Origin of the sequence: Promicromonospora sp. NPDC052451 (assembly GCF_044547525.1) — a bacterium.
Classification (GTDB): Bacteria; Actinomycetota; Actinomycetes; order Actinomycetales; family Cellulomonadaceae; genus Promicromonospora.
Window position 1 is genome coordinate 57,672 of sequence record NZ_JBIUAP010000002.1, and the last position, 115,343, is coordinate 173,014.

The 115,343-nt window shown below is 71.2% G+C and carries 100 protein-coding genes (2 of these 100 cut by a window edge); 52 read left to right on the forward strand and 48 right to left on the reverse strand.

The window, feature by feature from the left end:
* From mobF to ACIG47_RS03130, 3 genes are all read left to right on the forward strand, one after another.
* Window positions 1-1,381, forward strand: the 3' portion of a protein-coding gene (gene mobF / locus ACIG47_RS03120) for a MobF family relaxase (RefSeq protein ID WP_397429988.1). It extends 2,060 nt beyond the left edge of the window; 1,381 of the gene's 3,441 nt are visible here — the last part of the coding sequence; the start codon falls outside the window, past its left edge; the stop codon is at window positions 1,379-1,381.
* Between the two features lie 255 nt (window positions 1,382-1,636).
* Window positions 1,637-2,782, forward strand: coding sequence for a DUF262 domain-containing protein (locus tag ACIG47_RS03125; protein ID WP_397429562.1), 1,146 nt, complete (start codon window positions 1,637-1,639; stop codon window positions 2,780-2,782).
* Window positions 2,779-3,306, forward strand: a complete 528-nt coding sequence (locus tag ACIG47_RS03130; RefSeq protein ID WP_397429563.1) for a HEPN domain-containing protein — start codon at window positions 2,779-2,781, stop codon at window positions 3,304-3,306. Before ACIG47_RS03125 ends, ACIG47_RS03130 begins: the two co-directional genes overlap by 4 nt.
* 150 nt (window positions 3,307-3,456) lie before the next feature.
* On the opposite strand, the gene ACIG47_RS03135 is transcribed toward ACIG47_RS03130, so the two are convergent.
* Window positions 3,457-4,317 carry a phosphotransferase family protein gene (locus ACIG47_RS03135; protein ID WP_397429564.1) on the reverse strand — a complete coding sequence of 287 codons (861 nt, stop codon included), beginning with the start codon at window positions 4,315-4,317 and terminating at the stop codon, window positions 3,457-3,459.
* A 44-nt stretch (window positions 4,318-4,361) separates the two neighbouring features.
* Here ACIG47_RS03135 and ACIG47_RS03140 point away from each other — a divergent pair, with 44 nt between their 5' ends.
* The gene (locus ACIG47_RS03140) at window positions 4,362-5,132 is read left to right on the forward strand and encodes an AAA family ATPase (RefSeq protein ID WP_397429565.1); all 771 of its coding nucleotides are present in this window, start codon (window positions 4,362-4,364) and stop codon (window positions 5,130-5,132) included.
* Window positions 5,133-5,151: 19 nt separating this feature from the next.
* Here the strand turns inward: ACIG47_RS03140 and ACIG47_RS03145 are convergent, their stop codons facing one another.
* From ACIG47_RS03145 to ACIG47_RS03165, 5 genes are all read right to left on the reverse strand, one after another.
* A complete protein-coding gene (locus ACIG47_RS03145) occupies window positions 5,152-6,081 on the reverse strand; it encodes a radical SAM protein (RefSeq protein WP_397429566.1) in 930 nt (309 codons plus the stop codon).
* A 229-nt stretch (window positions 6,082-6,310) separates the two neighbouring features.
* Complete coding sequence (locus ACIG47_RS03150; protein ID WP_397429567.1) at window positions 6,311-7,399, reverse strand: HAD family hydrolase; 1,089 nt, start codon at window positions 7,397-7,399, stop codon at window positions 6,311-6,313.
* 29 nt (window positions 7,400-7,428) lie between these two features.
* A complete protein-coding gene (locus tag ACIG47_RS03155; protein ID WP_397429568.1) occupies window positions 7,429-7,746 on the reverse strand; it encodes a hypothetical protein in 318 nt (105 codons plus the stop codon).
* A 173-nt stretch (window positions 7,747-7,919) separates the two neighbouring features.
* Window positions 7,920-8,747 (reverse strand): class I SAM-dependent methyltransferase, encoded by an 828-nt coding sequence (locus tag ACIG47_RS03160; protein WP_397429569.1) that lies wholly within the window; start codon window positions 8,745-8,747, stop codon window positions 7,920-7,922.
* Entirely contained in the window at window positions 8,744-10,123 is a 1,380-nt protein-coding gene (locus ACIG47_RS03165; protein WP_397429570.1) for a helix-turn-helix domain-containing protein, read from the reverse strand. The genes ACIG47_RS03160 and ACIG47_RS03165 overlap by 4 nt, the downstream gene beginning before the upstream one ends.
* A gap of 621 nt (window positions 10,124-10,744) precedes the next feature.
* On the opposite strand from ACIG47_RS03165, the gene ACIG47_RS03170 reads away from it, so the two are divergent.
* The 5 genes from ACIG47_RS03170 (at window position 10,745) to ACIG47_RS03190 (ending at window position 16,704) form a co-directional block, all read left to right on the forward strand.
* Entirely contained in the window at window positions 10,745-11,779 is a 1,035-nt protein-coding gene (locus ACIG47_RS03170; protein WP_397429571.1) for a hypothetical protein, read from the forward strand.
* Window positions 11,780-11,810: 31 nt separating this feature from the next.
* Window positions 11,811-12,815 carry a hypothetical protein gene (locus ACIG47_RS03175; protein ID WP_397429572.1) on the forward strand — a complete coding sequence of 335 codons (1,005 nt, stop codon included), beginning with the start codon at window positions 11,811-11,813 and terminating at the stop codon, window positions 12,813-12,815.
* A 744-nt stretch (window positions 12,816-13,559) separates the two neighbouring features.
* On the forward strand, window positions 13,560-13,913 hold the full coding sequence (locus ACIG47_RS03180) for a hypothetical protein (RefSeq protein WP_397429573.1): 354 nt from the start codon (window positions 13,560-13,562) through the stop codon (window positions 13,911-13,913).
* 164 nt (window positions 13,914-14,077) lie between these two features.
* On the forward strand, window positions 14,078-15,253 hold the full coding sequence (locus ACIG47_RS03185; RefSeq protein ID WP_397429574.1) for a DUF5677 domain-containing protein: 1,176 nt from the start codon (window positions 14,078-14,080) through the stop codon (window positions 15,251-15,253).
* A gap of 779 nt (window positions 15,254-16,032) precedes the next feature.
* A complete protein-coding gene (locus tag ACIG47_RS03190) occupies window positions 16,033-16,704 on the forward strand; it encodes a hypothetical protein (protein ID WP_397429575.1) in 672 nt (223 codons plus the stop codon).
* 407 nt (window positions 16,705-17,111) lie between these two features.
* Here the strand turns inward: ACIG47_RS03190 and ACIG47_RS03195 are convergent, their stop codons facing one another.
* The 6 genes from ACIG47_RS03195 to ACIG47_RS03220 all read right to left on the reverse strand — a co-directional run bounded on the left by ACIG47_RS03195 (window position 17,112) and on the right by ACIG47_RS03220 (window position 24,409).
* Entirely contained in the window at window positions 17,112-18,044 is a 933-nt protein-coding gene (locus ACIG47_RS03195; protein WP_397429576.1) for a hypothetical protein, read from the reverse strand.
* A 379-nt stretch (window positions 18,045-18,423) separates the two neighbouring features.
* Complete coding sequence (locus ACIG47_RS03200) at window positions 18,424-18,846, reverse strand: hypothetical protein (protein ID WP_397429577.1); 423 nt, start codon at window positions 18,844-18,846, stop codon at window positions 18,424-18,426.
* Window positions 18,847-19,176: 330 nt separating this feature from the next.
* Entirely contained in the window at window positions 19,177-19,857 is a 681-nt protein-coding gene (locus ACIG47_RS03205; RefSeq protein ID WP_397429578.1) for a hypothetical protein, read from the reverse strand.
* Between the two features lie 1,196 nt (window positions 19,858-21,053).
* Entirely contained in the window at window positions 21,054-21,833 is a 780-nt protein-coding gene (locus tag ACIG47_RS03210) for a hypothetical protein (protein WP_397429579.1), read from the reverse strand.
* A gap of 695 nt (window positions 21,834-22,528) precedes the next feature.
* Window positions 22,529-23,128: a T6SS immunity protein Tdi1 domain-containing protein gene (locus ACIG47_RS03215; protein WP_397429580.1), complete on the reverse strand. Its 600-nt coding sequence runs from the start codon at window positions 23,126-23,128 to the stop codon at window positions 22,529-22,531.
* A gap of 672 nt (window positions 23,129-23,800) precedes the next feature.
* Window positions 23,801-24,409, reverse strand: coding sequence for an HIRAN domain-containing protein (locus ACIG47_RS03220; RefSeq protein WP_397429581.1), 609 nt, complete (start codon window positions 24,407-24,409; stop codon window positions 23,801-23,803).
* A 616-nt stretch (window positions 24,410-25,025) separates the two neighbouring features.
* On the opposite strand from ACIG47_RS03220, the gene ACIG47_RS03225 reads away from it, so the two are divergent.
* Together ACIG47_RS03225 and ACIG47_RS03230 are read left to right on the forward strand one after the other, a co-directional pair.
* A complete protein-coding gene (locus tag ACIG47_RS03225) occupies window positions 25,026-25,421 on the forward strand; it encodes a hypothetical protein (protein WP_397429582.1) in 396 nt (131 codons plus the stop codon).
* Entirely contained in the window at window positions 25,418-25,678 is a 261-nt protein-coding gene (locus tag ACIG47_RS03230) for a hypothetical protein (RefSeq protein ID WP_397429583.1), read from the forward strand. Before ACIG47_RS03225 ends, ACIG47_RS03230 begins: the two co-directional genes overlap by 4 nt.
* Window positions 25,679-25,954: 276 nt before the next feature.
* On the opposite strand, the gene ACIG47_RS03235 is transcribed toward ACIG47_RS03230, so the two are convergent.
* From ACIG47_RS03235 to ACIG47_RS03250, 4 genes are all read right to left on the reverse strand, one after another.
* Window positions 25,955-26,569: a hypothetical protein gene (locus ACIG47_RS03235; RefSeq protein ID WP_397429584.1), complete on the reverse strand. Its 615-nt coding sequence runs from the start codon at window positions 26,567-26,569 to the stop codon at window positions 25,955-25,957.
* 47 nt (window positions 26,570-26,616) lie between these two features.
* The gene (locus tag ACIG47_RS03240) at window positions 26,617-27,312 is read right to left on the reverse strand and encodes a MerR family transcriptional regulator (protein WP_397429585.1); all 696 of its coding nucleotides are present in this window, start codon (window positions 27,310-27,312) and stop codon (window positions 26,617-26,619) included.
* Window positions 27,312-27,443 carry a hypothetical protein gene (locus tag ACIG47_RS03245; protein WP_397429586.1) on the reverse strand — a complete coding sequence of 44 codons (132 nt, stop codon included), beginning with the start codon at window positions 27,441-27,443 and terminating at the stop codon, window positions 27,312-27,314. Before ACIG47_RS03245 ends, ACIG47_RS03240 begins: the two co-directional genes overlap by 1 nt.
* Window positions 27,444-27,636: 193 nt before the next feature.
* Window positions 27,637-28,485, reverse strand: a complete 849-nt coding sequence (locus tag ACIG47_RS03250; protein ID WP_397429587.1) for an NAD(P)H-binding protein — start codon at window positions 28,483-28,485, stop codon at window positions 27,637-27,639.
* Between the two features lie 157 nt (window positions 28,486-28,642).
* On the opposite strand from ACIG47_RS03250, the gene ACIG47_RS03255 reads away from it, so the two are divergent.
* A complete protein-coding gene (locus ACIG47_RS03255; RefSeq protein ID WP_397429588.1) occupies window positions 28,643-29,218 on the forward strand; it encodes a TetR/AcrR family transcriptional regulator in 576 nt (191 codons plus the stop codon).
* Between the two features lie 211 nt (window positions 29,219-29,429).
* On the opposite strand, the gene ACIG47_RS03260 is transcribed toward ACIG47_RS03255, so the two are convergent.
* From ACIG47_RS03260 to ACIG47_RS03285, 6 genes are all read right to left on the reverse strand, one after another.
* Window positions 29,430-31,688, reverse strand: a complete 2,259-nt coding sequence (locus ACIG47_RS03260) for a xanthine dehydrogenase family protein molybdopterin-binding subunit (RefSeq protein ID WP_397429589.1) — start codon at window positions 31,686-31,688, stop codon at window positions 29,430-29,432.
* Window positions 31,689-31,698: 10 nt separating this feature from the next.
* Window positions 31,699-32,856, reverse strand: a complete 1,158-nt coding sequence (locus ACIG47_RS03265) for an XdhC family protein (protein WP_397429590.1) — start codon at window positions 32,854-32,856, stop codon at window positions 31,699-31,701.
* 36 nt (window positions 32,857-32,892) lie between these two features.
* A complete protein-coding gene (locus tag ACIG47_RS03270; protein ID WP_397429591.1) occupies window positions 32,893-33,870 on the reverse strand; it encodes an FAD binding domain-containing protein in 978 nt (325 codons plus the stop codon).
* Window positions 33,870-34,493 (reverse strand): (2Fe-2S)-binding protein, encoded by a 624-nt coding sequence (locus tag ACIG47_RS03275; protein WP_397429592.1) that lies wholly within the window; start codon window positions 34,491-34,493, stop codon window positions 33,870-33,872. Before ACIG47_RS03275 ends, ACIG47_RS03270 begins: the two co-directional genes overlap by 1 nt.
* A 145-nt stretch (window positions 34,494-34,638) precedes the next feature.
* The gene (locus tag ACIG47_RS03280) at window positions 34,639-35,097 is read right to left on the reverse strand and encodes an SRPBCC family protein (RefSeq protein ID WP_397417903.1); all 459 of its coding nucleotides are present in this window, start codon (window positions 35,095-35,097) and stop codon (window positions 34,639-34,641) included.
* A gap of 124 nt (window positions 35,098-35,221) precedes the next feature.
* On the reverse strand, window positions 35,222-37,432 hold the full coding sequence (locus tag ACIG47_RS03285) for a xanthine dehydrogenase family protein molybdopterin-binding subunit (RefSeq protein WP_397429593.1): 2,211 nt from the start codon (window positions 37,430-37,432) through the stop codon (window positions 35,222-35,224).
* A gap of 190 nt (window positions 37,433-37,622) precedes the next feature.
* Between ACIG47_RS03285 and ACIG47_RS03290 the strand changes: the two genes are divergently transcribed.
* Together ACIG47_RS03290 and ACIG47_RS03295 are read left to right on the forward strand one after the other, a co-directional pair.
* Entirely contained in the window at window positions 37,623-38,477 is an 855-nt protein-coding gene (locus tag ACIG47_RS03290) for a helix-turn-helix transcriptional regulator (protein ID WP_397429594.1), read from the forward strand.
* Window positions 38,478-39,030: 553 nt separating this feature from the next.
* Window positions 39,031-41,271, forward strand: coding sequence for an alpha/beta hydrolase-fold protein (locus ACIG47_RS03295; RefSeq protein ID WP_397429595.1), 2,241 nt, complete (start codon window positions 39,031-39,033; stop codon window positions 41,269-41,271).
* A gap of 115 nt (window positions 41,272-41,386) precedes the next feature.
* Here ACIG47_RS03295 and ACIG47_RS03300 read toward each other — a convergent pair whose 3' ends face one another.
* Entirely contained in the window at window positions 41,387-42,040 is a 654-nt protein-coding gene (locus tag ACIG47_RS03300) for a class I SAM-dependent DNA methyltransferase (protein WP_397429596.1), read from the reverse strand.
* A 67-nt stretch (window positions 42,041-42,107) separates the two neighbouring features.
* Window positions 42,108-42,752: a DUF6226 family protein gene (locus ACIG47_RS03305; protein WP_397429597.1), complete on the reverse strand. Its 645-nt coding sequence runs from the start codon at window positions 42,750-42,752 to the stop codon at window positions 42,108-42,110.
* Window positions 42,753-42,926: 174 nt separating this feature from the next.
* Between ACIG47_RS03305 and ACIG47_RS03310 the strand changes: the two genes are divergently transcribed.
* Together ACIG47_RS03310 and ACIG47_RS03315 are read left to right on the forward strand one after the other, a co-directional pair.
* The gene (locus ACIG47_RS03310; RefSeq protein WP_397429598.1) at window positions 42,927-43,295 is read left to right on the forward strand and encodes a DUF4440 domain-containing protein; all 369 of its coding nucleotides are present in this window, start codon (window positions 42,927-42,929) and stop codon (window positions 43,293-43,295) included.
* Between the two features lie 87 nt (window positions 43,296-43,382).
* Complete coding sequence (locus ACIG47_RS03315) at window positions 43,383-43,661, forward strand: hypothetical protein (protein ID WP_397429599.1); 279 nt, start codon at window positions 43,383-43,385, stop codon at window positions 43,659-43,661.
* Between the two features lie 27 nt (window positions 43,662-43,688).
* Here the strand turns inward: ACIG47_RS03315 and ACIG47_RS03320 are convergent, their stop codons facing one another.
* A complete protein-coding gene (locus ACIG47_RS03320; RefSeq protein WP_397429600.1) occupies window positions 43,689-44,399 on the reverse strand; it encodes a PAS and ANTAR domain-containing protein in 711 nt (236 codons plus the stop codon).
* A 170-nt stretch (window positions 44,400-44,569) separates the two neighbouring features.
* On the opposite strand from ACIG47_RS03320, the gene ACIG47_RS03325 reads away from it, so the two are divergent.
* The 5 genes from ACIG47_RS03325 (at window position 44,570) to ACIG47_RS03345 (ending at window position 48,576) form a co-directional block, all read left to right on the forward strand.
* Window positions 44,570-45,991 (forward strand): FAD-dependent oxidoreductase, encoded by a 1,422-nt coding sequence (locus ACIG47_RS03325; protein WP_397429601.1) that lies wholly within the window; start codon window positions 44,570-44,572, stop codon window positions 45,989-45,991.
* Between the two features lie 71 nt (window positions 45,992-46,062).
* Complete coding sequence (locus tag ACIG47_RS03330; protein WP_397429602.1) at window positions 46,063-46,563, forward strand: hypothetical protein; 501 nt, start codon at window positions 46,063-46,065, stop codon at window positions 46,561-46,563.
* A complete protein-coding gene (locus ACIG47_RS03335) occupies window positions 46,560-47,789 on the forward strand; it encodes an NRAMP family divalent metal transporter (RefSeq protein WP_397429603.1) in 1,230 nt (409 codons plus the stop codon). The genes ACIG47_RS03330 and ACIG47_RS03335 overlap by 4 nt, the downstream gene beginning before the upstream one ends.
* Window positions 47,786-48,163 carry a hypothetical protein gene (locus ACIG47_RS03340; RefSeq protein ID WP_397417930.1) on the forward strand — a complete coding sequence of 126 codons (378 nt, stop codon included), beginning with the start codon at window positions 47,786-47,788 and terminating at the stop codon, window positions 48,161-48,163. The genes ACIG47_RS03335 and ACIG47_RS03340 overlap by 4 nt, the downstream gene beginning before the upstream one ends.
* Window positions 48,160-48,576 carry a PRC-barrel domain containing protein gene (locus ACIG47_RS03345; protein WP_397429604.1) on the forward strand — a complete coding sequence of 139 codons (417 nt, stop codon included), beginning with the start codon at window positions 48,160-48,162 and terminating at the stop codon, window positions 48,574-48,576. The genes ACIG47_RS03340 and ACIG47_RS03345 overlap by 4 nt, the downstream gene beginning before the upstream one ends.
* A gap of 19 nt (window positions 48,577-48,595) precedes the next feature.
* On the opposite strand, the gene ACIG47_RS03350 is transcribed toward ACIG47_RS03345, so the two are convergent.
* Window positions 48,596-49,201, reverse strand: coding sequence for a flavodoxin family protein (locus ACIG47_RS03350; RefSeq protein WP_397429605.1), 606 nt, complete (start codon window positions 49,199-49,201; stop codon window positions 48,596-48,598).
* Window positions 49,202-49,308: 107 nt separating this feature from the next.
* Window positions 49,309-50,022 (reverse strand): PAS and ANTAR domain-containing protein, encoded by a 714-nt coding sequence (locus tag ACIG47_RS03355; protein ID WP_397429606.1) that lies wholly within the window; start codon window positions 50,020-50,022, stop codon window positions 49,309-49,311.
* A gap of 224 nt (window positions 50,023-50,246) precedes the next feature.
* Here ACIG47_RS03355 and ACIG47_RS03360 point away from each other — a divergent pair, with 224 nt between their 5' ends.
* Window positions 50,247-51,251, forward strand: coding sequence for an NAD-dependent epimerase/dehydratase family protein (locus ACIG47_RS03360; RefSeq protein ID WP_397429607.1), 1,005 nt, complete (start codon window positions 50,247-50,249; stop codon window positions 51,249-51,251).
* On the opposite strand, the gene ACIG47_RS03365 is transcribed toward ACIG47_RS03360, so the two are convergent.
* From ACIG47_RS03365 to ACIG47_RS03405, 9 genes are read right to left on the reverse strand one after another with little or no spacing between them, the layout of a single operon-like run.
* On the reverse strand, window positions 51,184-52,206 hold the full coding sequence (locus ACIG47_RS03365; RefSeq protein WP_397429608.1) for a glycosyltransferase family 9 protein: 1,023 nt from the start codon (window positions 52,204-52,206) through the stop codon (window positions 51,184-51,186). The two genes, ACIG47_RS03360 and ACIG47_RS03365, sit on opposite strands and share 68 nt — an antisense overlap.
* Before the next feature lie 25 nt (window positions 52,207-52,231).
* Window positions 52,232-53,002 (reverse strand): SDR family oxidoreductase, encoded by a 771-nt coding sequence (locus ACIG47_RS03370; RefSeq protein WP_397429609.1) that lies wholly within the window; start codon window positions 53,000-53,002, stop codon window positions 52,232-52,234.
* On the reverse strand, window positions 52,999-54,573 hold the full coding sequence (locus ACIG47_RS03375) for a PfkB family carbohydrate kinase (RefSeq protein ID WP_397429610.1): 1,575 nt from the start codon (window positions 54,571-54,573) through the stop codon (window positions 52,999-53,001). The genes ACIG47_RS03370 and ACIG47_RS03375 overlap by 4 nt, the downstream gene beginning before the upstream one ends.
* Window positions 54,570-55,238: an SIS domain-containing protein gene (locus tag ACIG47_RS03380; RefSeq protein WP_397429611.1), complete on the reverse strand. Its 669-nt coding sequence runs from the start codon at window positions 55,236-55,238 to the stop codon at window positions 54,570-54,572. Before ACIG47_RS03380 ends, ACIG47_RS03375 begins: the two co-directional genes overlap by 4 nt.
* A complete protein-coding gene (locus ACIG47_RS03385; RefSeq protein ID WP_397429612.1) occupies window positions 55,235-56,539 on the reverse strand; it encodes a glycosyltransferase in 1,305 nt (434 codons plus the stop codon). The genes ACIG47_RS03380 and ACIG47_RS03385 overlap by 4 nt, the downstream gene beginning before the upstream one ends.
* Window positions 56,536-57,543: a glycosyltransferase family 4 protein gene (locus ACIG47_RS03390; RefSeq protein ID WP_397429613.1), complete on the reverse strand. Its 1,008-nt coding sequence runs from the start codon at window positions 57,541-57,543 to the stop codon at window positions 56,536-56,538. The genes ACIG47_RS03385 and ACIG47_RS03390 overlap by 4 nt, the downstream gene beginning before the upstream one ends.
* Entirely contained in the window at window positions 57,540-58,634 is a 1,095-nt protein-coding gene (locus ACIG47_RS03395) for a glycosyltransferase family 9 protein (RefSeq protein ID WP_397429614.1), read from the reverse strand. The genes ACIG47_RS03390 and ACIG47_RS03395 overlap by 4 nt, the downstream gene beginning before the upstream one ends.
* Window positions 58,631-60,187, reverse strand: a complete 1,557-nt coding sequence (locus ACIG47_RS03400) for an HAD-IIIA family hydrolase (protein WP_397429615.1) — start codon at window positions 60,185-60,187, stop codon at window positions 58,631-58,633. Before ACIG47_RS03400 ends, ACIG47_RS03395 begins: the two co-directional genes overlap by 4 nt.
* Window positions 60,184-61,860 carry a carbamoyltransferase gene (locus ACIG47_RS03405; protein WP_397429616.1) on the reverse strand — a complete coding sequence of 559 codons (1,677 nt, stop codon included), beginning with the start codon at window positions 61,858-61,860 and terminating at the stop codon, window positions 60,184-60,186. The genes ACIG47_RS03400 and ACIG47_RS03405 overlap by 4 nt, the downstream gene beginning before the upstream one ends.
* Window positions 61,861-62,076: 216 nt before the next feature.
* On the opposite strand from ACIG47_RS03405, the gene ACIG47_RS03410 reads away from it, so the two are divergent.
* Genes ACIG47_RS03410 through ACIG47_RS03420 form a run of 3 tightly spaced genes read left to right on the forward strand, consistent with a single transcriptional unit; the run spans window position 62,077 to window position 65,115 of the window.
* Window positions 62,077-63,267, forward strand: a complete 1,191-nt coding sequence (locus tag ACIG47_RS03410) for a zinc-dependent alcohol dehydrogenase (RefSeq protein ID WP_397429617.1) — start codon at window positions 62,077-62,079, stop codon at window positions 63,265-63,267.
* Between the two features lie 10 nt (window positions 63,268-63,277).
* Window positions 63,278-63,745, forward strand: coding sequence for a DUF6098 family protein (locus ACIG47_RS03415; protein ID WP_397429618.1), 468 nt, complete (start codon window positions 63,278-63,280; stop codon window positions 63,743-63,745).
* A gap of 44 nt (window positions 63,746-63,789) precedes the next feature.
* Window positions 63,790-65,115, forward strand: a complete 1,326-nt coding sequence (locus tag ACIG47_RS03420) for a cytochrome P450 (protein ID WP_397429619.1) — start codon at window positions 63,790-63,792, stop codon at window positions 65,113-65,115.
* A gap of 12 nt (window positions 65,116-65,127) precedes the next feature.
* Here ACIG47_RS03420 and ACIG47_RS03425 read toward each other — a convergent pair whose 3' ends face one another.
* Window positions 65,128-66,090 carry a TIGR03557 family F420-dependent LLM class oxidoreductase gene (locus tag ACIG47_RS03425; RefSeq protein WP_397429620.1) on the reverse strand — a complete coding sequence of 321 codons (963 nt, stop codon included), beginning with the start codon at window positions 66,088-66,090 and terminating at the stop codon, window positions 65,128-65,130.
* Between the two features lie 145 nt (window positions 66,091-66,235).
* On the opposite strand from ACIG47_RS03425, the gene ACIG47_RS03430 reads away from it, so the two are divergent.
* Entirely contained in the window at window positions 66,236-66,685 is a 450-nt protein-coding gene (locus tag ACIG47_RS03430) for an SRPBCC family protein (protein ID WP_397417969.1), read from the forward strand.
* Window positions 66,686-66,736: 51 nt separating this feature from the next.
* Here ACIG47_RS03430 and ACIG47_RS03435 read toward each other — a convergent pair whose 3' ends face one another.
* The gene (locus ACIG47_RS03435; RefSeq protein ID WP_397417971.1) at window positions 66,737-67,540 is read right to left on the reverse strand and encodes an IclR family transcriptional regulator; all 804 of its coding nucleotides are present in this window, start codon (window positions 67,538-67,540) and stop codon (window positions 66,737-66,739) included.
* A 177-nt stretch (window positions 67,541-67,717) separates the two neighbouring features.
* Here ACIG47_RS03435 and kduI point away from each other — a divergent pair, with 177 nt between their 5' ends.
* The 8 genes from kduI to ACIG47_RS03475 all read left to right on the forward strand — a co-directional run bounded on the left by kduI (window position 67,718) and on the right by ACIG47_RS03475 (window position 81,498).
* The gene (gene kduI, locus ACIG47_RS03440) at window positions 67,718-68,536 is read left to right on the forward strand and encodes a 5-dehydro-4-deoxy-D-glucuronate isomerase (RefSeq protein WP_397429621.1); all 819 of its coding nucleotides are present in this window, start codon (window positions 67,718-67,720) and stop codon (window positions 68,534-68,536) included.
* Entirely contained in the window at window positions 68,533-69,312 is a 780-nt protein-coding gene (gene kduD, locus ACIG47_RS03445; protein ID WP_397417975.1) for a 2-dehydro-3-deoxy-D-gluconate 5-dehydrogenase KduD, read from the forward strand. The genes kduI and kduD overlap by 4 nt, the downstream gene beginning before the upstream one ends.
* Before the next feature lie 62 nt (window positions 69,313-69,374).
* Window positions 69,375-70,472 carry a sugar ABC transporter substrate-binding protein gene (locus ACIG47_RS03450; protein ID WP_397429622.1) on the forward strand — a complete coding sequence of 366 codons (1,098 nt, stop codon included), beginning with the start codon at window positions 69,375-69,377 and terminating at the stop codon, window positions 70,470-70,472.
* Between the two features lie 2 nt (window positions 70,473-70,474).
* Window positions 70,475-71,518 (forward strand): ABC transporter permease, encoded by a 1,044-nt coding sequence (locus ACIG47_RS03455; protein WP_397429989.1) that lies wholly within the window; start codon window positions 70,475-70,477, stop codon window positions 71,516-71,518.
* Window positions 71,515-73,056 (forward strand): sugar ABC transporter ATP-binding protein, encoded by a 1,542-nt coding sequence (locus ACIG47_RS03460; protein WP_397429623.1) that lies wholly within the window; start codon window positions 71,515-71,517, stop codon window positions 73,054-73,056. The genes ACIG47_RS03455 and ACIG47_RS03460 overlap by 4 nt, the downstream gene beginning before the upstream one ends.
* A 2-nt stretch (window positions 73,057-73,058) precedes the next feature.
* Window positions 73,059-74,051, forward strand: coding sequence for an ABC transporter permease (locus ACIG47_RS03465; protein WP_397429624.1), 993 nt, complete (start codon window positions 73,059-73,061; stop codon window positions 74,049-74,051).
* A 40-nt stretch (window positions 74,052-74,091) separates the two neighbouring features.
* Window positions 74,092-75,582 (forward strand): aldehyde dehydrogenase family protein, encoded by a 1,491-nt coding sequence (locus ACIG47_RS03470; RefSeq protein ID WP_397429625.1) that lies wholly within the window; start codon window positions 74,092-74,094, stop codon window positions 75,580-75,582.
* Window positions 75,583-75,825: 243 nt separating this feature from the next.
* Window positions 75,826-81,498: a LamG-like jellyroll fold domain-containing protein gene (locus tag ACIG47_RS03475; protein WP_397429626.1), complete on the forward strand. Its 5,673-nt coding sequence runs from the start codon at window positions 75,826-75,828 to the stop codon at window positions 81,496-81,498.
* Between the two features lie 102 nt (window positions 81,499-81,600).
* Here the strand turns inward: ACIG47_RS03475 and ACIG47_RS03480 are convergent, their stop codons facing one another.
* Complete coding sequence (locus ACIG47_RS03480; protein ID WP_397429627.1) at window positions 81,601-81,825, reverse strand: 4-oxalocrotonate tautomerase family protein; 225 nt, start codon at window positions 81,823-81,825, stop codon at window positions 81,601-81,603.
* Window positions 81,826-82,035: 210 nt separating this feature from the next.
* Between ACIG47_RS03480 and ACIG47_RS03485 the strand changes: the two genes are divergently transcribed.
* Together ACIG47_RS03485 and ACIG47_RS03490 are read left to right on the forward strand one after the other, a co-directional pair.
* Entirely contained in the window at window positions 82,036-82,866 is an 831-nt protein-coding gene (locus tag ACIG47_RS03485; protein ID WP_397429628.1) for a DUF1775 domain-containing protein, read from the forward strand.
* Window positions 82,863-84,572, forward strand: coding sequence for a copper resistance protein CopC (locus ACIG47_RS03490; protein ID WP_397429629.1), 1,710 nt, complete (start codon window positions 82,863-82,865; stop codon window positions 84,570-84,572). The genes ACIG47_RS03485 and ACIG47_RS03490 overlap by 4 nt, the downstream gene beginning before the upstream one ends.
* A 175-nt stretch (window positions 84,573-84,747) precedes the next feature.
* On the opposite strand, the gene ACIG47_RS03495 is transcribed toward ACIG47_RS03490, so the two are convergent.
* The 5 genes from ACIG47_RS03495 to ACIG47_RS03515 all read right to left on the reverse strand — a co-directional run bounded on the left by ACIG47_RS03495 (window position 84,748) and on the right by ACIG47_RS03515 (window position 92,606).
* A complete protein-coding gene (locus ACIG47_RS03495; protein ID WP_397429630.1) occupies window positions 84,748-86,091 on the reverse strand; it encodes a nucleobase:cation symporter-2 family protein in 1,344 nt (447 codons plus the stop codon).
* 117 nt (window positions 86,092-86,208) lie between these two features.
* On the reverse strand, window positions 86,209-87,030 hold the full coding sequence (locus ACIG47_RS03500) for a phosphotransferase (RefSeq protein ID WP_397429631.1): 822 nt from the start codon (window positions 87,028-87,030) through the stop codon (window positions 86,209-86,211).
* Window positions 87,031-87,248: 218 nt separating this feature from the next.
* Window positions 87,249-89,615 carry a hypothetical protein gene (locus tag ACIG47_RS03505; protein WP_397429632.1) on the reverse strand — a complete coding sequence of 789 codons (2,367 nt, stop codon included), beginning with the start codon at window positions 89,613-89,615 and terminating at the stop codon, window positions 87,249-87,251.
* 143 nt (window positions 89,616-89,758) lie between these two features.
* Window positions 89,759-90,739 (reverse strand): ArsR/SmtB family transcription factor, encoded by a 981-nt coding sequence (locus tag ACIG47_RS03510; protein ID WP_397429633.1) that lies wholly within the window; start codon window positions 90,737-90,739, stop codon window positions 89,759-89,761.
* 172 nt (window positions 90,740-90,911) lie between these two features.
* Window positions 90,912-92,606 (reverse strand): DUF1349 domain-containing protein, encoded by a 1,695-nt coding sequence (locus tag ACIG47_RS03515; protein ID WP_397429634.1) that lies wholly within the window; start codon window positions 92,604-92,606, stop codon window positions 90,912-90,914.
* A gap of 283 nt (window positions 92,607-92,889) precedes the next feature.
* Here ACIG47_RS03515 and ACIG47_RS03520 point away from each other — a divergent pair, with 283 nt between their 5' ends.
* The 7 genes from ACIG47_RS03520 (at window position 92,890) to ACIG47_RS03550 (ending at window position 101,787) form a co-directional block, all read left to right on the forward strand.
* Entirely contained in the window at window positions 92,890-93,966 is a 1,077-nt protein-coding gene (locus tag ACIG47_RS03520) for a LacI family DNA-binding transcriptional regulator (RefSeq protein WP_397418004.1), read from the forward strand.
* Between the two features lie 56 nt (window positions 93,967-94,022).
* The gene (locus ACIG47_RS03525) at window positions 94,023-95,645 is read left to right on the forward strand and encodes an FAD-dependent oxidoreductase (RefSeq protein WP_397429635.1); all 1,623 of its coding nucleotides are present in this window, start codon (window positions 94,023-94,025) and stop codon (window positions 95,643-95,645) included.
* A gap of 72 nt (window positions 95,646-95,717) precedes the next feature.
* Entirely contained in the window at window positions 95,718-97,031 is a 1,314-nt protein-coding gene (locus ACIG47_RS03530; RefSeq protein WP_397429636.1) for an ABC transporter substrate-binding protein, read from the forward strand.
* Window positions 97,032-97,033: 2 nt separating this feature from the next.
* Complete coding sequence (locus tag ACIG47_RS03535; protein WP_397429637.1) at window positions 97,034-97,924, forward strand: carbohydrate ABC transporter permease; 891 nt, start codon at window positions 97,034-97,036, stop codon at window positions 97,922-97,924.
* Window positions 97,914-98,867 carry a carbohydrate ABC transporter permease gene (locus ACIG47_RS03540; RefSeq protein ID WP_397429638.1) on the forward strand — a complete coding sequence of 318 codons (954 nt, stop codon included), beginning with the start codon at window positions 97,914-97,916 and terminating at the stop codon, window positions 98,865-98,867. The genes ACIG47_RS03535 and ACIG47_RS03540 overlap by 11 nt, the downstream gene beginning before the upstream one ends.
* 245 nt (window positions 98,868-99,112) lie before the next feature.
* The gene (locus ACIG47_RS03545; protein WP_397418014.1) at window positions 99,113-100,951 is read left to right on the forward strand and encodes a BCCT family transporter; all 1,839 of its coding nucleotides are present in this window, start codon (window positions 99,113-99,115) and stop codon (window positions 100,949-100,951) included.
* Between the two features lie 47 nt (window positions 100,952-100,998).
* The gene (locus tag ACIG47_RS03550; RefSeq protein ID WP_397429639.1) at window positions 100,999-101,787 is read left to right on the forward strand and encodes a GNAT family N-acetyltransferase; all 789 of its coding nucleotides are present in this window, start codon (window positions 100,999-101,001) and stop codon (window positions 101,785-101,787) included.
* A gap of 25 nt (window positions 101,788-101,812) precedes the next feature.
* On the opposite strand, the gene ACIG47_RS03555 is transcribed toward ACIG47_RS03550, so the two are convergent.
* Window positions 101,813-102,343: a GNAT family N-acetyltransferase gene (locus ACIG47_RS03555; protein ID WP_397429640.1), complete on the reverse strand. Its 531-nt coding sequence runs from the start codon at window positions 102,341-102,343 to the stop codon at window positions 101,813-101,815.
* 153 nt (window positions 102,344-102,496) lie between these two features.
* On the opposite strand from ACIG47_RS03555, the gene ACIG47_RS03560 reads away from it, so the two are divergent.
* The 5 genes from ACIG47_RS03560 to ACIG47_RS03580 all read left to right on the forward strand — a co-directional run bounded on the left by ACIG47_RS03560 (window position 102,497) and on the right by ACIG47_RS03580 (window position 109,545).
* A complete protein-coding gene (locus tag ACIG47_RS03560; protein ID WP_397418021.1) occupies window positions 102,497-102,934 on the forward strand; it encodes a cold-shock protein in 438 nt (145 codons plus the stop codon).
* A gap of 235 nt (window positions 102,935-103,169) precedes the next feature.
* Complete coding sequence (locus ACIG47_RS03565) at window positions 103,170-104,984, forward strand: ABC transporter family substrate-binding protein (RefSeq protein ID WP_397429641.1); 1,815 nt, start codon at window positions 103,170-103,172, stop codon at window positions 104,982-104,984.
* Between the two features lie 193 nt (window positions 104,985-105,177).
* Window positions 105,178-106,698 carry an ABC transporter permease gene (locus ACIG47_RS03570; RefSeq protein ID WP_397429642.1) on the forward strand — a complete coding sequence of 507 codons (1,521 nt, stop codon included), beginning with the start codon at window positions 105,178-105,180 and terminating at the stop codon, window positions 106,696-106,698.
* 28 nt (window positions 106,699-106,726) lie between these two features.
* Window positions 106,727-107,725, forward strand: a complete 999-nt coding sequence (locus ACIG47_RS03575) for an ABC transporter permease (protein ID WP_397429643.1) — start codon at window positions 106,727-106,729, stop codon at window positions 107,723-107,725.
* A gap of 2 nt (window positions 107,726-107,727) precedes the next feature.
* Window positions 107,728-109,545, forward strand: a complete 1,818-nt coding sequence (locus ACIG47_RS03580; protein ID WP_397429644.1) for an ABC transporter ATP-binding protein — start codon at window positions 107,728-107,730, stop codon at window positions 109,543-109,545.
* Window positions 109,546-109,674: 129 nt separating this feature from the next.
* On the opposite strand, the gene ACIG47_RS03585 is transcribed toward ACIG47_RS03580, so the two are convergent.
* Window positions 109,675-110,628: a hypothetical protein gene (locus tag ACIG47_RS03585; RefSeq protein ID WP_397429645.1), complete on the reverse strand. Its 954-nt coding sequence runs from the start codon at window positions 110,626-110,628 to the stop codon at window positions 109,675-109,677.
* Window positions 110,629-110,666: 38 nt separating this feature from the next.
* Window positions 110,667-111,614: a 2,3,4,5-tetrahydropyridine-2,6-dicarboxylate N-succinyltransferase gene (dapD, locus tag ACIG47_RS03590; protein WP_397429646.1), complete on the reverse strand. Its 948-nt coding sequence runs from the start codon at window positions 111,612-111,614 to the stop codon at window positions 110,667-110,669.
* A gap of 42 nt (window positions 111,615-111,656) precedes the next feature.
* Between dapD and dapE the strand changes: the two genes are divergently transcribed.
* From dapE to ACIG47_RS03610, 4 genes are all read left to right on the forward strand, one after another.
* Entirely contained in the window at window positions 111,657-112,772 is a 1,116-nt protein-coding gene (gene dapE / locus ACIG47_RS03595) for a succinyl-diaminopimelate desuccinylase (RefSeq protein ID WP_397429647.1), read from the forward strand.
* A 9-nt stretch (window positions 112,773-112,781) separates the two neighbouring features.
* Window positions 112,782-113,630 (forward strand): TIGR00730 family Rossman fold protein, encoded by an 849-nt coding sequence (locus ACIG47_RS03600; RefSeq protein WP_397429648.1) that lies wholly within the window; start codon window positions 112,782-112,784, stop codon window positions 113,628-113,630.
* 120 nt (window positions 113,631-113,750) lie between these two features.
* Entirely contained in the window at window positions 113,751-114,710 is a 960-nt protein-coding gene (folP, locus tag ACIG47_RS03605; protein WP_397429990.1) for a dihydropteroate synthase, read from the forward strand.
* A 168-nt stretch (window positions 114,711-114,878) separates the two neighbouring features.
* A complete protein-coding gene (locus tag ACIG47_RS03610) occupies window positions 114,879-115,046 on the forward strand; it encodes a DUF3117 domain-containing protein (RefSeq protein WP_119138860.1) in 168 nt (55 codons plus the stop codon).
* A 30-nt stretch (window positions 115,047-115,076) separates the two neighbouring features.
* Here ACIG47_RS03610 and ACIG47_RS03615 read toward each other — a convergent pair whose 3' ends face one another.
* Window positions 115,077-115,343 carry the 3' end of an O-methyltransferase gene (locus ACIG47_RS03615; protein ID WP_397416610.1) on the reverse strand. The gene runs 306 nt beyond the window's last position, so 267 of the gene's 573 nt are visible here — the last part of the coding sequence; its start codon lies beyond the right edge, outside the window; it ends in the stop codon at window positions 115,077-115,079.

Genomic DNA, 115,343 nt, shown 5'->3' on the forward strand with positions numbered 1-115,343 from the left:
CGTCCCGGACAACGGCACGATGAACGACCTCAACCGGCGTGCCCGCGCCGAACGCGTCCTGTCCGGCCGCGTCTCTGACGGGCAGACCGTGCGCCTGGCCGGGCGGGTGCGGGCCTCGGCCGGGGACCTGATCGTCACCCGGCGTAACGACCGCACCCTGCGCTACGGACAGGCCGGATGGGTCCGCAACGGCGACCGCTGGCAGATCACCACCGTCCACCACGACGGGTCCGTCACCGCCCAGCGGATCGACCCCGACACGCACACCGACACTCGCAACACCGGTCGCGTGCATCTCAGCGGCGGCATGGTCCACCTGCCTGCCGCGTATGTGGCCGAGCACGTAGATCTGGGGTACGCGGTCACCGCGCACCGTGCCCAGGGGCTGACCGTGGACACCGCGCACACCATCGCCAGCCCCACCATGGCCCGGGAGAACCTGTACGTCGCCCTCACCCGAGGCCGCCACGCGAACACCGTATTTGTGCCCGTCGACCAGCCCGACCGCAACCAGAACCACCAGCACACCATCGGCGCGGACCTCGACCCCGACCGGCCCGACCTCGACGCCGCCCGCACCATCCTGACCGGCATCCTGCACCGGATCGGTGCCGAGCCCTCCGCACACCAGGCCCGCCGCGACGAAGAACACCACTGGGGATCGATCGCGCAGCTCGCCGCCGAGTACGACACCATCGCCAACCACGCCCAACGACCCCGCTGGACACGCCTGGTCGCGCACACCCTCGCCGGAGAGGGCCTTACGAGGGACGCTATTGCCCAGGCCGTGGACTCCGACGCCTTCGGGGCGCTGTGTGCGGAGCTACGCCGCGCTGAAGCGGACGGACACCACGTCGAACGCCTCCTGCCCCGGCTCGCCGCCGCACGAAGCCTCTACGACGCCGACGACATCGCTGCCGTCCTGCACGACCGACTCACCCACGCAGCCACACACGCCAACATCGGGCGGAACCGGATCGTCGGCCTCATCCCACGAGCCCAGGGACCACTGCCGGACGACGTACGCGAAGCACTCGACCGCCGCGCTGAACTCATCGAACACCGCGCGCGCACACTCGCCGAGAACGCGCTACACAACGGCGAAGTCTGGCCTCGGCGCCTGCCGCCACGCCCACAGGGGCACGGTGCGCCTGACTGGCAGGCTACCGTCATCGCTGTGGCCGCCTACCGGGACATATACGAAGTAACCGAAAACAGCTTGCTTGGCGGGCCACCCACCACGCTGACCCAGCGTGACCAGCTCAAGCGTGTGCGCGCTGCCTTGCAGCCCCGGACAGCGCTAGAAGGGCGGCAGTCGTACTCCGGCCTCACCGGGGAGCGAGAGAGCCAACGGGAACTGCCCGATCGGCCGTCGATCTAGAAGCTCGTCCTTGAGGTTCCCTGAGGGTTGGCGTTCGCGAGGACTTGTTCGGCGGCCTTGGATCAGGCGAAGGGGTGGGAGCGGTCGCTCCAGGCGCTATGAGGGCGCGGATCCTGGCACTGAGGTGGGGGCGGACTGGAAGACGCCGCGGCGGATGGCCTCATCGTCTCGAACGCCAACCATCAGGTCACTTACGACGCGCGACACTAGATCCTCGCCGGTCTGGGATCTGCTAGGGCCGATAGTCTTGGCCACATGAGCATGGACAGTCCCACAGCCAGCGAGATCGACGATGATCAGGATCTGTCAGCTGTGGATCCTGACGACCTGACAGACGAGGAGCGGGAGGCCGCTGTCGAATCTGAGGGTGAAGCGGAAGCAGTGAGTTACCAAGGCACTGATTTTGACGCCGAGGGACTCGTGAGGCGTCTGAATAGGCAAGACATCGTTATCCCGAGCTTCGGGCACGGGGACGAGGAAGTCGAGCTCGCCGCGTTCCAGCGGAGCTTCGTTTGGACGCGTCCGCAGATGGACCGGTTTATCGAATCTTTATTGCTCGGGTTTCCCGTTCCTGGGATTATGCTCGTTCAGCAGGCGGACAAGCGGTACCTGGTGCTCGACGGGCAACAGCGTCTGCGCACCCTGCAAGCGTTCTACAACGGCTTGCACCGCAAGCGGGAGTTCTCACTTGAAAATGTCGCCGAAGAGTTCAAGGGCCTTACGTATAAGACTCTAGATCCCGAGCAGAAGCGTACGCTCGACAACAGTTTCATTCAGGCGACGATCGTGAAGACGGACGGTAGCGCCGAGTCTCGCGAGTCCATTTACCAGATCTTCGAACGGCTCAACTCGGGTGGCACTCAGTTGACTCCACACGAGATTCGCATCGCGCTTTATCCCGGCCAGTTTGTGGACTTCCTCGGCGAGTTGAATGAGATCGAATCGTGGCGACACATCTACGGTTCTGTGTCACCGAGGGTCCGCGATCATGAACTCCTCTTGCGAGTCGTCGCGCTCTATGTGAGTTCGGAGGAGTACTTCAGGCCCCTCAAGCGATTCCTCAACACCTTCCTGGGGCGGCATCGCTCATTGAGCAAGCTTCCAGCAGAAGACATCCGTCAGCACTTCACCAAGGCGATCACAGCTCTTGACGAGGCTGGTGCGCGGGAGTATTTGCGCCCTCCCCGTGCCCGTTTGAATGTTGCAACCTTCGACGCTGTGATGGTTGGAGCGATGCGAAGCGTTGCTTCGGCAGGTTCCATCACCCCCGATGAGGTCAAGGACAGTCTCAAGGCACTACGCGCCAACCGTGAGTTCACCGAGGCGACTTCCACACAAACCGACACTGAGGAGAATGTGCGGAATCGGCTTCGTATCGCGACAGCAGCGTTTGCCAAATGACCAAGAGCCTCCGGTGGCCCCCGCCGGATCTCCTCTCCCTGGAGCGGTCGCTCGACGAACTCGCCGAATCTGTTCGCGAGCGGCCAGCGCATCGGACGGTTGACGAACAGGTGTGGCTCGTGAGATTTCTCGTTGTTCGGTCTTGCGGCTACCTTGAACAGGTCATGCATCGTTGTGCGATGGGGCATCTTCAGGAGCTGTCGTATGGAACCGCTCGGTCCTACTCTCTTTCATGGCTGAGTCGGAGCATCAACCCCTCGGTCGAGAACATTCGCACCACGCTGGGACGGTTCGATGCGGGATTCGTCGAGGAGTTTGAACTGATGCTCAGCGAGGGAAACGGCGAACTCGGCAATGACCTAGGGGCGCTAATCACCAAGCGGCACGCCATCGCTCACGGTCAAAGCGATGGACTGGGGGATCGTCGCGCTTTGGACTTGTATGAGATGGCCAAGAAACTTGCTGATTGGATGATTAGAAGACTGAGTCCGGATCCCGGGTGGGGAAGTTCTTTCTCTCGCTAGCCCCCGTCCATCTGGAGCGGTAAAATTCAACGCAAGGAAAGGTAGACAGGGCTCCCGGATCCGAGGCTCGCGACAACCAGGCCCGTTCGCGGACGGGCATCCAGCGCCGGGTCACGGCGGATAGTCGTTTGCCCGTGCTCCGTGGTGTGGTCACGCCAGCCGATGCTGGGTCGCAGCTTCGGCGCGCGACCGGACAGATGCGGCGATGTCGAGGTGTGGGCGCGCCTCGACCAGTCGCAGGTACTTGGTCGCCACCACGAGTTCTGCCACGGCTCCGGAGTACGTATCCAGCACTCTTGCGAACTCGGTCCGGGCTCTTGCTTCGGTGCGGGGGTGAAGGATTGCTGAGTACGCCAGGTGTGCCGCGTCGAAGCCTGCGGGTGCCCAGCCCCAGTTCTCCCAGTCCAGGATGCACAGGCGCGGGGCGGTCAGGTTGCCGAAGTGGAGGTCTCCATGGGCGACCTCCCACTGGATGCGGTCGCGGTCGATCTGGACGCCGAACCATCGCAGGATCTCGGCCTGGAACCGGTGGGGGTTGACCGCCATCCTCTTGGTCCTCTCGATCTGTCTGAGGGGTTCGAGGCTGGCGTGAAGGCTCGCCCACCACGGGTCGGTCAGCTCGGGCTCGTGCTCTAGGACCAACCCTGTCCCGATCGTGGGCTGGTCGATGTAGGTCAGCAGGTCTGCCCGAACCCGGAGGTGTTGATCGGTCCACTCGACCGAACGCAGCACGTGCGGCATGGGGACGGCGTCGAACGGGTCTCCCGTCGCGGTAGCGATGCCGTCCCACATGTCGTCCGTGGACAGCTCCGTGCTCAGGACCGCGACTCTGAGCCACGCGGGACCCGACGTTCGGACACCGGCCGTGCCGTTGAGGTGACCGGTGACGACAGCGCCCTGGATAGCCACGCCGAGCCGTTTGGCCGCCTGGGCAAGGTGTCGCGCTGCCCGATCTTTCGTGGTCTCCACCTTGCCTCCGGTCGGGTCGTCCTGACTGTCAACGGCGATCACGTGTCGCGGTACTGCGGTCTCGGCGGATACGGCACGATGTTGACATGACCCGCACCCGTACCGCAGGCGGACCGTACGTGCGTGAGGCCCGCGCGGACCGGCTCCCGGTAGAGGGCTGGCCGTTCACCATCCCTGCCGTTCAGGCCTTGGCCGATGGTCACGTGCTCGACCTGGACCACTCGGTGACGTTGCTGTGTGGGGACAACGGCAGCGGGAAGTCCACGCTCGTGGAGGCCATCGCTGCCGCCGCGGGTCTGAATGTCGAGGGCGGGTCACGCAACTTTCAGTTCAGCACCCGCAACGCCGAAGTCCCGCTGGCTGAGCACCTGCGCCTGGTGCGGCACCCGGGCCGCCGGCCTCGGGACGGGTTCTTCCTGCGCGCCGAGTCGTACTTCAACGTCGCCTCCGAGATCGAACGGCTTCACGACGAGCCGGACACCCCGCCGCTGCTGCCGGTCTACGGGGGTGTCTCCCCACACGAGCGGTCCCATGGTGAGTCGTTCCTGGACCTGGTGACCCACCGGTTCGGCACCGGGGGGCTCTACGTGCTGGACGAGCCGGAGGCGGCGTTGTCAGTGACGGGGTGCATGGCGCTCCTGGCCCGGGTAGCTGAGTTGTCGGGGGGTGGGTCGCAGTTCATCATCGCGACCCACTCCCCGATCCTCTTGGCGATCCCGGGCGCGGTCATCCATCAACTGGACGAGCACGGCTTCGACCGCATCGAGTACGACGACGCCCTGCCGGTGGTCACGATGCGCGCGTTTCTGGCTGACCCGGACCGGTTCGTGCACCGCCTCCGGGCCGACGCGGACTGAGTCGCGTCCCGGGGTGCTGCTACTGGAAGTAGGGCCAGCACCGGCCGTTCGGCGCGCATGGTGAACAGCTCGGGCTGCACTTGGGCGAGCACGTCGGTGTGCAGTTCGCGGGAGCACACGAGGGTGCGCAGGTCGGTTCGCACCGGTGCGGTGCGCACGTCGGGTTGCAGTCCGGGTTGCACTTCTCGCCCCACCCCTGCGGCTCGGCGCGAGCCTCGAACTCTGCCCGCAGTTCTTGCGTCGCGGCGGCGTGGGCTTGCCCACTGAGGATGTCGGTCAGGAGGGCGTCGTGGATGTTCCCGACCGGCATCCACCGGGTGAACACGCACGGCCACACGTCGCCGGTCGGGCTGACCGCGATGACGCCGTCCCCGCAGTTGCCGCACAGCTCGCCGACACTCGCGTCCCGGTCACGGGTACCGCGCCCGACCTGCCGCAGATGATCCACACCAACGTCCGCCACGCCGAGTGCTTCCAGCTCAGCGGTCGCCGCGGCGACGTTCTGGTCGTCGAGCATGCCGATGATCCCAGCCCGCAGCGGAACACCGTGGGCCAGTGCCTTGGTGATGTTCGCCTTCGTGCGGGCGTGGGTGTTCCGCTTCGTGATCAGCAGGTGCTGCTTCGGGTCGGTGGAGTACCAGGAGCACGCCAGCCGCACCCCGGGCCTGGTGAACGTGTCCCACATGCGGTTCGAGACGTGGACGAGGTTGGAGAAGACCTCCACCTCCAGCCCCTGGTCCAGCGCGTACTCGACCAGGGCCGGAAGATCGGGATGCAGGGTGGGTTCGCCGCCGATGAACTGGACCATGCCCACTCCGAGGTCGGCGCACTGGTCGATCACACCGAACCAGTCGCTGCGTTGCATGGCGCCGTGGGTGCCGCTCGGGCCGGACTCGGCGTAGCAGTGGATGCATTCCAACTGACACTTGCCGGTGATCTCCAGCCACACGAAGCCGAGGCTGGTCCGTCGCGTGGAGCTGGGAGGCGGGCTGGTGACCGTCATCAGTTCCTCCAGGTGCGGATCGGTAGCGTGGAGTGCGGGCCGGGACCAGGGCGATGGTCCCGGCCCGCCTGGGGGGTGATGCCCGCCCCGGGGGAAGGCGGGCCCCGCGACCAGGCACGTCCTGCGGCGTGTAGTGCAGCAGCGTGTCTGGCCGCAAGATCGACAGCGGGCCCTGTTACAGGCCGCTCAGGGGGAGTTCGAACCCAGCGGGGCCGTCGCCGGTGACGCTGCGCCACTGCGCCCTGCGGCGGCCCTCCTCACCACGGGGGTAGGGCATGCCAGCGTCCAGAGCGGCGGTCTCGATCGCTCGCATCGTGACCCCGACCCCGGACGGGATCGGAGCGTGGCGGGCCCAGCGGCCGTCCTGGAGGGTCCAGGCCTCGCACCGGGCCAGGTCTGGTCCGCGGCCGTGCCAGACCCGCAGCATCACCGGACCGGGTGCGGTGCGCTCGGCGGTAGCGATCTGTGCGGCCAGCCGAGACAGCGTGTGGTCCACGGCCGGGACGAGGGAGGCAAGCACGGGTAGCAGTCCGGCCTGATCGATGCTGCCAGTGGTCTCGGTCGCCGCGCTGCGAACGATCGCGGGCGCCTGTCCCATCGCGACCGAACGTCCGGCCCAGGCCAGCATGTCCAGGTCGTTGACCCCGTCCCCGATCGCCACCGTGCGACCCGCAGGGACGCTCAGGTGGGCACGGATGGCGTCGAGGGCCACGGCCTTGTTCACGCCCGGGGCGGTCACGTCGAGCCAGTCCGGACCCTGCGGAGCGACCGTGACTCCACAGGCGCGCAGCGAGTCGGTGTAGCGGCGGATGCCGGGCGCCGAGAGTACGACCCGCGTCGCCGGTTCGGCCATCAGGTCAGCCAGCAGGACGGTCTTCTGCTGACCGTTCAGTTCACCGGGCTCGAACGTGCCGCTGGTGCGCCACCCCCACCCCACCTCTTCCGCCGCGACCCGCACGGACGGCATGACGTCCAGGGCACGACGGATCACGGGTGCGGGGTCGAACGTGCGCGCCTCGACCACGTCATACCCGGACGGCGCCGAGTGGTCCAGGCGCACGGTCAGGGCGCCGTTGGAGCAGACCGCCCACCCGTGCGTCAGGCCCAGCCGCGTCGAGATGGGCAAAAGCCCGGCCAGCGACCGACCCGAAGCAAGCACGACCTCATGGCCCGCCGAACGGACCAGGTCCAGGGCCTCGACCGTGCCCGCAGGTACCCGCTGCTCACCGTCGACCAGGGTCCCGTCGATGTCGAGAGCAACCATCGTCCGCGCACAGGTTGTCGTCGGCGCGTTCATCGGGCCACCACCTGACGCAGGGCCGACCGCACCTGGACCTCCAGGCCGTCAATCACGCCCGTCCAAAGGGTGTGTCCTGGCACGAACATTCGATGGTCCAACGGAAGATCGCAGCCGAGCAGGCGAGCGATGCCTTCCCCGTCTTCGAGGTTCACCGGGTGGAGGCTGATGCGATCACGCGTGAAGGTCACCAGCTCGACCTTTTCCGGGCCGACCAGTTCGAGTATCGCCGTCACAATGCGCAGCACCACGAGCGGGGACGTTTCCAGCAGTGCCGGAGCCTTTGAGGTCGTCGGCATCAGGTTGGGTGTCATGGCAACTCCGGTGCTTGAACCGTCCAGGGGGACGTGTGACAAGGTGAGATGCCAGTTCATCCGTGTCGGGCTTTGTCGACAAGCGCCCGACATCACACCGACACTTCGTTGACAGGAGACGTCGGAACCTCACAACGGTCACCGATCACGTGGCGGTCGTTACCTCAGGCGATCTACTGCTGGTCAGTTCGTGCGGACCTGCATTCGATGATGCCGCTGAGGCAGGAGATGGTGAATTCTCCGTGCTGATCCAGATGCTCCTGGAGTAGCGATTCGGCCGCTCTCACTGTTCGGTGGAACGGGACACCGCTCTTGCGTGCGAAGGACTCGTAGGACGCCAGGTGGTTGATGACCGGATCAGGTGACGTGACGCGGATCGTCCCTGGGAGTTCATAGGTCTCGACGGAGCCGAAGTGCCTTCTCAGTATCGTCGGCGCCGCGTTCAGTGGGAACCTGCGGGACAGCGATATTCGCTCAGGAGGGTTCGGAGTGTCGAGAACCCGGGATGCGGCCCGACGCCAGAGTTCGTCAAGCTCGCGCTTGTCCTCGATAGCGTTCGTTGACACGAAGGCTGTCCCCCACGGGCCAAGGACCCGCGCCAGTTCCCGGATACCAGCCTCGACGTCCTCGACGTGGTACAGCATGTGCATCGCCAGAACGACGTCGGCCGAATCAGTAGCGAATGGCAGATGCGCAGCATCAGCGACCACTGCCGGCGAACCCACTGCGCGCAGGATCCCGGGCGCAAGGTCGATGCCCACCACCGAGGCGCGCGGGAACTGGTCTCGGAAGCGTGATGTGTAGCGGCCGTTGCCGCACCCGACGTCCAGGACCACCGTGGGGTCAGTGTCGCTGAGGCGTTCCAGCGTGATGCCGGGCAGGTCGTAGACGGGGGTCTGGAAGTCGTACAGATGTTGCCTGGACTGGAGGTGCCGGTCGTCGGCGTATGCGCTCGTCGCGATGATCGACCGGTCGGATATGGAGTGGCCGCCGCTGGTCATGACTCGCCGCTCAGGTGCCCAGGCTTCGTGTCGGTGATTGCGCGCAGTTCCACGAGTTCTTGCCGTAGCCCGATCGCTAGTGCACTGCGCAGGTAGCGTCCAGCGGTTAGAACACCTTCCAGCTCGGCGAGACGCTTTCGGATGCTGGCGGTCATGTGATGGTCGTCTGCTGCCAGTACGGGCTGAACGGTGGAGACGGCTCCGTCCAGGTCGCCGGTTGCTAGGTGCGCAGTCGTGAGGTCGAGGTAGGCCGCGAGGATGTCCGGACCTGCCGCCTGCCCTCCCGAGCGTTCGAGTTCGAGTTGGACCGCCCGGTTGCTCTGTTCGATCGCTCGGGGGATGTCCTGGCGGCTGCCTAGGGAGAGGAGTGCGGTACCCGCGTACCCGGCCTGCTTGCGTTCAGGAAAGGTGAAGAGCCCGCTATCGGTGCTGGAGTTCTGGTGATCCGCTACCACGCGTGACCGGGCCTCCTCTGCGGTGTTGATCGCGCTCAGGGTGGCAGACCGGTATCCCGCCTTACCCTGTGAACGTGCCAGCAGCCCGGGGAGTCGAACTGTGATCGTCCCACTTCTGGCGTGGTCCATGCCGTCTGCTGCGAGAGCGGCAGCACCGGCGTAGTTGCCGTTCCAGTAGGCGATCAGTGATTGGACGCTTCGCACCCAGCCCATAAAGTTGGGGTGCCCGGCGGCTTCCGCGCACAGCCATGCGACATTCGCCATCGCTTGTGCCCCGGCGTAGTTTCCTTGGTCCATTAGGAGGTGCGCCGTCAAACCAGTGATCTGCGCAGCCTGAAGATGGAGGTGCCGGGTCTGCTCCGGAAAGCGATTGCGTTCGATCATGCTGAATACCGAACGTTGCAGGAACCGTAGATCACGCTTCATTGCGCCTGGAGGCATAGAACCAAAGCGCTCGGAGAGCCGTTGTATCTCCAGATCAGTGAATTCCAGCGCCTCGGACGCTACAGCGCCTCCGGCCAGTGCCGACGCGAATCGAGTGGCCTCCACGACTTCATCGGTGGGTCCCACCTGGGGAGGTGAGACTTGCACGCTCACGTCCGAAGCTGTCGCTCCACGTGCATCGACCATCCAAGTAGTGTGCTGCCCAGAGAGGCGCGAACGAGCGGCCTGTACATCGCTCTGCCGCTGCGCCTCGATCGCTTCATTGACCTTGTGGTAGGCAGCAAGAAGCTCGCCCTGCGCGCCGAGCGCCCGGTCACACTCCGCCCAGAATCGCTCGTCCGGGAACTGGCGTCCGGTCTCCGTGTTCGCGATCGACGAGCGCGACGAACGGACCTGTCCCTCAGTGATCAGTTGCTGCTGGCTCCAGCCCTTCGCGTCTCGAAGGTCAGCCAGCATCAGCCCGAGGTCAGCCTTCATGCGAGCGACTGCACTGGAATCCATAGCGGTCCCCTCGCGGCTCGCCGTCCCCGACCAAAGATCAACTCAGCACCGTGCAAACACACAGACAGTACGACGTCCCGAGCGGTGCAGTCGACCCCTGATGGCCGGTCGGAGCGTTAACGTGAGCCGTGCAGCGGGGTTCGGCTCGGGAAGAGCCGAAGTTTCAGAGCCCGTCTAGGCCGACATCATGACCAGCCGCAGCGGCAGGGGCGAGCCAGCGACGAGCCTAGACTTGTCCACGTGGTCACTGGAGCGCCTTCGGACAGAGTAGACGTGGCGGGAGCGCGGATTTGGCGAGCACATCTTCAGGCGCTCGGCCGGCCACTGATGAAGAGATCGCGGTGATCGAATATGAAGCCAAGGAGACGTTGGGCGCGGACAAGCTCGAATGCCTTCCGCGGGCCCTGGAGTATCGGGCGGCTGGCTACTAGCATGTGCAGAAGTGGGTCGACAGCTCTGACTCCGGGATTAAGACGTCATTCGCGGCCCGCGTAGCTGATGCAGCCTGGGCAGGTAGCACCAACGGCTGGCACGAGCAGGCTTAGCCCTAATCCGGCACTATCGATATTGGCACTCGCGAAAGGGAGCGTGGGATAAGTGTCCCCGAGGCGGAAAAGCAGCGAAGAAGAGACAAACACTCAGGTCCCCGCGCTCGCGATCTACCAGCACGCCGAACATGTAGCTGGCGTCCTGCAGCAGTTATTTGACCGCCCGCTTGTAACCGAGGAAGTGCTGGAGACTGAGTCCAGCGATTCCGGTGAGAAAGAGTCATCGACGCAACTCTCGGCGAGCGGGGAGGGCGGCGCAGATCTGCCTGTGCTTGCGAAAGTTGCAATTGCTGCAGGAGTAAAGCATGAACGCGGTGGAAAGAAGACGGTCAACACCGGATCCCGCGCCACTCAGAGTTTTGTTTATTCGCAGTCGTACTACCTGAGGCTAATTCGGTCGGAATTGAAGGCCGCTGGGATGATCAAACCCATCAAGGGGATCGACGACGCGAATTCTGTCGATGTTGGGAACTTTGTCGAATTCAGTGCAGCGTTCGAACCCAACGAGCTGACAGTTCTTACGGACGTCATAACACCGTCCCTCGTGGCCGCAATTGCTCGACAAGTAATTACAAACAGTGCGACGCGGAAGTTTTCAGGCTATGACTCTTACGAGAAGGTCCAAATGGCTGCGGAGGCAGTTCGACTAGAGTCTGAGTCGGGAGGCGCTCTGGCGGCAGAGGTTGCGGATGCGGTGATCTCCGATTTTCGTTCAAGCAAGACACGCGAGTACTACGGACAGATTGGGTCCGGAGACTCAGCCGTGACAGCAATTACGATCTGCGATTCTGCTCATTTTGCCGTTGAAGATGAGGACCGAATTCTCGACGGGACCTTTACGGTGCTGGGTAAAGTCGTGTCCGGTGTTGAAGAGGATGTCCCACTTCTGAACCGAAACAAGGTGCTATCGCGGATCGCTCCGGAGGGTGTTGATTGGCTGGCGGATGCAATGGCTGGTATCGCAAAGTCGAGCAAGAAAGCCGTCGGTGACGAAGAGTTTGACCCTGGGCATCTAAACATGACTCTGCGATCGCGAGTTTCCGGAAAGTCTTTTCGGGTTGTGCCGCTCGCAATCTTTGTGTAAACGAGGCTATCGTCAGGGCCAGCCTTGTTCAATGTGGCGATCGATCGCGGCAGAGAAGCCCGCAAGGAAGGAGTTGGATTTGTCCGAGTCGCCCACGGGCCTGCAGCAGCACGAGACTGAGCGTTTGAGTTTGATCCGGTACCAGTTGTTGCACGCAGCACAGCAGGCGTCTCAGCCGGCGCCACTTAACTCACTAGCGCTCGGGAGTATGCAGGACGCTGTTGAGTCTATGCTTGGCCTTGTTGTCGAGCGTAAGCGCATCCCGGTTCCTGCTCGGGGAGATTTTCTGCAGATATTCGATTCTGTAGCCGGTGTCGTAACTGGTGAACCGTCCATCGCTGGATTTCGCTCCGGTGCGGCTGCCATGAACTTGGCGAGGGTAAACTTCAAGCACCATGGCAATCAGGCTGCATCCATGACAATTGCTCGGCACTATCAGAACTCTGAGAATCTTGTTAACGAACTTTCGATGCGAGTGTTTTCGATATCGATCGACCAGGTGAGCTTGTTGCTGTTTGTCCGAGATGACTCCGCGCGCGGCCATCTCGAAGCAAGTCAAAGTAGTTGGAATGACGGAAATTATCAGGGGGCTATGGACGAACTGCGACTTGCATTTGACCGCGTCGTGCGTGACTATGAAGGCAGGAAAATTCGGCATTCTGGCCAGAGTCTGTTTTCTACGAAACCAGCATTTATGCCGTCTGTCTTCGAGCGCAGAGATGCTGGGAAGACCGTCGATTCTGCGTTCAAATGGCTTGAGAATCTGGACGAGTGGGTCAAAATGCTAGCCCTGGGCGTGGACATGCGTCGTTACGCCTTCTTCAACGCGCACGCGCCTATCGCTGTCTATACGCTCGACGGGTCTGCACATCTGCATCGTCGCGATGGGATTGACTTCGAGGAGTCCATCTTCTCCCGCTGCTTCAAATTCGTCGTCGATACGGCGCTTGCGTTTGCCGAAGATGACTTCGACTTCGATGCTTGGTCAGGCAGGAAATCTATCCGCAACGTTATTGCCGTAGCTCCCTCTGACTAAGGAATGCTGGGATGGAAACCGCGCGAGCACTGTTGGGCTCAGATTCTTCTGTCCGTACGGGAGTTACTCCTGTACTTTCGTGTGCATCCGCCAAGGGTTAAAGACGCCCGACCTAATTCCAGAACCGCGAACTACTTCCTGGCTACCCGGCCCTGTGTGTCGGATCATGTCTACGGCTCGGATCCGGCCAGGGGCTTGTCGGGCGAGTTGGAGATGCACTGCCGATTGGTGCAACGTCGTTGAGGATCTGTCACGTGCGTTCCGTTGCCAGCAAGAGATCGATCACGGACTGAGACCAGGCGGACTGGGGAGCCGCACTGGCGGCATGGCGTGTCGTTGGGCATCCTCGGACTTTATTCCCCTGGCTCCTGGCTCGCAGTACCTGGGCTGGGTGAAAGTCGGACGGGGGCAGGATCCACTCCATTGCTCTGCAGTTGTTGGCACCCTACCGATGGAGTATCCCAACGATCGGACCCCGGGCGGCTGTTCACATCCGATGTGCTTTCTGGAAGTGTCGCCCCAGTTTCCGGCTGCGCCGCGTCACACCGGCGCCCCTGGCGGACAGTCGGCCATGCGGCCAGGATGTAAGCCGGGAGGGCGGTCGTGAGGTTCCGTATGCAGGTGCTGTGCACGTCGCTGTCGACACAGTGAGCGAGGGTTCCCAGCTGACGATGTCTGCCACGTCTACGATCGGCTCATCTACGGAGGCGACAGCACCTTCGGACCAATCGAAGAGGAGACCGCGTGACAGTCTGGGCGCACTACGCCAGCAGTCGATTCGAACTTCACCCCGACCTCGGGGGCCTCGCCAGCGTCTCCTGGTACGTTCAGGAGCAATGGGACTACTTCCGGCGCTACGAGGACGATCCGCTGTTCTCTACGAACCCCAACGACAACGGCGAAGCCGTCATCCTCGACCCCTGGGTGCGTCTACGCTTGGCCAACGGTGGGGAACTGGTGGCGTGGCTCGGAGACGGCCTACATCTCGCGCTTGAATCAGACGAGGGCTTCGTCGAGAGCATGCCGCGCGGGGACAAACAGCCTCAAGAGCAAGAAGAGGTCATTGATGCGGACCGGGACACTGCATCGGTCCACTAACCGCCATCGAGCGACCGCCACCGTCACAGCTGGCGTCGTCACTGTCGCCACCGTTGATGTCGGTATGGCGCGTGCTTCGTGCTTGCCGTGACCGGGCCGATGCTGTGGATCCGGAGCGCTTCCATGACGACTATTCGGGTGGAACGCTGTGCCAACATGGCGCTGTGAACAATCGACGTCCCATCCGCATCGCCCTCGCGGTTGCCCGACATGGCGTTCGGTCCGCAAAGCGACGGATCCATCGGCTCTCGGGACGAAGCGATGGGCTGGACACCGCCTACTACGAAGCCCTTTACAAAGGGGCGGTGGAACTTGCGGGCCTCGGAAAGGGCCCCGATGAGCTTCAGCGCCTACTAAGTGACATTGCGTCAGAGGCGCTGAGCGATTCACATATTCATCAGCGGATTGCGTCAGCACTGAAGGAAGACGCGCCTCGGATGCAGTTCGAGCAGCGCCGCCGTAACGCGAGTTTTGAGAAGCGGTTGTACCGGCGCTGGGGTAGTGCACTCGATCTCTTCTATTGCATCACCGTTGCGTGCGAGGAGATCGGCGAGGAGGGGTACCGTGCGGGTCGCGAGGCTGACCTGGATCAGGATGAGAAGGCACTGCTGGAGGCTGTCAGCGGACTTCACGCCCGCGCGTGCCGGACTGCTCTTGAAGTGCACGAACTGCTGGAAGCGGGTTTTCCTATGGGGGCGCATGCACGATCCCGCACCCTCCATGAACTCGCTGTAGTGGCCCTTGTCCTCAGCAAGTTCGGAAGTCACCCTGGATTTAGGGATATCGGGATGCGATATCTCGCCTTCGACCATGTTACCAACTGGATGGACGCGCAGGAGTATCAAAAGTATGCCTCACAACTGAATGTGGAGCCGCTTAGTGGCGAAGAGATGGCGAATATCGAGGCTGCTCGCGATGAAGCAACCACCTTGTTCCCTGACATGAACCGAAAACTCGGCTGGGCCGGCGACCTGCCCGGCCTCAGGAGGCGTACCTTTCCGGAGCTGGAGGCGATCGCCGGACTGGACCATCTCCGGCCCTACTACACCTGGGCTAGCCACGAGGTGCACGCCAACCCGAAGGGATCCCGCCTCAATCGAAGGAGCGGCCCTGATGGCGTGGTCAAGCTGGCGGGAAGGACGAACAGGGGTCTGGCCGACTCCGCACAGGGCGCTTTGATCGCCCTGCACCAAGTTACCAGTGCGATGCTCACTTGCCCAGGCGTGGTCACGCCATCTGGCTTAGTGGGAGTGCAAGCTGTCACGTTGCTGCTGGACGAGGCGTGTCGCGATTTTGCTCGGACCGAGAGGGAAATGCGCGACCGGTACGGCGAGCGCTAGCGGAGGCCCTGCTGCAAGACGACCACTCGGGCAGCACACCCTACGTGCTGATGGAGATGTTGGTCGGAGCGGGTTCGCTTGCTTCACCGCCAGTTTACGGCGCGGTCGGCGACCGCCGCTCGATGCTGGACGACGACTGATCCTCGGTACACATGACGGCCGTCTGGGCCTGTCTGATGCCGCCCACATCAACGCATCACGACCCTCTGGGGTCTTAGAGATTCTAACGTTCTCGCGGTGCCGGGGCCCGCGAGGTTGTGGCCGATCACCTCGCGGAGGTCTAGCCCGCCCTCCCTGCGCTCGCGGAACAGCGGCCCGACCACGGCGGGCCCACGTCCGATGAGGAGTTGGACTGATGGACGGTGTGGACGCGATCTGGCGTGCGGCCGTGGCCGCCAATCGATCGCAGTCCGCACCCGGTCCGCAGGGAGTCCGCAAGAGCCCCACGAAGCGCCGTCGGACCCCGAAGCCGCCAACGCTCACGAGCCGCAGAATTCCAACGTTCTCGGCCCCTACCGCCGGGTGCCCCGACAGGCCATAGAGCCTGCCTGCCGGGGAAACCCGGCGTACGGGTCGCTCATTCGCTCTTCGCCTGCACCCGCCGCCTGGCGCCCAGCGATCGGTGGTCCGCTGCATGAGGTCCTGTTGCTCGGCGACGGAACAGACGCACCGCATCGTGGTCTCGCGCGCTAACGGCTGCGCGGCGAGAGCGTGCAACATGCGTCGCAGGACGCGCCTGGCCCTATGCAGCGGCTGCTTGAGCCGCCACACTCAGGCCTGTGGATTGGGTCGACATCGGCAACATGCTGATCGCCGCTGTTGCCGGCGGCGCATCTGTAGTGGCTGCGCGCCTGTACGGAACGCGACGTGCCGAGCTTCGAGTCTCCTTCGAGCACGTCCCTGTCGGAGGTGACGCACTCCCAGACGACCACGTCTCGGTAGCGCTCAACGGACAAATGCTTGAGGCGCCGTTTCTGGTCACCCTGTCTCTGACCAGCACAGGTGGTTCCGATATCTCATCGAGCCACTTCGACGCGTTGAAGCCCTTGCAGATCCATTTTTATGGTCCACCGGCACTGGCGCCCGTCCGTGTGCTGGCGATCACCCACCAAGATGGCATTCGTGTTGAGCTCGGAGACGAGACCTCAGCGGTCGCGATTCCGCCTCAGCTCCTCAAGGCACGACGCCGGGGGGTTGCTTCGGTACTCGTCGACGGCGAACCTCGTGCAATAGAGGTCGGGGATCTCGTAGGTGTCAATATCGTCGTCCGCGGCCATCGGGCATCGGTTGCCTCAGCCAGACTGGTGCCGGGCGAGCTCCGAATGCACCTCGCAGCATGGAGCGGCCTCGTGTTCTGGATGGCCGCTGTGATCTGGAGCCTCGTTGCGGGCAACTGGGTGCTCGCGACGATCATCTTCTTTGGAGGCATCCTGTTCGCCCTATGGATCTAGCTGCCAGAGGTCGGATCGCGCGCGTCCCTTGATGCCCCTCCCGTGCGAGCTCTAAGACATAGCCCGGGTGCCAGTCCGCAAGAAGTCCGCGCGAGTCCGTCCGACCCGAACGCAACCAATGGCCGGGAGTGTTGGAATTCCAACGCTCCCAGCCGTTGTCGCGCCTGCTATACCGTGCCAAATGTCTGGACTGCGATCCACGAACAACCGATGCGCTCGCGAAGTCGACCATGATCTCGCCGGCGCGCTCGTACGCGAGTTCGATCGGCGCACCCGGCGGAACACTACCTGGAATGGAAGCCGTGGTCTGCCCATGGGAACTGGGCGGGCAGGGTGCCTGCGACGTAAGGCACGCACCACGTGACGGAGTCCAATGGATCCCGTGCCGGAGTCACCTCAGGGCACGGCTACGCAAACAGGCTCCAGTCGCTAATGCGGAACTCTGAGCCGTCTTGGCTGTCACGGAACGCGAACCCCAACGTCCCGAGCCACTGTCGAAACTCGCCTGCCAGAGTTTCCGTCGCATCCAGCAGGAACGCGGCTGGCACACGGACACTGGCGTCCGGACAGTCCGTGAGGATACGTGTGAACGTCTCCCAATGCGGTGCCGCCATCGCCTCCCACAGCGAGTTCTGGGCTGGTGCATCACCACCCTGTGCTAGGTGGACGCCCAGCACCTTCCACGCGGACAAGACCTCGCCGAGCACGGTATTGCAGAGCAAGCGGACGTCCAGATGCTGCTGGTAGTCGATCGTCGTTATCTGGGTCAGCGCCGCCTGGAGAGTCAACATCACCTCAGCCGGTACCCAACCGGGCTCATCGTCACGAAGGTGCCGTGGAACTGCCGCCTCTGCCCTGTACTCGCCGATCGTCTGGTCCGCCATGAGCAGGTAGTTCCTGCGGGCCCAGGGCTCGCCGGGGTAGTCGCGCTCCCCTTCACCCGCCTGCATCATCGCGACGTGGTTGCCCTCGTGCGCAAGCGTCCGCATGACGAGTTGCGCACGTCTGCCCAGATCGCCCCCTGGCAGAGCCCGGTTGAAAAGGCCAGCGGGAAACAGTACATCGATGCGGTTGTCACCCACGTCCATCGTCTTCGCCCCAACCATCCCGTCATTTCGCTGCAGGTCGAAGACCTGCTCGGCGCCGGGGATGCGCTGGTTCACCGAAGCAACGAAGTCGTCAGCGAGAACGAGCCGGACGGTGGAGGGATCGATCGCCGCAGCTCCAAGTGTGGTCACGCACCAGTCGATCAAATGTTCGTCCAGCACTCCAGGAATATCGCTGATGCGCGCCTCGACCCCGTCAGCCTCGACGACGACGCGGACACCTGATTCGTTCATGTGTCCAGGTTGCCATGAGGTACTGACACTCAGCGCCGCATCCAATGGGTACGCACACTCCGTGACGGGCGACACGACTAGCCGGACCCCGTACCGGCAGCGCTGAGAAGAAGGGCAGCACGATCAGGGCTGCTTCACTCATACGAGGATCCTGCCACCCAAGATGAGCGGCGTCGCCGTCCGTCGCCGAGTCCAGGAAAAGTCCACAAGGTGTTCGGCGCTAGCCCGATCCGACCGGCACTGGCCAACGCGGAAACCGCGAGATTCCAACGATCCCAACGTGGCCAGCACCGGCCGTCCCCCAGGTCCGACTTCGAGCTCTACTGGGAACCCCAAGGCCCCGCTTCATTCCTGGGCGTGCGTGCCGGAGGCTCTTGCCCTACCGCTTGTCCGCTTCTGTCGCCGGCGTGCCGACACGTTCCCGTGCTATGAGGAATTCGACGGCGTAGACGACGGGTGCGAGGGCTGTGGCAGGCCAGGTGCCAAGTGTCATGCCGACGATCCCTTGCAGCAGGATCGCGGCTCCGAGGGTGAAGACCAGTGTGATCAAGCGGGGGCGCAGTCCGGCCCCGGCGCGGGCTAGGTTGCGTGCCCAGCGTCGCTCAGTGATCCAGATAGTGAAGGTCGGGATGCCCGAGAAAGCGGAGAGCGCGGAAAAGATCACGACCCACAACCACGGCATGCCTGTGATCGCGAAGAACAGGGGGATCAGGATCGAGAGGAGGAACGTGCCCTGGGCCCGTAGGCGTCTGTTGTAGGCCATGATCTCTGCCGGGCTTTCGGACGGGAAGCGGAAGCTCATCGGACCCATCCGGTGTCTGTCATTGGACCGCCGTGAAGGCCTGTTCCGTGTGCCATATGCGAAGCGTAGTGGCGGCAGACGCCGCTCTGGTGAGCAGCGTCTGCACTTGGCAGATGCACGCTAGCCCTGACTACTCGCAGTCCGCGCCCAGTCCGCAGGGAGTCCGCAAGAGCCCCACGAAGTGCCGTCGGACGCCAAGGCTCCCAACGCTCGCGAGCCGCAGAATTCCAACGTTCTCAGCCGATCCCGCCGAGTGCCCCGGACAAGCCGTAAAGCCTGCCGGGGAAACCCGGCGTATAGGCCTGTGAGTGCCGGGACCGAGCCCGCAGGTCAGCGACGTCCGAACAGGCCACGCCTTCGCCGTCGCTCGTTCGCGTCGGACCTGGTCCATGGGCCGCCTACGTGTGTGCGGATGGCGTGCTCACCGGGTCCGAGGTTCAGTACCTCGATCAGCGTGGCGTCGAGTTCGACGACGTGGTGGAGGTGGCCGACCCTTCCGTTCTCGACGGTCGCGTCAGACGTCCCGATGAATTGCCACATCCCATCCTCGCCGTCGTGCGAGACATACAGCACCGGCTCCCCGCCAGCCAGTACTTCGGCCGTGGCGATGCTGGCTGTGCCAAGGACGCAGTGCCTTAGCCATCCCGCGCGGCTGTCGAGAGCCATCACGGCATCAATCACAGCCCAGATGAACGAAAGATCCTCATGCTCCCTGGCCTCGACGGCGGTCAGGTGCGGGCCGCCCTGGGGCACAGTCTCGAAGGGTTCGTCGACCAAGGCGTAGGCGATGTCCCCGTCGTGGGGGAACACCGCTGCGTGGATGGTTGCGCCGCCCGGGTTCCCGGCGCCGATCCCGACGGAGACGCGCCCGGAGTCCGCGGCCGAAACCCAGCCGAACGCGTACGACGCCAGCTCGCCGCGCGGGCCGATGAACTCACCGGACACCCGGCGATCAAGCCCTTGATCCGTCGTGGTCTCGACGAACTGTCCCTCGTTGACCTTGATTTCCACGGCCAGAGCTTATCTGCGCCGGACTACGGGCCAGCCCAGGAGGAGTCCAGAAGGATCCACCCGACCGTGACCGGGATCCAGGGTCGCGTGCAGTAGTGACGAAGTCGGCCGCGTCTCCGCACGGGTGGGCATCAAGTCGTCGCATGCAACATGCTTGGCTGGTGACGCACTGGCAGGCGGCACGAAATACTGGCACGAACGGGTCCAGCCCTGACCGGTGCAGTCCGCAGGTAGTCGCAAGAGCCTTGCTACGCGCCGTCCACTCCCAAAGCCTCCAATGCTCGCGAGCCGCAGAATTCCAACGTTCTCGGCAGATCCCGCGAAGCCCGCCTGGAAAACCCGGCGCACAGACCGGCCCCTCTGCCTCAACGCTCTGACCAGCACCGGAACTTCGGCCCTGAAGGTTCCCGGTCGAGGCATACGCACCCTTCTTGCCGGACCTCGCTGACCACTACATTCGTCTCACCTGAAATCGAGTGCTTGGGTGGGGAATGCCATGCTGGAGGTCCTAGTAACAACAGTTGCCGGAGCTTTGTCCGCCACGTTCGGTGTAGTCGTCGGCGGCATCGTGACGCGACGAGTCCAGGACCGTCATTGGCTGCGTGATCAACAACTTGGCGCCTACCAGGAACTGCTCACGCACTACGCCAGGTTCACGATGGAACTCAGCCGCGCGCACGGCGATCAGCGCGGCTGGGACTACGACTGGAGTGAGTGGAGCGCCGCTCTGCTGCGATCGAGTCTGGTCGCTCCCGCCGACGTGGCGGCTGAAATCGATCGCTTCGGACGGGCCATCGATTCCTTCCTGGACCGCGGAACCACGACCCGCGGCTCCATCCACTTAGCTCCGAGGAGTTCGAACAGGCCAGGCAGGCACCGGCTCAGGCGCAGATAAGGCTGGTCAACGTCATACGAAGGTCCATGAGTCGCGACGACAAAGGACTGCCCTTTGCGATCGGCGGATGAAGCATCCAGGTCTGACCGCCGGTACACATCGGGTACACATGACCGCCGTCTGAGCTCACCTCAAGCCACCCTCGCCAACGCACCGCGACCCGGGCGGAACCGCGAAGTTCCAACGTTCTCGCGGTGCCCAACCAACTCGTCGGACACCGAGAGGCATAGCAGGACAGCCATCGGGAGAACCCGGCGTACTGGCGGCTCGTCCGCGCCAGTTTCGGACGTGGCGACACGTGTCAGTCGTCGGAGGCGACGACCAGGTGCATTGCCTCTTGCTCGCGGTCAATCACCACGAACTCGTGGAACCCGGTCGCGCCGACGCTGACCCAGTTCGAGCGATGCTCTTCGCCTTCAGGGACGTCGAGGCGGTAGACAGTCCCTGAGTCGAGAGTCCGCGCCAGGAGCCGCGCGACTCGTGCATGGGTGCGGACGGACTGCGGTGGTTCGATCATCTCATCGTCCAGCCACGTGTCGACCGTTCGCCGCGCGTCGCCCGCCGCGACCGTTGTGAACATCTCGGCGGTCAATGTCTCAGCAAGCCAAGGCCCGTGGACAGGACGTCCATCGAAGTCAACCTCGGCACCATGCGCATACGGCCATGCGTACCCGTGGGCGTAGAGGCTCGACGACACCAGGGCCGAGAGGAGAGCTCCATCGTCCAGCGTCGAGTCGAGCGTGAACTGGACATGGTCGACCCACATGAAGGTTCCTTGATCAGCCTGGACGAGCGTGTGTTCCTCGACCCTGAGCCATTTGACCCTGGGCCAAGGCCACTCCGCACGAATCACATCGGTAGCGACGCGAGTTCCCTTCGCCGCCTCCGCCTCGGAGACAAGCGAGAACGTGACATGACGGCCGTCAACCGCCTTTGCACGGACCCAGGACCATGCTCCCGGCCGGCCAGCAACCAGCAGGGCGCCCTCGTGGATGCTGTAGCGGGAGCGAGTCATGCACCCCTGCCCGACACCGTCTGCTTTCACGGTCATGAGATCCATCGGGATATCGATCTCGATCACAGCCGAACCTCCTCAGGAGCCCTGCGCCAGCAGGGCTCAGGGCATGTCCGCGGTGCGAAGGCCGAGCCTAGGGGACAGCTCGGATCAATGTGACTTGTTTTTGTCGCTCGGGGGGGGCGGGCAGGCAGGCAGTTCGCCCTCGGCTCTGAGCGCACATCAATCGGGGCCGGATCAGTCCGCACAGAGTCCGCAAGAGGTCCGCACCAGCCCGTCTCGCACCACGGAGGCCAACGGCCGGGACCGTTGGAGTTCCAACGATCCCGGCCGTTGCCACGACTGCCGATCCCGCCCATCAGGCCGGGTCAAAGTTCCGGTTCAACGTCTGAGCATCACCCGGGTTTCGGCCTGGTCGCCTGACCAGGCCGAATGCCGGTTGACCTTCGGCAACGCTTCTGAGCCCTCGGGCAGGAACAGTCAGCGCGTGGAAAACGGCGCACGCTTGCGCGTGGGCATGGCCCGGCGGCTGGGCTTCCGGACTCCAACCCGTTTGCCACTTCCTGGCGGCCTAAGCGCAAGTACACATCCGTGCGTCGAGGATGACTGGTGAGCGCACGCTCTGCGCACACCAAGATGTCCGCACACCAGGGTGTGCAGACATATCCGTGCAGGTCAGGTGCGCACACCACTTCGACGCTCCGCTAACGGATGTTGCCAGTTCCGGCTGGCTCATGGACCGCGGCTCAGCACCTTAGGGCTTAGGGCATGTCTCTCAAGTCGACCGGTGCCACGGCTGTTCTGTCGCTGGTGCTGCTCAAGCCCACTCGTATCTGTCCGAACGTGGACCAGTAGACGTCGAGGTCGGTCACCTCCAGGTTCGTGATGTCGTCCTCGCCGCCTAGGAAGAGGGGAATGCGGTACCCAATGCACTGGTCAGGCGACGGAGACGGCTGACCTGACTCCAGCCACGTGTCGAAGAAGCCTGCGGCGAGTGCTGCGTTTGGGTAGTCCACCAACTCGATGTCGTGGAAGTCCGAGAACGGCACGGGGATCTCAAGCGCCCCTCCAGTCCCGACCTCGAACATGAGGACGGTCGGTTCGCGCGCTGGCCCGTTTCGTGCATCTAGGGAGAACTGTCGCCCGAGCCAGTCGTGCCCGAAGCACGAGATGGTGGTCGTGAACTCCGGGTAGGCCGCGCGCACCAGGGCGTCGGCTCGTGCCGCCGAGGTAGGTGTATGGATCCGGTAGAGCCCTGAACGGATCGTCGTGCCACCTGACCTGCCCAGGAGTTCAGTAGCGCTGACTGTTGGCACCGGTGGGACTTCGACCTGGAAGCGTTTGGCGAACCTCTCAAGCACTCTGGCTCCCTTCGTGGACCCGAAGCGTCCCACAGGGCGTACCCAGTTGTCGTGGACCAGGACTCAGCTGCGAAGCCAGACCACGATTGCAGCCAGTACCGCGCCGGCGCGGTAGACCATGGCGTGCTTGTCGTAGCGAGTGGCTAGAGCGCGCCGAAGGCGTTGGCGAGTGCCGCGAACTGGGGCCCACGTCGCCTCGTGCCCCGGTCGAGCAGTGCCCACATCGTGGCGGCGCCCAGCGGTTGGCTGGTAGCCCAGTCTGGAGCGAGGCGATGGGCCTGATCGAGGTGGTGGAGAGCCTCGTCGTACCGCCTGATCTTGAGGGAGGCCGACGCAATGTGTAAGGCGGAGCCGGCCTCCCAGAACGCAGCGAGCTGACCAGGCAATGTTTGCAAGGTCGCGGCCTGGCGGGGCGCCGTTTCGGGGGGTCGTTGCTCCTTGACGAGTGATCGACTTCCTGCAGCCGGCCTCTGGCCCAACTCAGAGACGGCTCTCGATCGTTTTGTCGCTGCGCTGGAGGTCGCCGAGTCGAGGGCGGCCCCAGCGGACAAAGCGAAACCGCAAGCTGTTATCAGGGCAGTTGGCGGGATGGGCCGAGACCTTGAAACTTCGCACTTGCGTGGCGAGCCACTGTCGGCGTCCGCGTGACCGCGTCAGGGGCGCCCCAGACCTTCACCGCGTCAGGTGCGCTATGACCCGCGGCGAGGCTACAAGGATGACTGGCCGTAGATCCTCCTTACCCGGTCCGTCACCTCGCACGCTGATAGCCAATAGTTCCTCGCCTCGGTCGAGCCGAACCGCGATGCGCTTGGCGTTCATCTTGTTGACGTAGCCGCCGCGCGTGGCGGTGCCTGCGGCGTACACCGCCACCGCGTTGCGGTCGTGCTTGTTGTCGGGCTCGCGGACCAGTCGGACGGACTTGCCAAGGCGATAGTCGCCACGCTTGATCGCTGAACCCTGATAGGCGGTTCCGCGGAGGCCGAAGCAGTAGATGCCCATCGAGTAAATTCGCGCGCTCCTCGGATTCACCGTGCCTGCGCCATCGTCGGTCACGATGAGGAGCCGATCGCCGATGCGCTTCAGCCTTCCGCTCGGCATTCCGTCCGGACCGATTACGAAGCTGCGTTCCTCATCCTCGCGGCTTAGGAATTCCGCGCGTCGCGGGGAGCGCTGGGTCGAGGTACCTCGCGGCGGTGAGGAGTGTTGCTTGATCGTCGGTTGTTTTTTCGGCAACTTGATGGTGGTTTCACTCTTGCCGAAGAACCGAGCCCAAAATCCCATGCCATTCCCTCCCAAGAAACCCGATGCGCCGCTCCAGGCACATCGCGCATCCTTGCACCGACAGCGGTGCTTGGGTTCAGCACATGGCGCGAATCACCCGATCTTCACCTCACACCTCGGCGACTAGCGATGGCAGCGGGATCAGGCCTCATCGGCGACGATCGCCAGCCGCTCGCGCGCGGAAGCTCGAGCCTCGGCGTAGTCGCCAGTTGCCACGCCGCCGACGCTCCGATCAAAGCCGACGCCGAGGACGACTGCTTTGGCGTCGAGCCAGGCGTGGGCGTCCTGGCAAGTGATCGTGCCTGTCGGAATGATCCCGGCGTCCGGCAGCTGCGGCAGGAGCTGCCGGAGGAACTTCGAGAAACATTCTCTGACCTGGGGCGGACCCTGTGGAGCGGGTGACGGGAATCGAACCCGCGCTGTCCGTTTCTGGGGCTCACCAGGGCGATCGTGATCGCTTCGTCTACTTGCTCTGCGGACGTCGAAGAGTCTCGCTTCACCGGGAGAAGGCTAGGGGTTCGAGTCTCTCGGCGTAGTGAGTGGGTAGTTCGGCCTGATCGCCTGCTCGGATCTTCATCCTGTCCGGTGAGTTGTCGCTGGTCTACTGTCGGTGGTCGTGATCGCCGATGCCATCGATTCCCGCCTCGCCAACGCCCTCTTCAACGTTCGCGCGGCCGGAGTGGGAAAGCTCGTGGAGCCCGCGGTGGCACTGACACGCGCCATCTACAAAGGGCTGTGGGTCGGAGGGCGGGCAACGCTGACACCCAACGAGTACCACTTCCACCCGAACGACATGAACCGTTCGATGCACGATGGCCCGATTGACTTCGTCATCCCGTTGGTCGACATCACTGAGGTCGCCACCAAGCGGGGGTTCGTGACCAGCCTTGTCGTCGTGCGTGCCAGTGGGTACGAGTTCACGATCCGGTGCTATGGCGCCCGAACGTTCGCTGACCGCATCCGTGTCGCTGTAGCTGCTGCGCGAGGGGAGTCGTCCGATCTGCAGTCATGATTGGCGGCTGGCGGCGCGGGTTCATGGGACCTGACTTTCCGACGGTTCGTCTCAACCTCTGGCGGGCCGATGCCGTCGTGCTCTTTGACTGGCTCATGTCGGTCGATCTCGATGCCGTGCCGATCTCGCATCCGGCGGAGAAACAGGCGCTGGTTGACCTGTTGTCGCGGTTTGAGCAGGACACCGACGTCACCAGTGCGACGCAGGACGAGATCGACACCGCGCGCGAGGAGGTTGCGCGCGACATGGGCTGGTGAGGGGGCGTTGCCGTTAAGTTCCTGGAGGAGCAGACGCCTGCCTGATCGAGGCGAACGGGTAGCCTCAGAGTGGAGCAGGCACAAGTCCGCTCATCGAGAATCACGACAGCCCGTCGCAGTCCCAGCCACAGCCCTCGCGGCAGCGGCACACCCGGCCCGATTCCCCCACAGTTCCCCCAAGGCACCAAGCCAACCGGCGAACCACGAGGTCAGGCCCACATAACACGCTTCAACGTCTGACCCACACGGCTGACCGTCGTCGCGGCGCACCGATGCTCACCGCAGCAGCGGAGCCGTGAGCGCTTCCATCACCGCGATACCAAGAAGCAACGTGATGATCGCCGGATAGAGCCGCACGTTGTCCTTGATGCCTGCGAGGTATCCGTCCCAGGCCGACGACAGGTTGCGTCGCCGGTACCCGAAGGTCGAGCGCCAGAGGATGACGGAGCCCAGCATCGCCAGGACGTAGGCCTGGAACTCGATCAGCAGCACCGGCGACGCGACGAGGACCACTACCAGCTCTTCGAGTGTTGTCGGGGCATACGGCATGCCGATGAATGCTGCGCGCCCGAGCGTCGCGAGCACACCGAAGAAGGGGATGGTGAGCGAGGGCAACGTCGTCGTCGCCAGTGCGGCGAACAGGAGGTTACCGAGAAAGGTCAGCAGCGATGCCTTCACGACGCTGCCGCTGGCATAGGCCTCGACGATCACGGATGACCCGGGCGAGCTCAAGAAGGCTTCGGTATTCGCCATGCCCCATTCGCGGAGCCCGGGAAGATAGACGGTCGCGATCATCGCCATGACGAGAGTGCCGTAGACCACGAGGTTGGAAATCAGGTAGGCATTCCAGTTGTCGCGCAGCACTGTTCGGAAGTTGTCGAAGAGGCGCATGGATACTCCTTGGTGTTGTGGCGGGCAGGTGATCGGGAGAGCCGCGGTCAGTCGTGGAGCGACGGCCTGGGACGCAGGCCTCGTAGAAAGCTCTTCTGCCGGTCGTTCAGCTGGTGCTCGGCCAGGTCGAGGAGGACCTGAAACTGCTCTTCGGTCAGTGGCGGCATCCCGTCGGGGGCCTCGGCGAACTGTGCCTGCGCCTGGGCCATGAGCTGATCGAGCTCGCCATCGGTCGTGCTCTCGTCGATGGCCTCGAAGCGCTCCTGCAAGGACGCCAGGACCGACCGCTTCTGCGGGTCGTGGAGCGCCTCGACGAGAACATCGCTCTGCGGGTGCTCCCGGTAGAGGTGGGCGATCACGATGGCGACCGGGGTGTCGGCGGGTGTCAGGCTCAGTGCGGCTGCCGCCGTCGAGAGCCCCACGTGGTGTCCGGCACGTGCCCGGGCCAGCCGTTCGCGTTGTTCGGTCAGGGCCGTGATCTTCACTCCCAGGGCGCGGTCCGCGTCGTCCAGCACCTCGTCGGCGGAGGATCCAGAGCTGGCGGCCACGACTCCGGCCTGCGCCAGCGTCAGGCCGGAGTCGGTCAGCTGGTTGATCCTCAGCACCGCCACCAGGTGGTCCGCGGTGTAGTCCCGGTACCCGTTGGGCCGACGCGGAGGCTCCGGCAGCACGCCTGCCTGGTGGTAGTAGCGGATGGTTCGCACCGTTACCCCGGCGAGCTGAGCCAGCTCTGAGATGCGCATCAGGGTGATACCTGGGCCAGCCGGTGGATGCCGGGACCTGGCAGGGGCAGAGCGGCCGCGCTGATCCACAGGAGGGTGAGAGCCAACGTGGCCGAGTGCGGGGTGCCGGTGTCGACGCCGATCCGTGTCATGCGACAACTTCAAACGATGACGTCGCGTCAGGGTCAAGCCTGGGCCGGCCGTCGGCCTCGGCGGCACGTTCGTTCTCGACGAGGTGGGCGCCGGCGCCCGACCGGATCCAGGATGAGCCCACCCCCGCAGGACGTCCGGCGTCCGTTGGGCGGCCTCGTTGTGAGCTTGCTCAGCGCCGCAGGTGCCGGACGCCTAGCCGCGACCAGCCAGCTGATCGGCAACGCTCCGCGGCGCCCGCCCGAGAAGCCGGACGAGCGTGGGGTCGGGCGAAGCGAAGTGACCACTCCGTGTCGCCTGGAACATCGACAGGGTGAAGCGCGCGGCCGCCTCCGGAACGCCGTTCGCCATCTCGTCGGCCACCCACTCCTCGTCGTCGACGACCACGCGACGGATATCGCGGCCGGTGAGCTCGGACGCCGCCGAGGCGAAGTCCTCGAGGGTGACGGGTGAGGGCAGCGTCAGGTCGACGGGCCCGTCGAACGGGGAGTCGCTGGTCAGGATTGCCGCGGCGGCCTCGGCGGCATCACGCCGATCGACCCAGGAGAACGGACCGTCAGCGGGCTTGGCGATCACCCCTGTCTCCTGCCACGGACCGAGCAGCTGACGGAGATCTCCGTAGAAGCCGTTGCGCAGCGCCGTCCATGCGACGCCTGACGCTGCGAGGTGCTGCTCTGCGGCGGCATGGATCGCGAGCGGAGGATAGGGAGTGCCGAAGCCGGTCCCGTGGGTGCTGGTGTACAGGATTCGTTGCGCCCCGGCGGCGACGGCGGCATCGATCGCCGTCCGGTGCTGGGTGACGACGTCGGCGGTGATGTCGCTGGAGGAGACGAGCAGCACCTGCTCGGCGCCGGCGAACGAACGACGCAGGGCCGCGGCATCGTCATAGCTTCCCTGCCGCACGCGGACACCTCGGTCTGCCAGGTGCTTCGCGCGGTCGGGGTTGCGGACGCTGACGCCGATGCGCGCCGGAGGAACCCGCTTCAGGAGGTGGTCGACCGTTGCTCCGTTGAGAGCGCCTGTCGCTCCGGTCACGATGATCATGAGGGCGTCCCTTCGTGTGCGGCTCCACGGGCAGTGGTTCGGCCGGCCTGTAACCTCGTGCGGAAGTTGACCTGCTAGGTCAACTTCATGTCCGGTAGCATCGTGACCGAAGTTGACCTGGCTGGTCAAGTTCTCTCGTCGAGCAAGGAGGTCGGTCGTGGTGACCCTTCGTACCGATGCCCGCCGCAATGCCGACCGGATCCGTGTCGCGGCGGTGCAGGTGTTCCGGGAGCGGGGCCTCTCCGCACCGCTCGAGGAGGTCGCCGCGGCCGCCCAGGTGAGCAAGGCGACCATCTTCAACAGGTTCGGGGGGAGGGTCCGGCTGATCGACGCCGTCCTCGACGACGTCGTCGCTGCCGAGCTGAGGAGCGTGATCGACGATGCGCGGTCCGTCGTGGAGATCCGGTCCCGAATCCGCTCCTACGTCGGCGCGCTTCGCGACATCCAGTACCGGGTGCCGGCGGTCAACGACGTTCTTCTGCAGGAATTTCCTGACTCCGAGCAGCTCATGGCTCTGTGTCACGCCGGTGGCGCCTTTCACGACGACCTGGTCGCGGAAGGGCATGCCGCGGGGGTGCTGGTCAGCGAGTTCACGCCGGCTGATTTCCAGGCGCTGACGATCGACAACGCACTCGCCCTCAAGTACGGCGTCCGACCGTCCCGGTCGGACTACGATCGCCGGACCGCCTTCGTTCTCGACGGGATCTGCCGATCGGTGCAGTCGTCGGCCTAGGAACGGGCGCTCTGCTCCGCTCCGCTGCGGTGACGTGGTCGGGTCCCGCTTCGACGCGAGCCCAGGCGCCGCACATCCCCAGCCAGCAGCTCGACGGCAGTCTCGTCCTGCCCGGTGAGCCGAGCTGGGACGAGGCGCGGCGGGCCTTCCAGCTCGCGGTCGATGCTGACGGGTCGCTCCGGTGCCGGGCTCGTGGCCCGGCACCGCAGCCCTACAGCGAGATCAGCTTGTCGGGCGTGATGGGCACGTTGCGCACCCGCACACCGGTCGCGTTGTAGACGGCGTTGCCGATCGCGGCCGCCGAGCCCACGGTGCCGATCTCGCCCAGGCCCCGGGCGCCCAGGCTCCGGGTCCCGACCTCCTCGCTGCCGTCGCCGAGCGGTCCGGTGAGGACGGGATCGGGGCGGTCGAGCATGACCACGTCGATGTCGGGCACGTCGGCGTTCACGGGCACCAGGTAGTCGGCCAGGGTGCTGTTCGTCAGGCGTCCGGTGGTGAGCTCCAGGTGGTTCTCCTCCAGGAGGGCGTGGCCGATGCCGAAGATGACGCCGCCGACGAGCTGGCTCCGGGCGGCCTTGGCGTTGATCACGCGGCCGACGTCGGCCACCGTCGTGAACCGGGTGACGCGGGTCTCGCCGGTGAAGCGGTTGACCCGGACCTCGCAGAAGTGGGCGCCGAAGCTGTGGTGCACGTACCCCGGGTCGGCGTCGCCGGCCGACTCGGCGAGCGTGGTGATGCCCGGCGAGCCCACGGCCCTGAGCAGGCGACCGAAGGTCATCGAGCGGCCGAGGCCGTGCACGATCCCACGCTCGTAGCGCAGGTCGTCCGGGCTCGCGCCGTGCCAGGGCGATGCCTCGTCGGTGACGGCGAGCCGCTTGAGCTCGGTGATCGCGTCGCGGGCGGCGTTCACGACCAGGGGCACGGTGGCGTGCGTGGCGCTGGAGCCCACGGCGGGCGCGCCCTGAGGCAGCAGGGAGTCCCCGATCTCGGGCGTCACGCGGTCCAGCGGCAGCCCCAGGGCGTCGGCGCCGGAGACCGCGACCATGGTCTGCCCGCCCGTGCCGAAGTCCGAGATCCCGGTCGAGACCACGGCGGTGTCGTCGTCGAGCAGCCGGACCCGCACGCTCGCGGGCCGGCGGTGCGCCGGATAGATGGCTGCGGCCATGCCCGTGCCGTACAGCCACTGACCGTCGACGCGTGACCGGGGCGTGGCGCTGCGGGCGGACCAGCCGAAGCGCTCCGCCCCGACGCGGTAGCACTCCTCGAGGTGCTTGCTCGACCAGGGCAGACCGGAGACGGGATGCGCGGTGGCGTGGTTGCGCAGCCGCAGCTCGACCGGGTCGACGCCGGTGGCGACGGCCAGCTCGTCCATGGCCGTCTCGAGGGCGAAGGACCCGGGAGCCTCGTTGGGTCCGCGCATCGCGCGGCTCCCGGGGATGTCCAGGACGGCCAGCTCCGCGTGGACGTGCAGGTTGGGCGTCCGGTACAGCGCGTCCGTGGTGTTGTGGGCAGGCGTCATGGGAAAGGCGACGGTGGTCGGGCGCTCGGAGACGCTCTGATGGCTGACGGCGTTCAGGACGCCGTCGCGGGAGGCGCCCAGCCGGACGGTCTGCGTGAGCTCGGGACGGTGCCCGGTGAGCGTGAACATCTGCTCGCGCGTCAGGACGAGCCGGACGGGGCGGCCGAGCTCGCGGGCCGCGGCGGCGGGGAGCGGGGTGTCGCTCCACAGGATGACGCGGGCGCCGAACGCACCGCCCACGTACTTGCTGATCAGCTGGACGTTCTGGGGCAGCACCCCGAGCCGCTGGGACATCCCGAGCGCGAACGCCGCCGGGATCTGCGCGCCGGCGTGGATCGTGACCCGGTCGCCGTCCCAGACCGCGAGGATCGCGTGGGGTTCCATGGCCACGTGGTGCTGGATGTTCTGGTGGAACTCGGCCTCGACGACGACGTCGCTGGCGGCGAGCGCGTCGTCGATCGACCCGACGCCGGGAGCCAGCACCTCGACGCTGCTCGGCGACCCGCTGAGGGTGGGGCCGGCCGGCACGTGGGGCTCGTCCGCGAGGGAGGTGCGCGGGGGGCGGGTGTCGTAGGTCGTGGTGATCAGCGCTGCGGCGTCGCGTGCCTGCTCGGGGGTCTCGGCGACGACCATCGCGACGGCCTGTCCGTGGAACCGGATCTCTGTGTCCTTCAGGGGGAGGTAGTTCTCCACGAAGCCGGCGAGCGGGCCGGTGATCGGGTACAGGTTGAGGCGAGGCTCCGGTGCGGCGTACACGCGCAGGACACCGGGCGCCGCGAGCGCGGCGGCCGTGTCGATCCCGGTGATGGTGCCTCGTGCGACGGTGCTGGTCACCAGGTGGGCGTGGGCGAGGTCGGTGGCGCGGTAGTCACCGGAGTACTCGGCCGCGCCGGTGACCTTCAGTCTGCCGTCGACGCGGTCGGTCTCGCGTCCGACTGGGGTACGGGGCATCGTGACTCCTTCAGCTGCTGAGGGCGAGTGCGCCGGCCGGCGGGGCACTGCGGTGGATGGGGACGCCGGTGCTCAGGGGTGCCCCTGTACCGCCGTGCCGGTGGGCGACGATCTCCGCCGCGATCGACAGCGCGGTCTCGTGCGGGGTGCGGGCACCGAGGTCGAGGCCGATGGGGGAGTGCAGGCGGTCGAGCTCGCCGCTGGTCAGGCCGGCGTCGCGGAGCCGGGCGAGGCGTTCCTCGTGGGTGCGGTGCGAGCCCATGGCGCCGACGTAGGCCACCGGCATGCGCAGGGCGGCGGTCAGGAGCGGGAGGTCGAACTTGGGATCGTGGGTCAGCACGCACACGACGGTGCGGGCGTCGAGAAGCCCGGCGTCGGCCTGGGCCTGGAGGTAGCGGTGGGGCCAGTCCACGACCACCTCGGCGTCCGGGAACCGTTCCGGGGTGGCGAACGTGGCCCGGGCGTCGCAGACGGTCGTCCGGTAGCCCAGGAAGGTGCCGAGCCGGGCGAGGGCTGCGGCGTGGTCGATGGCGCCGAAGACGAGCATCCGCGGGGGCGGGGCGCTGGACTCCACCAGCAGGGTCATGGGTTCACGGCAGTAGCTGTCGGCCACCCCGACCTCGACGGTGCCGGTCTGCCCGGCGTGCAGCAGGTCGGCGGCCCGGGCCTCGGCCACCCGGTCGAGCAGCTCGTCGCCCAGGGAGCCCTGCGGCGGCCGGCCCGGCCGCACGACGATGGTCCGCCCGAGGTGGGCGTCCGGGCCGTGCACGACCGTGGCCACGGCCACCGCCCGGCCGTCCGCGGCGTCGGCGAGGGCCGGTCCGAGCTCCGGCTCCGCGGCAGGTCCGGCGGCCGGGTCGTGGTGGCGCAGGAGCAGCTCGATGGTGCCGCCGCAGGTCAGGCCCACGCCGATGGCGTCGGCGTCGGAGTACCCGAACCGCAGGGCCTGCGGGGCGTGGTCCCCGGCCAGCATCTCCTGGCACGCCTCGTGGACGGCGGCGTCGACGCACCCGCCGGACACGTTGCCCAGCACGGCGCCGTCCGCGTCCACGACGAGCGACGAGCCGGGCTGCCGGGGGGCGCTACCGGCCACGCCAGTCACGGTGGCCGTCACGAACGGGGTGCCGCGCCGGACCCGTCCGAGCAGCTCAGGGGCGAGCTCAAGCATGGCCGTCACCTGCCCTCGCGCCGTGGGGCCGGCCGCTCATCGGCTCTCCACGAGCTCGGTCAGGGCCCGGACCAGGGTGCGGCGCAGCAGCGCGGGCTTGAACGCGTTGTGCTCGCGCGGCCGGGCGCCGTCCGCGGCACGCCGGACGGCTGCCTCGAACGTGGCGGACGTCGCGGGCCGGCCGGCCAGGGCGTGCTCCACCGCCGGCAGCCGCCACGGACGGGTGCCCACGCCGCCGGCCGCGATCCGGGCCTGGACGATGGTCCTGCCGCGCAGCTGGAGCGCGACGGCGGCGGAGGTGAGCGCGAACTCGTAGGACTGCCGGTCACGGACCTTCACGTACAGGGAGCGCGCGGCCCAGGGGGAGCGGGGCACCGTGATGCCGGTGACGAGCTCGTTCGGCCGCAGCACGTTCTCGACGTCGGGCGTGCTGCCGGGCAGGGCGTAGAAGGTGTCCAGCGGCACGCTGCGGGTGCCGCGCGGGGAGGCGAGGTGCACCGTCGTGCCCAGCGCCACCAGCGGCACGGCGAGGTCGCTGGGGTGGGTGGCGATGCAGGCGTCGCTGGTGCCCAGGACGGCGTGGCCGCGGTTGATGCCCTCCAGCGCCGAGCAGCCGGAGCCCGGTTCGCGCTTGTTGCACGGGGTGGACACGTCCCGGAAGTACCCGCAGCGGGTGCGCTGCAGCAGGTTGCCGCCGATGGTGGCCATGTTGCGCAGCTGACCCGACGCGCTGAGCTCCAGCGCCTGGGCGATGACCGGGTAGTGCTCACGGACCACGGGGTGGGCGGCGACGTCGCTCATCCGCTCCAGCGCGCCGACGTGCAGGCCCTTGCCGTTCAGCGTGATGCCGTCCAGCGGGAGCTGGTTGATGTCCACCACGTGCTCGGGCGTCATCACCTCGAGCTTCATCAGGTCCACCAGCGTGGTGCCACCGGCCAGGAACGCGGTGTCCGGCCCGGCGTCGCGCAGGGCCTGGCGCACCGAGCGCGGCTGGGCATAGGTGTAGGGCCGCATCAGCGCATCACCTGCTGCGCGTCCCGGATCGCGTCGACGATGCGCGGGTAGGCCGAGCACCGGCAGATGTTGCCCGACATGCGCTCCCGGATCTCCTCGTCCGAGTCCGCGCCGCCCTCGTCCTCGACCAGGGCGACCGCCGACATGATCTGGCCCGGGGTGCAGAAGCCGCACTGCAGGCCGTCGTGCTCGACGAAGGCCTCCTGCATCGGGTGCAGGCGGTCGCCGTCGGCCAGGCCCTCGATGGTGGTCACCTCGTGCCCGGTGACCGTGGCGGCCAGGGTGAGGCAGGACAGCACGCGCCGCCCGTCCACGTGCACGGTGCAGGCACCGCACTGGCCCCGGTCGCAGCCCTTCTTGGTGCCCTTGAGGTCCAGCCGCTCCCGCAGCGTGTCCAGCAGGGTGGCCCGCGGGTCCACCCGCACCGAGACGGGGCTGCCGTTGACGGCGGCGCGCACGGTCACCTGGTGGACGCCGTCCGCGGTGGTCACCGAGGCGGCTTCGGCCACCTCCGCCTGGCCGGTCAGCAGCGGCGTCACGGCGGCGGCCACGAGGCCGCCGCCCAGGAAGCTTCTCCGGGACACGCCTGAACGGCCGTGTCCCGCATCGTTGTCTGATGTCATCGTGTCTCTCCTGAGGGGCGGCGAGGCAGGGTGGTGGCGCAGCGCCCCCACCGTCCGGGTGGGCTGTCCGGCTCGGGCGCTGCACCCAGACTGGGCGGCGGGCCCGGAGACATCCAGGACCTGCCGATCCCAGGCTGCGACCGCCTCAGCGGCTCTCCTCGCGGTCGACCTGCGCGGCGTAGGCGGACAGGTCGTCGGCCATGCGCTGCATGACACCCGGCAGGATGAACGGCATCAGCCAGCCGACGCCCGGCCGGGCGCGCCAGCTGCCGCGCCAGCTGATGGTCGTGCCGCCGTCGGCGTTCGGCTCGAGCTGGATCTCGGCGCGGTAGTCCCTCAGCGCAGGATTGACGACGTCCTCGTACGTCATCCTCCGGTTCTCCACCAGCTCGACGAGCCGTTCGGCCGCGACGGTGCGCCCCGTGCGGAAGGCGCGCACCGCCCCGACGCCGTCCCGGCCCTCCGGGTCGAGCCCGCTGGACCGGGTCTCCACGAGCTCGTCCAGCCCCGATGACCACCGGGGCCAGGAGCGGCCGTCGATCAGCAGGCGCCACACGGTCCCGGGTGCGGCGGAGGTGGTGGTCCCGACGTGATAGCTGGGCATGACAGATGCCTTTCGGTCGTCCGGCGACGGGCAGGCGACGCGCACGTCGTCGCCCTGCCGCGATCCTTGCCGGACGCCGGAGGCCCATCCAGGGCCTGGCGATCACAGGCTGACGAGGCCGGACCTAGTCCTCCCGCAGCAGCTTGTCGAGGGTGATGGGGAGGTCGCGCACCCGTCTGCCGGTGGCGTTGAAGACGGCGTTGCCGACCGCGGCGGCCGATGCGACGGTCCCGATCTCGCCGAGCCCCTTGACGCCGAGCTCGCTGAGCACGGGGTCGGGCCGGTCCAGCCAGTGCACGTCGATGTCGGGGATGTCGGCGTTGACGGGGACCATGTAGTCGGCGAGGTTGCCGGCGGCCAGCCGGCCGGTGGCCGGCTCGACCGGGTCGTGCTCCAGCAGGGCGTGCCCGATGCCCATGATGACGCCACCGACGAGCTGGCTCCGGGCGGCCTTCGCGTTCACGACGCGGCCGGCGTCGACCACGGTGGTGAACCGGCTGACGCGCGGTTCGCCGGTGAAGCGGTGGACCCGCACCTCGCAGAAGTGCGCACCGAAGCTGTGGACCGCGTACCGGGTGGCCTCGTCGCCCGGCTGCTGGGTCCCCTCGCCCCCGGCCGCCGGGACACCGGCGGCGGTGAGCAGCTGGCCGAAGGTCATCGCCCGGTCCGCCGAGCGCAGGCGACCGTGCTCGTAGGTCAGCCCGGCGGGGTCGGCACCGTGCCACGGCGAGCCCGGGCTGGTCACGGCGATCCGCTTCAGCTCGTCGACGGCGGCCCGGGCGGCGGCCTGGACCGCCGGGGCGGTGCTCGCGGTGGCTCCGGACCCCACCGACGAACCGCCCTGCGGCAGCGTCGAGTCCCCGTACTCCAGCTCGATCCGGCGCATCGGGATCCCCAGGGCGTGGGCGCCGACGGTCGAGACCATGGTGGCCGCGCCGGTGCCCGGGTCGACCGTCGCCGTGGACACCACGGCGGTGTTGTCGGCCCGCAGGCGGACCCGGACGGTGGTCGGCTGCCGGTCCGTCGGGTAGACGGCCGACGCCATCCCCATGCCGACCAGCCAGTCCCCGTCGACGCGGGAGCGGGGCGTGGCGGACCGCGCCGACCAGCCGAAGCGGCGGGCGCCCACGCGGTAGCACTCGTCGAGGTGCTTGCTCGTCCAGGGGCGGTCGGTGCCGGGCACGACGGTGGTGTAGTTGCGCAGCCGCAGCTCGACCGGGTCGACGCCGGTGGCCACGGCGAGCTCGTCCATCGCGGTCTCCAGCGCGAACGACCCCGGGGCCTCGTCGGGTGCCCGCATCGCCCAGGTCGGCGACATGTCGAGGGTCACCTGCCGGTCCTCGACATGCAGGTTCGGTGTCCGGTAGGCCAGTGCCGTGGAGGACTCCGCCGCGGTCATCTGCCATCCGCCGACGGCGGGCATCTCGGCGTCGGTCACGTGGCTGACCGCGGTCAGCACGCCGTCTCGCCGGGCGCCCAGCCTGACCGTCTGGTTGATCCGGCCCCGCCGGCCGATGACCTGGAAGACCTGCTCCCGGGTCAGGACGAGCCGGACAGGGCGGTCCAGCACCGCGGCCGCGGCCGCGGCGAGGGAGGTGTCGTACCAGGACAGGACCCTGCTGCCGAAACCGCCTCCCACGTACCTGCTCATGACCTGCACGCGGTCGGTCGCGATGCCGAGCCGGGCGGCGATCAGCATGACGGCGAAGAGGGGCACCTGCGTGCCGCTGTGCACGGTGAGGATGCCGTCCTGCCACCGGGCGAGGGTGGCGTGGGGTTCCATCGCGACGTGGTGCTGCGAGTCCTGGTGGAAGTCCGCCTGCACGACGATGTCGCTCGCGGCCAGTGCCGCATCGATCGAGTCGACGCCGTCGGCGAGGATCGTGGACCGGGGCGGGCGCCCGCCGGCCGGCGCGTCGGGCAGCGTGCCGGGCTCGTCGTCGAGCGAGGTGCGGGGCGGCTCGGCGTCGTAGGTCGTGGTGACCGTCGCCGCGGCGTCGCGGGCCTGCTCGAAGCTCTCGGCGACGACCATGGCGATGATCTGCCCGTGGAACCGTACGTCCACGTCCTGGAGGGGCGCGTAGTTCTCGCCCAGGCCGGGCAGCACGTACTGCCGCAGAGGATGGAACGGGCTGTACACGTCCAGGACACCCGGGGCGGACAGCGCGGCGGCGGTGTCCATGGCGCGGATGCGCCCGCGCCCGACGGTGCTGGTGATCAGGTAGGCGTGCGCGAGATCGGGGGCCGGGTGGTCACCGGAGTACTCGGCGGCACCGGTGACCTTGCGCCTGCCGTCGATGCGGTCGATCTCGCGTCCCACTGGTGTGAAGGCCATCGTGGCTCCTTGGTCGGTCGCTGGTCACGTGCTCGAGTCCAGGCTGACCACGCCTGCGGACGGCAACCAGGGGGTCGGCGATCCCAGGCTGGGGTTCAAGGCTGGGGCCCCGGGCGCGGGCCCAGGTCGCCGCTACGGGGGTATCGACGATCCGTGGTAAAGCCCTGTGCGCGACTGCTAGAAACGAGAGATGACAGTCGATCGGGCCGGGCTGGCCGACTTCCTGCGCCGTCGGCGGGAGTCGCTCCAGCCGGAGGACGTCGGCCTGCCCCGGGGGCGGCGGCGACGGGCCGCAGGGCTCCGCCGGGAGGAGGTCGCCCTCCTGTGCCACATGTCGACCGACTACTACATGCAGCTCGAACGGGAGCGTGGGCCCCGTCCGTCCGAGCAGATGCTGGCGTCGATCGCGCAAGGGCTCCACCTCTCCCTCGACGAGCGTGACCACCTGTTCCGCCTGGCGGGGCACAACCCACCGCCGCGCGGCCCGGCCGGCGAGCACATCAGTCCCGGCCTGCTGCGCGTCTTCGACCGCTTGACCGACACGTTCGCGGAGATCGTCACGGAGCTGGGCGAGACGCTCCGGCAGACGCCGCTGGGCGTGGCCCTCACCGGTGACCTGACCGCCCACAGCGGCCCGGCCCGGAGCCTCGGCTACCGCTGGTTCACCGACCCCGCCGCACGACGGCTCTACGCCCCCGAGGAGCATTCCCTCCTCAGCCGCATGATCGCCGCCGACCTGCGCCGGCTCGCGACGCTCCGTGGCCCCGGATCCCGGGCCGCGCAGCTCGCCGACCGGCTCCTGGAGCGGAGCGAGGAGTTCCGCGCGGTGTGGGACGACCAGGAGATCGGCGTCCACGCCTACGACGTCAAGCACCTCGTGCATCCCGAGGTCGGCGCCCTGGAGCTGCACTGCCAGTCCCTGGTCGACCCCGATCAGGCTCACTACCTGTTCGTCTACACCGCCGTGCCGGGCAGCGAGAGCTACCGGAAGCTGCAGCGGCTGTCCGTCGTCGCGCGGGCGCGCTTCGCCGACGCGGTCGAATGAGCCGTGGGACGGCCGGGGACCGGGAAGTCCTGGCCGACCGCTGGCGCACGATGCCTCGCGCGTACTTCGCCGTCGACGGGATCAGGACGGCGCCCCGTTGACCACAGGGCGTGGTGCTTACAACGTCGGAATGGCACTGCGTGCCAGCACACACCTGTGTTCCCGCTGCTCAGCGCGGTTCTGAGCCACCTTCCGGGTGATCCTGGCGAGATCCGTTTACAACGTCGGAATCGATCGCTAACCTGGGCTGGCGAGCCGCCGTGCAGGCGTGCTCGTCCGCCGTTCAAGGAGGAACAGCGATGCCACGTCGTGCACCGGCCCTGTCGTCGACCGCGACCCGGACGCCACCAGCGGGCGGTTCGTCGCCGACGTCCCGCCCCACCGGGCGAACCGACGTGCTGGGGCTCCCGCGGCGGACCCGACCCCGGGGCGGACCCCGCCCCTGACCCAACCACCGTGACACCGGTGCCCGCCCGGGTGTCGGCCGTGCGCGAGCTCGGCCTGGGCCGTCCCTCGCGTTGTCGATAACGTTTTCCAAACGAGAGGCAGGTCAATGACGATTGAATCTCAGGCAAGACCCCCTCGTCGCGTCCGGCGGGGCCGACAGGCGCTCGCGGCGGTCGCCGCGAGCGCCGTGGTGGCGGGCGGCCTGCTCGTCGCGCCGTCCGCTGCCGCGCAAGCGGTGAGCTCCGACCCCTGGGTGGGTGAGGTGCCGAACAACCCGATCTCGGACGTCTACCGCTTCACGGTGCCCCGTGCGGCCGTGACCGAGGCGACCGGGATCGCCGACGGTCCTGTCGCCGTGCAGGGGAACTTCGGCCCCGGCAAGGCGTGGACCGACCTCAACATGGGGGCCAGCGGGTCGAACCTGACCGCGACCCTCGGCCCCCTCGAACCCGGCCTCTACTACTACCAGTACGCCGCGCGCCCCGCCGCGGACCAGGACGCGGTCGCGTTCCGTAACCCGGGCGCGCCGCAGGAGGTGACGTCGAAGCCCACCTACAGCACCCTGTTCGTCCCCGGACCGGGCGCGGAGTGGCTCGACGACGTGGCCGACGGCGGCCGGCTCACGACCCTCGAGTACGGCAAGGGACCGAAGCGCGACAAGGAAGCGCTCGTCTGGACGCCGCCCGGCTACGACGCGGACCGCGCCGAGCAGTACCCGGTGCTGTATCTGCTGCAGGGCGAGGGGCAGAGCTACCGCGAGTGGGTGGAGCTGGGCCGGCTCGGCCAGATCATGGACAACCTCACGTTCGACGGCGACGCCGAGCCGATGGTCGTCGTCATGGGTGACGCGAGCGTGCCCGGCCCGGCCGGCGTGACGAAGGAGCTGCTGCCCGCCGTCGAGCGTGCGTTCAACGTCTCCGACAAGGGCTCCGGCCGCGCGATCGCCGGCATCGGCCGTGGTGCGGAGCTGGCCGTGGACGCCGTGGTCGCCAAGCCGCGCGAGTTCGCCGGCGTCGGCTCGTTCTCGGGCGGTTACGACAAGCCGATCTCCCGGGGCAAGGCCAAGCAGATCAACGACGCGACGGACATCGTCCGGCTGTACGCGGGCAACGTGACCGACGCCGCGTACGACGACACGGTCGCGCTGGCCGAACGGCTGACGACGGCGGGCGTCGAGTTCCAGTCCGACGGGTCGGACCCGGAGACGGGCGGCACGTGGGACACGTGGCAGAAGAACCTGCACGACTTCGCGGGGCGCGTCTTCCAGGACGTCGACGACGAGGGCCCGAGCGAGGGGCACCTGCCGTTCGTCGAGCACCAGCTCCCGCCGGCGGGGACGACCCCGACGCCCTGGATCGACGAGAACGGCGTGGTCACCTTCGAGCTCGGCCCCGAGTACGCCGACGCGAACAACGTGACCGTCTGGGGCAACTTCGGCCCGGCCGGAAGCTGGCCGCGCACCCACATGGTCAAGCAGGCCGACGGGTCGTGGCGGCTCTCGCTGGCCGTGGAGGGCGGGTCGTACTACTACAAGTTCGTGGTCGACGGCGTCGACCGCAAGGACGCGAACAACCCCACGACGGTGTTCTCGGAGCCGACGTGGAGCACCTTCACCGTCGAGGGCGACACACTCCGCGGCCAGTACACGGCCCAGGTGCCCGCCGACGCGCGCGGCGAGGTCAGCGTCATGAGCTACCAGAGCACCGCGGGCGGCGGCACACAGCGCTCGGCGTACGTGTGGACGCCCCCGGACTACGACCCGGACCGTGCCGAGGAGTACCCGGTCTTCTACCTGCAGCACGGTGGCGGGCAGACGTGGACCGACTGGGTCGAGGTGGGGTATGTCCAGCGCATCCTCGACAACCACTACCTGCGCGGCAACATCGTGCCGATGGTGGTGGTCATGGCCAACGGCAACGGCGTGGACTTCCCCACGGAGATCACGACGCGGATCGTGCCGGCCGCCGAGGAGCAGTTCAACATCAGCTCCGAGAGCGACCAGCGCGCGCTGGCGGGTCTGTCCATGGGGTCGGGCCACACGCTCAGCACGCTCTGGGCGCACCCGGGCGAGTTCGGCTACATCGGCGCCATGTCGGCGTTCGGTGCACCGCCGGCCAACGCCGACGTCGAGGCCATCAACGAGGGCACGAAGCTGCTGCGCGTCTACTCCGGTGACGTGCAGGACTTCACCTACGGTGCGACGTTGCAGCTCATCGCGGCCATGGAGAGCCGTGGGGTGAACCACGAGTTCGCGCCCATCGTCCCCGGGCCGCACAGCTGGGACGTCTGGCAGAAGTCGCTCATCGACTTCCTGCCCCGGCTGTTCACCGAGGGTTCCGGCGCCTGACGGCGCACGGCACCGCAGGCGGTGCGGTCGACGGGTTCCTCCCGTCGGCCGCACCGCCGTTCCGGTTGAGGAGGGTCCTCCTCCGGGCCGACGCCGCGGCGGCCGGTCCTGAGGTTCAGGCCGGCGTCTTGCGCAGCAGGACGTGCGCCTGCGGGAAGCCGCGTGCCGGGTCCTCGCTCGCGGCGATCGTGAGCCGGGCGACCTCGTGGACCCCGGCCCGCCCGAGCAGGCCGGTGACGTGGCCCGGTGCGTACCGCCAGGCGGGGGAGACCTTGTGGTCGAAGGCCTCGGCCGTCCCCTCGGCGTCCGGCAGGGCCTGGAAGGCGACCAGCAGGTGGCCGCCGGGCGCGAGCACGCGGCCGAGCTCGCCGAGCACCGTGGGCAGCCGGTCCGGGGGCGTGTGGATGATCGAGTAGTTCGCCAGCACGCCGGCGAGGCTGCCGGTGGCGACGTCGAGCGCACCCATGTCGCCGACGTCGAACCGGACACCCGGGTTGGTCTCGCGAGCCGTCGCGACGAGCCGGGGTGAGAGGTCGATGCCGAAGGCGTCCACGCCCCGGTCGCGCAGGTACGCGGTCACGTGCCCGGGCCCGCAGCCGACGTCGGCCACGGCGCCGCCGCCTGCCTGCCGGACCAGGTCCGCGAAGGCCTGGACGAGCGCGTGGTTCAGCGGGCTGCCGGTGAACGCGTCACCGATGAACGCGGTGTAGGCCTCCGCCATGGCGTCGTAGTCGGTACGGGCGGTCGCGAGGTGCTCGGAGGACGTCACGCCGGGCAGCGTAGAGCAGGGCCGGCCGGGTGGTGCCGCGACCCGGAGGAGCGGCCCGCCGTGGGCCTCACATCCACGGGTCGTTGACCAGCACCCGGACGTCCTCGGGGAACGAGACGTGCTCCCGCCGGGACAGACGCCGGCCCCACGCCAGCACCTGGTCGAGCTCCGGCAGGCCTGGATCGCCACCCACACCTCCGCCGTCAGGCGTCCACACACCTCGCCAGGTGCCAGCAAGCATGAGGACGATGCCGCTCATCGCCTCGACGACGGCCTCGTCGAGCCCCCGGACCAGGTCGTCCGAGCCGTGGTCGCACGCATCGCAGCCGCAGTCGGGGACGAGCTCGAGCTCCGTGTCCGGATCAGCCATGCCGATGCGGACCAGCGGGACCTCGCTGTCCTTCGTCGGACCGCGCTCCAGGAGCAAGAGGGGGAGCGTGCCGGGGCGGCGGGACGTCAGGCGTACCCCGCCGTCGAGGTCGGGCCCGAGCGACTCGGGGGCCACGGGCTCGACGTCGATGTCCGGCACCGTGCCGAGCACCCGGGACCATGCCCGTGCACGGAGCGCGACGACCCGGTACCTGCCCGGGTCGGTCACCCGCGAGTACTCCTCCTCGGACGCCTCGCAGTCCTCGTGAGGATTCGGCCACCGCGGCGGATCGAGGCGCGCGAACTCGGCATCCACGCGTGCGATCAGCTGGGTCGACTCCACCCGTCGATCGTAGCGAGGGCTCGGGCCACCTCACCGAGGGGGTGTGGGGCACCAGCAGGCGGCGCAAGGGCGGTCTGTGGTGAGTTCCTGAACCGGCCGGACGGTGCGCCGCGAGACCAGGCACCATGAGACGGTTCACCGTCCGTCCGGCCACACCACGCGGGAGCGAACCACATGCCAGACCGCACCATCCAGTTCTTCCTGGACCTCGAGTCCCAGGTCTGGGACGCCCTCGCCCGCGGCGACGGCGACGCCGACCGCGAGCTGCTCTCCGAGGACTTCGTCGGGGTCTATCCCTCGGGGTTCGCCACGCGGGCGGAGCACGTGGGCGAGCTCGCGGACGGCCCGACCGTCACGTCGTACGCCCTCAGCGAGGCCCGGCTGATCGACGTCGCCCCGGACTCGGTGCTGCTCTGCTACCGCGCCGACTACCAGCCCTCGACCGGGCCGGAGAAGGAGGCGATGTACATCAGCTCGCTGTGGGTCGAGCGCGACGGGCGCTGGTGGAACACCTTCAGCCAGGACTCGATGGCGAGCGCCTGAGACCGGAGCGCGGTCGGCGCTGACCTGCTCGTGCGGATCCGCGAGTTTGCTGGTCAGGGGCGCCCGCGATCCACGACCATGGCACCCATGACCGACGAGACCACGGGCACGCGTCCCCGGCTGACCCGGGCACACAACTCCGCCGCCCCCGTCACCGCGGGCCTGGCCGGGCTGATCCTGGGGGCCGGGCTCTTCGTGATCGGCACCACCAGCCTCACGACGATCGCCACCCTCGTCGGGATCGCGGCCTTCCTCGCCGGGCTCGTCGTGCTCCTGAGCGGTGTGTACAAGCTGCTCCAGAACCTCGACGGCGCCACCCAGGCCATCCTCGACGGCGCCGAGCAGCCCGGCCGCGCCGTACCCTGACGGCCGGCCGGGCCCTCGCCACGGGCCTCACGCCACCCGGCGGGTGAGCAGCGGGTCGTGCACCCGCGACTTCCGTTCCGGGGCGACCTCCGCCAGGATCCGGCGGACGTGCTTCGCCGCGGGTGCGCCGAGGCCGGTGCCGGACAGGCCGGCGAGCAGGTGCGCCGCCGTCGTGCGCAGGTCGGTCCCGGCGGCGCTCGCCCGCTCCGTGAGCATGGTCAGCGCCTCCTCCTCGGCCACGCCGTGCACGGCCATCAGGATGCCGCGTGCCTGCTCGATCGTGGCCGCCGAGGCCATCGCGCTGTCCACGGAGCGCCGGGCCTCCCGTGACACCGCCTCCCGCTGCAGGGGCGTCACGTCGGCCACCTGGCCCACCAGGTCCGGCCCGCGCTCGGACCGCACGGCCTGACCGGTCACGAGCAGGGTGCGGATCCGGCCGTGCGCGTCGACGATGCGGTGGGCGCAGGAGAAGGGACGGCCGGCACGGAGCGAGCGGACCGCCTCGTGGACTACACGGTCGGGGTCGTCCGGGTGCCGGTGGCTGCGCAGCGCCGCGAGGCCCGGCTGGACGTCGTCGGGCTGGTACCCGTACATCCGGTAGACCTCGTCGGACCACCACCAGGTGCCGGTCGTGAGGTCGACCCGGTACTGCCCGGCCAGCACGGGCGTGCCGACTGCCAGGTGCTTGAGCAGGTCACCGATCTGGTCGGGAGGTGTGGTGAAGGTCGTCTGTGCCATCGGGGGCCTCCGTCTGTGCGGTGCGGCGCCGTGGCTTGACTCCACTCCACACCGTAGCCCCGTCCCGCCCGGCCGGCCAGTGCGGCCCTCCCCGGGCGACCTGCGAGTGCCCGGCCTGCGTGCCAGCCTGAGACGGTCGACAGGCCGCACACCCGGCACGAGGAGGCACCGTGAGCGACAGCACCCGCGAGACCACCGGCGCACCGGCGGACACCACGGCCCCCACCGAACCTCCGCGCGGACCGCTGCACGCCGACGTGGTCGTGGTCGGCGCCGGGCTCACCGGCGTCGTCACCGCGCACCTGCTGGCCGACGGCGGCGCCGACGTCGTCGTCCTCGACGCCGGCACCGCGCCCACGACGACCACGACAGCCCGGTCCACCGGCAAGCTCTCGGTGCTCCAGGGGACCCGGCTCACGGAGGTCGCCCGCCACGGTGACGACACGCTGCACCACTACCTGGCGGCCGGCAAGGCCGGCCTCGCGTGGCTGCGCCGCACCCTCGGCGACCTCGGCGTCCCCGTGGAGGACCGCGACGACCTGACCGTCGCCACCACGCCCGAACAGGCGGCCGTGCTCGACGACGTGCTCGCGGCCGGTCTGCGCGGCGGGCTGCCCGTGCACTGGGAGGACCGGCCGCCCTACCCCGGACCGACCCACGGCGCCGTGCGCCTGCCCGACCAGGGGCAGGTGGACCCCCTGCGGGCGCTCGCGGCACTGCGCGCCCGCCTGCGCTCCCGCGGGGTGCGGCTGCACGACGGGGTCCGGGTACGGCAGGTGCGCAGGACGTCGTCCGGCGTGGCGCTGCGCACCACCCGCGGCACGGTCGTCGCGGACCGGGTGGTGCTGGCCACGGGGACGCCGCCCGGCCGGCTGGGCGGCCTGTTCCTGCGGCTGCACGCGGGCCGGAGCCTGCTCACGACGTGGGACGTGGCGCGGCCCGAGGACCTGCCGCCGGGGTTCGGGGCCACCATGTCCATCACGGCCGGCTCCCCGGCCCGCTCGCTGCGCACCGCCGGCGGGCTGCTCATGGTGGGCGGGGAGGGCTACACCGTCGGCCGGGAGCCGGACCCCGCCGCCCGGCTGGCAGCCCTGGACGCGTGGACGCGGGAGCATCTGCCGGTGGGCGGCGCGCGGCACGCGTGGGCCGCCCAGGACTACGGCACCGACACCGGTGTCCCGTTCGTCGGACCGGTCACGCCCGGCGACGACCGCGTGCTCGTGGCCACCGGCTACGCCAAGTGGGGCCTGACGACGGCGGCGGCCGCCGGTCTCGCGCTCGCCGGCCGCCTGCTCGGCGAGCCGGAGGACTGGGGACCGGCCCTCGAACCGTGGGCCCGGCCCGCCCGGCCCACCACCGCGGCGGCGGCCACGTTCGCCGAGCAGAGCAAGGGCTGGGCGTGCGCCGTGACCCGGCCCGCGGGCGAGCGCGCCGGGGCTCGGCGCGTGTCCCGCGTGTGCCCGCACCTGGGCGGGGTGGTGCGGTGGAACGACCAGGAGCAGTCGTGGGACTGCCCTGTGCACGGCTCCCGGTTCGCCGCCGACGGCGCCCTGCTCGAAGGGCCCGCCACCGAGGCGCTCGCACCCCGGTGACCCGGGTCCCCGGTGCGCAGGGTCGCTGCGCCGGCGTGCGAGCGACCCCGCTCCGGAGCACCATCAAGGTCATGACGGTGACGGGGTGGCGGATGGTGGCGCGGGGCGTCGTCGTCGTGGCCGTGCTCGCCGGGACCACCGCGTGCACCGTCGCCAGTCATCAGCAGCCCGGGCAGGCCAGCGCCGCCGTGGCCGACGCCCTGTCCGAGGCGAGCTCGGCGGCCGAGACGACGCGGATCACCGTCGAGCTCCTGTCCGCGGGGCGCCTGACCGGGCCCGTGGCCGACACCGCCCTGCTCGACCAGCTCCGGGCGCTGGACGACGCGGAGACGGCACTGACCACGCTGGTCCCGCCCGACGCGGCCTCGTCCGACCAGCGGGCCACGGGCCTGACCGCCGTGGGTGACGTGACGGACGTCGTCGTGCACGCGCGGGAGTGGGGTGCGGCCCGGTCCGGGGGCGACCTCGACGGGGCGTCGGCCGTGCCGGCCACCGCCGAGGAGCTGCTCGCGGACCTGGCGACCGCGACCGAGGGCGTCGACGAGGCCCTGGCCGAGGCGGGTGGGCCGTGAAGAAGGTGCTCGGCGCCGCGCTCGGCGTCCTCACGGCCATCGGTGGCTTCGTCGACATCGGTGACCTGGTGACCAACGCCGTCGTCGGGTCCCGGTTCGGGCTCTCGCTCGTCTGGGTCGTGGCGCTCGGCGTGGTCGGGATCTGCCTGTTCGCCAGCATGGCCGGCCGGGTGGCCGCCGTGAGCGGCCGCGCGACGTTCGAGATCATCCGGGAGCGGCTCGGGCCGAAGGCGGCCGGCGCCAACCTCCTCGCGTCCTTCGCCATCAACCTCCTCACGCTGACGGCCGAGATCGGTGGCATCGCGCTCGCGCTCCACCTCGCCAGCAGCGTCGAGCCGCGGCTGTGGATCCCCGTGGCGGGCCTCGCGGTCTGGCTCGTGCTGTGGCGCGTGAAGTTCCAGGTGATGGAGAACGTGGCCGGGCTGATGGGGCTCCTGCTGGTGGGGTTCGCCGTCGCGCTGTTCCTGCTCGGCCCGGACTGGGGGGAGCTGATGCGGCAGGCGGTGCCGCCGTCGCCGCCGTCCACGGAGCCCGCGCCGGCCTACTGGTACTACGCCGTCGCGCTGTTCGGTGCCGCGATGACGCCCTACGAGGTGTTCTTCTTCTCCTCGGGTGCCGTCGAGGAACGCTGGACGGCCAAGGATCTGGCGACCAACCGGGCCAACGTGCTGATCGGCTTCCCGCTCGGCGGGCTCCTGTCGGTGACGATCGCCGCGTGCGCGGCCGTCGTGCTGCTCCCGGCGGGGATCGAGGTGTCGTCGCTGTCCCAGATCGTGCTGCCCGTGGCGCAGGCCGGCGGGGTCATGCTCCTGGCCGTGGTCATCGTCGGCATCGTCGCCGCCTCGTTCGGGGCCGCGCTGGAGACCGCGCTGTCCAGCGGGTACTCCCTGGCCCAGTACCTGGGCTGGTCGTGGGGCAAGTTCCGCAGGCCGGCCCGCGCGGCCCGGTTCCACGTGACGATGATCGTGGCGATCCTGCTGGGCGTGGGCATCCTGATGACCAGCGTGGACCCCGTCGCGGTGACCGAGATGTCGGTCGTGTTCTCCGCCGTCGCGCTGCCGCTCACGTACGTGCCCATCCTGGTGGTGGCCAACGACCCGCAGTACATGGGTCGGCACGTCAACGGGCGCGTGGTCAACGCGCTGGGCACGGTGTACCTGGTGATCGTGGTCGTGGCGGCCGTGGCCGCCATCCCCCTGATGATCGCGACGGGAGCGGGGTCATGACGCGCGAACGGATCGTCGACGCCCGGCTGCACCTGCTCAGCCGGCAGGTGCTGGACGCCGACGGCGAACCGGTGCGCGCCGTCGACGACCTGGAGCTGACGGGGCCCGACGGGCAGGAGGCCCGGGCCGGTGCCGAGGCCTCCGTGGGCGCCATCCTCGTGGGTCCGGTGCTGCTCGTGCGGCTCTTCGGCGGCCGGGTCCCGGACTCGCGGCTGCCCCGCATCGACTGGTCGGACGTCGGGCACGTCGGCACGGCCATCGAGCTCACGGTGCCGTCCGACCGGCTCGACGCCGACTGGGTGGAACGCTGGCTCCGCGAGCACCTCGTGGGCCGGATCCCCGGCGGGCGTCACGACCCGGAGGCGGACGGATGAACGTGGGCGACCTGCTCGACGCGCGGGTCCTGGACGCCGACGGCACGGCCCTCGGCGTCGTCGTGGACGCGCGGTTCGCGCTGGAGATCCTCGACGAGCACGACGACGAGGAGGAGCACGAGCAGGACCGGGAGGACCCGGAGCGCCCGCTGAGCACGCACACCGCGAGCCGGGGCTCGGTCGGTGCCGCCCGCCTGCTCGGGCTGCTGGTGAGCCCGCGCGGCGGGGGGTCGTTCCTCGGGTACGAGCGCACGGAGGTGCGCTCGCCGTGGCCCGTCCCGCAGCTCGTCCGTCGTCGGATGCGCGGCACGTTCCTCGTGGACTGGGACGACGTGGCCGACGTGCGGACGGACGAGGAGCCCGTCACGGTGCGGCTCCGCGCGGGGTGGACCAAGGAGTCGCCCGACCTGTAGGCGTCGCGCGTACCGTGGCTCAGTCCTGCTGCGGGGGCACCGGGTGCGCGGCCAGGGCCGACGCGACCGCGTGGAGGTTGTGCGCCATGAGCCGCCCCGTGCTGTGGGACCACTCGTGGCCGTGCTCGGTGTCGGGATAGTCGGGACCGGGCCCGGGACCCTGGTTCCAGTAGGTCCAGGACTGGCCGGGAACGGTGTACCCGATGTCGCCCAGCGCCCCGCTGATCTCGGAGATCACGTGGTGCGCGCCGTCCTCGTTGCCGGTCACCACCACGCCCGCAACCCGGTTGTACGCCACGGGGGTGCCCGCCGGGGAGGTCTCGGAGAGCATCGCGTCCATGCGTTCCAGCATGCGCTGGGCCACGGACGACGGTCGGCCGAGCCAGGTGGGCGTCACGACGACGAGGATCTGCGCGTCGAGCAGACGGTCGTGGACGGACGGCCAGTCGTCGCCGTCCCCGAGGTCGGTCACCACCCCGGGCGGGACGTTCAGGTCGGCCAGCCGGAGCTGGTCCACGGCCACGCCGTGCTCCTGCAGGGCCGACGCCACGACGGCGGCCAGCGCCTCCGTGTTCGACGGTGCGGGGGAGGACTTCAGGGTGCAGCTCAGGAACAGGGCCTTCATGGGGCACCTCGCCAGGACGTCGCGTCGGCCGCTTCTGGACCTCTGCCAACGTAGCCCGGGGTGTGCCCGCTCACGACCGGGACGCCGGCCCGGGTGCGCCCGGCGGCTCAGCCCACGGCGTCCGAGGCGGGCTTCGGGCGGACGACGACGTCGGCCGTGCCGGGAGGTACGGGCGCGGCGAGGAAGTCCGTGATGTCCTCCGCGCGGGGCGCCTCGGCCCACGACGGGTCGGACAGCCAGTCGACCAGCCACGTGGCCAGTTCCCGCACGGGCACGTTGAGCTGGTTGGAGGCCGTGCGCAGACGGTCGAACGCCTCGTCGTCGGTGATGCCGAAGGCGACCATGATGGCGCCCTTGGCCTGCTCGATGGAGGCCCGGTGCTCGGCGGCCGCCCGGATCGAGGCGGTCGCCTCGCGCTGGGCGTCCTCGCGACTGGCCTCCGTGACGTCGATGAAGTAGCCGTACAGCTCCGTCACCGCGCCCGACGTCGGGTCACGCCGGGCCTGGCCCGTCACCGCGAGGGTGCGGCTGGCGCCGTGGGCGTCGACGATGCGGTGCACGGAGCTGAAGGGGCGGCCCGTGGCCGCCGCCGCCCGCAGCACGTGGTCCACCCGGTCCCGGTCGTCGGGGTGCTTGTGGGAGAGGATCAGCTCGGTGGTCGGCACGATCTCGCCGGGGCTGAAGCCGTGCATCACGAAGACCTCGTCCGACCAGGACCAGCGCCCGCTGGCCACGTCGAGCCGGTACCGGCCGACCGGGGCGTGATGACCCGGTGCGAGCGCCGCCTCGAGGGCCTGCTCCGTGGGTCGCGAACCGTTCACGTCTCGTCCCGTCGTTCGTGCTGGGTGGGCGGCGTGCCGTACCGGTGCCCGGGTGGGCGGGGTTGCCGGACGTCACCCCTTCACTCTGCACCGAGAACCGGAGAAAGGCGAGAGGCGGGCGCGAGGAAGCGTTCCCCGGTCCGCCGCTGCGAGTGAACCGGCTCGGGTGCACGGTGGATCGTGTGGTCGAGACCAGGCTGCCGGGTCCGGCGAGAGGACGACCGATGGGCAGCCAAGGCGTGCGCGAGAACCCCCGGGAACACGTGACGAGAGCCGTCGTCACCGGCGGTGCCGGGTTCGTGGGCAGCAGGCTCTGCGAGGTGTTGCTGGACTCCGGCGCGGAGGTGGTGTGCCTGGACAGCCTGCTGACGGGACGGACCGAAAACCTCGCGGCCGTACGGACGCACGAGCGGTTCCGGTTCGAGCAGTGCGACATCGCCGAGGGCCTCTCCTCCCGCGGCGTCCGGGCCGCGGTGCGGCCCGGGGTGGACCTGGTGCTGCACCTGGCGTCCCCGGCCTCGCCCGTCGACTACCTCGAGCACCCGCTCGAGACGCTGGACGCCGGGTCCCGGGGCACGCGTGCCGCCCTCGACCTGGCGCAGGACCAGGGGGCGCGCTTCGTGCTCGCCTCGACGTCCGAGGTGTACGGCGACCCGCAGGTCCATCCGCAGGACGAGGGGTACTGGGGCAACGTGAGCAGCGTGGGGCCGCGCAGCGTGTACGACGAGTCCAAGCGGTTCGGCGAGGCGCTCACGGCGGGCTACCGGCGTGCCCTGGGCACCGACACCGGCATCGTGCGGATCTTCAACACCTACGGGCCCCGCATGCGCGAGCGCGACGGCCGGGTGGTGCCCACGTTCATCCGGCAGGCGCTGGCCGGCGAACCGCTGACTGTCGCCGGGGACGGCAGCCAGACCAGGTCGCTGTGCTACGTCGACGACCTCGTGGCCGCGCTGCTGGCGTTCGCGCGCAGCGGCCACCCGGGCCCGATGAACCTCGGCAACCCGCACGAGCTGTCGGTCCGCCGGATCGCCGACGACGTGCTCGCCGCCACCGGGTCGGCGTCGCGCATCGAGCACGTCGAGCGGCCGACGGACGACCCGGGCATGCGCTGCCCCGACATCGGGCTGGCGCGGGCGGAGCTGGGCTGGGAGCCGCAGGTCAGCTGGCAGGACGGGCTGGCACGGACGGTGGAGTGGTTCCGCTCCCGTTCGCGCGACGCGGCCTGAGCGCCGCCTCGCACCCGGCGACGACGTCGGCGGCCGTCAAGCGGGCGAGCGCCGGGTCGAGGCGGTCGGCGTTCGCGTCGCGCGGCGCGGCGCCGGGCTCGTCGAGCCAGACGACGACGTGCCTGTCCCGGTCGATCAGCGGCCCCCAGAGGGCCGGCGGCGTGGGGCCGAACAGCGTGACCGACGGCGTGCCGTACGCCGTGGCCAGGTGAGCGACACCGGTGTCGGTGCTGACCAGCAGGCGCGACGTGGCGACCAGGTCCGCCAGGGCGGGCAGCGCGAGACCCCCGGAGAGGTCGCGGACCGGTGCGTCCGCCGCGGCCGCCACGCGCCGGCAGAGCAGCCGCTCCTGAGGTGAACCGGTCAGCACGACGTCGTGCCCGCGTGCGGCGAGCGCGGCGACCACCTCGGCCCAGCGCGCCGCCGGCCAGCGCCGGGCCCCGGCGGCCGCCCCCGGGTGCACCACCACGGGGTCGCCGCGCCCGCCCGGTCGGTGGGGCCGCGGGTGGGGCCGGCGCAGGCGCAGGTCGTCCGGACCGCAGGACCCGCCCACGCTCCGGACCAGCCGGCACCAGCGCAGCACCTCGTGCTCGTCGTCGTCCCAGTCGGGGCCGATGTGCCCGGCCTCGGCGTTGTCGAACGCGATGAGCGCGTCCGGCCGCGTCGCCTGCAGGACGCGGTGGCTCTCCGGCCCGCGGCCGTGCAGGTCGACGGCGAGGCAGCCGGGCGCGTCCTGGGCACCGCCCGGCCCGGCCCACGGCCAGGGCAGCCGCGCCAGGCCGTGGGTCGGCAGCACGGCGTCGACCACGCCGAGGCCGCTCAGCCAGTCGCCGATGCCCTGACCGCTCGCGAGCACCACCCGGTGTCCCGGCCAGGCCCGCCGTACCCCGCGGAGCGCGGCCACGCCGGTGAGGGCGTCGCCCAGCCCGAGCGCGCGCAGCACCAGGACGGTCATGCCGTGCTCCCGGTGACCGGTCCGCTCACGGCCAGGACGCCTCACCCGACGCCATGACGAGCATCTCCCGGATCTCGCTCCCGGGCGGCTGGGTGAGGGCGGTGAGGGCGGCTCCTGCCGTGGCCGCGGGGTCGTTCAGGTCGGCGTCCGGACCGGGCTTGTACTGCTCGGTCCGGCCGTCGAAGAACGGTGTGCGCATGCCGCCCGGGATCAGGCAGGTCACCCCGACCCGGCCCGCGTACTCGGCCGCCAGCGCCTGGCTGAACCCGCGGATGCCCCACTTCGACGCGCAGTAGGCCGTCGCGTCGCCGGCACCCCGCAGCGCGAGCGTGGAGGCCACGGTGACGACCGTGCCGTGCCGTTCCTCCAGGTACGGCAGGGTGGCCCGGACCACCGCCACGGTGCCCAGGAGGTTGACGCGGATCACGCGCTCCCAGTCCCCGGGATCGATCTCCAGCAGGGGTCCGCACGCGTCGATCCCGGCGGCGGTCACCACGGCGTCGGGCGGGCCGACCTGGTCGACCAGTGCGTCGACGGCGCGCTGCGCGGCCCCCGGGTCGGCGAGGTCGGCCGCGGCGTACGGTACGTCGGCCCGGGGTTCGGCCACGTCGAGGACGGCGGGCGTGCCGCCCGCGGCGGCCACCGCGTCGACCAGGGCCGCGCCGAGACCGGACGAGCCGCCCGTGACGAGCACGGTGCCGACGGACCGGGGCGCGAGCGGGGCCGTGGCAGGGGTAGGCGCGGGCGCGGACCTGGCGGTGGGGCTCGTGGTGGTGCTGGTGGTGGGCACGGTCATGATGACCTCCTCATGGTCGGTGGGATGGTGGCGTTCGCGGGGTCGCTCGCCCGGACCTGGCTGACGAGCCCCGTGGTCGAGCGGCCGTCGAGCCGGGGCAGGGTCACGACGCGCCCGCCGTAGGCGTGCACGACGGCCGCCTCGGGCAGGCCGGACCGGGTGTAGTCGCCGCCCTTGGCCCAGATGTCGGGCCGCAGGTCGGCCACCGCGGCCGAGGGCTCGTCGTCGTCCAGCACGACGACGTGGTCGACGCACTCCAGGCCCTCCAGGACGCGCCTGCGGTCGGCCAGGGGTACGACCGGCCGCTCGGGGCCCTTGAGGCGGCGCACGGAGCGGTCGGAGTTGAGCAGCACGACGAGGTGGTCGCCCAGCCGCCGGGCGGCCGTCAGCATGCTGACGTGGCCCGCGTGGAGCAGGTCGAAGCAGCCGCTGGTCGCGACGAGCACGCCGCCCGTCGCGCGCAGCCGCGCCCCCAGCTCCGCACGTGTCACCGGGCGGTCCGGTTCGGCGACGACGGCGCGGGGGCCGGCGTCGCGCGCCTGGCGGAAACCGTCCGCGCCCCCGGAAGCGACCCAGGCGCTCGCCGCGGCGACGGCCTCGCGGACGGCGTCCGCCGGGGTGTCGCCGCGGGCGAGCCGGTCCACGGCCGTGGCGGCGAAGCGGTCGCCGGCGCCGCAGGGGTCCGCGCCGCGCACGGGCCGGGCGGGCAGGTGCCGCACCACGGCGGGTGCCCCGTCATCGTCGCCGTCCGGCCGGGCGGCGACGAAGGCGCCCCGCTCGCCGGCGGTGACGCCGACGGACCGCGCGGCCCAGGCCCGCCGCAGCACGTCGGCCACGGCGGGCACGTGCCCGTCCTGGCCCGCCGGGGGGTCCGGGAGGTTGCCGGCGGCGCGCTCGGCCTCGGCCGCGTTGGGGGTGACCAGCGCCGCCGCGGGGACGGGCGGCCCGCCCCGGGGGTGCGGGTCCCAGACCAGCGGGACCCGGCCGGCCGTCTCGGCGAGCAGCTCCCGCAGGAGCGGGTCGCGCGTGACGCCGCCGCCGTAGTCCGCCACGAGCACGGCGTCACAGCGGGCGAGGGCCTCCCGCACCGGTTCCGCGGTCTCGGGCGTGACCCCCGCCGGCGTGCCGGGCCCGCCCTCGTCCACGCGGACCAGGCTCTGCCCGGAGCTGCGCACCCGCGTCTTGCGGCGCGTGGGACCCTCGTGGCCCAGGGGGACGAGCGTGACGTCCGCGAGCTGGCGGCGCAGCTCCTCGCCGTCCGCGTCGTCGGCCAGCGGGGCGACCAGCACCACGTCGGCGCGCGGGGCGCACAGCAGCGCCGCGAGGCCCGCACCGCCGGGGCTCTGCCGCACCTGCGCCACGTCCACGACGGGCACCGGGGCGTCGGGCGCGAGCCGCGTGACGGTGCCGTCCACGTCCCGGTCGAGCAGCACGTCACCGACCACGACGACGAGGGGCCGGGCCGGCACGGCGTCCGGCACAGCGTCCGGCACGGCGTGCGGCCCGGTATGCGGCACGGGCGTGAGCCGTGCGGGCGGGACGGCACCTGCGGCGGGGCCCGGGCGGGTCATGCGCGCACCTCCGCTGCCCTGGCCGGGCGCCTGCGGGCCGCCTGTTCGCGGCGCGCCACCTCGGCGTCGAGCGCCGCGCAGACGGCGTGCACCACGACCAGGTGGGCCTCCTGGACGGCCGCACCGGAGACGGACGGGACGGCGAGCACGTCGTCGCACAGCGCGGCGAGCGGGTTGGGCGCCTGTCCCGTCAGGGCCCAGGTACTGAGCCCGAGCTCGCGGGCCCGGCGCGCGGCGACCAGCACGTTGGCGCTCGCACCCGACGTGGACAGGCACAGCAGCACGTCGCCGGGGCGGCCGTGCGCGGCGACCTGGCGGGCGAACATCTCGTCCTGGCCGTAGTCGTTGACGATCGCGCTGAGGCTGGAGGTCTCCGCGTGCAGCGCGATGGCGGCGAGCGGCACGCGCTCGCCCTCGAACCGTCCCACGAGCTCCGCGGTCAGGTGCTGGGCCTCGGCGGCGCTGCCGCCGTTGCCCGCCACGAGGAGGCGGTGGCCGGACAGGAGCCGTCCGGCGAGGTCCACCCCCCACCGCTCGATCTGGTGGTGCACCGCGGTCAGGTGGTCGAGGCCGGCCAGCAGGTCGGCGCGGTGCTGCCGCAGCCAGCCCTGCCCGCTGTGCTCGTCGGGGGACCAGCCTGCCGGGTTGCCGGGTCGTTCGCTCATCGGATGCCTCCCGTGGGGGTCAGGGACGTGCGGGCCGCGGCCCGTCGCGCGCCGTCCCGGGCGCGGACGGGCGGGAACTCGGCGACCTCGGCGTAGGCCTCGGCCGTCTGCCGGGCCACGGAGACCCAGCCGTACCGGCGCTCGGCGCGCACGCGCGCGGCCGCGCCGAGGCGGTGCCGGAACCGGTGGTCGGTGAGGCGGGCCAGCGCGTCGGCCACCGCCTCGGGGTCGCGCGGCGGCACGAGGAGCCCGGTGCGCTCGTGCACCACGGTGTCGAGCATGCCGCCCACCGCGGAGGCGACGACCGGACGCCCGCACGCCGCCGCCTCCAGCGGCACGATCCCGAACGGCTCGTACCAGGGCGTGCAGGCCACGACGTCGACGTCGCGCAGGAGGCCGGGCACCTCCTCGTGCGCCACGGCACCGAGGAACCGCACCCGGTCGCCCACCCCGGCCCGCGCGGCGAGGTCGCGCAGGCGGCGCACCTCGGGGTCACGGTCGATCTCGTCGGCCGGCGGGCCGCCCGCGACGAGCAGCTCGACCGGGGCGGGCCCCCGTCCGGCGAGCACGGCGAGCGCCTCGACGAGGGTCGCGACGCCCTTGCGCTCCACGAGCCGGCCGACGGAGAGCACCCGTAGGGGCGAACCCTCGCCGGGCCGCCGGGGACCGTTCGGTCCGGGCGTGAACACCCCGAGGTCGACGCCGCAGGGGACCACGCGGACGCGGTCGTCCGTGCCGCCCATCTCGTGCAGCTCCCGCACCTCGTCCCGGCAGGTCGCGACCACCAGGTCCACGTCCCGGCACAGGGCCGCCTCCAGGCCGATGCGGGCGGCGGGACTGGTGTCGGCCGCGCCCTGGTAGCGCCGCTTGACGGTGCCGAGGGCGTGGAACGTCTGGACCACGGGGATCTCCGGGACTCCGGGGTGGGCGGACCAGCGGGTGGCGCGCAGCGCGGCGAGCCCCGACATCCAGAAGTGGGCGTGCAGCACGTCGGGCCGGCTCTCCGGGTCGGTGAAGCGGGCCGCGAGGTCGTCCCCGAAGGGGTCCATCCAGGGCAGCAGCTCGTCCTTGGGCAGCGGCTCGGCCGGCCCGGCGTCGACGTGCACCACGTCCACGCCGTCCGCGAACGGCACGCGCCCGGGCAGGGCCGGGTCGTCGCGGCGCGTGTAGACGTCGACGTGGTGGCCGTCCGCCGCGAGCCGTGCGGCCAGGGCGGCGACGTGGACGTTCTGCCCGCCCGCGTCGGCCTCGCCCAGCGTGGCGAGGGGGCTGGCGTGCTCGGAGATCATGGCGATCTTCATGCGGACACCTCCTGGTTCAGCAGCGTGGTCCACCGGTCGAGGAAGACGTCGAGGGAGTAGTGGGTCAGGACGTGCTCGCGGGCCGCCTTGCCGTACGTGACCGCCTCCGCGGGGTCGGCCAGCCACCGGCGGGCCACCGCGACGAGCTCGTCCGGGTCGGCGCTGAGCACGCCGGCCTGCGGCGGTACCGCGGCGTAGGCCGCGGTGACGGGCAGGGCCAGGACGGGCAGGCCCAGGGCCATGGCCTCCAGCAGCGCGAGGCCGAGGCTGGTCCACCGGTAGGGGTGCAGGTAGAGGCGGGCGCCGGCGAGCCGGTCGTGCAGCTCCGCCTGCGGCAGGTCCGCCAGCCGCCCGGCCGCCGCGGCCGCCGTCGGGCCCCGGGCGGTCAGGTGCTCCGCGAGGAGCGGTGTGCCCAAGCCGTACACCTCGGCCGGGACCTGGCTCGCGACGTGCAGCAGCACGTCGGTGCCGGCGGCCCGCCACCGGCGCACGGGCTCGTTCACGACGGCGGCCACGTGCTCCCGCTCGCCGGTGTACCGGGGCCCCGGGTCGGGCACGCCGTGGTCGATCACCGTGGTCCGGGCCTGTCCGGTGTCCCACATCAGGGCGTTGAACCCGGTCACGTGCACCAGGGGGAGACGGCCGCTGGCCACGACGTCGACGTCGGCCAGGGGGTGCCGGGTGGCGGCGGCGGGGCCGCCGGGGGCGTCGTGCTCCAGGTACACGGCGGGCACGTCGTACCCCGCGCGCCGGCCGGTCCACTCCCGCAGGAGCCGGGCCTCGTGGGGCCGCTGGAGCAGCACCGCGTCGACGCCGCCGGCGTCGAAGGCGCGGCGCAGCTCGTCGGGGCCCACCTCGCGGACCGCGGGCGGCCAGTCCCAGGTGCGGGCCCGGCCGCGGCCGTCGGCGGGGCGTCCGGGCAGCACGGGCACCAGGTACTCGTGCCCGCCCTGGACGAAGGCGGTGGTCCACGACCCGTGCACGTGCCAGAGCAGGATCCTCATGAGCGCCACCGCCCTGCGCCGGCCGTGGCCGGGGCGGGCCGCCGGGCCAGCCGGGCCACGGCCTGGGACACCTGGCCCGGGGTGACCGAGGAGAGGCAGGGGTGGCCCGGGACCGGGCACGTCCGGGCCCGGGTGGCGCGGCAGTCCGCGCCCTGGTCGCCGAGCACGAGCCGGGGCACCCCGTAGGGCAGCCACCGCTCGACCGGGACCACCGGGGCGAACAGGCTGGCCACGGGGGTGCCGACGGCCGCCGCCAGGTGCGCGGGCCCGGTGTTGCCCACCACGGCGCACACGGCCGTGTCCAGGACGGCGGCGAGCTCGGCGAGGCTGGTACGCCCGCCCAGGTCGGTGGCGTGGCCGTCCGCGACGTACGCGGTGAGCCCCCGCTCGGCCGCGGACCCGGTGACGAGCACGTCCCAGCCGTCGTCGCTGAGCTGCCGCGCGATGGCCCGGGCCTGCTCCGGCAGCGGGGCCCGTGCCGGCACGGACGCGCCCGGGTGCAGCACGACGGCGTTCCGCGCCGGCATGCCGTCCTGGCCCGGCGGTCGTGCGGCCGCGGGGACCGGCGGCAGCGGGCGGCGCACGGCGAGGAGCCCGTCGTCGTCCGGGGGCAGCGCGGCCCCCGCGCGGGCGGCGAGGTCCAGCGCCGCCTCGACCTCGTGCAGCCCCGGGCCGCGCCGGTGCCGCACGTCCAGCAGCGATCCGGGGTAGTCCTCGCTGGTGGCCACGACCCGGCGGACACCCGCGAGCCGGGCCAGCAGCGCCATCGGCAGCGGTGACTGGTGGAAGGACGTGAAGATCACCGCGAGCCGGTAGCGGCGCGCCACGAGCCGGGCCACCAGGTCGAGCACCGCCTCGGCGGACACGGGCGGGGGCGCGGTGCCCGACCACGGCGCCTCGAAGCGGAGCGTCTCGGTGACACCGGGCAGCAGGGCGGCGGCCTGGGCGCCCGCGCCGGAGACCAGCAGGTCCACCTGCTCGTGGGTCGCGGCCAGCGCGCGGACGGCGGGGCCGGTCAGGAGCACGTCGCCGTCGCTGTCGAGCCGCACGGCCAGCACGCGGTCCGGGGGTGTGTGCACGGTGGTCGTCACAGCAGCGTCACCACCTCGTCGAGCGTGGCGGCCACCGCCGGCGCGCGGGTCAGCTCCTCGCCGCGGGTCACCTCGGTGGGCACCAGGACGCCGCGCGCGCCGGCGGCGACCGCCGCGCCCACGTCGCTGCCGATGTCGCCCACCACCACGCACTCCGCCGGCAGCACGCCCAGGTCGGCGGCCGCCCGGAGCACCAGGCCGGGCTCCGGCTTGCGGCACGTGCACCCCTCCTCGGGGGTGTGCGGGCAGCGCTGCCAGGTGTCGAACCGGCCCAGCAGCCGGCGCACCCGCCGGTCCACGGCGTCCACCTGCGCGGTGGTCACCAGCCCGCGGCCGATGCCGGACTGGTTGGACACCACGCCGACGAACACGCCGTCGCCCCGGAGCTCGTCCAGCACACGCCGCGCACCGGGCAGCGGCTCGACGGCGTCCGGGTCCGGGTTGTAGGGCACGTCACGGACCAGGGTGCCGTCCCTGTCGAACAGCACGGCCCGGACCGGCAGCGGCCAGGCCGGGACGGAGCGCCCCAGGCCCTGCCGCCACCGCCACGCCCCGCGCACCCGGTGCGCGACGGCGGCGAACGGGATCAGCGCGCTCGTCACGACCATCCGGGCCAGCTCGGCGCCGTGCCCCTCGTCGCCGCGCCGGGGGCCCGGCGCGATCCGCTCGGCGGAGAACTTCGCGGTCAGCCCCGCCCAGACGGCGCCCGCGAGGACGGCGACGGCGCGGGTCGTCTGCGGGTCCCGTCCACCGAGCGCGGCCGCGGTCACGCCGGCACCGAGCGCTGTCAGCCCGGCGGTCACCGTGACGGCGTGCCAGGGCAGGCGGCCCGGACCCGCCTCGGTCCGGGCGCGCCAGGAGCGGCCGTACAGGGCCCGCAGCAGGGCGTCGTCGGCGTTGCCCGCCTGGGCGCGCACGCTCGCGAGGTGCCCGGCGGGCCGCACCGGGTGGTCGACGGACCGCACGCCCCGCGCGAGCCGCCAGCCCGCGGTCCGCAGGCGCAGGGCCAGGTCGGCGTCCTCGCGGTAGGCGCGCCGGAAGCGTTCGTCGAACCCGTGCACCTCCTGCAGGGCGGCCCGGCGGAAGGCCATGTCGGCCGTGGCCCAGCGTGCCCGCTCCAGGCCGGCGGTGTTGCGCTCCAGGTCGGTCGGAGGCCGGTGGCCCGGCAGGGGTACGTGGATGCGTCCCTGCACGCCGGCGACGTCCGGGTCGGCGGCCGCCAGGTCCTGCGCCAGCGCGTCGGCCCAGAGCGGGGGCACCACGACGTCGTCGTCCAGGAAGGCGACCCACTCCGTGCGCGCGGTGCGCCAGCCGACGTTGCGGGCGGCCGCCGGGCCGCGCCCGCCGCTGCGCAGCACGCGCACGCCGGGCACCGGGTCGGGGCCGAGGTCGAGCGGCGGGTTGGTCCCGTGGGCCGGGAACGGGCGGTCGTCGACCACCAGCACCTCCAGCGGGGCCGGGCCCACCGCGGCCGTGGCGCGGACGGAGGAGAGCAGGGCACCGAGCTGCGGACGGCCCACGGTCGGGACCACGACCGAGTACGACGGCCTCATCGCGCACCTCCGGCGGGGGCGAAGGCGTCGGCGCGCCAGACCAGGTGCGGCCCCAGCACCAGCACGTCCACCGGCGTGGAGCCGAACAGCTCCAGCACGTCGCGCGGGCTGTCGACCATGGGCCGGCCCGCGGTGTTGAGGCTCGTGTTGACCACGACCGGCAGGCCCGTGCGGTCGCGGAACGCGCGGAGGGTCGCCTGCAGCCGCGGCTGCGAGTCGTCGACGGTCTGGACGCGGGCCGTGCCGTCCACGTGGACGGCCGCCGGGATCCGGTCGCGCCACCCGGGGGCGACCTCGTGCACGAACAGCATGTACGGGCTCGGGACCGGGCCGCCCGAGAAGATCTCGGGGGCGTCCTCCAGCAGCACCATCGGTGCCACCGGGCGGAACTGCTCGCGGCCCTTGACCTCGTTGAGCCGCTCCGTGTTGGCCCGGTGACCCGGGTGCGCCAGCAGCGACCGCTGGCCCAGCGCTCGCGGCCCGAACTCCGAGCGGCCGTCGAACCAGGCCACCATGGCGTCGTCGGCCAGCGCGGCCGCCACCTGCCCGGGCAGGTCGGGCGGCGTGGTGAACGGCACCCGCGCCGTGCGCAGCGCCCGGGCCAGCTCGTCGTCCGACCAGGACCGCCCGAGCGCGGCCGACGTCATGGGCCGCGGCACCACGCCCGCCTCCGCCGTGAGCTGCAGGGCGGCGCCCAGGGCGGTGCCCGCGTCACCGGCGGCGGGCTGCACCCACACGTGCTCGAACGGCGTCTCGCGCCACAGCCGCGAGTTGGCCACGCAGTTCAGCGCGGTGCCGCCCGCGAGCGTCAGCGCGTCGTCGCCCGTGTGCGCGTGCAGTGCCGTGGCCAGCTCGACGAGCAGCTCCTCCAGGCGCGCCTGGACCGACGCCGCGAGGTCGGCCCGGTCACGCGCGGGTCCGCCGGCACCCGGTTCGTCGGCAGCCCCCGGCACCGCCGGCTCCGCCCATCGCGACCAGTCGGGCGCCTCGGCCTCGAAGCCGCCGTCCGGCGTGGTGCGCAGCAGCCCCCGCAGCTCCGGGAGGAACCGCGGCCGGCCGTAGGACGCGAACGCCATCACCTTGTACTCGTCGCTCGACCGCAGGAACCCGAGGTGCTCGGTCAGCGACTCGTACACGAGGCCGAGGGAGTGGGGCAGGTCCTGGCTCGCCAGCGTCTCCAGCTTGCCGTCCGCGTACCGCCCCGCCAGGAACGACGACCGTTCGCCGCGACCGTCGAGCGACATCACGCTGCACGTCTCGAAGGGGGAGGCCAGCGCCGCCGACGCGGCGTGCGCCACCTCGTGCGGCACGAACCGCACGGCGTCCGGGCTCAGCCCGGGCAGCGCCGTCGCGAGGAACCACGGCGCCCGCTCGGCGTACCGCAGCCGCAGCCAGTCCCACGGGTCGGGCAGGCCCATCTCCTCGGACGGCCTGGCCAGCGCCGGGTCGAACGAGTAGGCCACGGCGTCCAGGTCGCCGGGCTCCAGCCCGCCCACCTCCAGGCACCATCGCGCGGCCTGCTCCGGCAGCTCCCAGGCCGCGAACGGGACCGGGCGCTTGCCGTGCTTGCGCCGGGTGAAGCGTTCCTCCTCGGCCGCCGCGAGGATCTGACCGTCCACCACGAGCGCCGCCGAGGGGTCGTGGAAGAGAGCGTTCACTCCGAGAACTCGCACAGGTGACCTCCACCGAAGGGTCGTCACCGGGCTTCTTCCGGTTCCACCACCGTCGAGCGCCCCGGAACCACTCGCATCTCGAACCGCTTCCCGCCACTTCCGTGCCGGATCCTGTGCCGAGATCCGTGCCGGATCCCGTGCTGATGCGGGTGACCGCGCCCGGGGTGAGGCTGGCAGGACGAGGCCGACGCAGACGACACGGATCGGACGGCGAACATGCGAGCACTCACCTGGCAGGGCAACGAGCGGGTCAGCGTCGAGGACGTGCCGGACCCGACGATCCAGGAACCGCAGGACGCGGTCGTGCGGGTCACCTCGACGGCGATCTGCGGGTCCGACCTGCACCTGTACGGGGTGCTGGGCGCCTTCCTCGACGCCGGCGACGTGCTGGGGCACGAGGCGATGGGGGTGGTCGAGGAGGTCGGGCCCGAGGCCGGTGACCTGAAGCCCGGCGACCGGGTCGTGGTCCCGTTCGGCATCGCCTGCGGCGGGTGCTGGATGTGCCGCCACGGGCTGCAGTCCCAGTGCGAGACCACGCAGGTGACGGACCAGGGCAGCGGAGCCGCCCTGTTCGGGTACACGAAGCTGTACGGGCAGGTGCCGGGCGGGCAGGCCGAGTACCTGCGGGTGCCCCAGGCGCACTACGGCCCGGTCGTGGTGCCCGACGACGGCGAGCCCGACGAGCGCTACCTCTACCTCTCGGACGTGCTGCCCACGGCGTGGCAGGCGGTCGAGTACGCCCAGGTGCCCGAGGGCGGGTCGGTCGTGGTGCTGGGCCTGGGCCCGATCGGCCAGATGGCGGCCCGCGTCGCCGCGCACCGCGGCGCCGGGCTCGTGGTCGGCGTCGACCTGGTGCCCGAACGGCTGGCGATGGCGGCCCGCCACGGTGCCACGGTGATCGACCAGAACCGGACCGACGTCGTCGGCGCCGTGCGCGACCTGACCGAGGGCCGCGGCCCGGACGCGGTGATCGACGCGGTCGGCATGGAGGCGCACGGCTCACCGCTCGCCGAGACGATGCAGAAGGCCTCCGGCCTGCTGCCCGACATGCTGGCCAAGCCGCTCACCGAGCACGCCGGGACCGACCGGCTGGCCGCCCTCCTGACCGGCATCGAGCTCGTGCGCCGGGGCGGCGTGCTCTCGCTCGCGGGCGTCTACGGCGGCGCCAAGGACCCGCTGCCCATGCTGCGGCTCTTCGACAAGCAGGTGACGATACGGCAGGGGCAGGCCAACGTCCGCCGCTGGACGGACGACCTGCTGCCACTGGTGGGTGACCCGGCCGACCCCCTCGGCGTGCTCGACCTGCGCACCCACCGCTGGCCGCTCGAACGGGCGCCCGAGGCCTACGCGATGTTCCGGGGAAAGGACGACGGATGCGTCAAGGTAGTGCTCGACCCGGCCGCCTGAGGTTCCGCCCGTGCACCGTGCGGGAGCACCGGTCGTGACCGGCGACCGGGCCGGCTCCTCGCCGCCGCCGGGTGTGCCCCGGCTCGGGTCGCTCGCCGAGGCGGCCGAGCTCGCCCAGCTCCTGGCGCCGGTGTACGTGCGCTTCAGCGCGGGCCCGGAGGCCGACCGGTCCACGGTCAGCCGGGACCACGAGAGCGGCTGCCTGATGCCGGGGCTCAGCGCCAACCCGATGACGCCGGAGCCGTGGTGGACCCGTCCCGTGGAGCACTGGGTGGCACGCCAGCTCAGCCAGTACGCCCACCTCATGGTGGACGACCGCTTCCCGTGGCTGCTGACGGGCACGGTCTCCGCCCGCGGCCCGGACTGCGAGCCGCTGCTCGTCGAGATCACGCCGGTGGCCTACCTCGCCCGGCCCGTCGTGGACGAGGCCGTCGCGCTCTACCGGCAGGTCTTCGCGCCGGGTGCCGACGGCACCTGACCCACCCACCCACGAGCGCACGGCACACCCGAAGGCGAGGCTCCATGACGTCCACACCGGTAGACCTGAACCCCGCGGAGGCCACCCGCGTCGTGGCGGGCGTGCTCGCACCCCTGGTCGCCCAGGGCGCGATCGTCCGCCGTCCCCGGGCCACCGCCTGGGCCGAGCGTCACCAGACCGACCGCGCCGCCCGCGCCGTCCTGACCGGGCTGCGCGCACGGCACGACGGCGCCCCGCTCGTCCTGCGGCTCGGCCCGCGCCGCATGGTCGTGGTCACCGAGCCCGGTCACGTGCGCCGGCTGCTCGAGGAGTCACCCGAGCCCTTCACTCCCGCGTCGAAGGAGAAGGTCGGCGCCCTGCGCCACTTCCAGCCCGACGGCGTGCTCATCTCGTCCACCGCCGACCGGCGCTACCGCCGCCCCTTCAACGAGACCGCCCTGCGCACGGAGCTGCCCGTGCACGACGACGGAGCCGCCTTCACCGACGCCGTACGGCACGGAGCTGCGGAGCTGGCGCGTCGGCTGCGCGGCTCCGGCGGGCTCGACGCCGCGACGTTCACGGACGTGTGGTGGGGCATCGTGCTCCAGGTGGTGCTCGGCGCCGGCGCACGCGCCGACCGGGAGCTCGTGGACCTGCTCGACGCCCTGCGCCGGGACGCGAACTGGTCGTGGTTCCACCCGCGGGACGAGCGCCGCCGCACCGAGCTCGCGAGCCGCATCGAGTCCTACCTGGCCGCCCCGGAGCCGGGCACCCTGGCCGCGGCGGCGCACGCCGCGGGCGCCGCCACGGCCCCGGGCCAGGTACCGCACTGGCTGTTCGCGTTCGACGCCGCCGGGGCGGCGACGCTGCGGGCGCTCGCCGTCGTGTCCGCCCGGCCCGAGGTGCGCGCGCGGCTGCTGGCCGAGGTGGCCGCGCCGGGGCCCGGCACCGCCCTCCTTCCCTACGCGCGCGCCTGCGTGCTGGAGTCGCTGCGCCTGTGGCCGACGACGCTCGTGGTGCTGCGGGACTCCACCGCTCCCACCGTGTGGGGTGAGCGCACCCTGCCCGCCGGCACGGGGTTCGCCGTGGTCAGCGCGTTCTTCCACCGCGACCCGGCACGGCTCGGTCACGCCGACGCGTTCGTGCCCGAGGCGTGGCTGGACGGCCGCAACGCCGACGACTGGGGGCTGGTGCCGTTCAGCGGGGGACCGGTGTCGTGCCCGGGCCGGAACGTCGTGCTGCTGGTGACGTCGCACCTGCTGGCGCACCTGGCCGCCCACGACCTCCGGGTGGCCCGCGGCCGCTACCTCGCGGAGGATCCGCTCCCGGCCACGATGGACCACCTGGGTCTGCGGTTCGGTCTCGGCGAGGGTGCCGCCGACCGGACCTGAGGGGCCGGCCTGCTACAGGTTGCGCAGCCGCTCGACCAGCGGCCCGGCGGCCTCGGCCAGGAACCGGTCCTGGTGGTGCTCGCCCACCTGCACGATCGCCAGGTCGGTGAACCCGGCCTCCAGGAAGGGGCGCGCGCTCTCGGCGAGCCTGTCCAGGTCCGGGCCGCACGCGATCGACGACGCGACGTCCTCGGGCCGCACGAACTGCGAGGCCGCGGTGAACCCGGCGGGTGTGGGCAGGTCCGCGTTGACCGACCAGCCGCCGCCGAACCAGCGGAACTCCGCGTGCGCCCGCTCGACCGCTGCCTGCTCGTCCGGGTCCCAGCAGATCGGCACCTGCCCGAACACGCGCGACCCGCCGGGGTGCGCGGCCTGCCACTGCCGCACCACGTCGCCGTCGGGCATCGCCTGGACCACGTGGTCGGCCAGGGGCGCGAAGCGCTCGACGCCGCGCTCGCCGGAGACCGCGACCCCGATCTCGACGCCCGTTCCCGGTGTGTCCCAGAGCCGCCCCGAGTCGACGCGGAAGTGCTTGCCCTCCCACGTCACGAGATCGCCGGTGAGCAGCTCGCGGATGACGTGGACCGCCTCCTCGAGCATGTCGTGGCGCACCTCGATGCTGGGCCAGCCCCGGCCCACCACGTGCTCGTTCAGGTTCTCGCCCGCGCCGAGCCCCAGGGTGAACCGGCCGTCGGCCAGGATCTGCAGCGTCGCCGCCTGCTGGGCCACCACGGCCGGGTGGTAGCGCATCGTCGGGCAGGTCACGAAGGTCATCAGCTCGGCCCGGCTCGTGGCCTGGGCCACGGCCCCCAGCAGCACCCACGCGTTCGGCGCGTGGCCCTGCTCCGGGAGCCAGGGGGAGTAGTGGTCGCTCGAGAGCTCGAAGTCGAAGCCGGCGTCCTCGGCCGCCGTCGCGTGCCGGACCAGCTCGCGCGGCCCGCTCTGCTCGGTCATGAGGGTGTACCCGATGCGCATGGAGTGCTCCTTCGCGGTCTGGTCCCCTCCGACGCTGGACCCGTTCGCGCCCACTCGCACGTTCGCGTGCGCGCCCGGTCGCCCGGCGGGCGAGTGACCGGGCACGGCCCGAGGGTGGAAGGACCCGAGAGAAGAGGAGACGCTCATGACGAGCATCACGAAGTCCGTCGACGTCGACGTCCCGGTGCGCACGGCGTACAACCAGTGGACGCAGTTCGAGGAGTTCCCTCGGTTCATGCAGGGCGTGCAGGAGATCCGTCAGCTGGGCCCGACCCGCACGCACTGGACGACGAAGGTGGGCGGGGTCGAGCGCGAGTTCGACGCCGAGATCACCGAGCAGCACCCGGACGAGCGCGTGGCGTGGAAGAGCGTGTCCGGTCCCGAACAGGCCGGGGTGGTCACCTTCCACCGCCTGAACGACGCGCAGTCCCGGGTCACCGTGCAGCTCGACTGGACGCCCGAGGACGCCACGGAGAAGATCGGCAGCGCCCTGAACGCCGACGACCGCCGGGTCCAGGGCGACCTCGACCGGTTCAAGGAGTACATCGAGGCTCGCGGCACCGAGACCGGAGCCTGGCGCGGCGACGTGGACTGACCGCCTGAGCACGCGGGCCCCGCAGCGTCCGGCGCTGCGGGGCCCGCGTGCTCAGCGCACCATGCTGTTGTCGTGCACCGCCGTGAGCCGCGACTTCACGCTCAGCAGGGTCTCGATGATGAGGTCCTCGCGCCCGCCGCCGAGCCGGCTGATCGGCACGGCGACGCTCATGGCGTCCACGGCCCGGTGGCCGAACGGGAGCGCGACGCCGAAGCAGCGCACCCCGAGGCAGGACTCCTCGCTCTCGGTGGCGTAGCCCTGGTCGGCCGCGCGGTCGATGATCTCGAGCACGGCCTCCTTGTCGGTGGTCGTGTGCGACGTGATCGCGGCGATCGACTCCGGCACCAGGTCGCGCCGCGCCTCGGCCGGCAGCTCCGCGAGCAGCGCACGGCCCAGCGAGGTGGCGTAGGCCGGGAGGCGCCGCCCGACGGCGGAGTGCATGCGCAGCGGGTGCACCGACTCGCGCTTGGCCGTGTAGATGACGTCGGCGCCGTCGAGCCGGCCGAGGTGGACCGTCTCCTCGGTGACGGCCGCGACCTCGTCGAGCACCGACGTGGCCCGGGCCAGGACCGGGTCGCCGTCGAGGTAGGCGGAGCTCACGACGAGGGAGTGGATGCCGAGCTGGTAGACGCTCCCGGTGGGGTCGGTCTGCAGCCAGCCGCGGTCGGTCATGGTCCGCAGCAGCGCGTGCAGGCTGCTCTTGGGGATGCCCAGGCGGGTCGAGAGCTGGAGCTGGGTGCCGGGGCCGCGCGCCGCGATGTCGTCCAGCAGGTCCAGGGCGCGCGCGGCGGACTTGACCGGCCCGGCGTCGCCCGCACCGGCCGACTCCCTGCGCAGTTCCTTCTGTAGCGGCATCGATGTTCTCCCCTGGCCCTTCCACGGTGCACCGGGGAGCCCCCCGGGTGATTCCGACCCTACCCCGAGTTCGCATACATGGACAGGTTTCCGCCCCTTGACCCGTGAGCCAGGTCACGTCTATGGTCGAGCAAGTTCACATAGACGAACGCAGTTCACAAACCGAGAGGCGACCTCGTGATCCAGGTTCGATACTCGACATCTCCGTCCGGCGCGGAGACGGCCACCACCGCGGACCTGCGCGAGAGCTTCCTCGTCGCAGACCTCTTCGTGAGCGGAGAGGTCCGGGGCACGTACACCCACGACGACCGGATGGTGGTGGGCGGGGCGCTCCCCGGCGCGGAGGAGCTCGCCCTGCCGTCCTGGACCGAGGTGCTGGGCACCGAGACCCACCTGGAACGCCGCGAGCTCGGCGTCATCAACGTCGGTTCCGCCGGTCATGTGGTCGTGGACGACGAGAAGTTCGAGCTCGACCACCTCGACGGCCTGTTCGTGGGGCGGGGCAGCGAGGTGTCCTTCGGTGGCGCCGACGCCGCCTTCTACTTCGTGTCCGCCCCGGCCCACGCGACCTACCCGACCCAGGCGCTGCGCCACGGCGAGGTGGAGCCGGTGCCGCTGGGCTCGGCAGAGGCCGCCAACGAGCGCAACCTCTTCCGGTACGCGTGGGGCCAGGAGCTGAAGACCTCGGTGCTCCAGTTCGGCGTCACCGTGATCGCCAGCGGCTCGGTCTGGAACACGTTCCCGCCGCACCTGCACGACCGGCGCACCGAGGTCTACTGCTACGTCGACCTCGACGAGGACGACCGCGTCTTCCACTTCCTGGGCAAGCCCGGCGCCACGCGGCACCTCGTGCTGCGCAACCGCGAGGCCGTCATCTCCCCGCCGTGGTCCATCCACGCCGGGGCCGGCACCGGGTCGTACGCCTTCATCTGGGCCATGGCCGGCGAGAACAACCACTACACCGACCTGAGCCCGGTCGCGCTGGAGGACCTGTGACGACCGACCCCGGCGGCCCGGCGCGCTCGCCCTTCGACCTGCACGGCCGGTGCGCCGCGGTGACCGGCGCGGGACGCGGTCTCGGTCGTGCCGTCGCGCTCGGCCTCGCCCGCGCGGGGGCGGACGTCGTGCTGCTGGGCCGGCCGGGCCGCCAGGAGGAGACCCGCGACCAGGTCGTCGCGCTCGGTGCGCAGGCCGACGTCGTCGACCTCGACGTGAGCGACCTCGACGCGGTCGAGCGGGTCGGTGCCGAGCTGACCGCCGCGCGCCGGATCGACGTGCTGGTCAACAACGCGGGCATCATCGACCGCGAGGACTCCGTGGCCGTGCGCCGGGACGCCTGGCAGCACGTGCTCGACGTCAACCTCAACGGCCTCTTCGCCCTCACCCAGCAGCTCGGCCGCCCGATGGTCGAGCGCGGCCACGGCAAGATCGTCAGCATCGCCAGCCTGCTGTCCTTCCAGGGCGGCCTGCGGGTGGTGTCGTACGCCGCGAGCAAGCACGGCGTCGCCGGGGTCACCAAGGCCCTGGCCAACGAGTGGGGACCGCACGGCGTCCAGGTCAACGCCATCGCCCCCGGCTACATGGTCACCGACAACACCACGGCGCTCCGCGAGGACGCGGACCGCTCGCGCTCCATCCTCGAACGCATCCCGGCCGGCCGCTGGGGTACCGCCGAGGACATCGCCGGAGCGGCCGTCTTCCTCAGCTCCTCCGCCGCCGACTACGTCAACGGCCACGTCCTGGCCGTCGACGGCGGATGGATGGCCCGCTGACCCGTCCCCCCGCCACACCCCCACCGCCGGACACCGGCACCGAACGAAATCGAGGAACGACAATGAAGTTCACCTCTCGACGCTCCGCGGCCCGGCACACGGCCGCCGCCCTCGGCGTCGCCCTCGCGGCCGTCACGCTCACCGGCTGCACCGAGACGGCCGCCGGCGAGGGCGGCGAGGCCGCCTCCGGCGCCTGCGACCCCGCCGACGTGACCCTGGTGGGCCAGGTCCGCAACGAGTCCAACCCCTACGAGGCCTCGTGGCTCGACGGCGGCGACGCCTTCGCCGAGCAGGTCGGCCTCACCCAGGAGCGGCTCACCTACGACGGCGACTCGACCCGCCAGCAGGAGCAGATCAGCCAGCTCCTGGCGGGCGACACGGAGTGCCTGGTCATGAACGTGCTGCCCAACGGCGACTCCGACACCCCGCCCATCGTCGAGGGCGCGCAGGACGCGGGCGCCTACCTGGTCACCCAGTGGAACAAGCCGGCCGACCTGGACGTCACCGACTACGACCACTGGCTGTCCCACATCACCTACGACGGCGTCGAGTCCGGCCGGCAGATCGGCGACGCGCTGGCCGAGGCCATCGGCGGCTCGGGCGGCATCGTCGCCCTCCAGGGCATCCTCGACACCGGCGCGGCCAAGGACCGGTTCGCCGGGCTGGAGGAGTCCCTCGCGGCCAACCCCGACGTCGAGCTGCTCGACGACCAGACCGCCAACTTCTCCCGGGCCGAGGCCCTGGAGGTCACCAAGACCCTGCTCACCAAGCACGGCGACGACGTCAAGGGCATCTGGGCGGCCAACGACGACATGGCGCTCGGCGCGCTGGAGGCCCTGGAGCAGGCCGGGCGGGACGACGTCGCGGTGGTCGGCATCGACGCCGTGCCGGACGCGCTCACCGCGATCCAGGACGGCACCATGACGGCCACCGTCTCCAGCGACGGCCCGTGGCAGGGCGGTATCGGCCTGGCCATCGGCTACTGCGTGGCCACCGGGGAGCTCGCCGTCGAGGACATCGCCGACGAGGACCGTGCCTGGTACGCCGAGCAGTTCCTCATCCAGCAGGACAACGTGGCCGACTTCGTCTCGCCGGCCACCAGCGAGGCCGACTTCGCCTGCGACAACCTCTTCAGCCGCTCGCAGGGCGCGATCTCGTGACCATGGCACCCCCCACCGACACCGGAGCCGGCACAGGGGCCGGCTCCGGGGCCCGCACCGGCGTCGTGCCCGCGTCCCGCCCCCGGCCTCGGCGGGGGGTGTCGCTGCGGGACGCCGGCCCGCCGATCGCCCTGGTCGTCGTGTCCGGGATCTTCGCGGTCCTCAGCCCCGACTTCCGCACGCTGTCCAACGTGCAGAACGTCCTCGACGCCGCGGCGGTCCTCGCCGTGGTGACCTGCGGCATCAGCTTCGTGCTGATGATGGGGTCGATCGACCTGTCCGCCCCCGGCATCATGGGCGCGTCCGCGATCACGGTCGCGCTCCTGGTCGCCAACAACCGCAACGACAACGACCTGGGGCTGCTCGGCGTCGGCGTCGCCGTGCTGCTCGCGGCCGCGCTCGGCTGTCTCAGCGGGCTCGCGCTGGTGCTGCTCAAGGTGCCGTCGTTCATGGCCACCCTCGGCGTCTCCGCCGTCGGCCTGGGTGTGGCCACCCTCCTGTTCGCGGGCGTGCAGCCCAACATCACCGACGCCACGGTGGGCGGCTGGGCCGTGGAGCGGTTCGCCGGGCTGGCGCTCCTGACGTGGATCGCCCTGGCCTGCGTGCTGGTGGCCTGGCTCGTGCAGCGCTACACCCGGCTGGGCCGGTACGCCTTCGCGATCGGCGGTGCCGAGGAGGTGCTGGCGCTCTCCGGCGTCCGGGTGGCGCCCTACAAGGTCGCGGTCTTCACGATGGCGGGCGCGTTCTACGGGCTCGCCGGCGTGCTGGTCACCAGCCAGCTCAGCGCGGGCCTGGTCCAGGCGGGCCGGGGCTACGACTTCTCCGCCATCACGGCGGCCGTCGTGGGCGGCACCCTGCTCACCGGCGGGCGCGGCGGCATCCTCCAGTCCACGGTCGGGGTGCTGCTGGTGACCGTGCTGACCAACGGGCTCGTCCAGGTCGGGGTGAGCCCCTACTGGCAGGGCGGTGTCCAGGGCCTCATCGTCGTCGCGGCCGTCGCGGCCGCCGTCATCCCGCAGCGTCGTAGGAACCAGGTGACCAAGTGACCGCCACCCCGCACACCGCAGCCCCGCACGCCCTGGAGGTACGCGGCCTGGTCAAGCACTACCCGGGCGTCAAGGCCCTCGACGGCGTCGACCTGGTCGTACGCCCGGGCGAGGTGCTGGGCCTGGCCGGCGAGAACGGCGCCGGCAAGTCCACGCTGCTCAAGGCGCTCGTCGGGCTGGTGCGCCCCGACGCCGGCGAGATCTGGGTACGCGGCGAGAAGGTGCGCCTGAGGAGCGTGGTCGACGCCGCCGACCACGGCATCGGCATGGTCTTCCAGGAGCAGTCGCTGGTGCCCAACCTCACCGCGGCCGAGAACATCGTGCTGGGCAGCGAGGGCCCGGGCGTGCGCCGCGGCATCTACCGCTGGAGCACGATGCGCCGGCTCGCGCAGGAGCAGCTCGACAAGATCGGGTCGCACATCGACCCGCTCGCGCGCACCGACACCCTGTCGTTCGCGGACCGCCAGATGGTCGAGATCGCCAAGGTGCTGCGCATCGAGGAACGCACCTCGCACCCGCCCGTCATCATCCTCGACGAGCCCACCTCCGTGCTGGAGGCCAAGGAGATCGAGACCCTGTTCACGCAGGTGCGCCGGCTGCGCGAGTTCGCGTCCGTCGTCTTCGTCTCGCACCGGCTCGACGAGGTGCTCGACGTCTGCGACCGGGTCGCCGTGCTGCGCGGCGGCCGCTCGGTGGGCGAGCTGCCGGCCGCGGACGCGGCCCCCGCGGAGCTGCACCGGATGATGATCGGGGCCACCGGCTCGGACGACCACTACCACGGGGCGGCGGCCGCGACGTCCGACGAACCCCGCCGGCCACGCCTCGTGGTGCGCGGGCTGACCGGCCGGAGCTTCCGGGACGTCGACCTCGACGTCCACGCGGGGGAGATCGTCGGCATCGTCGGCGTGCACGGCTCCGGGCGCGAGGACGTGTGCCGCGCGCTGTTCGGCGCCGAGCCGGTCACGGCCGGCGAGGTGGTGCTCGACGGCGAGCGGCTCGACCTGTCCGGCACCCGCGCGGCGTGCGCGGCCGGCATCGGCTACGTGCCCGCCGAACGCAAGACCGAGGGGATGGTCGGCCCCATGTCGGTGGCCGACAACATGACCCTGACCAAGCAGCACGCCCGCTGTGCCGGGCCCGTGGTGCGGCCGCGCAAGCAGGCGACGCTGGTCGACGGCTGGATCGAGCGGCTCTCGATCCGCACCCCGCACCGGGGCACCGCGATCCAGCGGCTGTCGGGCGGCAACCAGCAGAAGGTGGTGCTGGCCCGCTGGCTCGTGGCCGGCGACGTCCGCCTGCTGCTGCTCGACCACCCGACGCGCGGCCTCGACGTGGGGGCGCGCTCGGAGGTGTACCGCCTGATGCGTGAGCTCGCCGGCACCGGCGTGGCCACGGTGCTGCTCGCCGACAGCCTCGAGGAGGCCATCGGGATGTCCGACCGGATCGTCGTGATGAGCGACGGCCGCGCGACCACGGAGGTCGCCGCCCCTGCGGGCGGCAAGCCGACCCCGCTCGACCTCGTGAAGGAGATGGTCTGAGCATGTCCACGCCCGTCCTCACCCCGCAGGCCCCCGACGCCGCCGTCGCGGCGCGCCCCACCACGGGCCAGCGGCTCACGTCGTTCATGCCGGTCATCGCGCTCGTCGTGCTGCTCGCAGCACTCACGATCGCCGACCCGGGGTTCTTCTCCCTGAGCAGCCTCACGGCCGCGGTCCGCACGTCGGCGCCGCTCGTCGTGCTCGCGGCCGGCGCGACCGTGGTGGTCCTGTGCGGCGGCATCGACCTGTCGATCGCCGCCCTCTGCTCGCTGGCGACGGTGCTCTTCGCGCTGTGGCTGCCCGGCCTCGGCGGGCTCACCACCGTCGCGGTCGTCGCGGTCACCGGCGTGATCGGGGCGTTGCAGGGCACCGCCCACGTGCTGCTGCGCATCCCCTCGTTCATCGTCACGCTCGGCGGCATGAGCATCTTCACCGCGGTCGCACTGGTGATCTCGGACGCCGGACCCGTCCGGGTGACCGACCGCGACGCCACCCACTGGCTCACCCTCTACGTGGCCGGCGTGGTGCCGATGGCCTTCGTCGTCGCGCTGCTCGTGGTCGTGGCAGTGTCCCTGGTGCTGCGGTTCACGCCGCTCGACAGCTGGGTCCGGGCCACCGGGTACTCCGAGGCGGCGGCCCGGCTGGGCGGTGCGCCGGTCGACCTGGTCAAGGTCGGGGCGTTCACGCTCTCCGGGGCGTGCGCCGGCCTGGCCGCCGTCATGCTCGTCTCCCGGAACTTCAGCGGCAGCCCGACCATGGCGGACAACCTCCTGCTGCCCGCGGTGGCCGCCATCGTGGTGGGCGGTACCGCCATCACCGGCGGGCACGGCTCGCTGTGGCGCAGCCTCGCGGGGGCGCTGGTCGTGACCCTGCTGCGCGTCGGGCTGCCCATCGTCGGCGTCCCGTCCGCCTACGAGCAGATCCTGTACGGCGCGATCATCGTCGCCGCCGTCGCCCTCACCCTCGACCGGTCGAAGGTGCTGGTCATCAAGTAGCCCGTTCTTCCCGAGAACCCCGATCCCACGGAAGGCCCCCATGTCCGAGAATCCCCAGCTCCTGCCCGCCGTCTCCGCGTTCCTCTCCTCGCCCAAGCAGCTCCTGATCGACGGCGAGTGGGTGGACGCCAAGGACGGCCAGACCTTCGCCACCGTGAATCCCGCGACCGAGGAGACGCTCGTCCAGGTGGCGCAGGCCTCCGCGGTCGACGCCGACCGCGCGGTCACCGCCGCCCGCAACGCCTTCGAGCACGGTTCGCCGTGGTCGCGGATGTCGCCGCGCGACCGGTCGCACCTCCTGTGGCGCATCGGCGACATGATCGAGGAGCGCACCGAGGAGTTCGCGCAGCTCGAGTCGCTCGACAACGGAAAGAGCCTCGCGTCCGCCCGCGGCGACGTCGGCGTGGCCGCGGAGCTGTTCCGCTACTTCGCGGGCTGGGCCACCAAGATGGAGGGCACGACCATCCCGATGTCGGTGCCCGGCCGCGACTTCCACGCCTACACCCGGCGTGAGGCCATCGGTGTGGTCGCCGGCATCGTGCCGTGGAACTTCCCGCTCACGATGGCCGCCTTCAAGGTGATCCCGTCGATCACCGCGGGCAACACCGTCGTGCTCAAGCCGGCCGAGCAGACGCCGCTCACCGCGCTCCGGCTCGGCGAGCTGCTGCTGGAGGCCGGCGTCCCGGCCGGCGTGGTCAACGTGCTGCCCGGGTTCGGGGACGCGGGCGCCGCGCTGGTCGACCACCCCGGCGTCGACAAGGTCGCCTTCACCGGCAGCACCGAGGTGGGCAAGAAGATCGCCGCCGGTGCCTCGAAGAACCTCAAGAAGGTGTCGCTGGAGCTCGGCGGCAAGGCGCCCAACATCGTCTTCGCCGACGCCGACCTGGACGCCGCCATCGCCGGGGCAGCGCTCGCGGGCTACTTCAACGAGGGCCAGTGCTGCGTCAACGGCTCGCGCCTGTACGTGCAGCGCGACGTGTACGACCAGGTCATCGAGGGTGTGGCCGCGGCGGCCCGGGCCATCCGGGTGGGCGACGCGTTCGACCCGGCCACGACGATGGGCCCCCTGGTCTCGCAGGAGCAGCACGAGAAGGTCATGGGCTACGTCCGCGGCGCCGTGGCCGACGGCGCCACGCTCGCCGCAGGCAGCGCCGGACCGGCCGCCGACCGCGGCTACTTCTTCTCGCCCACCCTGATCACCGACGTGACCGAGGACATGGCCGTCCAGACCGACGAGATCTTCGGACCCGTGGTCACGGCCATCCCGTTCGACAGCGAGGACGAGGTGGTCGCCGCGGCCAACAACACCGTCTACGGCCTGGCCGCGGGCGTCTGGTCGCGCGACCTGAGCACGGCCCACCGGGTCGGCAGCAGGCTGCGGGCCGGCACGGTCTGGCTCAACACCTGGCACGCGGACGACGTCACCCTCCCGCGGGGCGGCTTCAAGCAGTCCGGCTGGGGGCGAGAGCTCGGCTCGTTCGGCCTGGACGACTACACGGAGCTGAAGACGGTCATCGCCGAGCTCCGCTGACCCCGTACCCACCACCGAGAGAGCACCCGAAGAAGACAGGCAGTACCCAGCGACACGTCTGGGCGGCCGGCCCCGGGCGGGGGCCGGCCGTCCGGGCTGCCTCATGTCCATGAAACATGTCCATGAAGACTGTGCGAAAAGGGATCAACGATGAACCTGCTACGCAGACCTGACCGGCGACACCGTGGTCGCCGACCCCGCCGGACGCCCGTACGTCTGGCGGCCGCACTGACCGCCCTGCTGGTGTCCGTCCCCCTCGGGGCCGGCGCCGCCCAGGCCGCGCCGTCGGGCACCGCGCCCGCGCAGGCCGCGTCCGGCTCCGTCGACGACGGCGTGCTGCGCGTCCTGCTCTTCTACAAGTCGAACTTCCACGCCTCGCACGTCCAGGCCCGCCAGGCCATCCGCGATCTCGTGACCGACCTGGGCGTCGAGTACGACCAGCCGGTCGAGATCCAGGAGACCGACGACCCCGCGGCGTTCACCACGGCGAACCTCGCGACCAAGGACACGATCGCGTTCGCCCAGACCGGCGGCGTGCTGTTCAACGTGGAACAGCGCGCCGCGCTGGAGGCCTACATCCGCGGTGGCGGCGGCTACCTCGGCCTGCACTACGCCGGCTGGTCGGTGGGCCAGAGCGAGCACGACGTCAACCCGTTCTACGCCCGGCTCGTGGGCGCGGCGTCCGAGGGCCACCCGGAGAACCCCGCGGTGCGCCCGGGCCGCGTGGTGGTCAAGGACACCTCGCACCCGCTGACCCAGGGCCTGCCGGCCGAGTTCACCCGCAGCGACGAGTGGTACGACTGGCTGGTCAACCCGGCGCCCCACGTGCGTACGCTGCTGAACGCGGACGAGTCGTCGTACGGCGGGGGCAACAACGGCACCAACCACCCGATCACGTGGTGCCAGGAGATCGACTCCGGCCGGTCGTGGTACTCGGGGATGGGGCACGAGGGCACGGCGTACGCCGAGGCCCCGATCCGCACCCAGATCAAGAACGGCCTGGCCTACACCGCGGGCCTGCTCCCGGCCGACTGCTCGCCGCCGTCCAAGGCGGAGAACGGTGCCTGGAGCGGCGTCACGCCGTGGCCGCTGGTGCCGATCAACGCGGCGCTGACGTCCGACGGCAAGGTCCAGTCGTTCGGCAGCGTGTCCTCGGGCTGCACGGACACCACGCCGTACGACTTCTACGGCAACTCGTGCGTGGTGCAGGGCGGCCAGATGGAGATCGACGTCTGGGACCCGGCCGAGGAGCGCACGGCCGCCAACGTGAGCTCGGGCCTCGTCGCGAACTCGACGTACACCGACCTGTTCTGCTCGATGCAGGTCCAGATGCCGCACCGGCGGGCCACCCTGACGGTCGGCGGTGACGACGGCCTGGGCGGCAACGCGCCCAACGACGCCGCGATCGGCGTCACCAGCTACACGACCAACCAGGGCCTGCGCACCGAGGCCCCGATGAACTACCCGCGCTGGTACCCCACGGGCACCACCCTGCCCGACGGCTCCGTCGTGGTGCAGGGCGGCAGCCTCAAGGGCGGCCCGGGCGGCCCCGGCGTGCTCACGCCGGAGATCTACACGCCGGACGAGGGCAGCTCCTGGAAGCTCCTGGAGGGTGCCACGAGCGCGGCGGCGTACGGCGACGGCGGGAACGGCAACGGGCCCGACGAGAACCGCTGGTGGTACCCGCGCGCGTTCGTCGCGCCGGGCAACGGCAACGTCTTCAACATCACCGGCACGCAGATGTACGAGCTCGACCCCTCGGGTGACGGCGAGGTGATCCTGCGCGGCACCCTGCCTGCGGACGTCGCCGACCAGGGCGGCCTCGGCAACCCGGTCGGCGCCACGTCGACGGCCACCATGTACCGCCCCGGCAAGATCCTGCAGGTGGGCGGCGGCTGGTGGGCCAACGGCGGCGGCCCCGACGGCGCCCGCGCGGGCTTCACCGTCGACATCACGGGCGGCACCGACGCACCCGTGGTCGAGGCGACGCAGCCGATGCGCTACCAGCGGCACTGGGCCACCTCGACCGTGCTGCCCGACGGCAACGTCATCGTCACCGGCGGTTCGCGCGACAACAACGGCAACGGCGGCTACGTCACCACCGCCGAGATCTGGAACCCCGACACCGGCGAGTGGACGGTCGTGGACGTGCCCTACGAGCACGCCCGGCTCTACCACTCCACGGCCCTGCTCCTGCCCGACGGCCGCCTGATGGTGGGCGGCGGCGGCACCCCGGGCCCGCGCAACTACACCGACGTCGAGTTCTACTCCCCGGCGTACCTCTTCGACGGTGACGAGCCGGCGGTCCGGCCCCAGGTCACGGGTGTGCCCAAGAAGGTCGGCTACGACGGCACGTTCGACGTGCAGGCCGACGGCGCGGTCTCCCGCGTCACCCTGGTCCGCAACGGCTCCGTGACGCACGGGTTCAACAACGACCAGAACTTCCAGGACCTCGCGTTCGCGCAGGACGGCGGCACGCTGACGATCGAGACCCCGGTCGACGGCACCTACGCCCCGCCCGGCGCCTACATGCTGTTCGTCTTCGACGAGGACGGCACGCCGTCGGTGGCCGACATCGTGCAGATCGACCCCACGGTCGAGATGGACGCCCGGTCCCCGCACCTGGTGGACCAGCTCGAGTACCCGCGCATCCCCGCGGAGTGGCGCTCGGCCAACCCGCCCGCCGTGGTGGACGTCGAGCCCGGAAACGGCCGCATGTCCCCGTGGGAGGTGGACGGCAAGGTGCAGCTCGTCCGCGCGGCGGCGGCCGGCCAGGGCGGCCTCGGCCTGACGGGATACCACCTCGCGGTGGGCAGCGGGGGCGACCTGACGCGCACGGTCAAGGGCCTCGACCCGGGCCGCGAGTACCGCCTCTCGCTGCGGTACGCGCGCGACAGCCGGTCCACGGGCACCGCGCCCGGCACGGCGGACCTCACGGTCGGTGACCTGTCGGCCACGCTGACGGCAGGGAGCGACCTGTCGTCGCAGACCCGGTTCGGCACCTACGTCGGGACCTTCGTCGCGGGGGCACGGTCGCAGGACCTGACCATCAGCGCCGGGGACTCCGGCGCGGGCGTCATGATCGACGACCTGGTGATCGTGGGCTCCGACCCCGGCGCCTCCGACGTCCCCGTGCACTACGAGTTCGAGGAGGGCACAGGGACCCGGGCCGCCAACAGCGGGACCGACCTGGCCGTGGGAGCGGCCACGCTCACCGGCGGGACCGGGTGGAGCGAGAACGGCGTCTTCGGCGACGCCCTCGACCTCACGGGCGGCAGCAACGCCAACGCCGTGGACCTGCCCGACAACCTGCTCCAGGGCGAGGAGAGCTTCACCACCGCGTTCTGGGTGCGGCCGGACACCAAGGCCGGCTGGACCGGTCTGTTCCACATCGGGGACGGGCTCGCGGACGCGGGCAGCTTCTTCCAGATCCAGATGCAGACCAACGCCGCCGGGGCCACCGGGCTCGCGGCGACGTTCAAGGCCAAGGGTGCGGCCCTGCAGGAACGGGTCTACGCCACACCGACCCGGGACGTCGTGGCGGGGGAGTGGAACCACGTCGCCTTCACCCGCCAGGGTGCGACCGGCACGCTCTACCTGAACGGCGAGCCGATCGCGTCGCGGTCGGACCTGACGATCGACATGACCGACGTGGGCCCGACGGCGAACAACTGGCTGGGCCGCAACGGGTTCCCGGACCCGGCCTACGACGGTCTGATGGACGACGTCCGGGTCTACACCTCGGCGCTCGGGGACGCCGACGTCGCGGCCCTGTACGCCGACGGCACGGCGCTGGCCACGACCACCACGGTCACGGTCGAGCCGGGCTCCCCGTCGCCGTTCGGCGAGCCGGTCGACGTCACGGGCGCCGTCGCGGCCGAGAGCGGCGGGGCCCCTGCGGGCGTCGCCGAGCTCTGGGTCGACGGGGCCCGCGTGGGCGGGCAGGTCGACGTCGCCGACGGCGCGGTGCGGTTCACGGACGTGGCGCTCTCGCCGGGCGACCACGAGGTGCAGGTCCGCTTCCTCGCCGACGACGGGTGGCGCGACTCCGCCCAGACCGTGGAGCACACGGTCGAGCGGCCGCCGCCCGGCGAGGGCACGCCGATCCACTACACCTTCGACGAGGGACAGGGGTCGACGGCGGCCAACACCGGCCTGGACAGCTCGGTCGGGGCGGCGACCCTGACCGGGACGACGGGCTGGAGCACGGCCGGACGGTTCGGCGGGGCGGTCAACCTGCCCGGCGGCGGCTCCGGCACGGGCAACCAGGTCGAGCTGCCCGACGACATCGAGGCCGGCATGGAGGACCAGTTCAGCGTCTCGATCTGGGCCCGGCCCGACGCCCTGCCCACCTGGGTGCCGCTGCTGCAGATCGGCAGCAGCACCGACACGTTCTTCCTGCTCCAGTCCAACACCCAGGTCAGCGGGGCCACCGGCTTCGCGGCCACGTTCAAGGCGCCCGGCACCCCGGGCAGCGCCCAGGAACGTCTGGTGCTGGGCCAGGGCAACGACCTGCCGCTGAACGAGTGGACGCACGTCGTGTTCACCCAGAGCGGCTCGGTCGGGAAGATCTACTTCGACGGCGAGCTCCAGGCCACGCGCGACGACTTCACCGTCACCATCGGTGACGTCGGGGTGGACGGCCGGACGACGACGAACCTCGTGGGCGGCACGAGCTGGCCGGACGCACGCTGGGACGGCCTGGTCGACGACTTCCGGATGTTCGGGTACGAGCTGACCGCCGAGCAGGTGGCCGACCTGCACGCCGGGACGGCGTCGAACACGGCGCCCGTGGGTGCCGCCGACGCCTACGGCACCGTCGAGGACGAGCCGCTGGAGGTGGCGGCGCCGGGGCTCCTGGCCAACGACACCGACATCGACGGCGACGACCTGACGGCGACCGGGCTCACCCAGCCGGCGCACGGCGACGTCGTGCTCCGGGCGGACGGGTCGTTCACCTACACGCCGGACAGCGGGTACTCCGGGACGGACACGTTCACCTACAAGGCCTCCGACGGCACGGCGACGTCCGCGGCGACCACGGTGACCGTCACGGTGGAGGAGGGCGAGCAGCCGCCCGTCAACACCGCACCGGTGGCGGCCAACGACGCCTATGCGGCGGTGGGCGGCCAGCCCCTGACGCTCCCGGCGCCGGGCGTCCTGGCCAACGACACCGACGAGGACGGCAACGTGCTCACCGCCACCGCTGTGACGCAGCCGGCCAACGGCCGGGTCACCCTGGAGGCGGACGGTTCGTTCACCTACGTCTCCGACGACGGGTTCTCCGGCAAGGACGTCTTCACCTACCGGGCCGACGACGGGGAGGACCTCTCCGCCGTCGCCACAGTGACCGTCACGGTGAAGTCGCCCGCGGTGACGGCGGTGGCCGGCGTGGCCCTGCCCGTCACCTACGGCACGGCGGGCACGGTCTCGGTGGCTGTGTCGCCGGACACCGCCACGGGCACGGTCGAGCTGAGCGACGGCACCACACCGCTGGCGAGCGGCACGGTCGCGGACGGACGGGCGACCCTCGTCCTGGCGGCCAGGTCGCTCCAGCCGGGGGTGTACGACCTGACCCTCCGGTACGGGGGCGACGCCGACCACCGGGCGTCGTCGTCCAGGGTGCGGGTCGTGGTGGAGAAGGTGGTGCCCACGATGGAGATCGCGGCGACGCGGGCCGCCGGGAACAAGGCCGCCGTCACCGTGTCCCTCACCGCGGCGCACGAGGTGCCGGTGACGGGGCAGGTGCGGGTCGCCGTCAAGGACGGTCCCACGCTGCTGGGCACGGTCCAGGACGGCCGCGTGCGGTTCGAGGTGCCCCGGCCGAAGAAGGGGGACCTGACACTGACGGTCTCCTATCTCGGCAGCGACCTGGCCCTGCCGGCCGAGACCAGGGTGACGGTCCGGGTGCAGTAGCGCGGGGGTGAGACAGGTGCGGGCCCGGAGGACGGATCCTCCGGGCCCACACCTGCACCGCTGTCGCGGTGCTGTCCGGTCTGCTGTCCGGTGCCTGCAGGCTCAGTCGTCGGCCAGAGCGGCGACCACGCCGGCCCGGCTCTCGTCCTCGCTGGCCAGCACGCCGCCGTTGGCGACGATGTCCGGGGTGATCTCCTGGAAGACCATACGGACGTCCTGGCGGCGGGCGCCCAGGATCTCGACGGCGCTGTCGGCCACGGCCTGGGCGAACTGGCGACGCTGCTCGATCGTGCGGCCGCGCAGCAGCTCGACGGTGATGTTGGGCATGTCGTCCCTCCGGTGGCGGCCGCCCCCGCACCGACGGTGGTTCACGGGTGCGACCTGGATTCAGTGATGTGAACCACGGTACGCGGCGAGAAGGGGTGAGTCCATGGTTTCCGGCGATCAGTTCACACTCTTGACAACAGTTCCGCGGGCTGATGTGGTGTGCGAGCCGCCCGCAGAGTCGCGGGCCACCTCCAGAGCCGGGGAGCCAGCATGAACCGCACGACCGCCGTCCGCCGCGTGGCCCTGTCCGGGCTCGCCGCCACCGGCCTCGTGGCCCTCGGGGCGACGTCGGCCGCGGCCCACGTGACCGTCACGCCGTCCACCACGGCTGCCGGTGCCACGGCCGTCCTCGCGGTCGAGATCCCGCACGGCTGCGAGGGGTCGGCCACGACCGCGCTCTCCCTGCGGATGCCCGCCGAGGTCACGGAGGTGACCGCCACCGACACCGACCGCTGGACGGTCGACCAGGATGCCGACGGCCTGACCTACACGGCGGCGGCGCCGCTCCCCGACGGCGCCCACGACGAGGTGGAGTTCTCGGTGCGCCTCCCGGACGACGCCGGTGCGACGCTCGTCTTCCCGGTGGTCCAGCGGTGCGAGCAGGGGGAGGCGGCGTGGACCGAGGTCGCCGGGCACGGGGAGGACCACGACGCGCTCGACCGGCCCGCACCGGTCGTGGTCGTGACCGCCGGTGAGGGAGGGGCAGCGAGCCCCGGAGCCGATCCGGACGGTGACCCCGAGGAGGCCGGGCGGGCCGCGACGGCAGGCCCGGGCACGACCGAGGACCAGACCGGGACGCTGACCGAGGCCCCGACCGAGGACCAGACCGGGACGCCGACCGAGGACCAGACCGCGAGCGAGGCCCCGACCGGGGTCGAGGCGATGAGCCCCGTCGCCGGCCCCGAGGAGGCGAGCACGGCCGTGGCCGGCGGCGATCCGGGCGGTCCTGACCCCCTGGTCATCTTCGGCGGGGGCGCCGTCCTGCTCGCGGGTGTCGTGGCGGGCGCGGTGGCCCTGCTGCGCCACCGCCGACGCCCATGACACGCCCCGGCACCCGCCCCGGTGCGGGCACCCGCACCCGCGCCGGCGCCGGCACGGGCACTCGCACCCGCGCCGGCGGCTGGCTGCTCCTGCTCGCCCTCGTCTGCGCGCTCGTGCTGGGCCCGGCCGGCAGCGCCGCCGCCCATGCGACCCTCCTGAGCACCGACCCCGCGGAGGGCGCCGTGCTCGACACCGCACCCGAGCGGGTCACGTTCACGTTCGACGAGTCCGTGATCGGCGTGCCCGCGGGGATCCGGGTGTTCGACGCCACCGGGGCGGAGCTCGACTCCACCGCCACGGTCCGCGGGTCGCGGCTCCTCGTCGACCTCGATGCGGAGGTCCCGGACGGCACCCTCGTCGTCCTGTGGCGGCTCGTCTCGGCGGACGGGCACCCCATCGGCGGTTCGCTCAGCTTCTCCGTCGGCGCCCCGAGCGACGTGGTGGACCTCCCGCCCACCGGGGCGGACGCCGGCACCGAGGCGCCCGTCGTGCTGAGCCTCGTCCGGGGTGCGGGCTACGTGGGCCTCCTCGTGGCCGCGGGCGTGGCGGCCTTCTCCGTCCTGTTCCTGCCCCGGGACCGCATCGCCGACCCCGCGCGCGCCCGGCTCCGGCCGGTCGCGCGGGCGGCGGGAGCCCTGGCCGCCGTCGCGTGGTGGGCGGCGGTGCCGCTGGTGGCGCTCTACCAGCTCGGCCTGCCCGCCTCCGCGCTCACCGAGGGATCGACCTGGGCGGCGCTCGCGACGGCGGAGTACGCCGTCCCCGCCGGGGTGGTCGCCGGGCTCGCGCTGGCGACCGGGTCGCTCCCCGGCGCGGCCCCCGGTCGCCTACGGACCGTCCTGGTGACGGCCGGCTGCCTCGTGGCGGTCGCCGCCCCCGCGTTCACCGGCCACACCCGCGCCGCGACGCCCGAGGCGCTCGTGATCGCCGTGGACGTGCTGCACCTGGCCGCCGGAGCCCTCTGGCTCGGCGGTCTGGTCGCGATCGCCCTGGTGCTCGGCGACCTCGCACGGAGCGACGCCGGCGCCGTCGTGCTCGGTCGCTTCTCGACGTGGGCCGCCGTCCTGCTCGCGGTGCTCGTGGTCGCCGGGACGATCCTGGCCTGGCGGGTCGCGGGGAGCTGGGGCGCCCTGACCGGGTCGGGCTACGGCACCCTGCTCCTGGTCAAGGTGCAGGTCGCGGTGGTTGCGATCGGCATCGCCACGTGGAACCGGTTCGCCCTGCTCCCGCGCTTCCGGACGACGCCCCGCCGCCGCGGCCGCGGGCCCACGCCCGTGCCGCTGATCCGCACGGCGCTGGCGGAGGCGGCCGTCCTGGTGGCGGTCCTGGGCGTCACCGGGTTCCTGGTGGACCGGAGCCCCGAGAACCCGGCCACCGCGTCGAGCGAGGCGCGGGGCGTCACGGAGTCCGTGCGGCTGGGCGGCATCACGGCGCGGATCACCATGGACCCGCCGGAAGTGGGTCCCACCACCCTCACCATCACGATGACGGACGCGGCCGGCGACCCCGCGGAGGGCTACGAGGCCCCGCGGCTCAGCCTGACGTCCGGCGACGTGGAGCTGGGGGAGGTCGCGGTCAGCTCGCTCGGACCCGGCGTCTACGCCGGCGACGTCGTGCTGCCGACGTCGGGCGAGTGGGACGCACAGGTGTCGCTGCGCACCACGGAGTTCGACAACCCGGTGGAGATGGTGACGTTCCGGGTGCCGTGAGACCCGGACCCGCCGTGTGCTCGCTGCGGGGTGCGGAAGGTGCTCTTCTACCCAGCGATCTGGACCAGATCTCGTGGGGGTTCTGGCCCAGATCGCTGGGTAGAAGAGCACTTCACGGCGGAGGTCGGAGGGTGCGGCGGCGGGCCGTCCGCTGCGCTCGCCCGTCCGGGCCGCGTCAGCCGCCGCTGACCGCGGGGCTCGTCTCGTGTTTCCGCGCCGCCCGGACCTGGTCGCCGTTGAGCAGCAGGTTGAGCAGGATGGCGCTGATGGCCCCGGCGCTGATGCCGGAGTCGAAGATGAGGCGGAACCACTCCGGCAGGTTCGCGTAGATCTCGGGCCGGACCGTCGGCAGCAGCGCCACGCCGAGCGACAGGGCTACGACGAGGATGTTCCTGCTGGTGAACGTGACCTTCGCGAGCGACCGGATGCCCGACGCCGCGACCATCCCGAACAGCGCGATCCCGGCACCGCCGAGCACGGCGCTCGGCACCCCGCCCACGACGGCGCCCACCTTGGGCACCAGACCGAGCACGACGAGGATGCCGCCCGCCGCCGTCGCGACGAACCGTGAGCTCACGCCGGTCAGGCTGACCAGTCCCACGTTCTGCGCGAACGCGGTGTACGGGAAGGTGTTGAACAGGCCGCCCAGCGCGGTCGAGAGCCCGTCGGCCCGCAGACCGTCGGCGAGCCCGCGCGGCGTGACCGGGCGACCGGTGATCTCCCCGACGGCGATCATGTCGCCCGTGGTCTCGGTCATGATCACGAGGCCCACGACGAGCATCGACAGCACCGCCGCGACGGGGAACGTCGGGATGCCGAAGTGCAGCGGGGTGATCAGGGCGAACCAGCCGGCCTCGCCCACGCCCGAGAAGTCGGCCTTGCCCATCGGCAGGGCCACGAGCGTGCCCGCGACCAGGCCCAGGAGCACCGAGACGCGCGCGACCGCGGGCGGCGCGAACCGCTCGACGAGGACGATGAACAGCAGCGTGCCCGCGGCCAGCGCGAGGTCCGACGGCGCGGCGCTCGGGCCGTTGTTCGTGATCCACCCGGCCGCGACGTCCATCAGCGAGACGCCGATGACCAGGATCACCGTGCCGGTGACGATCGGCGGGAAGAACCGCAGCAGCACCGAGAAGAACGGCGCCACCAGCAGCATGAACAGCCCGCAGGCGATGGTCGCGCCGAAGACGGCGGTGATGTCGTACGTGGTGCCGATCGAGATCATCGGACCGACGGCGGCGAACGTGACGCCCTGCATGATCGGCAGCCGGACGCCGAACCGCCAGAACCCGACCGACTGGATGATCGAGGCGATGCCCGCGACGAACAGGTCCGCGCTGATGAGGAACGCCAGGTCGGCCGCCGAGTAGCCCAGCGCCCCGCCGACGATCAGCGGGACGGCGACCGCGCCCGCGTACATCGCCAGGACGTGCTGCAGGCCGAGCGGGAACAGCCGCGTGAACCGCGGGACCTCGTCCACCGGGTGGACCGCGGGGGTGCTGGGTGGTGCGTCGGACATCGCCGTTCCCTCCGTCCCTGCGCCGGACCCGCCGGCGCGACTGCCGGTCAGGGTAGGGAGCGCGGGTTTCCCCGGCGATGAAGGCGTGTTTCTGTGCGATGACGTGGGCCGGGACCGTCAGGCCACGAGCCCCTCGCGGAGCACGGCCTCGGCCTGCCGGCGCAGCGGGACCGCGACGTCGGGGTGCCGGCCGAGACGGACCAGGCTCAGGTACTTGTCCGCCGCGGCGAGCCGGGCCACCGCCCCGGAGTACGTGGGCGGTACGGGCAGCTCCGCCCGGACCCGGGCCGCGACGTCGGGCCGGAGGACGGCGGAGCAGGCGAGGACGGCGGCGTCGTACCCGGCCGGTGCCCAGCCCCAGGTCTCCCAGTCCAGGATCGTCAGGCCGGGGGCGGTGAGGTTGCCGAAGTGCAGGTCTCCGTGGGCCACCTCCCAGTCGAGGCGGCCCGGGTCGATCTCGACGCCGAACGACGCCAGCAGCGAGGACCGGAGCGCGTCGGGGCGTAGCACGGCGCGCCGGGTCCCGGTCGCGCGCCGCAGCGGGGCCAGTCCGGCCCGGAGCGCGTCCCACCAAGCGCCGGGCAGGTCGGCGTCGCGCCGGAGCACGAGCCCGCTGCCCACGGCGCGCCGGTCGACGTACGTGACGAGGTCGGCGCGTACCACGTAGCCGCCGTCCGCCCACTGGGTGGTGGCCAGGTGCCGGGGCATCGGGATCTCGTCGAAGGGGGAGCCCGTCGCGGAGGCGATACCGTCCCAGAACAACTCGGTGGTCCACTCGGGGCGCTGCGCGGTCACCCGCAGCCACGCCGGGCCCGAGGTCCGCACGGCGAGGGTGCGGTCGAAGTCTCCGCGCACGAGGTCGCCCTCGGAGCGCACCCCGAACCGTTCGGCGGCGTGGGCGAGGTGCTCGGCGAGCCGGTCCCGACGTGCTGCGCACATGTGCTCCCCGTTCTGCCGCGGAAGGTCTCGATCCTGGCCGGGCCGGATGGCGCGGGCAAGTCGTGCTCGCCGGATCCCGGGCCTGGTGCGGGGAAGGCGCGTCTCCCGCAGCTCGGTTGCTCTGCGTAGACGATGTCTACGCAGAGCAACCGAGCTGACCGGCGGGGTCCAGGTCGGCGTCGGCCGCGGCGGACGATCGAGCCGGGTCGGCGTCAGCCTCAGCCGCGGCGGGCGTGGGCCGCCGGGCCGGAGCGGTCCGGGCGGAGCCGGCCGCGTGCCACGATCAGCGCCCCGCCCGCCAGGAGCAGCGCGAGCGCCACCCACACCGCCCACAGGCTGGAGAGACCGGTGGCGGCCAGCTCGCCGTCGTCGGTGCCGCCGGCCTGGTCGGCGGGCGGGTCGGCGGGCGGGTCCGTGGGCTGCTCGGCAGGCCGGTCCGGGTCGGGTGCCGGCTCGTCCGGCCGGTCGGTGCCCGGGGCGTCCGGGCCGGGTGTGCCGGCACCACCGTCGGACGGATCGGGCGTCGGCGTCGGCTCCGGACCCTCCGGCTCGGGCAGGGTGCCGCCGCCGAGCCAGGCCGCCGGCTCCTCGTCGGGTGCGACGTCGCGGTCCGCGACCGCCTCGTGCCGGGCGCTCGTCACGGTGCGGGGCAGCGTCGGGTGCTCGCGCTCGAACCGCGCGGCGGAGACCGGGTCGCGCGGGGTGTCCCGGAACTCGATCCCGCCGGTGACGTCCATGTAGAACGGCTGGTCACCGAACTCGTACTCGTACCGGAACTGCACCGTCTGCCGGGCCTGGAGGAACTCGTCGTACACGTCCTGCGGGTCCCAGCCCTCGCGCACGGGCCACGCCGACACGTCCTTGCTCCCGATGATCTCGTGGAACGCGCCCGGCCGGACGGCGTCCCGCTGCCGCAACCACTCTGCAGCGATCCGCGCGGTGTAGACGCGGCGCAGGTCGGCGTACTCGGGGGCACCGTTCACGTCCTGCTCGATCAGGGGCACCATGTCGTCGATCAGCCGCTGGAGGTTGCGGTCCATCACGTCCTGCGGCACCACGTCCTCGCAGGTGGGTCCGCCGCCCGGCGGCGCGGACACGTCGAACGGCTCCATCTGCACCCGCAGCGGCGCGTCCAGGATGTAGAGCTGGTCACCGTCCTCGCGCACGGAGGCCGGCAGCGGCTCGACCCACATCCGCCAGGACCCCCAGCACAGGTGGCCCTCGGGCCCGGGCTCGAGCGACTCGAAGAACTCCGCACCCGAGTCGGTCTCGGGGTCCATGTGCCCGTACAGGGTGCTCTTGAGCTCGAAGTCCGACTCCAGCAGCACGCGCCCGGCCTCGGTCCGTGCGAACTGCTCGTCGATGATCGTCTCGGGCTGGTCAGGGTTGAGGTTCACCCAGAACTGGTCGCGGTCCAGCGCGAGCCACGTGAAGAGGGCGTCCGAGGACAGGTCGAGGGTCGCCTCGCCGCCGTAGGACGGGTCCGATCCTTCGGGCATCTGGGCAGCGGAGAAGGCGTAGTCGAAGCCGTCGGTCCCCGGGTTCTCGGAGACGTACCGCAGCTCGAGCGACGTCCAGTCGATGCCGCCCAGCGGGAACGACGTACGGAAGCCGCGTGGGGTGTTGCCCAGGATCTGGTTGCTCGCGGTGCGCATGCTCAGCGCCTCGCGCGCCGTGCTGCCGGACCAGCGCGCCATGTTGTTCACCGCGCCGCCGCGGGGCGAGGGGCAGGTCTGCCGGGTGCGGCAGGGCGGGTTGAACGGGTTGTTCCCGCTCGGCGGCGTCTGGTTGGTCTGTACCCCGCTCGCCCGCTGGACCGACCACGTGGTCCGGGCACCGCGCAGCTGCTCCTGGACGGCCGCGGACGGCTGGCTGCCGAACACGTGGTGCGCCTTGTACCCGGCGCTGGTCAGTGCCCGGTTCGACTCCAGCCGTGCCTCGCTGATCGTGTTCCCCGGCGACACGTTGATGAACTGGCGCGTGGTCCGGTTCACCGCGCTGGTCGTGCTGCCCTGCTGCAGGCTGAGGTCCCGGCACAGCCAGTCGGCGGTGTCCAGGGGGAAGACCTGGGACAGCGCGTACCGCTCGTAGGCCAGTCCCCGGGACTGGTCGCGGGCGACCGACACGTACTGGCCCGACCACTGGTCCCACGTGAGCGGGTTCGCCGGCTCGCTCGCGAGGTAGGTCTTGTAGTGCCACGCCATGTTGCGCTCGCTGCCGACGGGCTCGTCGGCCCAGCCGTCGGTGACCTGGTCGAGGTACGCGCGGGTGGGTTCCTCGAGGGTGCCGAGGATCTCGTCCACCTCGGCCTCGAACGTGTAGGGCTCCTCGTCGGTGTCGGCCGGCGCGGCGCCCTCCTCGGGGAACTCCTCGTAGATGTACTCCTCGGACTGCTCGACGAGCTGCGAGCACAGCTCGGTGTGCGAGTGGGCGGATGCGCCAGGCGCGTCCAGTACGGGCACGAGCAGGGCACCACCCACGGCGGCGGCCAGGCCGGCGGCGGCGACACGGCGCGCGGCAGGCCGGCGACGCTCGGGCCGACGGCGCTCGCCGGGCACGGTGGCAGGGGTCTCGGACGGGTTCATGGGTGTCTGCTGCTCCGGGTCGGTCGGATCTCGGGCAGACGCAACGTAGGAAGCGCGCGGCCGGCCGGGCAACGCATTGCGTCCTGCCGCAAAGCCTTGCCCGGCAGCCGCCGGTCGGTAGCCGGGAACCGGGACCGGGTGACTCAGTGGCCGTGGGCCAGCCCGTCGCCGAGGGTCGTGCGCGTGTGCAGCACGCAGGTGCCGCTGCGCCGGGTGGTCACGAGGCCCGCCCGCCGCAGCACCGCGGTGTGCCGGCTGACGCTCGACAGCGACGTCCCGGTCCGGGCGGCGAGCTCGGTGGTGGTCAGCTCCGTGTCCAGCAGGCGCAGCACCGTGGCGCGGGTCTCGCCCAGCAGCTCGCTCAGTGAGTCCGACCACTGCCCGTCGCCGACGCCGGTGTGCCGCCAGACCGGTTCGCGGCCGACGGGGTAGACGAGCACGGGCCGGAGGTCGGGGTCGGCCAGGGAGATCGGGTGCCGGATGCCGAAGAACGTCGGGACGAGGGACAGGCCGCGTCCATCGAGGTGGAGGTCACGGTGCACGGGGTAGTCCACCTCCAGCACCGGTGCCCGCCACCGGGTCGTGGGCCCGAGCCCGTTCAGCACGGCGTCCACGCCGTGGGCCAGCGTCTGTTGCGCGAAGCCGGTCACCCGGCGTCCGGCCAGGCGCGCCGTCTGGTCGGCGTGGGGTGCCACCACGGTCTGGTGGTAGCGCCGCATGGCGACGCCGAGCCGGTGCAGCGCGGCGGGACGACCGGCCGCGACGTCGCCGAGCCAGGCGCCGTTCCCGGGGCCGGCGTCGAGCCGCGCGACCTCGGCGCGCAGGCGCCGCTTGCCGGTGGACAGCACGGTCTCGACGGCCTCGTCCACCCCGGATGCCCGGGTCGTGGGCGTGAGCAGGTCGGGAAAGTAGCCGCGGGCCGGCGCCAGGGCGGCGAGCAGTCGTGCGTCCCGGAGCAGCCGGGCGTCCGCGAGGCGGCGTCGGGCCTGCCGGCTCCAGGAGGCGAAGTACGGGTCGGGCCGCGCGATCTGGTGCACGCTGAGCACCAGCTCCCACATCGGGTCGAGCCGGGTCCCCACCCGGGTGCGCACGAGGTCGGCGGCGGAGAAGTGAATGCGAAGCACAGATGCCCCCAGGACTGGTCCGTCTCTCAGAGTTCTGCGCGACCCCCCGCGCACGAAGAGGGAGCGCCGGCGCCCCGTCTGCGTACATCGTGCCCGTGGTGGCCGGCAGAAGGTCAGGTGACCGGCAGCCCGGGCCGCCGACCACCTGACCTTCTGCCGGCCACGCGGCGGTTCAGCAGGCCGCCAGCTCCTCCGGGGTCGGGGTGAAGCGGATCCAGTCGAACTGCGCCGTCAGCTCCGGGGTGGCCGCCGGGCCGCGGTAGGCGAACGGGCCGACGTCGGTCGCGGCGAGCTGGTCCGCCGGGGCGGCGCGGCCCAGGTTCACGAAGGTGATGCCGTCGATGCTGTACGACGCCGTCAGCCACTCGCCGTGGTGCGTGATCCGCAGCCACACGGTGTCGCCGGTCTCCGGCGGCGCCAGCGCCGAGTCCTCCGCCGTCCACGCGTTGTTCCGGTCGACGCCGTTGCTGCGCCAGACGAAGTCGAACCGCTTGCCGGCGTCGACGTGGGAGATGTCGATCCGCAGAGAGTTGGCGTCGTCGCGCCGCACGATCAGGCCGGCCTGCTGGAAGTTGACCTGCGGGTCCAGCGTGACCTGCGTGGTCACCTGCCAGGGCGCGTCCGGCACGGGCTGCAGCAGCAGCGGGGCCGACGTCGAGTTCCCGGCGTACGTGGGGATGTGCCACGCGCCGTCGGCCACGACGGAGCGGTCCAGGTCGCCGCGCACCGCCGTCGACCAGAGCGACCGGTCCAGCGCGGTGCCGTCGAGCTCGTCCGAGCCCGCGCCCGTGCACTGCGCGTACAGCGGGTCCTCGGGGTGGGTGTTGAGCGGGTCGCGGACGCCGTCCGGGTCGAGCACCGCGTGCCCGATGGTGGTGTGCGACCGCTCGCCGTACTCGTAGATCAGGTGGGTGCGCCCGCGCTCGGTGACGATCTGCGGGGACGTCGCCCGCCCGGCCTCCGGCGGCGCCGGCTGCGGGATGAAAAGCGGCTCGGGGTCGCCGACGTCGGTGAGGGTGCGGTCCACCGGCCGCGCGAAGATCGTGCCGACGGTGGCCCCGTAGACGATGTAGTCCTGCCCCTTCCACCGCCACAGGTCGGCGGCCGCCACGTTGGTGCCCTCGACCGGGCCTGGCGTGACGATCGGCTCCGGCTCCACCTGCCAGTCCCTGCCGTCGCGGGAGTAGGCCAGGTTGATGTGCCGCACGTTCGTGTCGTAGTTCGTCATGAACAGCATCGCCCACCGCTGCGGCGAGGACCGGTCGGGGTTGCGGAACACCCGCGCGTACGACGTCTCGGTGGCGTGCCGGCCCGGCTGGGCGGCGTCGACCATCTCGGTGGTGACGGCCTCGTCGCCGTAGTCGAAGGTGATCCCGTCGGTCGAGGTCGCGTAGCGGGTCACCGTGTTGTCGCCGTGGAAGTAGAGGTACATCTTCCGTTCGGCGGCGTTCCACACGGCGTCAGGGGAGGACACGTGGGGCACGTCGTAGATGCCCTCCCACTGGTTCGACACCACGGGGCTGCCCTCGTACTGGGTCCACGGACCGTCGAGGGAGTCCGCGTACATGAGGTTGATGCCGCCCGGGTCGTCGTGCGGCGCGTAGTAGACGTACCACTCGCCGAGCGGGTCGGACAGGTGCGCCCCGGCGTGGAACACCGACGGGAAGATGAACTCCTGGTTCGGGTTGTGGGGGAGCGTGTCGTCGAGCGGGTCGACGATCGCGCCGGTCGAGGTGAAGACCGGCAGCTCGGACCCGGGTGCCCCGGGGGCGGGCCCGGTCGCCGCCTGGGTCACGCCGGGGACCAGCGCGGCCGCCAGGGCGAGCGTGGCGCCGGCCAGTGCCCGGCGCGCGGTGCGGACAGCCATGGTGCGTACTCCTTCGTCGCGGTGAGACGTCACTTCGTCATGACGGCGTCAGCCTTCGGGCGGACCGGGACGGCGGTCAAGGGAGGTAATGAGACCCACCAACGAGCCCGGTGATAATGCGCCACATCGGCGCCCGGGCGCTCGCCGTGGCCCGCGTCGTGGCCGGGGGAGGCGCCCGGTGGGCAGCTGCTAATAATGCGCATCATCAGATTGACCGCGCGCTCGGCCCCCGGTGAGACTCCCGGTGTCAACGATGACCCGACCGGGCGTTCGAGGAGGAGCCGTGCCACGTCGTCGCATCACCCAGACCGACGTCGCCGCGATGGCCGGCGTCAGCCAGGCGACCGTCTCGTTCGTACTGAACGGCAGCACCCCGGCGGGCGTGCGCATCAGCGAGGAGACGCGCCAGCGCGTGCTCGACGCGATCCGCATCACGGGCTACACGGCCAACCCGGCGGCGCAGCGCCTGGCGGGCGGGCTCGCCCAGATCCTCGGCGTGTTCACGTACGAGGCCACGTTCCCGCGCGCCAGCCGCGACTTCTACGGCCCGTTCCTGACGGGTATCGAGCACGCCGCCGAACGGCTGGGCGTCGACATCCTGCTGTTCACGAGCGCGCCCGTCGAGGACGGCCGCCGCAGGCTCACCCGGGAGGGCTGGCAGCGGCTCGGCGTGGCCGACGGCTGCCTGCTGCTGGGCCAGCACGAGCACCGGGGCGAGCTGCAGCACCTGCTCGACACCAACTACCCCTTCGTCTTCATCGGCAAGCGCGGCAGCGACGGCGGCCGGCTGCCGTACGTGGGTGCCGACTACGTGGGCGGCACCGTGCGGCAGATCGACCGGCTGGTGGCCCAGGGCCACCAGCGCATCGGCTACGTCGGGACGCGCGGCACCGACCAGCCCACGCTGGACCGCGTCGAGGGCTACCGCACCGCCATGAAGGCGCATGGCCTGACCACCCGGTTCGTCGAGCTCGACGACGTCGCCGCCACCGCCGCCGAGATCGCCGACCAGCGGTTCACCGCCGTCGTCGTGGCCCCGGAGAACTACCCCGAGGAGCTCGCCGACGAGCTCGAGCGGCGCGGGATGCGCGTGCCCGACGACGTGTCCGTGCTGCTGCTCGGCCAGCCCCACCACCCGCGGCGCGGCGGCCGGCAGTGGTCCGGCTTCTCCGTGCCCCGCGAGGAGATGGGCGCCCGGGCGCTGTACCTCCTCTCCCGGCTCGTGTCCGACGACGGCCCGCGGCGTGAGCGGGACGCACGGCGCCCGGCCGCCGTGACCGAGGCCGAGCTGCACCAGGTCCTCGTGTGCCCCGACGTCGAGGGCGCCACGGTGGCCCCTGCGCCCGGAGTCTCCCCGTGACCCGGCGCCCCGCGACCTACCCCCGAACCGACACCCACGACAGGACGGACCCCCGCGTGACCCCTCAAGACCTGCAGACCGACGTGCTCGTGGTGGGCGCCGGGCTCGGCGGCATCGCCGCCGCGCTGGCCGCCGCCGACCGGGGCGCGAGCGTCGTCCTCACCGAGGAGCACCCGTGGATCGGGGGCCAGCTCACGTCGCAGGCCGTGCCGCCGGACGAGCACCCCTGGGTGGAGCGGTTCGGCGTGACCGCCCGCTACCGCGCGCTGCGCGACGGCATCCGCGACGTCTACCGCCGCCGCTACCCGCTGACCGACGGCGCACGGGACCGGGCGGAGCTGAACCCGGGCGCCGGCTGGGTGTCCAAGCTGTGCCACGAGCCGCGGGTCGCCGTCGGCGTGCTGGAGGAGACGCTCGCCCCGTACCGTTCCTCGGGCCGCATCCGGCTGCTGGAGCGGGTGCGCCCCGTGGCGGCCACCACCGACGGCGACCGGGTCACCTCGGTGACGCTGCGCTCCGTCGTCGGTGACGAGGACGTGACCGTCGCCGCGGCCTACACGGTGGACGCGACCGAGACCGGCGAGCTGCTGCCGCTGACCGGCACGGAGTACGTGACCGGGTTCGAGTCGCGGCACGAGACGGGGGAGCCCAGCGCCCCGGACGTGGCCCAGCCGGACAACGTGCAGGCCCTGAGCGTGTGCTTCGTCGTCGAGCACACGGACGGCGACCACACGATCGACAAGCCCGAGCGCTACGACTTCTGGCGCACCTACGCACCGGCCGCCTGGGGCGGCGAGCAGCTCCTGTCGTGGACGGCGCCCAACCCGCGCACCCTGGCCCTGGAGAAGCGGTCGTTCACGCCCAACCCGGGCGACGACCCGCTGGCCGTGGACGCCGACCAGTCCAAGAACGCCGGCGACGGCAACCTCTGGCTGTTCCGCCGCATCGCCGCGCGCGACCTGTACGAGCCGGGGTTCTACGAGAGCGACCTGTGCCTCGTGAACTGGCCGAGCATCGACTACTTCCTGGGCCACGTGCTCGACGTGTCCCGCGAGGAGGAGGAGGCCCGGATCGCCGACGCGCGGCAGCTCAGCCTCTCGATGCTCTACTGGATGCAGACCGAGGCGCCGCGGCCCGACGGCGGCACCGGGTTCCCCGGCCTGCGGCTGCGGCCCGACGTCATGGGCAGCGCGGACGGGCTGGCCCAGGCCGTCTACCACCGCGAGTCCCGCCGGATCAAGGCGGTCACGACGATCACCGAGAACGACGTGTCGTACGCCGTGCGCGGCGACCGGGGTGCCACCCGGTACGCGGACTCCGTGGGCGTGGGCATGTACCGCATCGACCTGCACCCCTCCACGGGCGGCGACACGTACATCGACGTGCCGTCCACCCCGTTCGAGATCCCGCTGGGCGCCCTGCTGCCGCGCCGCACGACCAACCTGCTGGCGGGCAACAAGAACATCGGCACCACGCACATCACCAACGGGTGCTACCGGCTGCACCCGGTCGAGTGGAACGTCGGCGAGGCCGCCGGCCACCTGGCCGCGCACTGCCTCGCCACCGGCCGCACCCCGCACTCCGTCCAGTCCGAGCCGGACCAGCTCGCCGACTACCAGGCCGAGCTCGTCGCCGCCGGCGTCGAGCTGCGCTGGCCGGACGAGGCCCACCCCTACTGACGCGGACGGCGTCCGCACGCACCGGCACACGCCGGCGACGCCCCGTCGCCGGATCAGTCCAAAGGAGAACTGATGTCTGTACACCACATCCGGAACCGCAGGACGGCGGGTACCGCCGCCGTCCTCGGGACGGCCCTGGCCCTGTCCGCGTGCGCGGGCGGGAGCGACGCACCGGTCGGCGAGCCCGAGACGCCGTCCGAACCGGTCGACCTGCGCATGACCGTCTGGACGGCGGACGAGGCGCAGCTCGACCTCTTCCAGTCCATCGCCGACGCCTACGTGGCCGAGAACCCGGAGCTGGTCTCGAGCGTGACGTTCGAGACCATCCCGTTCGAGGACTACACCACCGCGCTGACCACCCAGCTCGCGGGCGGCAACGCCCCGGACCTGGCCTGGATCTTCGAGAGCAACGCCCCGGAGTTCGTCTCCAGCGGCGCGCTCGTGGACCTGCGCCCGGTGCTGGAGGGCACCGAGGGCTACGCGTTCGACGACCTCGTGCCGAGCGCGCTCACCCTCTGGGAGGAGGGCGACGGCCTCTACGCCTACCCCTTCTCGAACAGCCCGTTCGCGATGTTCGTCAACACCGACCAGATCGCCGCGGCGGACCAGCCGAACCCGGCCGACCTGGTCGCCGACGGCGGGTGGACCTTCGACGCCGCCCGCGACATCGCCGCCGCCACCGCGGAGAAGTCCGGCAAGCAGGGTCTGGTGGTGCGCGACTTCGACTACCAGACGTGGGAGAACCTGGCCACGGTGTGGTCCGGGTGGAAGGCCGCCCCGTGGAGCCCGGACGGGACCCAGTGCACCTTCACGGACCCGGCGATGGTCGAGGCCATGACCTGGTTCCACGACGCGGTGTTCACCGACGGCGCCATGCCGGCCCCGGGCACCACCGCCGACTTCTTCGCCGGTGACGCCGCGATGACGATCACCCAGATCAGCCGCGCCTCGTCCCTCGACGACTCCTTCGGCTGGGACGTGGTGCCCCTGCCCGCAGGACCCGAGGGCAAGCAGAACGTCGTGGGCCAGGCCGGGGTCGGGGTCTTCGCCGCCGGGGAGCACCCCGACGTCGCCGCCGACTTCCTCGCGTACTTCACGAACGCGGAGAACGCCGAGCAGCTCGCCGCGTACTTCCCGCCGCCCCGCCAGTCGCTGCTCAACGGCGACAGCCTCGCGGCCGCCAACCCCCGGCTGACGGCCGAGCAGCTGGAGGCCGTCGTGGTCGACGGCGTCGAGGACGCGGTGACCAAGCCGGCGCACAAGAACTTCGCCAAGCTGTCCGAGACCGTGCGTGCCGAGCTCGACTCCCTGTGGGTCGAGGACGCCGACGTCGAGGCCGTGCTGACCGACACCTGCGCGGCGATCACGCCGCTGCTGGAGGACTGATCGTGGCAACAGCGTCAGCGGCGGTGCGCCGCGACTGGCTCGTCGGGTACACCATGGTCGCCCCGGTGGTCCTGGGGTCGCTCGCCTTCGTCGTCCTGCCGCTCGGCATGGTGGTCTGGTACTCCCTGCACGAGTGGAACGTCCTGGCGAACACGTTCACGTTCGTCGGCGCGGAGAACTACCAGCGGATGGCGTCCGACCCGGGCCTGGGCGACGCCCTCGCGGCGACCGTCTGGTTCTCGATCGGGCTCGTCGTGGTGAACATCGCGCTGGCGCTGTTGCTCGCCGTCCTGCTCAACCAGGAGCTGCCCGGCACCACCACGTTCCGGACCTTCTTCTTCTCGCCCGTCGTCGTCTCGCTGGTCGCCTGGACCATCGTCTGGAGCTTCCTGCTCCAGGCCGACGGCGGCATCAACGGGTTCCTGTCGGTGCTCGGCATCGAGGGGCCGAACTGGCTGCGCCACCCCACCACCGCCATGATCGCGGTGATCATCGTGCAGGTCTTCAAGAACGTGGGCCTGAACACGATCCTGTTCCTGGCCGCGCTGCAGGGCGTGCCCGAGGAGCTGCAGGAGGCGGCCCGGCTGGACGGCGCCGGCGCGTGGCGCCGGTTCCGCTCCATCACGCTGCCGCTGATCAGCCCCACCATCCTGCTGGTCTCGATCATCACGATCGTGGGCTCGCTGGAGGTGTTCGCGCAGATCGACGTGCTCACCGGCGGCGGCCCCGGCACCTCGACCACGGTGCTCGTCTACTACCTGTACCAGCAGGCGTTCCGGTTCAACGAGTTCGGCTATGCCAGCGCCCTGGCGGTGCTCCTGTTCCTCATCGTCCTCGTCCTGACGCTGCTCCAGTGGCAGTCGCGCAAGAGGTGGGTCTTCCATGAAGTCTGACGTGATGCCCGTGACGACGCCGGGCCGTGCGCGGCCCGGTACCCCGGCTGCGCCGCCCGGCGCGACCCCGGCCGGGACCACGCCGGCACCTCGCCGGCTCGGCGTCCGGGCCCGCCGTGCCTGGACCCGCTGGCTGCTCGTGCTGGTCCTCGCCGTCCTGAGCGTGCCGTTCGTCTTCCCCACCTGGTGGATGGCGACCTCCAGCCTCAAGCCGATGAGCGAGATCCTGCGCCGCGTGCCGACCGTCTGGCCGCAGGACCCGTCGCTGGAGGCGTACGGCCGGGTGTTCACCCTGCAACCGTTCGCGCAGCAGTACTGGAACTCCCTGTACATCGCTGTGCTGGTCACCCTCGGCACCATGCTCGTGGCGGCGATGGCGGGCTACGCGTTCGCGCGGATCCGCTTCCCCGGGGCCAACGCGCTGTTCGTCCTGGTGCTCGTGGGCCTCCTGGTGCCGTCGGAGGTGACGATCGTCCCGCTGTTCCGCATCGTCAACAGCCTCGGGCTCATCGACACCCACTGGCCGCTCATCGTGATCCCCGTGCTCGGGGCGCCCGCCGTGCTCGCCGTGTTCATCATGCGGCAGTTCTTCCTCGGGCTCCCCGTCGAGCTGGAGGAGGCCGGCCGGATCGACGGGCTCGGCCGCTGGGGCGTCTTCTGGCGCATCGCCGTGCCGCTGTCCCGCTCCGCGCTCGGCGCCGTGGCGATCTTCACGTTCCTCAAGTCCTGGAACCTCTACCTCGAACCCATCGTGTACCTCTCCAGCAAGGAGAACTTCACGCTCCCGCAGGCGCTCACGCAGTACGTCGACGCCTACGGCGGGCCCATGTGGAACGTCCAGCTCGCTGCGACGACGCTCACCGTGCTGCCCGTCCTGGCCGTGTTCCTCGTGGCGCAGAAGCAGTTCGTGCAGGGCCTGGCGCACAGCGGGCTCAAGGGCTGACCAGCAGGCCGCTGTGTTCGGTCGGTTGCCTCGAGATCGGTCCGTCGACGGACCGATCTCGAGGCAACCGACCGAACACGTCAGCCGGGCTTGCTCCTCCGCGTGGCGGGACCATCCTGCCGGGTGAAAAATAGGTGTGGTGTTACGGTGAAGCGTTGGTTAGCAGACCGCTTCACCCGTAAAGGAGTCCTGGCCCTCCCGTGTGACCGCCCGGCAGACCCGGGGCGGAGAGGAGGGCCGTTGTCATGAGTACCTCAGAATCCACCAAGACCCTGCTGGGGCGTATCCAGCGCGGCGCCCGCCGCGTCGAGCGGGCCGCACTCGGACCGCAGGACCAGCGTGTCGGCACCGACCGCGTCGTCTTCGGCGTCGCCGGCATCATCGCCCTCGCGTTCATCGTGTGGGGCTTCGTCAGCTCCGACACCCTCGGCTCCGTCGCGGACAGCGCGCTCGCCGGCGTCCTGCAGAACTTCGGCTGGCTGTTCGTCATCGCGGCCACCATCTTCACGATCTTCGTGCTCGTCGTGGCCCTCGGCCGGTTCGGCAAGATCCCGCTGGGTCAGGACGGCGAGAAGCCGCAGTACTCGACGCCCTCCTGGATCGCGATGATGTTCGCGACCGGTATGGGCATCGGCCTCATGTTCTACGGCGTCGGCGAGCCCCTGTACTTCTACATGGCGCCGCCGCCCGGCACGGTCGACGGGTCCACGCCCGAGGCCGCCGCGACCGCCATGGGGCAGACGCTCTTCCACTGGACCCTGTATCCCTGGGCCATGTACGCCATCGTCGGCCTGGGCATGGCCTACGGCACCTACCGCCTGGGCCGCTCGCAGCTCTTCAGCTCGATGTTCACCTCGCTGTTCGGCCGCAAGGCCGTCAACGGCACCGGCGGCCGGGTCATCAACATCCTGGCGATCCTCGCGACCCTGTTCGGCTCGGCCTGCTCCCTGGGCCTGGGCGCCCTGCAGATCGGGGGCGGCATCCAGCACTCCGGTGTCATGGAGTCCGTGGGCACCGTGACGCTGGTCATCATCATCGCGGTCCTCACCTGCCTGTTCGTGCTCTCCGCGGTCTCGGGCATCGAGCGCGGCATCCAGTGGCTGTCCAACGCCAACATGTGGCTCGCGCTCGTGCTCGCCGTCATCGTCTTCATCGGCGGACCCACGCTCTTCATCCTCAACGTGCTGCCCGCCTCCCTGGGCGCCTTCGTGGGTGACCTGCCGGAGATGGCCTCGCGGACAGCGGCCTCCGGCGACCAGTCCCTGTCCGACTGGATGGGCACCTGGACCATCTTCTACTGGGCCTGGTGGGTCTCCTGGACGCCGTTCGTAGGCCCCTTCATCGCGCGCATCTCGCGTGGCCGCACGGTGCGCCAGTTCGTCACCGGCGTGCTGCTCGTGCCCTCGATCGTCTCCACCGTCTGGTTCGCGATCTTCGGTGGCGGAGCCATCGGTCTGCAGGAGCGTGCCGAGCAGGCGCAGGACACCGGGGCCGCGCTCGCCGCGATCGGGGAGGGCGGGGCCGACATCAACTTCGACCTCATCTTCTTCCAGACCCTCGGCGCACTGCCGGTGCCCGGCTGGGTCGGGATCGGTCTGATGGTCCTCGCGGTCGTGCTGGTCGCGATCTTCTTCGTCACCGGGGCGGACTCCGCGTCCATCATCATGGGTGGGCTGTCCGAGAACGGCGCCGAGCACCCCAGCCGCAAGTCCGTGGTGTTCTGGGGCGTCAGCACGGGTGCCGTCGCGGCCGCCATGCTGCTGGCCGGCGGCGACGATCCGGCCAGCGCGCTCAACGGCCTGAAGAACATCACCATCGTCTCGGCGCTGCCGTTCGTCGTGGTGATGCTGGTGCTGTGTGCCGCTCTCTGGAAGGACCTCTCCAGCGACCCGCTGGTGCTCAAGCGGGAGCTGGCGGTCCAGGTGCTCGCGGAGACGGTGGACACGGGCGTCGAGAAGCACGACGGCGAGCCGTTCGAGCTCTCCACCTCGGCTGCCACGCCCGCGGACCCGGACGACACCCCGACCACCCCCGAGAACGGGGTGCCGGTGGTCGCCGACGGCACGGCGGCCGCGAAGGACTGACCGATATTCCGTTGCCGGGCCGCGGCCCGGCAACGGAACGTTGGCCCATGACAGACACCTCCCGCCTGCTCCGGGCGTACGACGAGCAGCTCCGCACCGACGCCGAGACCCCCAGCGCGGTCTCGGTCACCCGCCTCGGACCCCTGCGGCTGGTGACCTTCCTGGGCGGGCGCGGGTTCGTCACCTACCAGGACCTCGGCGGCGCCGACGAGGCGGGCGTGCGAGCACTCGTCGACGGCGCCGTCGCCCACTTCCGGTCCGACGGCGGCATCACGAACGTCGAGTGGAAGACCCGCGGCCACGACCACGCACCGGGCCTGCACGAGGCCCTGGTCGAGCGGGGGTTCGTCCCGGAGGAAGCGGAGTCGATCATGATCGGCGAGGCGGCGGCCCTCGCCGTCGACGTGCCGCTGCCCGACGGCGTGGCGCTGCGCCAGGTCACGCAGGAGAGCGACGTCCGCGCGATGTGCGCCATGCAGGACGAGGTGTTCGGGTCCCCGCCGTCGGACGCGACGGCGAACGCGATCCTGCGCCGGCAGGCGCTGGACGACGGCATGGAGCTCTGGGTGGCCGAGGCCGAGGGCCGGATCGTCACCGCGGGGCGCCTGGAACCCGTGCCGGGCACGGACTTCGCGGGCATCTGGGGCGGCAGCACGCGTGCCGAGTGGCGGGGGCGGGGCATCTACCGGGCGCTCACGGCCGCCCGCGCCCGGTCTGCGCTGGCCCGGGGCAAGACGCTGATCAACAGCGACTCGACCGAGTACTCGCGCCCCATCCTGGAGCGCTACGGGTTCCACCGGGTGTCGACGACGACGCCGTACGTCTGGACCCGCTGACCGGACGCGCTGACCGGCGCGGGCGTCAGCCCGCCCGGCGCCGGCCCATGATGTTCGCCGGCTCGGCGACGCCGGCGTACCGGAAGCCGGGTACCAGGTCCACGAACCCGAGACGCCGGTAGAGCACCTTGGCCCGGTCGCCCGGGTCGGCGGTGGTGGACAGCAGGGTGTGCCGGTGGGCGACCCGGGACAGCAGCTCGCGCAGCAGCGCCGTCCCGTGCCCGCGGCCCTGGTGCTCGGGCAGCACCTCCAGCTCGTTGAGCTCGAACGCGTCGTCGGTCCAGCCGGCGTGCCCGGCGTCCGCCAGCGCGGGGCCCACCTGCTGCGGCCACCAGTGCCCGGGCTGGTAGTCGAACCCGTAGACGAACCCGACGAGGTCCGTGCCGTCGAAGGCACCGAGGGTCAGGGCGCCGTCGTAGAGCGGGAGGTAGGCGAGCCGGGTGTCCCGGAAGTGGTCGCGCCGCTCGTCCGAGTAGCCGAACGCGCGCTGGTAGATCCGGGCCAGCTCGTCGGCGCGACGCAGCACCTCCGGGGTCTCCAGCGCGCGGACGGTCATGAGGGCACGCTAGCCCCGCCCGGCCGCGCCGTCGTCCCGGAGCGCGACCGCTCCTGCTCGAGGTGGGCATTCCTGGCGCGCCCCGCCGAGCGGAGTTGGACAACCGTCCTACACTCGAACTCGCAGGGATTCTTACGAGGCGGAGTGTGTGTCGTGGTTCAAGGCAAGGTCATCAGGTTCGACGATGTGCGTGGTTACGGTTTCGTCGCTCCGGACACCGGCGGCGACGACGTGTTCATCCACGTCAACGACCTGGAGTTCGACAAGCGCCACCTCGCCGTGGGCGCGGTCGTGGACTTCACCGTGGAGGACGGCGACCGGGGCCTGAAGGCCTCCACCGTCACGCTCGTGACGCCCGCGCCGGTGCTCGCCACGGCAGGCGTGGGCGGCGGCGTGACCGGCGTGCCCACCTTCCTCCCGCCGCTGCCCGACGCCGCCTCGCGGGCGGACGGCGACGCACCGTCCGAGCGGGAGCTCGCGACGGAGGTGACCGAGGTGCTGCTGGCCGGCGTGCCCACGCTGACCGCCGAGCAGGTGCTCGCGGCCCGCGGGGTCTTCGTCGCGGTGGCACGCTCGCACGGCTGGGTCTGACTTTTCACCCGAGGTGTTAACGTCCTGTTTCGGTCCCTGATGCGTAGCGACGATGCCGCTACGGGGCGATATCAGGTCGGTAACGATCAGATCCGCCCGCCGACGAACTTGGGCAAATCCTCCCAACGCGTGAGTAGCGTGAGCGGAAACCATGACGGTGACGGACGTCTCACCCGGTCGCGCGCTGCGGCGCGGCACCGGTGGTCCGGCCCCGGCATTCCCCTGAGGAGGAACATTGAAGATCAGGCGACTGAGCGCCGCCGTCGCAGTGGCCGCCAGTGGCGCGCTGCTGTTCTCGGCGTGCACCAGCCCGGCAGGCAGCGACGACCCGGCCGAGGGTGAGAGCACTGCTACCTCGGCGGCGGCCGACGGCCCGTGCAAGGCGGACATCGGCGACGTCACCACCGCTGACGGCGAGCTCAAGGTGTCGAACGAGGACGAGTTTCTCGGTTACAACTCGAACACGCCGGAGACCTACTCCACCTACAACACCGCGGTCACCGACCGGCTGTTCAGCGGCTTCTGGTACTGGGGCACCGACGGAACGGTCTGCCCCGACGACGCCTACGGCACCTACGAGGCGGTCTCCGAGGACCCGCTGCAGGTCGAGTACACCCTCAACGACGAGGCGGCGTGGTCGGACGGCACGCCGGTCACCTACGCGGACTACCTGCTCGACTGGGCCGCACAGGCCATCACCGAGGATGGCAAGGTCACCGACGACGCCTCCGAGACGCCGCTGTTCAACCACATCTCCGGCCTGACGCTGGGTGACTACGTGCCCGAGGGCCCGCAGGCCGACTCGGCCGACGCCAAGACGTTCACGTACGACTACGAGCGCGTCAACGCCGACTGGCGGATCCTGGTCAACTCGCCGTTCCCGGCGCACGTCGTGGCCGAGCAGGCCGGCGTGTCCACCGAGGAGCTCGTCACGGCCATCCAGGACCTCGACCTCGACGTGCTGAAGAAGGCCGCGGAGTTCTGGAACAAGGGCTGGCTCTCGGAGCCGGGCCAGGTCCCGGACCCGGCGCTCACGCCCGTCACCGGCCAGTACAACTTCAAGGCCGACGGCTGGGAGGCCGGCCAGTACATCACCCTTGAGGCGAACGACAAGTACTGGGGCACCCCGGCGGCCACCAAGGAGCTGACGTTCCGCGTGGTCGGCGCCGACGCGCAGATCCAGGCGCTGGCCAACGGCGACCTCGACGCGATCAACCCGAACGGCCCCACCGTCGACACGGTGCAGCAGCTCGAGCAGCTCGGCGACGCCGTCACCGTCCAGACCGGTCAGACCCTGACCTGGGAGCACCTCGACTACAACTTCGGCTCCGGCATCTTCGCCGACAGCCTGGAGGCCCGCGAGGCGTTCGCCCTCTGCGTGCCGCGCCAGAAGATCGTGGACGACCTGATCAAGCCGATCGACCCCGAGGCCGTCGTCATGAACGCCCGCGAGGTCTTCCCGTTCCAGGACGAGTACGAGTCGACCGTCTCCGAGTCCTACGACGGCCGTTACGACGAGGTCGACCTGGACGCCGCCAAGGAGAAGTTCGAGGCTGCCGGCCTCGAGGAGGGTGCGAAGGTCCGGATCGGCTACGCCGCGCCGAACCCGCGCCGTGCCGCTGAGGTCGAGGCCATCAAGGCCTCGTGCGACCAGGTCGGCTTCGACGTCGAGGACTCCGCCGCGGAGGACTTCTTCGACAAGGACCTGCCGAACGGTGACTACGAGATCGCGCTCTTCGCGTGGCAGGGCTCCGGCCAGATCACCTCGGGCGAGAACATCTACTCGAGCACCGGTCAGCAGAACTACGGCAAGTACTCGGACGAGACCGTGGACGAGGCGTGGAAGACGCTCTCCTCGACGACGGACGAGACGGTGCACGCCGAGCAGCGCGTGATCATCGAGAAGCAGCTCTGGGACACCCTCTACGGCATCCCGCTGTTCGCCCACCCGGGCGTCATCGCGAGCAGCTCCAGCGTGCAGAACGTGCGCGCCACGGCCGCCCAGGGCGGCGTCGTGTGGAACGCCGAGCAGTGGTCTCGCGCCTCCTGACGCGAGCCTGACGCAGGACCTGCGGGGAAGGGAGCGCCTGTTCCCTTCCCCGCAGGTCTGCCCGCCGCCGTCCGGATATTTTCCGGCCTCGCCCCGGGGCGATGGCGGCACATTTCATCCGTTGTCCTAGAGTGACCCACTGATCGCTTTCCCCAGCAGACGCCGTGCTGCGTCCGCCTCGAAGGGCCAACCCGTGCTCAAGTTCATCCTCCGACGCATCGGCGTCTCGGCGCTCGTCCTGCTCGGCGCCTCATTCCTCATGTTCATCCTGACGATCAACTCAGGAGACCCGCTCAAGGACCTGCGCGAGTCGAACGCGCAGAACCGACAGCAGCTCATGGACCAGCGGTCCGCGCTGCTGCGGCTCGACGACAACCCGTTCGAGCGGTACTGGGACTGGCTCTCGGGCGTGCTGGGGTGCTTCACCGGCAACTGCGACCTCGGCGTGACGATCAACGGCGTCGACGTGCTGGGCCTCACCCAGCAGGCCGCCGCCTCCTCGCTGCGGCTCATCACCGTGGCCACGGTGCTCGCCATCGTCGTCGGCATCGCGCTCGGCATCCTCACGGCCATCCGCCAGTACTCTGGGTTCGACTACGTCGTCACCTTCAGCGCGTTCCTGTTCTTCTCGCTGCCGGTGTTCTGGGCGGCCACGCTGCTCAAGGAGTACGCGGCCATCCAGTACAACAACTGGATCGTCGTGGGCCAGTACGCCCCGTGGACCATCGTCATCGCCGCGCTGGTGGTCGGGTTCGTGCTCCAGGCGGTGCTCGGCGGCTCCGCGCGGCGCCGGCTGATCACGGCGGCCGCGGCGTTCGCCTTCGTCGCCGTCCTCCTGTTCGTGTTCAACGCGCTCGACTGGTGGCGCAACCCGGTGTTCGGCATCGGCGGAGTGCTGGTGGTCTCGGCGGCCGCGGGCGTGCTGGTCACGGCCCTCGTGGCCGGCCTGCGCAACCGGCGGGCCCTGTACGCGGCGCTCACCACCGCCGTCGTGGGCGCGGTCGCCTACCTCGCCTTCGCGCCGCTGCTGGTCAACCAGCCGTCGTGGGGCCTGCTCGCCGGGCTGTTCGTGCTCGCGATCCTCGTCTCGGTCGGCATCGGCGCCGCCTGGGGCGGCGACGCCCGCAAGCAGGTCATGCTCATCACCGGCGTCACGGGCGTCATCACCTCCTTCGCGGTCGTGGCGGACATCCTCATCGCGAACTGGGCCAGCTTCCTGGGCATCAAGTCGCGGCCGATCTCGACGATCGGGTCGCAGACGCCGAACTTCACCGGCGACTTCTGGGAGCAGGTGCTCGACATGGGCACCCAGATCCTGCTGCCGACCGTGCTGCTCACCCTGGTCTCGGTGGCCACGCACTCGCGGTACACGCGCTCCTCCATGCTGGAGACGCTGAACCAGGACTACGTGCGCACCGCCCGGTCGAAGGGCCTGTCCGAGCGTGAGGTCATCGTCAAGCACGCGTTCCGCAACGCGCTCATCCCGATCACGACGATCGTCGCGTTCGACTTCGCGGCGCTCATCGGCGGTGCGGTCATCACCGAGCAGGTCTTCGGCTGGAAGGGCATGGGCGCCCTGTTCCAGGACGGCCTGAACGCGGTGGACCCGGCGCCCGTCATGGCGTTCTTCCTCGTCACCGGCATCGCGGCGGTGCTGATGAACCTCGTGGCGGACCTCGCGTACGCGGCCCTCGACCCCCGGATCCGGCGCTGAGCGCGGGCCACGGCAGGAGACACAGACAATGAGTGACATCAGGAACAGCAACCCGGGCGGCGAGGACTACGAGCCGCAGATCTCGGTGGCGGGCACCGACCCCGTCGGCCTGGCGGCGGGCGGCTCGGCCGCCCCGCTGCCGGGCGAGGACAAGTCCTACAGCCAGGGACAGCTCGTGGCCCGCCGGTTCTTCCGGCACCGCGGCGCCATCGCCTCGATGATCGTGCTCGGCATCGTCATCGTGGTCGCGTTCACATCCATCGGCATCGGCCCGATCCCGGGCTGGTGGCCCAAGGACTACACGCTCCAGTACGACAAGATCGGCGACGGCGCGCCCACCTGGGAGTACCCGTTCGGCCAGGACACGGGCGGCAAGGACTACTTCGCCCTGGTGATGCGCGGCACGCAGTTCTCGCTCATCATCGCCTTCGCGGTCGGCATCATCTCCACCGTGGTCGGCACCGTGATCGGCGCCCTCGCCGGGTTCTACCGCGGCTGGGTCGAGTCGGTGCTGATGCGCGTGACCGACGTCTTCATCATCATCCCGCTGCTGGCGGTCGCGGCCGTGCTCGGCCGCATGGCGGGAGACTCCGGCATCTGGGGCCTCGCGTTCGTGCTCGGCCTGGTCACCTGGACCAGCCTGGCCCGCCTGGTGCGCGGCGAGGTGCTCTCGCTGCGCGAGCGGGACTTCGTGCTCGCCGCGCGCGCGGTCGGCACGGGCCCGTGGCGCATCATCACCCGGCACGTGCTGCCGAGCGCGGTGGGCGTCATCATCGTGTCCGCGACGCTGTCCATCTCCAGCGCGATCCTGCTGGAGACCTCGCTGAGCTTCCTCGGGTTCGGCGTGCAGCCGCCCGACACCTCGCTCGGCACGCTGATCTCCGAGTACCAGGCCGCGTTCACCACCCGGCCGTGGCTGTTCTGGTGGCCCGGAATCATGATCCTGACCATCGCCCTGTGCGTGAACTTCATCGGCGACGGCCTGCGCGACGCGTTCGACCCCCGCCAGAACCGGACCAAGGACTGAGCATGACCACTCTCGACATCAGCACTCCCGGTGCCGCGTCGGCGGCCGGCGACGCCGTGCTCTCCTTCGAGGGCCTCGACGTCACGTTCAAGACCGAGTTCGGCGAGGTGCACGCCGTCAAGGGCATCGACCTGGAGGTGCGCCCCGGCGAGGTGGTCGCGCTCGTGGGCGAGTCCGGTTCCGGCAAGTCCGTCACCTCGATGACGGCGCTGGGCCTGCTGCCGCGCAACGCCCGCATCGGCGGCACCGTCCGCGTGGGCGACAAGGTGGTGGGCGCCCTGGACGGCAAGGGGCTGCGCACCATGCGCGGCAACGACATCGCCATGGTGTTCCAGGAGCCCATGACGGCCCTCAACCCGGTGCTCACCATCGGCGACCAGCTCACCGAGGGGCTCCAGCTGCACGGCATCGCCTTCGGCAAGCAGGCCCTGGCGCGCGCCGCGGAGCTGCTGGCCATGGTGGGCATCCCGGAGCCGGAGCGGCGCCTCAAGCAGTACCCGCACGAGCTGTCCGGCGGTCAGCGGCAGCGCGTGGTCATCGCCATGGCCATCGCGTGCGACCCCAAGGTGATCGTCGCCGACGAGCCCACCACGGCCCTGGACGTCACGGTGCAGGCCGACATCCTCGACCTGCTGCGCTCGCTCAAGGACAAGCTGAACACCGGCATCCTGCTGATCACCCACAACATGGGCGTGGTGGCCGACATGGCCGACCGCGTCGCCGTCATGCTCAAGGGCGACCTCGTGGAGACGGGCACCGCCGACCAGGTGCTCAACCACCCGCGGCACGAGTACACGAAGCGCCTGCTGGCGGCCGTGCCCCACCTGGGGTCCGGGCCCGGCCAGTTCGGTGACGTCGCGCCCGTGCAGGCGGCGGCCGGCGACCTGCCCGCGCTCGACCTGAGCAACCTGGTCATCGAGTACCGCCGCGTGGGCAAGCCGACCTTCCGGGCCGTGGACGACGTGACGCTGTCCGTGGCGCAGGGCGAGATCGTGGGCCTCGTGGGGGAGTCCGGCTCGGGCAAGTCAACCATCGCGAAGTGCGCGCTCGGGCTCATCCCGGCGGCGTCCGGCTCGGTGTCGATCCTCGGCAGCGACTTCCGCCGGATGAAGGGCAAGGACCTCAAGGCGCTGCGCCGCCGCATCGGCGTCGTCTTCCAGGACCCGGCCTCCTCGCTCAACCCGCGGCTGCCCATCGGCGACGTGATCGCGGAGCCGCTCGTGGTGCACAAGGAGGGCGACGACAAGTCGCGCCGGCGCCGCGTGCTGGAGCTGCTCGACGCCGTCGAGCTGCCCCGCAGCGTCTACAACCGGTACCCGCACGAGCTGTCCGGCGGCCAGCGGCAGCGCGTCAGCATCGCCCGCGCCCTCACGCTCGACCCCGAGCTGCTGGTCGCGGACGAGCCCACGTCGGCCCTCGACGTGTCCGTGCAGGCCAACGTGCTGAAGATGTTCACGACGCTGCAGGAGCGGTACAAGTTCGCCTGCCTGTTCGTGAGCCACGACCTCGCCGTGATCGACCTGCTCGCCCACCGCGTGGTGGTGCTGCAGAACGGCCGGATCGTCGAGCAGGGCCCGCGCGAGGAGGTGCTGCACCACCCCCGCGAGGAGTACACGCAGCGGCTCATCGCCGCGGCACCCGTGCCCGAGCCGCTGGAGCAGCGTCGTCGCCGCGAGGCCCGGCACGCGCTGCTGGCCCAGCTCGGCGACGACGTCGCGGAGCTGCACGTGGACGAGGACTACGAGCGCCCGCGGCCCCGCCGCGACGAGGGCGGCAACCCGTCGGGCCTGGCCGGCTTCGGCGGCGACGGCGGCAACTAGCCCCAAGCCTGCCGCGGTGGAACGACAGCGGGACAGAACCGGACCGGTTCTGTCCCGCTGTCGTTCCACTGTGGGGTCGTTCCACTGTGGGGTCGTTCCACTGTGGGGTCGTTCCACCGCGGGGGAGGGCTACTCCGCGGCGTCCACCGTGATGGCGACCTCGCCCGGGGGCAGGCGGGTCTCCGCCGGGAGCCAGTCGGCCTTCTCGCGGAGCCAGACCTGGTCGGCCACCTGCACCTCGATCGCCTGCGTGGCCTGTGCGGTCGCCACGGCCCACTGGCCGGTCGCCCAGGCGCCACGGCCCGGGTCGTCCGGCGTGAGCGGTGTTGCGTCCACGGTCACCGTGGCCGACGCCGGGTCCTGCCGGCTCGGGTCGGTCGCCTCGGTGGCCGGCGCGAGCCCCAGGTCCCGGCCCAGCCGGCCGGCCACCACGTCGCGCGCGGCGTCCGGGGCCCGCTGGTCGCCGTCGGCCACCGGGGCGAGCTCGCAGGACAGGACCCCGCGGGAGTTGCCGGTCAGTGCGGACGCCCAGGCCCGCGACCGCATCTCGTGCTGCGCGTACGCGTCCGGGAAGGCCGAGCGCTGGACCGTCTGGGCGGCGTCGGTCACCGCCATGTCCTCGTAGCCCTCGACCTCCACGAGCATGTCGTAGAACGCGTTGGTCGAGTAGACGGGGTCCATGATCTGCTCCACCGTGCCCCAGCCCTGCGAGGGCCGCTGCTGGAACAGGCCCACCGAGTCGCGGTCACCGTGGTCGATGTTGATGAGCTTGGACTCCTGCAGGGCCGTGGCCAGGCCGATCGTCGTGGCCCGGGCAGGGAGCCCGCGCGCGACCGCGGTGCCCGCCACGAGCGCTGCGTTGTCGGCCTGGGCGGGTGACAGGAACCAGTCCGCGCCGTCCAGCTCGGCGGTGCAGCGTTCGGTCACGGGTCCGCCGCCGGTCAGGCGGTTCAGCCCGACGACGACGCCGACGGTCGCGACGGCGCACACCGACCCGATGGCGACCAGGTACGTGAGGGCGCGCCGGAACGGGCGCCGCGGCGCGGGCGGGGCCGGCGGTTCGGCCGCGGCCAGCAGTGCCATTGCGTGCTCCCTGTGGTGCGGGGCGTCGGACGAGGGGGTCAGTTCGCGTGCAGCGCCTCGTTGAGCTCGATCCCCACGCCGGTCCGGTCGAGCACCTCGACGGCGCCGGTGGTCGAGTTCCGGCGGAACAGCAGGTTGCTGCGGCCCGCGAGCTCGCGCGCCTTGACGGGGGCGGTGCCGTCGCCGTACGGGTCGGCAGCGGCCCCGAGCACCGTGACCTTGGTGCCCGCGGTGAGGTACAGGCCGGCCTCGACCACGCAGTCGTCGCCGAGGGGGATGCCCAGGCCCGCGTTGGCGCCCAGGAGGCAGCGCTCGCCGAGCGACACCACCTCCTTGCCGCCACCGGACAGGGTGCCCATGATCGAGGCCCCGCCGCCGACGTCGGACCCGTCGCCCACGGTGACGCCTGCCGAGATGCGGCCCTCGACCATGGAGGCACCGAGCGTGCCGGCGTTGTAGTTGACGAAGCCCTCGTGCATCACGGTGGTGCCCGGGGCCAGGTGCGCGCCGAGCCGGACGCGGTCGGCGTCGGCGATGCGGATGCCCGACGGGAGCACGTAGTCGACCATGCGCGGGAACTTGTCCACGCCGTAGACGGTGACGAGGCCCCGGGCGCGCAGGCGCACGCGCGTCTCCTCGAAGCCCTCGACGGCGCACGGGCCGGCGCTGGTCCAGACCACGTTGGTCAGCACGCCGAAGATGCCGTCCAGGTTCAGCCCGTGCGGCCGGACGAGCCGGGCGGAGAGCAGGTGCAGGCGCAGGTAGGCGTCCGCGGCGTCCTTCGGCGGGTCGGCGAGGTCGATCGACGTGGTCACGACCTCGAGCCGGACGCGCCGCAGCTCGTCGCTGCCGGTGAGGGCCGTCAGCGACTCGGGCGGCGTGGCGTCGGCCGGGGCGTCGCCGAGGGCCGGCGCGGGGTACCAGGTGTCGAGGGTGGTGCCGTCGTCGGCGATCGTGGCCAGGCCGAAGCCCCATGCGGTCGTCATGCCTCCAGCCTAACGTCCGTGACCAGCGCCTAGGGTTGCCCTGTGGACACCCTGACCGACCCCGCGCCCCTCGACCCGTCGGACCTCGTCGGGCTCACCCGGGCCCTGTGCGACATCCCCTCCGTCAGCGGCGACGAGAAGGCCCTCGCGGACGCGATCGAGGCGACCCTGCGCGCCTGCCCGCACCTGGTGGTGGTGCGCGACGGTGACGCGCTGGTGGCCCGGACGGACCTGGGCCGCGACCGGCGCGTGGTGGTGGCCGGCCACATCGACACCGTCCCGATCGCCGACAACCTGCCGACGCGCCTGGAGGGCACGGGCCAGGACGCCGTGCTCTGGGGCCGGGGCACCGTCGACATGCTCGGCGGCGTGGCCGTCGCCCTCGCGCTCGCCACCGAGCTCGGTGCCCCCGGCACCACGCCCGCGCACGACCTGACGTGGATCTTCTACGACCACGAGGAGGTCGACTCGGCCCTCAACGGCCTGGGTCGCCTCGCGCGCAACCACCCTGACCTGCTGCGGGGCGACTTCGCGATCCTGGGCGAGCCCTCGAACGCGGGCATCGAGGGCGGGTGCAACGGCACGATGCGCGTGGAGGTGCGCACCCGCGGGGTCGCGGCGCACTCGGCGCGCGCGTGGACCGGCGAGAACGCGATCCACGCCGTGGCGCCCGTGCTCACGCGGCTCGCCGCCTACGAACCGCGTGCGGTCGAGGTGGACGGCCTCGTCTACCGGGAGGGCCTCAACGCCGTGCGGATCGAGGGCGGCATCGCGGGCAACGTCATCCCGGACGCCTGCACGGTCGAGGTGAACTACCGGTTCGCGCCGGAGCGTTCCGTCGCGGAGGCGGAGGCGCACCTGCGCGAGGTGTTCGAGGGGTTCGACGTGGTGGTGACCGACGCCGCGGGCGGCGCCCGGCCGGGCCTCGACGACCCGCTGGCCGCGCAGTTCGTGCGGTCGGTCCTGGACACCACGGGCGGGGAGCCGGCGCCCAAGTACGGGTGGACGGACGTCGCCCGGTTCGCCGAGCTCGGGGTGCCCGCCGTGAACTTCGGCCCCGGGGACCCGCTGCTCGCCCACAAGGACGACGAACGGCTGCCCGTGGCGCAGCTCGCGCAGTGCCGCGACGCGCTGCGGGCCTGGCTGCTGGACGACTAGTTTGGTCGCATGAGCGACGAAGGCATCCCACAGTCCGGCCGCGGGTACCGCCGCGGTCCGGTGCTGCTGCGCGGCAAGCAGATCCCCCGCACCACGACGGACCAGCGGCTCCTGGCGCCCGACCAGGACACGGAGTGGCTGCACTCCGACCCGTGGCGCGTGCTGCGCATCCAGAGCGAGTTCGTGGAGGGGTTCGGGGCGCTCGCCGAGCTCGGCAAGGCGGTGTCGGTGTTCGGCTCGGCACGGACCAAGCCGGACCACCCGGACTACCGGGCGGGCGAGACCGTCGGCCGGCTCCTGGTCGAGGCCGGGTACTCCGTCATCACGGGCGGCGGCCCGGGCGTCATGGAGGCCGCGAACAAGGGCGCCGCGGAGGCGGGCGGCACCTCGGTGGGCCTGGGTATCGAGCTGCCTTTCGAGCAGGGCGTGAACGAGTACGTGAACCTGGGAATCAACTTCCGGTACTTCTTCGCGCGAAAGACGATGTTCCTGAAGTACGCACAGGGATTCATCGTCCTTCCCGGTGGTTTCGGCACCTTTGACGAGCTGTTCGAGGCCGTCACCCTGGTGCAGACGCACAAGGTCACCCAGTTCCCGATCGTCCTGGTGGGCACGGAGTACTGGAGCGGTCTGCTGGAGTGGGTGCGGTCCACCGCGCTCGCGCACGGCACCATCAGCGACGTCGACCTCGACATCGTGCACCTGACCGACGACCCCGCCGAGGCCGTGCGGCACGTGGTGCAGCGTGCGCACCAGATCGCCGCGGAGAAGGCGGCGCTCCAGGCGGCCGCGGCCGCCGAGCGGGCCACCGAGGACGCGGCCGAGCCGGTGCTGCCCCGCTCGCTGGGCGGCTCGTAGGTGGACCGTCCGGGCGACGGCGGCAGGGTCGGCGACCCGGACGCCGGCGGTCGGGTCGCAGGTCACGACGCGCGTCAGGAAGCTCGTCGGGAGGCCGGCCAGGGTGAGGTGCAGGGCATGATGCAGGGCGTGGTCCCGCCGCCCTCCGCCCCGCTCGTGCTGCGCGGCCGGGAGCTGGGCCGGGACGGGCACGCCGTGCGGCCCGTGGTGATGGCGGTGCTCAACCGCACCACCGACTCGTTCTACGCCCCGGCCCGCCTGCCCGACGACGCCGCGGCGCTGGCCGCCGCCGAGCGCGCGTACGCGGACGGCGCCGAGATCCTCGACGTCGGCGGCGTGCGGGCCGGGACCGGGGCGCCGGTCGACGAGGCGGAGGAGATCCGGCGCGTGGTGCCGTTCGTGGCGGCGGTCCGGGCGGCCGTGCCGGACCTGCTGGTGTCGGTCGACACCTGGCGCGCGGGGGTGGCCCGCGCCGCGATCGACGCGGGGGCAGACCTCGTCAACGACACCTGGGCGGGTCACGACCCGCGCCTGGTGGAGGTGGCGGGCGCGGCCGGCGTCGGCGTCGTCTGCTCCCACACGGGCGGCGCGCTGCCGCGCACCGACCCCTACCGCGTGGAGTACCCCGCGGCAGCGGAACCGCAGGTCAGCAGGGTTCCGGACGAGGCCGGGGCGGGGGAGGGCGGGCTCCTCGCCGACGTCGTGGAGACGCTGCGGCGCAGCGCGGAGCGCGCCGTGGCGTGCGGTGTGCCGCGCGCGTCCGTGCTCGTGGACCCGACCCACGACTTCGGCAAGAACACCTGGCACTCCCTGGAGCTGCTGCGCCGTACGGGAACCCTGGCGGGGCTGGGGTTCCCGCTGCTCATGGCGCTGTCCCGCAAGGACTTCGTGGGCGAGACGCTGGACCTGCCGCCCCAGGAGCGGCTCGAGGGCACCCTGGCCGCGACGGCCGTGGCGGCCTGGCTCGGCGCACGCGTCTTCCGGGCGCACGACGTGCGGGCGACGCGGCGCGTCCTGGACCTCGTGGCGGCCGTCCGCGACGAGGCCCCGCCGGCCGCCGCGCTGCGCGGTCTCGGCTGACCCGACGGTGGGCGGGTCGCGCGACGAACAGGCGGTGTTCGCCCGGACCCGCGCGGGACAGGTGGAAAGTAAGGGGCGCCAATTGAACTAGAATGGGTCCGTGCCCTCGGCATTCGCCGGGAACATGAATGCTGCTACACACCGGACAACGGAATGGGAGAGCCACACATGGCTGCGATGAAGCCGCGGACGGGTGACGGACCGCTCGAGGTCACCAAGGAGGGGCGCGGCATCGTGATGCGTGTGCCGCTCGAGGGCGGCGGCCGGCTCGTCGTCGAGCTCAACGCGACCGAGGCGAGCGAGCTCGGCGACGCTCTCCAGACCGTCGTCGCCTGAATCCTTCTCGTCCCGGTCGTCCGCCGCGGGTCAGCGGCGGACGGCCAGCAGCAGTCCGTCCCCGCTCGGCAGCATGGCAGGCAGCACCCGTTCGTCGTTGCGCAGCGTCCGGCCCACCTCACGCACCACGGTGGTGAGCTCGTCGCGGCGTGCGGGGTCGGCCACCCGGTCCCGCAGCAGGGCTCCGTCGACGGCGAGCACACCGCCCGGCCGCAGCAGCCGCAGCGCCTCGTCGACGTACTCCGGGTACGACAGCGGGTCGCTCGCGACGAGCACCAGGTCGTACGCGCCGTCCGC

Coding starts and splice junctions, on each gene's coding strand:
- ACIG47_RS03125 (WP_397429562.1), top strand. CDS start 1,637: ATGAGCATGGACAGTCCCACAGCCAGCGAGATCGACGATGATCAGGAT.
- ACIG47_RS03130 (WP_397429563.1), top strand. CDS start 2,779: ATGACCAAGAGCCTCCGGTGGCCCCCGCCGGATCTCCTCTCCCTGGAG.
- ACIG47_RS03140 (WP_397429565.1), top strand. CDS start 4,362: ATGACCCGCACCCGTACCGCAGGCGGACCGTACGTGCGTGAGGCCCGC.
- ACIG47_RS03150 (WP_397429567.1), bottom strand. CDS start 7,399: ATGGTTGCTCTCGACATCGACGGGACCCTGGTCGACGGTGAGCAGCGG.
- ACIG47_RS03155 (WP_397429568.1), bottom strand. CDS start 7,746: ATGACACCCAACCTGATGCCGACGACCTCAAAGGCTCCGGCACTGCTG.
- ACIG47_RS03160 (WP_397429569.1), bottom strand. CDS start 8,747: ATGACCAGCGGCGGCCACTCCATATCCGACCGGTCGATCATCGCGACG.
- ACIG47_RS03165 (WP_397429570.1), bottom strand. CDS start 10,123: ATGAAGGCTGACCTCGGGCTGATGCTGGCTGACCTTCGAGACGCGAAG.
- ACIG47_RS03175 (WP_397429572.1), top strand. CDS start 11,811: ATGTGGCGATCGATCGCGGCAGAGAAGCCCGCAAGGAAGGAGTTGGAT.
- ACIG47_RS03195 (WP_397429576.1), bottom strand. CDS start 18,044: ATGAACGAATCAGGTGTCCGCGTCGTCGTCGAGGCTGACGGGGTCGAG.
- ACIG47_RS03200 (WP_397429577.1), bottom strand. CDS start 18,846: ATGAGCTTCCGCTTCCCGTCCGAAAGCCCGGCAGAGATCATGGCCTAC.
- ACIG47_RS03220 (WP_397429581.1), bottom strand. CDS start 24,409: ATGGGATTTTGGGCTCGGTTCTTCGGCAAGAGTGAAACCACCATCAAG.
- ACIG47_RS03230 (WP_397429583.1), top strand. CDS start 25,418: ATGATTGGCGGCTGGCGGCGCGGGTTCATGGGACCTGACTTTCCGACG.
- ACIG47_RS03235 (WP_397429584.1), bottom strand. CDS start 26,569: ATGCGCCTCTTCGACAACTTCCGAACAGTGCTGCGCGACAACTGGAAT.
- ACIG47_RS03240 (WP_397429585.1), bottom strand. CDS start 27,312: ATGCGCATCTCAGAGCTGGCTCAGCTCGCCGGGGTAACGGTGCGAACC.
- ACIG47_RS03245 (WP_397429586.1), bottom strand. CDS start 27,443: ATGACACGGATCGGCGTCGACACCGGCACCCCGCACTCGGCCACGTTG.
- ACIG47_RS03250 (WP_397429587.1), bottom strand. CDS start 28,485: ATGATCATCGTGACCGGAGCGACAGGCGCTCTCAACGGAGCAACGGTC.
- ACIG47_RS03260 (WP_397429589.1), bottom strand. CDS start 31,688: ATGCCCCGTACCCCAGTCGGACGCGAGACCGACCGCGTCGACGGCAGA.
- ACIG47_RS03265 (WP_397429590.1), bottom strand. CDS start 32,856: ATGCTTGAGCTCGCCCCTGAGCTGCTCGGACGGGTCCGGCGCGGCACC.
- ACIG47_RS03270 (WP_397429591.1), bottom strand. CDS start 33,870: ATGCGGCCCTACACCTATGCCCAGCCGCGCTCGGTGCGCCAGGCCCTG.
- ACIG47_RS03275 (WP_397429592.1), bottom strand. CDS start 34,493: ATGACATCAGACAACGATGCGGGACACGGCCGTTCAGGCGTGTCCCGG.
- ACIG47_RS03280 (WP_397417903.1), bottom strand. CDS start 35,097: ATGCCCAGCTATCACGTCGGGACCACCACCTCCGCCGCACCCGGGACC.
- ACIG47_RS03285 (WP_397429593.1), bottom strand. CDS start 37,432: ATGGCCTTCACACCAGTGGGACGCGAGATCGACCGCATCGACGGCAGG.
- ACIG47_RS03290 (WP_397429594.1), top strand. CDS start 37,623: ATGACAGTCGATCGGGCCGGGCTGGCCGACTTCCTGCGCCGTCGGCGG.
- ACIG47_RS03295 (WP_397429595.1), top strand. CDS start 39,031: ATGACGATTGAATCTCAGGCAAGACCCCCTCGTCGCGTCCGGCGGGGC.
- ACIG47_RS03310 (WP_397429598.1), top strand. CDS start 42,927: ATGCCAGACCGCACCATCCAGTTCTTCCTGGACCTCGAGTCCCAGGTC.
- ACIG47_RS03315 (WP_397429599.1), top strand. CDS start 43,383: ATGACCGACGAGACCACGGGCACGCGTCCCCGGCTGACCCGGGCACAC.
- ACIG47_RS03320 (WP_397429600.1), bottom strand. CDS start 44,399: ATGGCACAGACGACCTTCACCACACCTCCCGACCAGATCGGTGACCTG.
- ACIG47_RS03330 (WP_397429602.1), top strand. CDS start 46,063: ATGACGGTGACGGGGTGGCGGATGGTGGCGCGGGGCGTCGTCGTCGTG.
- ACIG47_RS03340 (WP_397417930.1), top strand. CDS start 47,786: ATGACGCGCGAACGGATCGTCGACGCCCGGCTGCACCTGCTCAGCCGG.
- ACIG47_RS03345 (WP_397429604.1), top strand. CDS start 48,160: ATGAACGTGGGCGACCTGCTCGACGCGCGGGTCCTGGACGCCGACGGC.
- ACIG47_RS03350 (WP_397429605.1), bottom strand. CDS start 49,201: ATGAAGGCCCTGTTCCTGAGCTGCACCCTGAAGTCCTCCCCCGCACCG.
- ACIG47_RS03360 (WP_397429607.1), top strand. CDS start 50,247: ATGGGCAGCCAAGGCGTGCGCGAGAACCCCCGGGAACACGTGACGAGA.
- ACIG47_RS03365 (WP_397429608.1), bottom strand. CDS start 52,206: ATGACCGTCCTGGTGCTGCGCGCGCTCGGGCTGGGCGACGCCCTCACC.
- ACIG47_RS03370 (WP_397429609.1), bottom strand. CDS start 53,002: ATGACCGTGCCCACCACCAGCACCACCACGAGCCCCACCGCCAGGTCC.
- ACIG47_RS03375 (WP_397429610.1), bottom strand. CDS start 54,573: ATGACCCGCCCGGGCCCCGCCGCAGGTGCCGTCCCGCCCGCACGGCTC.
- ACIG47_RS03380 (WP_397429611.1), bottom strand. CDS start 55,238: ATGAGCGAACGACCCGGCAACCCGGCAGGCTGGTCCCCCGACGAGCAC.
- ACIG47_RS03385 (WP_397429612.1), bottom strand. CDS start 56,539: ATGAAGATCGCCATGATCTCCGAGCACGCCAGCCCCCTCGCCACGCTG.
- ACIG47_RS03390 (WP_397429613.1), bottom strand. CDS start 57,543: ATGAGGATCCTGCTCTGGCACGTGCACGGGTCGTGGACCACCGCCTTC.
- ACIG47_RS03400 (WP_397429615.1), bottom strand. CDS start 60,187: ATGAGGCCGTCGTACTCGGTCGTGGTCCCGACCGTGGGCCGTCCGCAG.
- ACIG47_RS03410 (WP_397429617.1), top strand. CDS start 62,077: ATGCGAGCACTCACCTGGCAGGGCAACGAGCGGGTCAGCGTCGAGGAC.
- ACIG47_RS03420 (WP_397429619.1), top strand. CDS start 63,790: ATGACGTCCACACCGGTAGACCTGAACCCCGCGGAGGCCACCCGCGTC.
- ACIG47_RS03425 (WP_397429620.1), bottom strand. CDS start 66,090: ATGCGCATCGGGTACACCCTCATGACCGAGCAGAGCGGGCCGCGCGAG.
- ACIG47_RS03430 (WP_397417969.1), top strand. CDS start 66,236: ATGACGAGCATCACGAAGTCCGTCGACGTCGACGTCCCGGTGCGCACG.
- ACIG47_RS03435 (WP_397417971.1), bottom strand. CDS start 67,540: ATGCCGCTACAGAAGGAACTGCGCAGGGAGTCGGCCGGTGCGGGCGAC.
- ACIG47_RS03450 (WP_397429622.1), top strand. CDS start 69,375: ATGAAGTTCACCTCTCGACGCTCCGCGGCCCGGCACACGGCCGCCGCC.
- ACIG47_RS03455 (WP_397429989.1), top strand. CDS start 70,475: ATGGCACCCCCCACCGACACCGGAGCCGGCACAGGGGCCGGCTCCGGG.
- ACIG47_RS03465 (WP_397429624.1), top strand. CDS start 73,059: ATGTCCACGCCCGTCCTCACCCCGCAGGCCCCCGACGCCGCCGTCGCG.
- ACIG47_RS03470 (WP_397429625.1), top strand. CDS start 74,092: ATGTCCGAGAATCCCCAGCTCCTGCCCGCCGTCTCCGCGTTCCTCTCC.
- ACIG47_RS03480 (WP_397429627.1), bottom strand. CDS start 81,825: ATGCCCAACATCACCGTCGAGCTGCTGCGCGGCCGCACGATCGAGCAG.
- ACIG47_RS03485 (WP_397429628.1), top strand. CDS start 82,036: ATGAACCGCACGACCGCCGTCCGCCGCGTGGCCCTGTCCGGGCTCGCC.
- ACIG47_RS03490 (WP_397429629.1), top strand. CDS start 82,863: ATGACACGCCCCGGCACCCGCCCCGGTGCGGGCACCCGCACCCGCGCC.
- ACIG47_RS03495 (WP_397429630.1), bottom strand. CDS start 86,091: ATGTCCGACGCACCACCCAGCACCCCCGCGGTCCACCCGGTGGACGAG.
- ACIG47_RS03500 (WP_397429631.1), bottom strand. CDS start 87,030: ATGTGCGCAGCACGTCGGGACCGGCTCGCCGAGCACCTCGCCCACGCC.
- ACIG47_RS03505 (WP_397429632.1), bottom strand. CDS start 89,615: ATGAACCCGTCCGAGACCCCTGCCACCGTGCCCGGCGAGCGCCGTCGG.
- ACIG47_RS03515 (WP_397429634.1), bottom strand. CDS start 92,606: ATGGCTGTCCGCACCGCGCGCCGGGCACTGGCCGGCGCCACGCTCGCC.
- ACIG47_RS03530 (WP_397429636.1), top strand. CDS start 95,718: ATGTCTGTACACCACATCCGGAACCGCAGGACGGCGGGTACCGCCGCC.
- ACIG47_RS03540 (WP_397429638.1), top strand. CDS start 97,914: ATGAAGTCTGACGTGATGCCCGTGACGACGCCGGGCCGTGCGCGGCCC.
- ACIG47_RS03545 (WP_397418014.1), top strand. CDS start 99,113: ATGAGTACCTCAGAATCCACCAAGACCCTGCTGGGGCGTATCCAGCGC.
- ACIG47_RS03550 (WP_397429639.1), top strand. CDS start 100,999: ATGACAGACACCTCCCGCCTGCTCCGGGCGTACGACGAGCAGCTCCGC.
- ACIG47_RS03555 (WP_397429640.1), bottom strand. CDS start 102,343: ATGACCGTCCGCGCGCTGGAGACCCCGGAGGTGCTGCGTCGCGCCGAC.
- ACIG47_RS03575 (WP_397429643.1), top strand. CDS start 106,727: ATGAGTGACATCAGGAACAGCAACCCGGGCGGCGAGGACTACGAGCCG.
- ACIG47_RS03580 (WP_397429644.1), top strand. CDS start 107,728: ATGACCACTCTCGACATCAGCACTCCCGGTGCCGCGTCGGCGGCCGGC.
- ACIG47_RS03585 (WP_397429645.1), bottom strand. CDS start 110,628: ATGGCACTGCTGGCCGCGGCCGAACCGCCGGCCCCGCCCGCGCCGCGG.
- dapD (WP_397429646.1), bottom strand. CDS start 111,614: ATGACGACCGCATGGGGCTTCGGCCTGGCCACGATCGCCGACGACGGC.
- ACIG47_RS03600 (WP_397429648.1), top strand. CDS start 112,782: ATGAGCGACGAAGGCATCCCACAGTCCGGCCGCGGGTACCGCCGCGGT.
- folP (WP_397429990.1), top strand. CDS start 113,751: ATGCAGGGCGTGGTCCCGCCGCCCTCCGCCCCGCTCGTGCTGCGCGGC.
- ACIG47_RS03610 (WP_119138860.1), top strand. CDS start 114,879: ATGGCTGCGATGAAGCCGCGGACGGGTGACGGACCGCTCGAGGTCACC.